Origin of the sequence: Afifella pfennigii DSM 17143 (assembly GCF_000688515.1) — a bacterium.
GTDB lineage: Bacteria > Pseudomonadota > Alphaproteobacteria > Rhizobiales > Afifellaceae > Afifella > Afifella pfennigii.
This window is the reverse complement of record NZ_JHZK01000013.1, coordinates 1-88,928: the sequence shown is the minus strand read 5'-3', so window position 1 is coordinate 88,928 and position 88,928 is coordinate 1. Positions and strand designations below refer to the sequence as shown.

Sequence of the window (88,928 nt, the reverse complement as noted above, 5' to 3'; positions counted from 1 at the left end):
TATTACCTGACCGCCCTTGCCGAGCAGCTCGGCTACCATCCGCAGGTCATCCTCGCCGGCCGGCGCATCAACGATTCCATCGGCCGCTTCATCGCCGAGCGCACGGTCAAGCTGATCGCGGCCGGCGGCGGCGAGATCCAGGGCGCGCGCATCGGCGTCTTCGGCCTGACCTTCAAGGAGAACGTGCCGGACCTGCGCAACAGCCGCGTGCCCGACATCCTCGCGGAGCTGAAGAACTACGGCGCAAGGCCGCTGGTGCACGATCCGATCGCCGATGCCGACGAGGCGGAGCGCGAATACGGCCTCAAGCTTCAGCCCGCCGAGGCCCTGACCGACCTTGCCGCGCTCATCCTCGCCGTGCCGCACCGCGCCTATCTCGATCAGCCAATCGAAAGGCTCACCGCCGGCCTGCGCCAGGGCGGCGTCGTCATCGACGTCAAATCCGCCCTCGGCCCCGAACAGATCGCCAAAGGCACAACCTATTGGAGCCTTTAAGACGCCGATGCCGCCGGCTGCCGGCGGCATGAAGGGATTTTGAGGAATGTGCGGGATTGCCGGCCTCATCGACCCGAGCGCCGCCGGCGAGGCCGGAGCGCTGGAGCGGCGTGCCCGGGCGATGGCCGATGCCATCGCCCATCGCGGGCCGGACGGGGCCGGTGTCTGGAGCGAGCCCGATGCGGGCCTTGCCCTCGCCCATCGCCGGCTCGCCATCATCGACCTCACCGAGGCGGGCGCCCAGCCGATGGTTTCCGCCGACGGGCGCTATGTGCTGACCTACAATGGCGAGATCTACAACGCCGAGGAGATGCGGGCCGATCCCGCTCTTTCCGGCATCGCCTGGCGCGGCCATTCCGACACCGAGGTGATGCTGGAGAGCTTTGCCCGCCGCGGCATCGAGGCAACGCTTGCCGAGCTCAACGGCATGTACGCCTTCGCGCTGTGGGACCGGCGGGAGCGCATCTTGCACCTCGTCCGCGACCGGCTCGGCATCAAGCCGCTCTTCTTTTGCGCCGATGGGCGCCGTCTCTCCTTCGCCTCGGAGCTGAAGGCGATGCATGCGCGCGGCGAGGCGGGCCGGCAGATCGACCCAAGCGCCGTGGCGAGTTTCTTGCGCTTCGGCTATGTGCCGGCGCCTTTTTCCATCTTTGAGGGCGTGGAGAAGCTGCTGCCTGGAGAGGCCGTCTCCTTTCATGCCGATGGCCGGCTGGAACGGCGGCATTACTGGAGGCTCGCCGAGGCGGCGACGGCGGGGCTCGCCGATCCGCTGAGATTTTCCGACGCGCAAGCGGAGGAGGCGCTCGACGCCCTTCTCGGCGATGCTATCGCCCGGCAGATGATCTCCGACGTGCCGCTCGGCGCGTTCCTTTCCGGCGGGATCGATTCCTCCGCCGTCGCGGCCCTCATGGTCGCGGCCGGGAAAGGCCCGGTGCGCACCTTCTCCATCGGTTTCGACAGCTTCGGCTTCGATGAATCGCGGCACGCAGCGGCCGTCGCGCGCCATCTCGGCACCGAGCACACGCAGCTCACCGCCACGGCCGAAGAGGCGCTGCGGGTGGTGCCGACGCTGCCGCAGATGTACGACGAGCCCTTCGCCGATTCCTCGCAGATCCCGACGCATCTCGTCTCGCGCCTCACACGCGAGCACGTTACCGTGGCACTCTCCGGCGATGGCGGCGACGAGCTCTTCGCCGGCTACAACCGTTACGCGATGGCGGGCGTGCGCTGGCCGCAGATCGAGCGCGTTCCGCAGCCGATGCGCGTGGCCATGGCGGCGGCGATCGCGCGCATTCCCGTCGGCGCCATCGATGCGCTGGCGCGCTTCGTGCCGGGCCTGCCGGGGCAGCCGGGAGACAAGGCGATGAAGGTGGCGAGCGTCCTGCCGCTCGACGCGGAAGGCCTTTATCGACGCCTCGTCAGCCAAGTGCCCGATCCTTCCCTGCACATTGCGGCGGCCGAGCACGGAAGCGATTTCGGCAGACCGCCTGCCGGCCTCGACTTCATCGACCGGATGCGCTTCACCGATACCTTAACCTATCTTCCCGACGACATTTTGCAGAAGATCGACCGTGCATCCATGGCCGTGGCCCTGGAAGCGCGACCGCCGCTCCTGGACCATCGCGTGGTCGAATTCGCCTGGCGGCTGCCGAGACGCTTCCTCATCCGGGAGGGCCGCTCCAAATGGCTGTTGCGGCGGGTGCTCGACCGCTACGTGCCCGAAGAGCTGATCGATCGGCCGAAGATGGGTTTCGGCGTACCCCTCGCCGAATGGCTGCGCGGTCCGCTGAAGAGCTGGGCGAGCGAGCTCATCGAGGCGGAGGATTATGGCGGCGGCCTGCTTTATCCACAACCTGCGCGCGATCTTTGGCGCGCGCATCTGAGCGGCGGGCGCAACCACGCCTATCAATTGTGGATGCTGCTTTCCTTCGAGGCCTGGCGCCGACATTGGCTATGACCACATCCTTGCCAGGATTACCTGCGATCCATGAGCGCGTAGGCAATGCGCGACTGGTGCTTTCCTGCCACGGCTGATTGATTGACTTCTAAGGTGGAATTGGGCTTGAAGTTAATCAATTCGTGCGCCCGTGAGGCGCGATCTGCCCGGACCGCGCCTTAACGCCATTTGCCGGGCTCGGAGCTCTCTTGGCATGATGGACCAGGTCGTCAAGCGCATTTCGCGGCCGATGCGCCACTGGATCATCTACGCCTACGACTTCACCGCGGCGGCGTCCTCACTCTACCTTTCCTACTATCTCCGCCTCGGCACCGATTCCGATTACAGCACCGAGCAGGTGCCACTTCTGGTGGGTGTCTTCACGCTCATCTGCATCGCCGTCTTCCCGTTTTTCCGCCTGCACAGCGCCTCCTGGCGCTATGCGTCGGTGCGCGAGATCTATTCCATCGCCAAGGCGGTCACGGTCGCCGTCCTCATCTTCCTCGTCGCCGTCTTTCTCATCCAACGCACCGGCTCGCTGCCGCGCTCGGTGCTCGTCATCGAATGGTTCGTGCTCATCGTCATGCTCGGGGCGCCGCGCATGGCCTACCGGCTCTATCGCGACGGCCGGCAGGGTCGCACCACCAGCGATCCGTCCCGGCCGGTGGAGCCGATCCTGCTCTACGGCTTCAGCAACGAGGCCGACGTCTTCATCCGCTCCGTCAGCCGCGACCGCGATTCGCGCTTCCTGGTCATGGCGATCATCGAATCCAATCCCAAGCATATCGGACGCCAGCTGCATGGCGTGCCCGTCGCCGCGCTGGTGGAAGAGCTGCCAGAATACGTGAAGCAATTCGCCTCCAGCCCCAGGCCGCCCAGCCGCATCGTCACCACCCGTGCGCGCATGAGCCCGGAAGTGCTGCAGGCTCTTGTCGACGCCGCTTCCCAGGCCGGGCTCGTCGTCAACCGCCTGCCCGATATCCAGGAGTTGGAGGCCGGAGGCGCTTCGCAGCCGGAAGCGGTGCGCCTGGAACACCTTCTCGGACGGCCTCCCATCCAGCTCGACGAGGCCGGCATCAACCGGCTGATTGCCGGTCGCTCGGTGCTGATCACCGGCGCCGGCGGCTCGGTCGGATCGGAGATCGTGCATCAGGTGGCGCGTTTCGGCGCCTCGCGCATCATCCTCCTGGAGAACAGCGAGCACAATCTCTACGAGATCGACCGGCGCCTGCGCAGAACCGCTGGCCCGCATGTGCAGATATGTCCGGTGCTGTGCGATATCCGCGACCGGGAGACGCTTCTCGGCGCATTCCAGCACTTCCGGCCGGAGCTCGTCTTCCACGCCGCCGCGCTGAAGCATGTGCCGATCCTGGAGAGCAATCCCAGCGAAGCCATCCTGTCGAACGTCTTCGGCACCCAGAACGTCGCCGATGCGGCCTGCGAATGCGGCGTCAGCGCTTTCATCATGATCTCCACCGACAAGGCGGCCAATCCGCACAATGTCCTCGGCCTGACGAAAGCCCTCGCCGAACGCTACTGCCAGCTTCTCGATCGCGAACAGGCCAAGACGCGTTTGATGATCGTGCGTTTCGGCAATGTGCTCGGTTCGCGCGGCTCGGTGGTGCCGCTGTTTGAGGAGCAGCTTCGCACCGGCGGACCGCTGACCGTGACGCATCCGGAGGCGACGCGCTATTTCATGACCTCCAGCGAGGCGGCGCAGCTCGTCCTGCAGGCCTCCGCCTATGGTTTCGGCAGCCGCATCGGCGGACAAATTCTCCTCTTGGATATGGGCCAGCCCGTGCGTATTGCGGATTTGGCGCGTAACCTCATCCGCCTTTCCGGCAAGCGCCCAGACGAGGACATCCACGTGGCCTTCACCGGATTGCGGCCGGGCGAGAAACTGCACGAGGACCTGGTGGGCGCGCATGAATCGGTGCTGGAGACGCCCGCCGCGGGGATCCTGGCGGCCAGCGCGCCTCCGGTCGACGGGGCGGCGTTGCGCGAGCTCTTCGCCCGGCTCCAAGCGGCAGCCCGCCATGGCGCCGACGATGCCTGCACGGCGCTTTTGCGCAATTGCTTCGCCGCCATGCATGCCCAATCGGCCGCTTCCAACGTGCGCCCGCTGCACGAGCGCGCGCCGCATTGAGGCCGCCGATGCGCCGGCAGGTTTGAGCGATGGGCCCCTTGCTTCTTGGCGCGGCTGCCGCCTTCTTCCTCACCTTCTTCGGCATCCGGCAAATCCGCCCCTGGCTCGGCCGTCGCGGCGTTCTCGACCATCCGGGCGAGCGCACCAACCATCACCAGCCAGTCCCCCGGGGGGCTGGCTTTGCCCTAGTGCCGGCGATCGCCATCGCCCTTGGCCTTTCGGCGGCGGCCGGGGCCGTGACCGGCCTGCCGGCCGGGGCAGCCCTTTCCTTCACCATGGCGGCGCTATCCATCGCCGTCATCGGCGCCATCGACGACCTGACGCATATCTCCGCCGGGGCCCGGCTTCTCCTGCAATCCCTCTTCATCGGCCTTGCCGTCGCGGCGCTGCCGCCGGAGGCGCGTTTCGCCGAGGCGGTTTTGCCGCTTGCCGTGGAAAGAGCGCTGGCTTTCCTGTTTCTGCTCGCCTTCGTCAACGCCACCAATTTCATGGACGGGATCGACGGCATCACCGGCATGAGCGTTATCGGCATCTCGCTCGGGGCGCTGCTTGTGGCCCTGCCGGGCGCCGTCCCGGCCCTGCCGGTCATCCTGATGGCAGCCTGCCTTGCCTTTCTCGCCTTCAACTGGCACCCGGCGACAATCTTCCTCGGCGATGCCGGAGCCGTGTTTCTCGGCTTTCTGACTGGCTCGCTTCTGCTGGCGCTGGCGCTTTCCGGCGAGGTCGCGGCGGCCATGGTGCTGCCGGCCTATTATCTCACCGATACCGGCCTCACCCTGGCGCGGCGGGCGGTTCGCGGCGAGAAAGTGTGGCTGGCGCACAGCCAGCATGCCTATCAACGAGCGGTGCGGCGCGGCTGGCGGCACGACGAGGTGGTGGGCCTGCTCGCCCTGTTGATGGTCGTGGAGATCGGCTTTGCCTTCCTCGCCCGTGCGTTGCCTATCGTCGGGCTGACCGCCGCCTATGGCACCGCGCTCCTCGTCTGGCTTGGGCTCAGCTTCGGCCCGCTGGATCGGCTTTTGCCGTTGCTGCCGGGTCGTCGCCAGACGTCCTGAGAAGAAGCGTCAGGACGAGCGCGACCAGCGCCAGCCACCATTCCTGGAAGGCGCCGTGGCCGACCATCCAGACCGCGAAGAAACCGGCAAGCAAGGTAACGGCGCCCGGCAGTCTGTCGGATCTCGTCCGAAGCAACACACGCAGCATCGCAGCGGCAATGAGCGCAGCCAGGACGAAGCCGAGCAAGCCGAGATTGAGCCAGAGCTGAATGGCGAGGTCGTGCGGATGGGCTCCGGTGCGCACGATGAGCGGCAGATCCTGCGGGCTCGCCGGGCCGAAAAAGCGCTCCGCCGCGTAGCCCCAACCGAGCAGGAAACGCTCCTCGACCACCGAGGCGTAGCCCATCCAGATGTTGAGCCGGTCGATGGCGCTGCTTTCGCGGGCGAAACCGCCGAACTCCGTTGCCAGAAGGGCCTTCAGCGGCTCGCCGATCCGACCGATGACAAAGGGGAAAAGGGCCGTCACCGCAATGGCGGAGAGGGCCAAGCCCCAGGCCGCCAGACGCGGTGCCAGCCAGGCCACGGGCGCCGCGAGCGCCACCACCAGCCAGAAAAGATCGGCCGATTGCGAGGCGGAAAACACCGCCACCGCCACGGCCAGGCCGGCCAGGAGAGCCGCCGCAAGACGATGCTGAGAGCTGGCCAGGGCAAGGGCGAGAGCCGTCGCGGCGAGCGCGCTCAGCGTCAGGACCGTGCGGTTGAGCTCGTCGGGCGTCGGCTCACCGCCGAAATAGGGCCTGATCGCGAACGTCCCCTCCAATTCGCTCAAGAGAAACGGCAAGGCCAGCGCCAGGCCGATAAGGAGCATGCGCAAGACCCTTGCGGCGCGTTCGCCGGACAGGCCAACGGCGAAGAAGAAGCCGAGCGCGATGTTGCCGGCAAGGCGCGTGGCGTAATCGAGCGATGTTGCGGGCGCCTGGCTCCATAGGGCACTCAGAAAGGCGCCGCTGGCGAAGAAGAGCAGCGCCGGAACGAGCGGGCTGCGGGCAATCGCGGTCATCTCACGGCGCAGGGCGGCAAGACCGCCCGGCTCCGCCAGCCGGGCGAACAGAAGCGCCGTCGTCGCCAGAGAGAGAAGGAGCGGCGAGGAGCGCGTGGAAAGGACGGAGATCATCGGCAGAAGAACGGTCGCGATGGCGAGGCCGACCAAGGAGAGCAGCGGCGCGAGCGGCCGACCGAAGAGGCTCCATGCCGCCTCACCCGGCACGCGGCGGGCCTCGCCGGCCGCGCCTTCGCCGGAGCGGGAGGCGACGCTCGTCGCGGAGCGAGCCTCCGATCCCGTCATGGGATGTACATTCACGAGAAGGCTGGCCCTATCCGTTTCGCCCGATGCCGGAGAGCCGCGCGCCGCCGGCGGCACCTTTCTAACCGATCCCGCCGGGTTCCGACATCGCTCCCGACGAGGCGCCGTCTCTATACAAGCATTCCAAAGACCGCAATCCGCCCGGAACCGGCCAATTCGCGGGGGCAGCGGCGAGCGGATGCCCGATCACGACGACGGCTCGGGCTGAGCGGCCATTCCGGCGGCCGGGCGTCAGCGCGCGGCCGTTAACCCTTCGTTCATCATAATCGCTAAACCCGCCGCGATCCTGTTAAGCTTAACCCCAGCCGTAGGGAGAGCCGCAGAGCATCCGCCAGCGATACGATCCGGCGACCTGCCCTTGCGGCTCCGTTGGTCATTGGGGATGGCACCCATGCACGAACGAGATGACGGGCGCGGCACGACGGCCGCGGCGATCGAGCAAGAGCTGAAACGGCGCTTCGCCGATGGCGACGAGGGCAAGCGGGTGGCGCTCGCCTATCGGATAGCCCGCCTGCAGGCGGAGGCGGATCGCTTGCCCGCCGCCGACCCCATCGCCAGCTCGACGAAATCACCGCCAAAGGGGCGCAAGTCCGGCCGCCAGGGCTAAGACGCGTGCACTTCCTCTCGCTTTGGCGCCGAGACGCCACATGCGCAGCATCAGATCCCGGCTCAGGCCGCCGCCTTCTTCCCGCCCGTGCCCTTCAGCGCCACGTAGATCGCCGGGATGACGAGCACGGTCAACGCCGTGGAGGAGGCGAGACCGAAGAGCAGCGAGATGGCGAGCCCCTGGAAGATCGGATCGGCGAGGATCACCGCCGCGCCTATCATCGCCGCCAGCGCCGTCAGGAGGATCGGCTTGAAGCGGATGGCGCCGGCCTCCAAGAGCACGTCGATCAGGGGCCGCTCCGGATCGGCGGCCTGCGCATGGCGGATGAAGTCCGCCAGGAGAATGGAGTTCCTGACGATGATGCCGGCGAGCGCGATGAAGCCGATCATGGAGGGCGCGGAGAAAGGCGCCGCAAACAGCCAGTGGCCGAGCATGATGCCGATGAAGGTGAGCGGAATCGGCGTTAGGATGACGAGCGGCAGCTTGAAGGAGCCGAACTGGGCGACGACCAGGATATAGATGCCGAGAATGGCAACGGCGAAGGCCGCGCCCATGTCACGGAAGGTCACCCAGGTCACCTCCCATTCGCCGTCCCAAAGCAAGGTCGGGTGGCTCTCGTCGTCAGGCTGGCCATGCAGCTTGATCACCGGCTTCGGCAAATCGCCCCAATCGGTCTCGTCGATCTTCTCGGCAACGGCCAGCATTCCGTAGACGGGTGCCTCGAAGGCGCCGGCAAGCTCCGCCTGCACCATCTCCGTCGCCCGCCCGTTATGGCGGAAGATAGGATAGGAGGCGGTCTCGCCGGTGACGGCCACAACGTCGCCGAGCTCCACCACGTCGCGCGCGCCCGGCAGGGCATTGGCCGGCACGGGCGTTGCAAGGGCGCGCTCGTCGACCACCTTCTCGCCCTTGGGCAGGGCCATGACGACAGGGATCGGCTGACGACCGCCGCCGCGATGCGAGTAGCCCACCGTCTGACCTGAATAGAGCGCGCCGATCGTGTCGTAGACGTCGGATTGCTCCACCCGGTAATATTCCAGGTTGTCCTGGTTGATGGCGATGCGGATACGCTCAGCCGGCGTGCCGAAGCTGTCGTCGACATCGACGATGAAGGGCACCTCCTGGAAGATCTCGCGCACCTTCGCCGCCACCGCTCGGCGGGTCTCGCCGTCCGGGCCATAGATCTCAGCCAGCAGCGTCGACAGGACCGGCGGGCCGGGAGGCGGCTCGACGACCTTCAGTACCGTGCCCTCCGGCGCATCCAGGCCGGCGAGCGCCTCGCGCATGGCAAGCGCCACGTCGTGGCTCGCCCGCTCGCGCTCACCCTTGGGCAGAAGGTTCACCTCCACGTCGCCCTGCTCGGGATTGGCACGCAGGTAGTAATGGCGCACCAGGCCGTTGAAATTGAAAGGCGCGGCCGTGCCGGCATAGGTCTGGAAGGAGACAACCTCCGGAATCGGCGCCAGCCGCTCCACCACCCTGCCGAGAACGCGGTCCGTCTCCTCCACCGAGGAGCCCTCCGGCAGGTCGACGACCACCTGCAGCTCCGTCTTGTTGTCGAAGGGCAGGAGCTTGACCGTCACGTCATTGGTGTAGAAGAGCGCCAGCGAGCCGATGGTGGCGATGCCGACGACGAGAAGGAACACCCAGGCGCCGGCGCGCGAGACCAGAACCGGCCTTGCCAGGGCAACGTAGAAACGGCCGAGCGCGCCGATCTCGTGATGGCCGCCGCCCTCGGCGGCGGGCTCCTCCTTGCGTCCAAGCTTCATCATCAGCCAGGGCGTCAGCATCACGGCGACGAAGAAGGAAAAGAGCATCGCCCCGGAGGCATTGGCCGGGATCGGGCTCATATAGGGGCCCATCATCCCCGACACGAAGAGCATCGGCAGGAGCGCCGCGACGACGGTGAGCGTGGCCACGATGGTCGGGTTGCCGACCTCCGCCACCGCCTCGATGGCGGCCTGGCGCTTCGGCCGGCCGTCCTTCATCGCCCAGTGGCGGGCGATGTTCTCGATCACCACGATGGCGTCGTCGACGAGGATGCCGATGGAGAAGATGAGCGCGAAAAGGCTGACGCGGTTGAGCGTGTAGCCCATCAAACGCGAGGCGAAGAGCGTCAACAGGATCGTCGTCGGGATGACGACCGCGACCACCAGCGCCTCGCGCCAGCCGATGGCGATGGCAACCAGGATGACGATGGAGATGGTGGCAAGGCCGAGATGGAAGAGAAGCTCGTTCGCCTTCTCGTTGGCCGATTCGCCGTAATTGCGGGTGATCGTCATCGCCACTTCTTCGGGGAAGATCTGCCCGCGCACCTCTTCCAGGCGGTGGACGATCTCCTCGGCGATGACGACGGCGTTGGTGCCAGGCCGCTTGGCGATGGCGAGCGAGACGGCCGGCGCTTCGACAAGCCCCTCCTCGGTCTTGACGATGTTGTGGACGCGCGTCTCCTTCGGGTCGGTGACGAGCGAGATGTCGGCGACGTCGCGGACATAGACGGGGCGCCCGTCGCGCGCCGTTAAAAGAAGATTGCCGATTTCCGGCAAGGTCTGCAGCGTCTGGCCGCCGACGACGATGCGGCTGCCGCCCTCGGCGCGCACGGAACCGGCCTCGAAGGAACGGTTGGCGCCGGAAAGCTTGGCGGTGAGCTGCTGCAGGGTGACGCCGTAGAGCGAGAGCCGCTCCGGATCGGGCGAGACGCGGATTTCCTCCGGCTGCGCCCCGACGATGTAGGTCAGGCCGATATCGGGAAGCTTGGTGATCTCCACCTGCAATTCGCGGGCAAGGCGGGTCAGGTCGTTCTGCGTCCAGCGGTCGGACGCGCCCGGTTCCGGGGCCAGGGTGACGACGACGATGGCGACGTCATCGATGCCGCGCCCGACGATCAAGGGCTCCGGTATGCCGACGGGAATGCGGTCGAAATTGGCGCGCACCTTCTCGTGCACGCGCAAAATGGCGGCATCGGAGCTGGTGCCGACCTCAAAGCGCGCCGTCACCATGGCGCCGTCGTCCTGCGTCTGGGAATAGACGTGCTCCACCCCGTCGATGCTCTTGACGATCGTCTCCAGGGGCTCGGTGACGAGCTTGACGGCATCTTCCGCCTTCAGACCGTCAGCGCGCACATGCACATCGACCATCGGCACGGAAATCTGCGGCTCCTCCTCGCGCGGCAGGGTGACCAGCGCGACGAGACCGAGGGCGAAGGAAGCGAGAAGGAGAAGCGGCGTTAAGGGGGAAGCGATGAAGCTCTTCGTCAGGCCGCCGGCGATGCCGAGCTTCATGGCAGAACCACCAGGTCGCCGGCGCGAAGGCCGCTTAATATCTCCACGCGCTCGCCATCTTCGGCGGAAAAGCGCTCTCCCAGAATGACCGCGACTTCGATCTCGCCGTCATCGGCCCGAAGCCGCACATAGTCGATGCCGTGGCGGGTGATGACCGCCTCCGGCGGCACGGCAAGCACCTGGCGCTTGCCGACCGGGATCCAGACGAGGGTGCGCTCGCCGACGAAATAGTCACCAAGGCCGGAAATCTCCACATCGGCCTTGACCCTGCCGGCCGCAATCTCCGGATAAACCTTCACCAGGCGGCCCGTCTCCAGGTCTTCGCCATCCTCAACCTCGCCGGCGGTCAAAAGCCGCTTGCCGACCATAACGCTGTCGCCTTCGGCGATCTCGGCGGCGTGGCGCTCCGGCAGCGACAGGCGCAGGAAATAGCCACCGCCGGCAATCTCGGCGATCTTCTCCCCGGGAAGAACGACACTTCCGGGCGTTATCGGCACGTCGAGAACGCGGCCGGATGCCGGCGCCAGCACCTTGCCCTCGCGCGAGCGCTGCTCGATGACGGCGCGCTCGGCCTCGGCGGCGGCAAGCTGGTTGGTCAGAACCTCCACTTGCGTCGCGGCCTGATCGAGACGGGCCTGGGTACCGGAGCCGCGGGCGAGCAGGGCCTCCGCGCGCTCCAGCTCGGTGCGGGCGTTGTCCAGCTGGGAAACGAGCGCCTGCATCTTCGCCTCGGCAACGTTGCGCTCGATGGCCAGCTTGTCGTCGACGATGGTGGCGATGACATCGCCCATCTTCACCTGGCTGCCCTCGTCGACGGTAATTTCCGTGACGGTGCCGCCGATGCGGGCACGGGCCGGCACAAGATCGCGGCTTTCGACCTGGCCGAAGACGGCCTTCTCCTCCTGCACCGTCTGAGGCTCGACGAAAAACTCTTCCGCGCCCGCGCCGGACAAGGGCGGGGCGGCGAAGAGCAAGAAGGCAATGAGCGAAGCGCGGCCGCGAACCGGCCACAGGGAAAGGGACATGATCAGCTCAAAATGTGGTCGCCGCCGACCCCCCGGTTCAATCGGGGGGCAGAGGGGGGCCGGCGGCTCGGGTTTTACTGGAACGCCACGCCCGGCTTCACGCCGAGCTTCTTGAAGATCATCGCGGCCGGGCAAAAGCCGGTGAAGGACGCCTGCAACAGGTTGAGGCCGACAAAGGCCGTCAACAAGTACCAATAAGGCGAGATGGCGTAGCCCAGCCACAGCGAGACGAGGATCATAAAGCCCGCAAAAGCGAGAACGGCACGGTCGACAGTCATGGTATCTTCTCTCCTTGGTTTCGGGGGCACCGAACTATTCGGCTGCCTCGATGTGGATTTCCTTCAGCTTCTTGATGCCGAGCATGTCGAGAACGAGGTTCTCATAGAAGGTCGCGCTCTGGCCCTGTCGGATCTTGCGCAGGAAGTAGCGCTCGAAGCCGATCTTGGCGGCATGCACCCAGCGCCCGGAGGACGACCAGTTGACGTTGCGCGGCGGGATTTGCGGCTGCGCGATGAAGGCGATGCCCTCATCGCCGAAATCGGCGAGGCAGACCGCATTCCAGGTGGCGACGGCGCGAGGTTCCTCGCCCTTCATCAGGGCGGCGATGTTCTCCGCCGTCGCGGTCACCATGGATTCGATCATGAAACCCGTCTTCGGCACGCCGACGGGCAGCGGCGTCTCGCCCACGGGCGGAATGGCGACGCAGACGCCAATGCCGAAGACGTTCGGATAGGTTGGATTGCGCTGATGCTTGTCGATGGTGATGAAGCCGCGCGGATTGGTCAGGCCTTCGATATCCTTCACGGCCGGCACGCCGCGGAAAGCCGGCAGCAGCATGGAGAAGCCAAAGGGCAGCTCGTGCGCCTTCTTCACCGTGCCGTCCTCGTTCACCTCTTCCACGAAGAGCGTGTCTTCCTCCGCCTTCACGGTGCGGGCGTTGGTGATCCACTTGATGTGACGCTCGCGCATGGCGCTTTCCAGCAGGCCCTTGGTGTCGCCCACCCCGTCGAGGCCGAGATGACCGATATAGGGCTCCGGCGTGACGAAGGTGATCGGCACCTGGTCGCGCTTCTTGGCCCGCCGTAGCGCGGTATCGAGAATGAAGGCGAACTCATAGGCCGGGCCGAAGCAGGACGCGCCCTGGACGGCGCCGACGACCACCGGACCCGGCGCTTCCACGAGCTTGTCGAAAGCGGTCTTGGCATGCAGGGCATGGTCGATCTGGCAGATCGATTGAGTATGGGCTTCCGGTCCCAGACCCGGCACTTCGTCGAAGGCGAGGTCGGGGCCGGTGGCGATGATGAGATAGTCGTAGGGAAGCGACGTGCCGTCGTTGAGCTCCACCCGGTTTTCCTGCGGATGGACGCGGCGGGCGCCCTCGGAGCGAAAGCCGATGCCCTTGCGGGCGAAGATCGGCTCCAGCTCCACGGCGATGTCCTCGCGCTTGCGCCAGCCGACGGCGATCCAGGGGTTGGATGGCACGAAGGAATAAGAGGTGCCCAGATGCACGACGGTGAGCTCGTCGCCGGCGCCCAGCTTGTCCTTCATCTCGTAGGCCATGACGATGCCGCCAAGACCGGCGCCCATCAGAACTACCTTCGTCATCGCAACCTCCCAGGTCCGTTGTCCTTAGGTGTTTCGCGGACCGGCTCCGGCTGTGTCGCCTGGCGTATGAAGAACGCCTCGTTCGACCGGTCGATGCCGGCGCTGCGGCACCGTCGCCGCCGAACTGCCGTTGCATCGATCTTGCATTTAACATTCGAATATCATAATTTCAATATCATGAATGTAGAAGAAATGATCCCCGCCTCCGAACGCGCCGCCGAGCTGATGCGCAGCCTGTCGCATCCGCAGCGGCTCCTGGTTCTTTGCGCGCTCGGCAATGCGGAGAAATCGGTGAGCCAGTTGCGCCGCGAACTCGGGGGGATCGAGCAGGTGCCGATGTCGCAGCAGCTGATGCGCCTTAGGGCGGACGGGCTGGTGCGATCGCGCCGCGAGGGCACCAACGTCTATTACCGCATCGCCGAGCCGGAGGTGCTGCGCGTCATCGAGGCCCTGCACGGGGCCTTCTGTCCGGCGCCGGTCTCCGAAGAGCGCGGCTGAGGGGACGCCGGGCGCAGCCGGGAAAGGCGGCGACCGGCTTTTCTCGGCAAGAGGGCCGCGCTGTCAGCCCAGCCCGCAGCGATAATAGCCGCGATAGCCAACCGTCAGGCCACGCTCCAGCTCCATACGCAGATCGGCGAGGCGACGGCGCTCGCCGCCGCGCGTTTCCGCCTCCTCCTCCGGCACGGGCATGACCGACATACGGATGCCCTCCGCAGCGAACTCTACGCCTTCTCCTTCCAGGCCGGCGCCCGCGGGCGCGGTCGACTGAAGGGCGAGGAGATTGCCGTTGAGCTTGATGACGCCGGGCGTGCCGCCGGCCGTCCCCTCGGCCCCCGCGGCCAGGACCGGCCGGCCCGCCGAGGTCAGGCGGAAGGCGCATTGCGGCCCGGCGGGCACGACCTCGCCGATCTCCTCCGCGCTCATGGGCGCTGGATCGAGAAGGGCAATCTGGGCGCCGCTGATCGCCTCCTGAAGCGACACCAGCCGCGGCGGCGTCTCCTCCGGCATCTGCGGCGCGTCGGCCCCGCCATCCTCCAGCTCGGCGATCAGGTAGCGCATCTCGGCGATCTCGCGACGCTGGGCGGCGATGATCTCGTCGGCCAGCTTGCGCACGCGCGGATCGGTGATCTGCGCCCGCTCGCTGGTCATGACGGCGATGGAGTGATGCGGGATCATGGCTCGCATGAAGCTCACCTGGCCGACCGTCGCCTGGCTGCGCACCAGCCACAGCGACAGCGCGAAGACGACGACGGCTCCGACGAAGATGGCGATATTGGTCCTGGTGCTCGAGTACATGCCGAGCATGAAGCTCAGCATGATGACGGCCATGGTCGCGCCCATCAGCAGCGCCATGTAGGTTCGTGTCTCGCTGAAGAAAACGTGCTCGAATGCGTAGGTATTGAGATACATCAAAATGAACATGACCACCGTCGAAGTGGCGATCATCGCACCGAAGCGCAGGTAGGACATTCGCGAACTCCTGTCGTTTGCAAGCGCAGCAAAACGCGCCCCCGCCGGAGCGGAACCGACTGTCCCGCCCGGGGCAACGACCACCTTCACCGGACTGGCCGCCAACGGCGCGCCGCGGCGCATCTACCTGGTGGAAAACCGCGAGCGCCGCGTTTGCTCCATACGCCGGCGAGCGAAACGGTGAGCTACGCCTTGGGCGTGGGCATGACGAGGAGTTCGGCCACCGACACGTGCGGCGGCTGGCTGACGGCGTAGATCACCGCGTTGGCGATGTCCTCCGCCTTCAAGGCGTCGGGCTTGGCCTCGGAGAAAAAGGGCGTGTCGACCATGCCGGGCTCGATCAGCGTCACCCGCACGCCGGTGCCGGCGAGTTCCTCGCGCAAGTTCTGACCGTAGCCGGTGACGGCCCATTTGGTGGCGCCGTAGACGGACCCCGGCAGCGCGATCCGGCCGGCGCGCGAACCGTTGAGGAGGATGTGGCCGCGGCTCTTTTCGATCTCGGCAAGCACGGCGCGGACCGTATAGACAAGGCCGAGAACGTTGGTCAGCACCATCTGGCGCCAGTTCTCCGGGTCGCCGCCGGCCGTGCCCTGGCCCTTGGAGCCGATACCGGCATTGGCGAAAGCGACGTCGATACGGCCGAAAGCGGCAACGGCCTTCTCCACCATCGCCTGCTGATCCTCAAAGCTGGTCACGTCGCAGGCGATCGCCATGGCGCGATCGGCGCCGAGCTCATCCACCAGCGCCTTCAGCTTGTCTTCCGAGCGGGCCGCGAGGGCAACGCGATAGCCGGCCCCAACCGCCGCGCGCGCCGTCGCCGCGCCGATGCCGCTGGAGGCGCCGGTGATAAGGAAGGTCTTCATGAGGGCTCCTAAGGTTCGCTCGGGCCTGACGGTGGGCCCCGCGTGCGAGCCTAACGAGCCGGGCAAAGCGCGGCTACTTCTTCTCCAGAAGCAGCGTGCCGGCCTTCTGCAGCCTGCCCTGCAGCTTCTCGGCGATGGCGCCGAGGAACCAGGGCAGGTCGACCTCCACCCGCACCACCTCCTCGAAGACGTCGATGCGGCCGGCGATCGTCTGGCCCATCGTGGCGGCGTCGAAACTGAGCCGGTCGCCTTCCCAGACCTCGTTGAACTGCAGGACACGGCCGACGGCGATCTCCTCGCGCAAGCGCCCGAAACCACTTTGGAGGCGACGTTTCGCCTCCTCGCGGCCGAGCTTGTGAGGGATATGGACGGTAACGGGCGTTGACATGTCGGCATCTCCGGGCGTCAGAGCCTGATCTGGTGGCGGCGGGCCGCGGGCGCAACATGCAGCCTGTCGGAGAGCTTACGGTGAAAGCGATGCGCGGAGAAAGCAAAGAGGTCATCGTCATCGGCGCAGGCATCGTCGGCCTTTCCTGCGCCATCTGGCTGCAGCGCGCCGGCCACCATGTGAGGGTGATCGAACGCGAAGGCCCGGGTGCGGGCACCTCCTTCGGGCCGGCCGGCGTGCTCGCCAGTGCCTCGGTCGACCCGGTGACGGGACCGGACCTTCCCTGGAAGATGCCGCGCCTTGTTCTCGACCCGAACGCGCCGCTCTTCCTGCGCTGGCCCTACCTTCCACGCGCCCTGCCCTTCATGCTGAAAAGCCTGAAAATGTGCACGCGGGCGAAAACGGAAGCGATCGCCGCCGCCCTGGCGCAGCTCACCCGCGACAGCCTGGAGGAACATCGGGCGCTGGCCGAAGCAACGGGCGCGGAGCGCTACGTCGCCGCTTCCGACTACCTTTACGCCTATCGCCATCGCGCCGCGTTCGAGGCGGCGGAGTTCGGCTTCGCGCTAAGGCGCCGGCACGGCTTCGTCTGGGAGGAGCTGGACGAGGCAGCGCTTTTTGAGGCGGAGCCGCTTCTCGGCGATCATCTCCGCTTCGGGGTGCGCTTTCCCGGACATGGCTATATCCGCGATCCGGGCGCCTATCTGGGGGCGCTGGCGGCCGATTTCCAAAGGCGGGGCGGCGCGCTGGTGAAGGCCGAGGCGACCGCGATCGTCCATGAAGACGGCAAGGTCGCCGGCGTGCGCGCGGGCGGGGCGCTCCTGACCTGCGAGGCCGCCGTGCTGGCGGCCGGCATCTGGTCGGCGCCGCTCGCTCAAAGCCTCGGGGCGCGGGTGCCGATGGAAAGCGAGCGCGGCTACCATGTGGAACTGGTGGAGCCGAGCGCCAGCCTGCGCGCGCCCGTGATGATCACCGAGGGCGAGTTCGTCGCCACCCCCATGGAGGGACGTATCCGGCTCGGCGGGGTGGTGGAATTCGGCGGGCTTTCGGCGCCCCCCGACGAGCGCATCTTCGATTTCATCCTGCGCCTTGGCCGCGCGGCCCTTCCCACCATCGCCTTCGCCGAGACGCGGCGCTGGATGGGTCACAGGCCGGCGCCGGTCGATTCCATTCCGCTGATCGGCGAGCTTCCGGGCGCGCGCGGCGCCTTCGCCGCTTTCGGCCACCATCATCTCGGCCTGACCGCCGGGCCGAAGACCGGCAGGCTCGTCGCCGACCTCGTCTCAGGCCGGCGCCCCAACATCGATATGAGCCCTTACCGACCCGACCGGTCGCCATAGCGTTCGGTCGGGCCGAGGCGGCTCGCCGTGGCGTCGCGGATAACAGAAGGCCGCTCTAACTGCTGACGAGCGCACCGCTGCGCGTGCCGGTCAGGCTGGCGACCATGGACAGAAGATCGTTTTCGCCGAACGGCTTGGGTAGAAGCTCCACCTCGCCGAAATCCTCCCGCAACTCCTCGCTCTCGTCGCCCGTGCACACGCAAAAGGGGATGGCTCGCTCCACGAGGCGGCGCGCGACCGGGCCGCTGGAATGCTGGCGGATATTGGCATCGAGAATGGCAAGGTCGATGGCGGCGCTGTCGGCGAGCTGCATGGCTGCCTCGAGCGAGCCGACGGGGCCGACCACTTCGTGGCCGGCATCCTCCAGAAGCAGCTTGATCTCGCCTGCGATCATCGCCTCATCGTCGAGAACGAGTATGCGCAGCCTTGGCCTGTTCGCCTCCATGCCCAGCATCCTGGGCCCCCCTGGTGCCTCCGTCGCTCTCATCGCGGCCGTTCGGCCTGTCCTAAGGCGACTAATTAACACAGATTATAACGCAACTATGCTGGCATGGACAGCGCAAACGCGCCATGACAGCACGCGACAAAGTAAACAACTTACTCACATATTTCCTGGAGTCACACCAATGTGATAGCGGCAAGTGCTTCCGACACAAGGAAGCACAAAGCCTCGCATCGCAATGGCCCGCCCCGACTACACGGAGCGTCCGCTGAAGCTCTCGGCCAGGCCACAAAGACGTCGCCCGGCCGAATTCTGCCGGCCTAGTTCTGCGTGCCGCTCTCGCCGGCATGTTTGGCGATAAGCGCCTTGGCATCGGAGACCAGAGCTTCGCCGTCGATGCCCTTTTCTTTCATTTCGGCGATCCAGGCGGCTTCCACCGCGGCGGCCTTCTCCTTCCAGCGCGCCGTCTCTTCGGCGTCGAGCGTAATGATCTCGTTGTTCTGGTCCTCGGCGGCCTTTCTGCCGGGGATGTCGCCCTCATCCATGACGCGGCCGGCCCAGGCGGAGGCCGCCAGCCCGGAATTGTCGTCGATCACCTTCTTCAAATCGTCCGGCAGGGAATCGTACTTCGCCTTGTTCATGGCGAAAACGAAAGTCGCGGTGTAGAGACCACGGTCCCCGGCGAAGTCGGTATGCGTGTCGACGAGCTCTGCCACCTTCAGCGGCGCGGTCACTTCCCAGGGGATCACGGTGCCGTCGATGACGCCCTTCGACAACGCTTCGGGAACGGCGGGCACCGGCATGCCGACCGGCACCGAGCCCAGCGCCTCCAGGAGCTTGTTCACCATGCGGGTCGGCCCGCGCAGCTTCAGGCCCTCCATATCCTCCAGCTTGCGCACGCCATCGCCCTTGACATGCAAGAGGCCGGGGCTGTGCACGTGCACCGCGATGATCTTGAAATCCTGAAATTCGTCCTGAAGATGCTTGTCGTAGAATTCGGCGAAGGCCTTGGAGGTCGCCTCACCGCTCGCCGTGAGAAAGGGCAGCTCGAAGGCCTCCGTCTTGGCGAAGCGTCCCGGCGTGTAGCCCGGCAGCGTCCAGACGATGTCGACGACGCCATCGCGCGCCTGGTCGATCAGCGCCGGCGGCTTGCCGCCGAGCTGCATCGAGGGATAGAGCTCAAAGGCGATGCGGCCGTCCGATTCCTGACTGACCTTGTCGGCCCAGGGCTTGATGAAATTGGCCGGTATCGGCGCCTGCGCCGGCAGGAATTGGTGGATCTTCAAGGTGACTTCCTGCGCCGAGGCGGCGCCAGCAAGGCCCGCCGCCAGGGCGATACCGAGCAAAAGCGTTCGCAGCATCTGATCTCCTCCCGTTTTTTTTACCCGGCCCGATTGGCCAAGTCATTGCGTTGAAGGGCCAAGGGGAGCCCATCTCGCTCACCATCGCAACCGAGTTTACCGGATACGGCCGGTCAAGGCAGCCATGGAACGCGTCGGCCGGGCGGAACGACATTGAAATCGATTTTGTTCAAATCCCGGCGCCGGAATTGACGAGGGCTTCAATGTCTTTGCAATCATTGGTTGTGTCCGTCGCAGCTTGCACGCATAATGGAGACGAGAATCGGAGCTCCTACGCAAGCAACGGGCGTTTCTCACCACCATTTCTCCTGCTCGTGACTTCTGGCCGCCGGCACCTGCCGGCGGCTTTCTCTTTGCCTGAAAGGATCGGTGCGGCCGGCGAACGGCATGCGCCACTCGTCATCTTTCTTGCAGCGCACACTTGCCTCACTCTATCGAACCTATATATAGCGGCCCGGCATATATCATCCGAGCATAGGCGGCATGTATCGCTTAAGCAGATGCCGGCTCTTAGAAACGCCGAGGGGCGCCGCATGAACGTCACCACCCTGTGCCTTGCCATTCTGTTCCAGGAGGAGGCGACGGGCTACGAGATCAAGAAGATGTCGACGGAGGGCAAGTATTCCTATTTCGTCGATGCCAGCTTCGGCTCCATCTATCCGGCGCTTGCCCGACTGGAGCGCGATGGCCTGGTGACCTGCCGCGAGGAAAGCCATCCCGGCAAGCCGGCCCGCAAGGTCTACGCCATCACCGAGGCCGGGCGCGCCCGCTTGCTGGAGAGCCTTTTCGAGGCGCCGGGCCCTGACGTCTACCGCTCGGAGTTCCTGCTCATCTGCATGTATGCGCCGATGCTGCCGAAAGAGGTGGTGCGCGGCGCCATCGAAAAGCGGCTAGCGCAGCTTTCGGCCGAGATCGACAAGCTGACCCAGCTTTCGATGCAGGAGATGAGCCCGGGCGCACGATGGGCGATCCATTACGGCCTGACTTGCATGCGCAATTCGCTCGACTATCTGCGCGCCCATCGTGCGCAGTTGGAAAGCCTTGCCGGCGAGCACGAAGCCCTGCCGGCGGCTGCGGAGTAGGCCATGCGGATCCGCTTTTCCTACATCCTATCGGCCGCCGTGGCGGTCGGCGTCTCCTATTACATGCTCACCGGCACGGTCATCGTGGGCGGCCAGCCGAAGAGCCCGCCGACGCCGATCGCGGAAATCGAAGCGGAGAATGCCGCCCGGCCCGTCAAGGTGCAGGTGGAGACGCATCGCGCCGTGCCGCGCACCGCCAGCCTGCAGATCCGCGGCCGCACGGCGGCTGAGAACCTCGTCGAGGTCAAGGCGCAGACCGGCGGCATCGTGGAGAAGCGGCCCGTGGCGAAAGGCGAGACGGTCCGGCCGGGCGACCTACTTTGCGTCATTGAGCGCGGCGCCCGCGAGGCGCAGCTCGCCCAGGCAAGGGCGCAGCTGGAGCGTGCCCGGGTCGACCTTGAGGCACAGGAGGCACTCGCCAGCAAGGGATATACCGCCAAGAACCAGCTTCCGGCGATGCGTGCTGCCGTCAACGCCGCGCAAGCGGCCGTCGCGGAAGCGGAGCTGGAGCTGGAGCGCACCGAGGTGCGTGCCCCGATCGCCGGCACCATCCAGGATCCGATCGCCAATATCGGCGATGTCGTGGCCCTCGGCGGCACCTGCGCCACGATCATCGACGCCGATCCGATGAAGATGATCGGCCAGGTGTCGGAGCAGGAGATCGGCACCCTCAGCAAGGGCCAGGAGGCGAGCGTTGAACTGGTCACCGGCAAGACGGCCAAGGGCCGCATCAGCTACATCGCGCCCTCCGCCGACCCGCAGACGCGCACCTTCCGCATCGAGATCGCGCTGCCCAATCCGGACGAGGTGATCCGCGACGGCCTCACCGCCGTCGCCACCATCCCGCTCAGGCAGACCAAGGCGCAGCTCGTTTCCTCCTCCTATCTGACGCTCTCGGACGAAGGCGAGGTCGGCGTGCGTCTCGTGGAGGACGGCATCGTGCGCTTCCGTGCCGTGGAGATCGTCGGCGATGCGCCGAACGGCGTCTGGGTCGCCGGCCTGCCGGAGGAGGCCGACATCATCACCGTCGGCCAGGAATTCGTCGCCGACGGCCAGAAGGTGGAGACGGTGCCGGCAAAGGGCGCGCCGCTCAACCCGCAAAAGACCGCCGAGGCAAGGCCGTGATCCACGCCCTTGAATCCATTCTGCGGCACCCGCGCTCGGTGCTGACGGTGATGCTCGTCGCCCTGGTGGCGGGCATCATCGCCTATCGCTCGGTGCCGAAGGAAGCCAATCCCGACATCGACATCCCGATCTTCTACATCTCCGTCGCCCAGCAGGGCGTCTCGCCGGAGGACGCCGAACGGCTCCTGGTGCGCCCGCTGGAGAAGCATCTGCGCGGTCTCGACGGGCTGAAAGAGATCACCGCCATCGCCTCCGAAGGCCATGCCGGGGTGATCGTGGAGTTCAATGTCGATTTCGACAAGGACGAAGCGCTCAATGACATCCGCGACAAGGTCGACCAGGCGCAGGCGGAGCTGCCGGCCGACGCCGACGAGCCGCTCATCATCGAGACCAATTTCGCCCTGGTGCCGACGATCACCGTGGCAATCGCCGGCACGGCGCCGGAGCGCACGCTGCACCGGCTCGCCCAGTCGCTGCAGGACGAAATAGAAGCGGTGCCGAGCGTTCTGGAAGCCAAACTGCGCGGCAACCGGGAGGAGGTCCTGGAAGTCGTCATCGACATGTCGCGGCTGGAATCCTACGCCATCACCCAGGACGAGCTTTTCAACGCCCTTAGCGCCAACAACCAGCTCATCCCGGCCGGCTTCCTCGACAACGGCAGCGGCCGCTTCAACGTCAAAGTGCCGGGCCTTTTGGAGACGGCGAAGGACGTCTACTCCCTGCCGATCAAGCAGAACGACGAGGGCGTCGTCACCCTCGGCGACGTCGCGGAGATCCACCGCACCTTCAAGGACGCGACCAATTACACGCGCGTCAACGGCCAGCCGGCGATCGCCCTCGATGTCGTCAAGCGGCTCGGCACCAACATCATCGAGAACAATCAGGCGGTGCGCGATGTCGTCGCCGCGGCGACGCGCGACTGGCCGCCGAATGTGGAGCTGCACTACCTGCTCGACCAGTCGAGTTTCATCCACGAAGTTCTCGGCTCGCTGGAGTCGGCCATCCTGACGGCCATCCTGCTCGTCATGATCGTCGTTCTGGCGACGCTCGGCCTGCGCTCGGCGCTGCTCGTGGGCCTCGCCATCCCCACCTCCTTCATGATCGGCTTCCTGCTGATGAGCGTGATGGGCATGACCGTCAACATGATGGTCATGTTCGGCCTGGTGCTGACCGTCGGCATGGTCGTCGACGGCGCCATCATCATCGTGGAATACGCCGACCGGAAGATCGAGGAGGGCATGGAAAGGCACGAGGCCTATATCCGGGCCGCGCGGCTGATGTTCTGGCCCATCGCCTCCTCCACCGCCACCACGCTCGCCGCCTTTCTGCCGATGCTCTTGTGGCCGGGCGTCACCGGCGAGTTCATGGGCTATCTGCCGATCACCGTCATCATCGTTCTGACCGGCTCCTTCCTGACGGCGATGGTCTTCCTGCCGGTGCTCGGCGGGCTGACGGCGGCGATCGCGCATTGGGCCTCCGCGCGCGCCGCGACACTCACGGCGGGCGCGGCGGCGCTCTTCGTCGCCGCCTTCACCACCACCTCGCTCGCCGCGCCGCTCGCCGGCTTCCTGCGGCCGCTGCCGCCATGGGGCGCCACCGCCGCGGCGCTCGCCTTCGGCCTTGTGCTCGCCGGCATCGTCTTCGTCGTGGCGCGCGCCCTCGCGCGCAGCATGGTGCGCTACCGGCGCCAGCACAGCCACACCAACGCCGCCCAGCATCTGGCCGCCGATGCGCATTTTGAGCCGGAGAAGGTGCCCGGCTTCACCGGCGCCTATGTGCGCTTCCTCGGCGGGCTCACCGGCTCGCTCACCGGCAATGTCGCGGTCATCGCCGTGATGGGGATGGTCATCGCTTCCATCTTCATCGGCTTTTCGGAGCGCAGCGCCGGCGTGGAATTCTTCGTCGACGAGGAGCCTGACGTTGCGACCGTGCTCGTCTCAGGCCGGGGCAACCTGTCGGCGCGCGAGGCGCTCGCTCTCGTCTCCCAGGTGGAGGCGGAGCTGTTGCAGCTTCCCGGCATCGAGAACGTCGTCACCAACGCCTATCCCAATGGCGGAGGAGCGACGGACCAGGTGCTCGGCGGTGCCCAGGACAAGCCCGCAGACCTCATCGGCGAGATCAATATCGAGCTCATCGACTTCGCCGAGCGCCGGCCGTGGCGCGAGATCGAGGCGGAGCTGCGCCAGCGCACCGCCGACCTTGCCGGCATCAAGGTGGAGCCGCGCCGCATCGAGGGCGGCCCGCCGACCGGAAAGGACATCAACCTTGAGATCACCGCGCCGCGCTACGAGGAGCTTCTCGCCCTCACCCGGCAGGTGCGCGAAGGCTTTGAGGGCATTCCCGACCTCATCGACATCGAGGACGACACGCCGCTTCCCGGCATCGAATGGGAGCTTTCCATCGACCGGGAGGAAGCCGGGCGCTTCAACGCCGCCATCTCGTCGGTCGGCTCCATGATCCAACTCGTCACCAACGGCGTCCTCATCGGCACCTATCGGCCGGACGACGCCGACGACGAGCTCGACATCCGCGCGCGCCTGCCGGCCGATCAGCGCTCGCTGGAACGGCTCGACGAATTGCGCCTGCAGACCTCGAACGGCCAGGTGCCGATCGCCAATTTCGTCACCCGCGAGGCGAAGCCGAAAGTCTCCTCCATCACCCGCAAGGACGGGCTTTACGCCATGAGCGTGAAGGCGGGCGTCGACAAGAGCGACGGGGCGACCGTCGACGAGAAGGTCGGCGAGGTCCAGGCCTGGCTCGACGGTCAGTCCTGGCCCGCGGATGTGCGCTTCCGCTTCCGCGGCGCCGATGAGGATCAGGCGGAGGCGGAAGCCTTTCTGGGCAAGGCCTTCGCCGCCTCGCTGTTCATCATGGCGATCATCCTCATCACCCAGTTCAACTCCTTCTGGCAGACCTTCGTCACGCTTTTGACGATCGTCCTGGCGGCTGCCGGGGCTCTGGTGGGCATGGTCGTCACCGGGCAGAAATTCTCCGTCATCATGACGGGGACGGGCATCGTGGCGCTCGCCGGCATCGTGGTGAACAACGCCATCGTCCTCATCGACACCTATAACCGGATGCGCCGGGACGGCCTTGCGGCCCAGGAAGCGCTGCTGAAGACGGCGGCGCAGCGCCTGCGCCCCATTCTTCTGACCACGACGACGACGATCGCCGGCCTTGTCCCGATGGCGACGCAAATCAGCTTCGATTTCTTCAACCGCGTGGTCAGCATCGGCTCCATCACCGCCGTGTGGTGGGTGCAGCTATCGACGGCGGTCATCTCCGGCCTCGCCTTCTCCACCCTTCTGACGCTGGTGCTGGTGCCGGTGCTTCTTTCCCTGCCGGAAAACCTGAAGGCGCTATTCACGCCAAAGCGCGCTTCGGCCGAGCCACCGGCCGCGCAGGCCACCCAGGCAAGCGCCCAACCGGAGCTGCCGCTACCGCGCCCGGCGGAGCCGGGGCGAGGCGACGAGAAGCGCGAAGACCGCCGGCCCGGCCCGGTGCCGCTGCCCGACGCGGCGGAATAGCCTGCCGTTCAGCTCGCCGAATTCTCGGCCCGCTCGGCATCGGCATGCGCCTCGCGCCGCGCCTCGTGGCGGCGCACGGCGAAGGGCAGATGGGCGAGATAAAGAAGCGCGCCGATGCTGAGCACCCAGAAGGTGTAACTGACCAGGAGCGCCACCGCGAAGACGCTGAAAAGCAGGACCGGGAACACCGCCTCGCGGGGGATCGCCGAACCGATGCGCTTGCCCGACAGCGTCGGCAGCCGGCTCACCATGAGAAGGCCGATGGCGAGGGTGTATACCGCCACCAGGATCGCCGCCTGCGGCGGCACCGGTACGCCGACCTGGTAGAGCGACAAGGGCAGAAGCACGGTCAGCGCCCCCGCGGGGGCGGGAATGCCGACGAAGAAATCCCCCTGCCAGGCGGGAGGCGGCTCGCCGGAAAGCGCCGCGTTGAAGCGGGCAAGGCGCAGCGCGCCGCAAATGGCGAAGACGAGCGCCACGATCCAGCCGAGCGAGCCGAGCTGGTCAAGACGCCAGAAATACAGAACGATGGCCGGCGCGACGCCGAAATTAACGAAATCGGCGAGCGAATCGAGCTGCGAGCCGAAATCGGACTGGGATTTCAGGAGCCGGGCGACGCGCCCGTCGATACCGTCGAGAATGGCCGCGAAGACAATCGCCCCCACAGCCAGCTCGAAACGGCCTTCCACGCCCATGCGGATGGCCGTCAGCCCGGCGCAGAGCGCCAGCAACGTCACCAGATTGGGCAGCATGACGCGCAGGGGAACCTGCCGCGCCCTCCGCAACCGCCGGCCCCGCCGGCGTCGCCGCCGCGCGGGATCGACGGATTGGAAAAGCCTCATCCGCCAGGCGCGAGCGGAGCCACCGGGTTTCTTGCCGCGGCCGGATTGAGGCGCGCCAGGATCGTCTCCCCGGCGACCGCCCGCTGACCCGGTTTCACCGCAACTTCCGCGCCGGCCGGAAGATACACGTCCAGCCGCGAGCCGAAACGAATTATGCCGAATCGCTCACCCGCCCTGAGCTCAGCGCCCTCTGAGGTGGTGCAGACGATGCGGCGCGCGACGAGCCCGGCGATCTGCACGACGCCCACCTGTTGCGATGGCGTGTCGAGCACCAGACCGTTGCGCTCGTTTTCTTCGCTGGCTTTGTCGAGATCGGCATTGACGAACTTACCCGGCTTGTAGGCGATGCGCGCGACGCGGCCCGTTACCGGGGATCGATTCACGTGAACGTCGAAAATCGTAAGAAAGATGGAGACGCGCTTCAAGGGCGCGGTGCCCAACTCCAGCTCGGCCGGCGGCACCGCCTCTACGAGAGGCTGAACCGTGCCATCCGCCGGTGCCAGCACCAGATCATCGCCGTCCGGCGCGATCCGCTCCGGATCGCGGAAGAAGATCACCATCCAGATCGCCAGACCCAACAGCAACCAAAACAGCACCCCCCAAAGCAGCCCCGCGACGATTCCCACGACGAGGGTGCCACCGATGAACGGATAGCCGGCCGGATGTACCGCCGGAATCGCGTTCCTGATTGATCGCCAGATATCCATGAAAGCTGTTCCGCCGTTTGAGCGTTGAAAGAAGCCACCGCAGGCTACCGAGCGTGGCGCCGGATTTCCATGCGGTGCGGTGAAGCGGCGATTAGGAGAGCGTTAAGAAACGCTCCCCCATCGCGGATGAAGCGATGGCGGGCATCTACCCCGAAGCGGCTGGGTCCTCGTGCGGGCTCGGCAGATACTCGTCCTCGATCTGGCTGCGGCGCAGCCTCTCGGCCGCCTCGTCGGCTTCGCGCTGGCGGCGCCACATCTCGGCGTAGAGGCCGCCGCGTTCCAGAAGTTCGATATGCGTGCCGCGCTCCGCCACCCTGCCACGCTCCAGGACGACGATCTGGTCGGCATTGACGACCGTCGACAGACGATGGGCGATGAGCAGCGCCGTACGGTTCCTCGCCACCTGGTCGAGCGCCGTCTGGATCTCCTGCTCCGTCGCGGTATCGAGCGCGGAGGTCGCCTCGTCGAGGATGAGTATCGGCGGCGCCTTGAGGATGGTGCGGGCGATCGCCACGCGTTGTTTCTCGCCGCCGGAAAGCTTCAGGCCGCGCTCGCCGACCTCCGTGTCGTAGCCCTCGGGCAGGCTCTCGACGAAATCGGAGATCTGGGCGAGCCGGGCCGCCTCCCGCACCTCTTCGGGCGTGGCGTCCCAGCGGCCGTAGCGGATGTTGTAGCCGATCGTGTCGTTGAACAGCACGGTGTCCTGCGGAACCATGCCGATCGCCGCCCGCACCGTCTCCTGGCGCACCTCGCGGATGTCCTGACCGTCGATGAGGATGCGCCCCTCCGTGACATCGTAGAAGCGGAAGAGAAGACGCGAAATCGTCGACTTGCCCGCACCCGACGGCCCGACGATGGCGAGGGTGCCACCGGCCGGGATCTCGAAGCTGACATTTTGAAGGATCGGGCGTGCCGGATCGTAGGAGAAGCTGACATGCTCGAAGGCGATGCGGCCCTCATCGACCTTGAGCGGGGGCGCGCCCTTCTTGTCGCCGATCTCCGGATCGACGTTGAGCAGGGCGAACATCGCCTCGATGTCGACCAGCCCCTGCTTGATCTCGCGATAGACGAAACCGATGAAGTTCAACGGGATGGCGAGCTGCATCAGAAGCGCGTTGATCATGACGAAATCGCCGATGGTCTGCGTTCCGGCCATTACCGCGCGGGCGGAGAGGATCATGCAGGCGGCCATGCCGATGCCGAAGATCACCGTCTGGCCGAGATTGAGCCAGGCAAGCGAGGTCCAGGTCTTGGTCGCGGCCATCTCGTAGCGCGCCATGGAGCGGTCGAAACGCTCCGTCTCCATCGCCTCGTTGCCGAAATACTTCACCGTCTCGAAGTTGAGCAGCGAATCGATCGCCTTGGAATTGGCGTCGGTGTCGGATTCGTTCATCTCGCGGCGAATGACGATGCGCCAGTCGCTGGCGCGCACCGTGAAGATGACATAGCCCCAAATCGTCAGCGCGATGATGACGACATAGGTGAAGGAAAAATTGTACCAGATGACGCCCGCCATCAGGGCGAACTCGATGATCGTCGGCACCGTATTGAGGATGGTGAAGCGGACGATCGTCTCGATGCCCTTGGTGCCCCGCTCGATGACGCGCGACAGGCCACCGGTGCGCCGCGCCAGATGAAAGCGCAGAGAGAGCTCGTGCAGATGGCGGAAGGTGCGCCAGGCGAGTTGGCGCACGGCATGCTGGCCGACACGGGCAAAGAGCGCATCGCGCAGCTGGTTGAAGGCCACCATCAGGATGCGGCCGACATTGTAGGCGACGACCAGCATCACCGGCGCCGCCAGCATGGCCGGCAGGTACGCAGGTCCCCCGCCCTCGCCGGCGAGCGCGTCCGTCGCCCATTTGAAGGCGTAGGGCACGAGCACGGTAACGACCTTGGCGACGATGAGCGCCGCCACGGCCAGAAGAACCCGCTGCTTCAGCTCGGGCCGATCGGCCGGCCACATATAGGGCCACAAATGGCGCAGCGTATGGAAGGTCCGCCCGCGTTCGGCCGAAACATTCGGCTGCGCTTGGGGCGATGTCTTGTCCAGCATCAAGGATCAGATTTCTCGCGCCACCGCCGGCAGGCGGCCAGACGCGTTCAAAAGGCGTGCGGCCGCATATAGGCCGTGGCGCGCCCGGGGCCAAGGGAGGAGCGAGGGTCTCGCCCGACCAAGATGCTAGCCGCCAGCCTCTTCCTGCCAGTTCTTGTCGCGCGTGGGCAGGGTGAAGACCTGCCCCGGATAGATAAGGTCCGGGTCGCGGATCTGGCCCTGATTGGCCGTGTAGATGGTGGTGTAGCGGATGCCGCGGCCGTAATTGCGCCGCGACAGGGTCCACAGATTATCGCCGCGACGGATGATGATGGCGCGCGGCGGCGCGATGGTGCCGCTGGCGCTGATGGAGCCCTCGCCCGCCACCGGCACCAGCACCGCCTCGTTGGCCTCGCGCGAGAAAGCGACCTCGGAGCGGGCGGCGACGCGCTCGCCGCTGGCGTCGAGCTGATCGGCACGCACCGCCACCTCGCCTTCCTCCACCTTGCGAGGCGATTGCACGATCCAGCGCCCCGCCTCGTTCACCTTCGCCTCGCCGAGCGGAACTTCGTCCACGTAGACACGCACCGTCGTCCCCGGCTGACCGGCGCCGGCGACATACATGGTGCCGGTCTCTTCCTCGACCGCCTCCACGGCGAGTTCCTGCTCCTCGCCGGCGGGAGAAGACGAAGCCTGCGTGCCCTTCGCCTCAGAGGCGCCCGGCGCCGTCTCGCTCGTCGAGGGGGGCAACGTGCCGGCCGCCGAAGCGAAGGCTTCCGGTTCATCCCCGCCACTCGTCGCGGGCGCGCCGCCTGCCGCGGCGTTCGGCTTCGCCAGCACCTCGCTCGGCTCGCCCGGTGTCTCGGCCACGACGAGGACCTCGTCCTCGGCGCGCTCGGGAACGACGACGGCGACCCTTTGCTCGGCCTCCGCCCCATCTTCCCCGGCAAGGCGAAGACTGAGATCGTGCCCGCCCGGCTTCAAGGGCTTGTCGGGCATGACGACGAAGGCACCGCTGGGATCGGCGACGGCATTGGCGATGACCGATCCGTTGGAGACGATCTCCACGGCCGCATTGGGATGGGCGCGACCGGCAAAGAGCGCCTCGCCCGTCGGCTCGACGCGCACCACGTCGAAGCCGAGCGGATCGCCGCCGACATCGGCCATCCCCTCGCCGAGCTGCGGCACGACAATCGTCAACCCGCCTGGCGATTCGTCGGCCGTTTGCTTTCCCGCTTGCGGGGTTGCCGCGACCACCGTCTCGCCGCCTTCATCCGCCGGCTCGCCGGATGGAGACTCCTTGTCAGCCCTCTCGGCGATCTGTTGCGGCGGCTTCTCGTCCTGCCAGGGCATTTGCGCCAGCAAGGCAGCGCCGCCGATCGCGGCCATGGCAGCGAATAAAAGGGTCAGAAGGATGTTCCGTCCAGGCATGGGAGCCTCCCGGAGTCACGACACGGAGCCTTGCGGCGTCTTGCGCCAAGGGCAAAAATTGCCCTTTTGCCGTCATACAGCCTGCCGATGCCCACAACAAGGTATTGGCGGCTCTCTCTCTTGTTAAGCTTGACGGTGCAAGCCGCCGGTGCAAAGCGACATTCTATGAGCGAATTGAAAAACATCTGCGTCTATTGCGGGTCTGCCTCCGGCAATCAGAAGTACTATTCCCAAGCGGCCGAGGCTTTCGGACGCATCCTCGCGGAAGAGAAGATCCGTCTCGTCTATGGCGGTGGCTCGGTCGGGCTGATGGGGCGGCTCGCCCGTTCCGTGCTCGACCATGGGGGCGTCGTCACCGGGGTCATCCCGTATTTCCTGGAGGAGCGCGAGCAGCTCTTTGAGGACGTCACCGAGCTCATCGTCACCGCCGACATGCATGAGCGCAAGCGCGCGATGTTCGAGCGCGCCGACGCCTTCGTGGCGCTGCCCGGCGGCATCGGCACGCTGGAGGAGCTCGTGGAGATGATGACCTGGGCGCAGCTCGGCCAGCATCACAAGCCGGTGCTGATCGCCAATATCGCCGGCTTCTGGCAGCCGCTGCTCGACCTCATCGACCATATGCGCGACGAAGCCTTCATCCGCGAGGTTTCGGACGTCGCCTATATCGTGGCGCGGCAGGTGGAGGACATCGTGCCGGCGCTCAGGACGGCGCTCGCCGGCGAGCCGGAGAACGGCGAGATCGTCGCCGCCGAGCAGGAGACCATCCGCAGAATGTGAGCCCGGCGCTCGCCCGGTGGCCGCGTCGCCTTATTCGGCGGCCGCCGCCAGCGCCGGCGTCGCCTTCACCAGCTTGAAGTTGATCGCGTCGAGCAGCGCCTCGAAGGAGGCGTCGATGATGTTGGAGGAGACGCCGACGGTGAACCAGCGATTGCCGGCCTCGTCGCGGCTCTCGATGAGGACGCGGGTGATGGCCTCCGTGCCGCCGTCGAGGATACGCACCTTGTAATCGACGAGCTCCAGATCGCCGATCGCGGAGGAAAGATCGCCGAGATCCTTGCGCAGCGCCTTGTCGAGCGCGTTGACCGGGCCGTTGCCCTCGGCGACCGACATGCGCCTTTCGCCGCCGACCTCCACCTTGACGACCGCCTCCGACACGGTGACGAGCTTGCCGACGGCGTTGTGGCGCCGCTCCACGTTCACCCGGAAACCTTCCACGGAGAAGAAGCTCGGCAGACGCCCCAGCCGGCGACGGACGAGAAGCTCCAGCGAGGCGTCGGCGGCCTCATAGGCGTAGCCTTCCGCCTCGCGGGCCTTGATGTCGGCGAGAAGTCCGTCGAGACGCGGGTCGTTGCGCTCAACCTGGAGGCCGAAACGCTTCAGCTCGGCAATAAGGTTCGACTTGCCGGCTTGGTCGGAGACCATCACGCGGCGGCGATTGCCGACAAGCTCCGGCTTTACATGCTCGTAGGTCTCCGGCTCCTTTAGGATCGCGGAGGCGTGGATGCCCGCCTTGGTGGCGAAGGCGGAGGCGCCGACATAGGGCGCCTGGCGGTCGGGGGCGCGGTTCAAGAGCTCGTCGAAGGCATGCGCGGTCTGCGTCAGCTCGGCGAGCGCCTCCTCGCTCACCCCGATCTCAAAGCGCTCCGCATAGGCGGGCTTCAACATCAAGGTGGGGATGAGGCTGGTCAGATTGGCGTTGCCGCAGCGCTCGCCGAGCCCGTTCAGCGTGCCCTGGATCTGGCGGGCGCCGGCCTCCACCGCCGCCAGGGAGTTGGCGACGGCGTTGCCGGTATCGTCGTGAGCGTGGATGCCGAGCCGTTCGCCCGGCACATGGCGGGCGACATCGGCGACGATCTGCGCCACTTCCTGGGGAAGCGTGCCGCCATTGGTGTCGCACAGCACGACCCAGCGGGCGCCCGCCTCCAGCGCCGTGGTGGCGCAGGCGAGCGCGTAGTCCCGGTTCGCCTTGTAGCCGTCGAAGAAATGCTCGCAATCGAGCATCGCCTCGCGCCCGGCGGCGACCGCCGCCGCGAGGCTGTCGCGGATGCCTGCCAGATTCTCCTCGTTGGTGCAGCCGAGCGCCACACGCACATGATAGTCCCAGCTCTTGGCGACGAAGCAGATGGCGTCGGCCTCGGCCTCCAGAAGGGCGCGCAGGCCCGGATCGTTGTCGAGCGAACGCCCGGCGCGGCGCGTCATGCCGAAGGCGGTGAAGCTTGCCCGCTCGGTGCGCCGCCTGGCGAAGAACTCCGTATCGGCCGGATTGGCGCCGGGATAGCCGCCCTCCACGTAATCGACGCCGAGACGGTCGAGCATCTTCGCGACCGCCGCCTTTTCCTCCAGCGAGAAATCGATGCCCGGGGTCTGCTGGCCGTCGCGCAGTGTGGTGTCGAAGAGATAAAGCCGTTCGCGTGTCATGGTCGGGTTGCCCCCTCGGGCGGCCAGGTTTCTGTGTCGTGGTCGGGATGCTGATAGCTGACGATGCTTTTCTCGAAGCACGCCTGCGGATCGGAGCCCGTCTCGCTGCCGGGCAGGCGGGCGAGGCCATCGACATAGGCGAGCTTGCCCTCGATGCCATATTGCAGGCTGGGCTCGATGGTAGCCGGCGCGTCGAAGGCACCGATGGCCAGCGCCATCCCGTCCGGCGCCTCGAAGGTGAGCGGCGTGCCGCAGCTCGCGCAGAAGCCGCGGCGGACATGGTTGGAGCTTTGGAAATACGCCGGCCGGCCTCTCGTCCAGGCGAGCGTGCCGGGGCTCACGGCGACAAACGGCGCGTAAAAGCCGCCGAAGGCCTTCTGGCACATGCGGCAATGGCAGATGGAGGCATTGCCGAGCGGCCCCGTGACGCGAAAGCGGACGGCGCCGCACTGGCAGCCGCCGGAACGGGCTTCTAGCACCTTCTCGCTCACCTTTTCACCTCCCATGTCGTGACGACCTCGCCGCTTTCGGCATCGCGCTGGTCCTTCAACTGGATGCCCGCGGCGGCGAGCGCCTCGCGGATGTCGTCCGCCCGCTGCCAATCCTTGGCGGCGCGGGCGGCGGCGCGGGCGGCAATCTTCTCCGCAATCTCTTCCTCGCTCACCGCCATCTCGCGCGGTCGCCAGGCCCGCCAGGCCGTCTCGCTCTCGCGACCGAGGCCGAGAAGATTGAGCGCCGCCTTGAAACGCGCCTTGTCCTCGCCCTCGTGATCGTCCGCCACCTCGTCGCCGAGACGATGCAGAAGGCTGATCGCCTCCGGCGTGTTGAGGTCGTCCTTGAGCGCCGCCCCGACGGAATGCTCGCCGTCGAGAAAGGGGTTATGGCCGCCTTCATAAGCCTCCACGTCGCCGAGATAGCCGTACCAGCGGTCGAGCATGCGCTTGGCGGCTAAGAGCTTGTCCCTGGTGAAGTCGAGCGGGGCGCGGTAATGCGTCATCAGCATGGCGAGGCGGATCGCCTCTCCGGGCCACTCCGCCAGAAGGTCGCGGATGGTGACGAAATTGCCGAGCGATTTCGACATTTTCTCGCCTTCCACCTGCAAATAGCCGTTGTGCATCCAATAGCGCGCCATCAGCTCCGTGCCGTGGGCGCAGCGCGACTGGGCGATCTCGTTCTCATGATGCGGGAAGACCAGATCGAGGCCGCCGCCATGGATGTCGAAGGTCCTGCCGAGATAGCGCTCGGCCATGGCGGAGCATTCGATATGCCAGCCGGGCCGGCCCGGCCGGGAAACACCGCCCGGCGAGGGCCAGGCCGGCTCACCTTCTTCCGAAGGCTTCCACAGGACGAAATCCATCGGGCTGCGCTTGTAGGCTTCCACCTCCACCCGCGCACCGGCCTGCATCTCGTCCAGCCGGCGATGCGAGAGCGCACCGTAATCGGGCATGGAAGCAACGTCGAAGAGAACGTGATCGGCCGCCACATAAGCATGGCCCTTGGCGATCAGCGTCTCAATCATCGCCTTCATCTCGGCGATGTTCTCCGTGGCGCGCGGCTCGTGCGTCGGCGGCAGGGCGCCGAGCGCGGCGGCGTCCTCGTGATATTGCCGCTCCGTCGTCGCCGTCACCTTGCCGATCGCCTCGTTCAGCGCCAGGCCAGGAAACTCGGCCGCGGCGCGGGTGATGATCTTGTCGTCGACATCGGTGATGTTGCGCACATAGGTGACATGCGCGGGGCCGTAGACGTGCCGCAACAGACGGAAGAGCACATCGAAGACGATGAGCGGGCGCGCATTGCCGATATGCGCGAAGTCGTAGACCGTCGGCCCGCAGACATAGACGCGCACATTGGCCGGATCGAGCGGAACAAAATCCGTCTTCTCCCGCGTGAGCGTGTTGTAGAGCCGCAAGGGCCGCGCCGTGTCGCCTTGATGCGCCATAAGATTCCCGTCCGGCTGGCCGGGCGTTCATCGCTGTCGGGAAATTTCGGACGAGAACGGCCTGACCAGCGCTGATCGCTAGCCGATAATAATCCCGCAAATGCCAATGGCGCGGAGGCCCGCGCTGTCGCCGTTCATGTGTCGCTTATCGCGGAGCTTGCGGGCCGGGTCAAGTGCGCCAAAATAGGCCACCCGACTCAACGATAAATCGTGCCGCCGCCCGGCGCTTGCCAAAGGAAGCCAAAGGCTCAGCTGATGAACTGGACGCAACCGATCGATATCTATTGCGAGCGCACCGACCCGAGCTTCTGGGCCGAACCCCTCAACGCGCTTTCCAACGCCTTCTTCATCATCGCCGCCGCCTATGCCTTTTCGCTGTGGCGCCGGCAGGAGGAACGCGACGGGCCGGCGCTCCTGCTCATCGCGCTGGTGGCGGTGATCGGCGTCGGCTCCTTCCTCTTCCACACCTTCGCCAATCGCTGGTCGGCGCTTGCAGATGTCATCCCGATCAGCATCTTCATCTATGTCTATCTCGGCCTGGCGCTGCGCCGCTTCTTCCGCTTCGGCTGGGCGATGACGGGCATTTCCATCTTCCTCTTCGCGGTCTTCTCGTTCGGCGCGGAAGGCCTTTTCCGCCCCCTCGTCGGCGGCTCGGCCGGCTATGTGCCGGCGCTCCTCATCATGGCAGGCGTCGGAGTCTTCCTCTATTTCCTGGAGCATCCGGCGGCAGGCTATCTCTTCGCCGCGGCGGCCGTGTTCACGCTGTCGCTGGCGCTGCGCACGGCCGATATGCCGGTGTGCGAGGCGCTGCCGATCGGCACGCATTACTTCTGGCACGCCCTCAATGCGGTGACGCTGACCATTCTTATCCTGGCGGCGATGCGCTGCCGACACGCCAAGAGCGCGTTAAACCATCTGAACAACGGCTGAACCCGACTCTCAGCACCGGTTCAAGGGCGCGATTCTATCTCCAGGGCAACGTTGGAGATAGAAGATGTTGCGCCTGTTTTTCGTCCTTTCCCATGTTGCCCTCATCTCCGCCTCGGTGATGACCATCCGCGAGGTGCCGCCGCGCGCCGAGACACCGGCCGGCGGCATGGGCATCGTCCTTATCAACGCGCTCCAGCGGTGAGCCGCCCGTGCCTGCCGCGGCCCCGAGGCGGCTCAGCCTTCCAGCCAGTCGGCGCAGCGCGGCGCCTGCGCGTCGCCCCAGGGCATGATCGGCACGGTGGAGGTGGAGTTCTTCGGCGAGCCCTCGACGATCTTGTCGGAATAGACGAGATAGACCAGAACGTTGCGCTTGACGTCGCAGCCGCGCACGATCTGCATCTTCTTGAAGACCAGGGAGCGGCGCTGGCGGAAGACCTCGTCGCCCTGCTCGAACTTCTCCTTGAAGGTGACGGGGCCGACCTGTCGGCAGGAGAGCGAGACGTCGGAAAGCTCTTCCACGACGTTGAACATGCCGCCGATGCCGCCCGCCTCCGGCACGGTGTAATGGCAGGCCACACCGTCGATTTTCGGGTCGTCGATACCGTAGGTGGCGAGCTTGTGGTCGGGCGTCAGAAGCTTGAAGACCGTCGATTTCCTGAAGATCAAATCAGGCTCCTGCGCCTGCGCCGCCGCAAGCGAGAAAAGGGCGACGAAAAGGGCAGCAAGAAGAGCGGGTGCACGCATCGAGAAAAGTCCTCCGGAATTCTTCGACCGGTGAGATAGGCGTGACGCCCGCCGATTGCGAGTTCAGCTCCCTTTCAGGTTCTCGCGCGCCGTCTTAATGGCCCGAAGCGCCGCCTCGTCGCCGGCCGCATTGGCGAGAATGAGGACGAGGCGCGCATTCAACGCAGCACTCTCCTCCTCGCTGAGGCCTTGATGCGCTAGCATCAGCGCGGCGTAAAAGCCGTCCGGATCGGCGAGATTGAGCGCATTTTCCTCCGACATCACCCAAGCCCCTTCGCCTGTCTGACGGCCGCCTCAGCGCGTTCGCGGGAAAATGCCCTCTCGGGCCAACGCGCCGCGACATGCTGATCCGGGCGGAAAAGGTAAACCGCCGCCTCTTCCTGCGCACCGTATCGCGAACGGGCTTCGGCCGAGGTGACCGGCAATCCCCTCAGCCCGGCGGCTTTGCAACTGGCCGCAAAGCCGTCCGAGGGATCTTTCCCGAAGCGGACGAGGCAAAAATCGCCACCCAGCCTTTCCACCAGAAAGCCCTGCCCTTCCTGGCCAAGGGGCGCATCCAGCGGTGGCGCGCCGGGGGCGAGCTGCGGTGCAATCCCGGCAGGAAAGGCATCCTCGCCGCAAAGCCGGCTCGCCCGATAATGATGCGGGGTGGAGAGGCGACCGGAATTGATCAGCCTTCGCGCGAAAGGCTCATCGCCAGCAAGGTCGAGGACCGCTTTGCGGAACCAGGCCTCCGCCGGCGATTTCGGCGTCATGAAGCTGGTCGAGCGGCTGGAGTTCAAAATGTTCTCGTCGGCCGCCGGGACGCGCTCCTCGTCATAGCTCTCTATCAGGCTTTCCGGTGCCTCGCCGGCCAGGACGAGGGCGAGCTTCCAGGCGAGGTTGTCGGCGTCCTGAATGCCGCCATTGCCGCCGCGGGCGCCGAAGGGCGAGACGATATGGGCGGCGTCGCCGGCAAAGACGACGCGCCCATGCACGAAGCGCTCCATGCGCCGGCACTGGAAGGTGTAGACCGACACCCAGTCGATCTGGAAAGGGCGATCGCCGACCATCGCCTTGATGCGCGGCATCACCCTGTGCGGCGCCTTCTCCGCTTCCGGATCGGCGTCGGGGCCGAGTTGCAGGTCGATGCGGTAGATGTTTTCCGGCTGCTTGTGCAAGAGCGCCGACTGGCCCTGATGGAAGGGCGGATCGAACCAGAAGCGGCGCTCAGAGGGAAAATCGGCTTCCATCTCCACGTCGCAGATAAGGAAGCGCTCCTCAAAGACGCGGCCGGCGAAATCAAGACCGAGCGCGGCGCGCACGCCGCTCCTGGAGCCGTCGCAGGCGATGAGCCAATCGGCATGCAGTCGATAGCCGCCGTCCGGGGTCTCGACGGTAAGCTCGGCGCCGGTCTCATCGGCCCTCACCTCGGCAACGCGGTTTTTCCAGCGCAGATCGATGAGCTCGGGAAAGTCGCCCGCCCGGTCGGCGAGATATTCCTCCAGGTAATATTGCTGCAGATTGATGAAAGCCGGCATCTTGTGGCCGGGCTCGGGCAAGAGATCGAAGCAGAAGACCTCGCGCTCGCCGTGATAGAGGCGGCCGACCTTCCAGGTAACGCCCTTGGCGAGCAGCTTTTCGCCGAGGCCGAGCCGGTCGTAGATCTCCAGCGTGCGCTTGGACCAGCAGATGGCGCGCGAGCCGAGAGAGACGACGTCGTTGTCGTCGAGCACCAGGGAGGCGACGCCCTTCAGAGCCAGGTCGATCGCCAGGGTGAGGCCGACCGGGCCGGCCCCGACGATGACGAGCGGCGCTTCGCCCCTGCCCGTGCCGGAGAGCTCAGGCGCCCTGCGGTAGGCAAAGGGGCGATAGGCATAGCGGGGCATGGCTCATCGGCCTCTTCCGTCTGATCAGCGCCCGCCGCCGGAGGGAACAAAACGGGGGGCTCGCGACATCCTAAGGGAAAGAGAGAACAGATAGACAAGGAGACGCAACATGGCCCTTGAGGCACGCGAGCTTCGCAACCGCTGGCGGCGTGCGTTGTTTTGGCTGTTTATCGGCGGCCTCATCGTGCTCGGAACCATCATGATGCTGCTCGATCCGATCCTCGTCTTCGGCGATACCAGCACCAATCTCGGCATCAGCATCATCGCCTTCGAGATCCTCCTGCTTATCGCCGGCATCGGCTGGCTGGCGCTGCTCGTCACCAGCCGGCCGCGCCGCGAGAGCTGAGGCGCCCTTTCAGCCTTCTAGGGCCGCCCACATCTGCCGATCGCGCTCGGCGGTCCAGATCTGCGGCCGCTCCATGCCCTTGGCCTCGTCGTAGGCTCGAGCGACGTTGAAGGGCATGCAATGCTCGTAGATGGCGTAGTCGCCGAAGCGGCCGTCCATGGCGGCGCGGGCCGCGGCGTAGGCTTGCTTCAGCGAGGCGCCTCCTGCCGCCGCCGTCTTCACCGACTGGAACAGCGTCGTCAGGAAGTCGTGCGTCAGTGCAACGCCTTCCTTGACCCTTTCGCCGGTCAGCGCCGCGCCGCGGCCCGGCACGAGCGCCTTGGCATCGAAATCGGCGATCCTCGCCAGCGTTTCCGGCCAATCCTTCAGATGGGCGTCGCCGCAATAGCAGGCGGAGCGGTATTCCACGATGTCGCCGGAGAACATCACCTGCGCGTCGGGCACCCAGGCGACGATATCGCCCTCCGTATGGGCGCGGCCGAGACGCATCAGCCGCACTTCACGCTTGCCGAGCCAGACCGAGAGCGTGGTGACGAAAGTGATCGAAGGCCAGGTCAGGCCGGGGATGGATTCGTGGCCCTTGAAGAGGCGCGGGAAGCGGCCGAACTCCGATTCCCAATCCTGTTGCCCGCGCTCCACGATGAGATCGCGGGTCACGTCGGAGGCGATGATCTCCGCATCGCCGAAGGCGGAGGCCCCGAGAACGCGCACCGCATGATAATGGCTGAGCGTCACGTAGCGGATCGGCTTGTCGGTGACCGAGCGGATGCGCTCGATCACCTTCTCGGCGAGACGAGGCGTCGCCTGTGCGTCAACGACCATCACCGCGTCGTCGCCGACGATGACGCCACTATTGGGATCGCCCTCGGCGGTGAAGGCGAAGCAGCCCGGACCGATCTCCTCAAATGAAATGGTCTTTTCGGCGACATCCGAAGTGGAAGCGAAGCTGGCAGACATCGTGACATCCTACGCAAGGGCTGGAGTGAGGCCGCCGAAGGCAAGGCCGAGCGCCAACGTGACCGGCGAGGCGGCGCCGAGCACGACGGTGGAGGCGAGGCAGAGCCCGATCCAGACCGGGATCAGCCAGTGCTGGCCAATCTCCATGCGACGCGCCGACAGCCAGATGGTGAAATTGGCGACGAGGCCGAACAGGGCGACGATGAAACCAAGGATGGAGGTCAGCCCCGGCCCGCCGAGTGCGCCGGCGAGGGAGGCGAGCACGGCCCCCGCCGGCACCAGGAGAAGATTGAGGATGAGGAAGCCGCGCCACAACGTCGTCGGCGAATCGAAGAGCGGCTTAGGGCGGCCGGAGGCGCTCACGCTTGTCGTACCTCCTGTTCGATGGCGCCGAAGATCGAGCGCCCGCGGGCATCCTTGAGCTCGATACGCACCACATCGCCGGCGGTGAGAAAGCGGGTGTCGGGATGGCCATGGCTGACCGTCTCCATCATCCGCATCTCGGCGATGCAGGCGTAGCCCTTGCCGCCCCATCCGATCGGGCGAGAGGAGCCGCCGTCCTTGTCGCGGTTGGAGACGGTGCCGGAGCCGATGATGCTGCCGGCCGAGAGCGGGCGCGTGCGCGCGGCATGCGCGATGAGCTGGCCGAAATGAAAGTTCATGTCGAGGCCGCTGTCGAGATCGCCGAAAAGCCGCGTATTGATGCTGACCAGCAAGCGTCCGCTCAGCCTGCCATCCTGCCAGGCCTCGCCGAGAGCTTCGGGGGTCGCCGCCACCGGCGAGAAGGCGGAGGGCGGCTTGGACTGGAAGAAGCCGAAACCCTTGGCGACCTCGCCCGGCACGAGATGGCGCAAGGTGATGTCGTTCGCCAGCATCACCAGCTTGATATGATCCAGCGCCTCGTCGGGCGCCACGCCCATCGGCACGTCGTCGGTGATGACGGCGATCTCCGCCTCGAAATCGAGGCCGAAGCCGCTATCGAGGTCGAGCGCTTCCTGCGGCATGGCGATCGCCTGACGCGGCGCCAGAAAGGCGTCGGAGCAGCCTTGATAGATGAGAGGATCGGTCCAATAGCTCGCCGGCATATCGGCACCGCGACCGCGCCGCACCAGCTCCATATGGGTGACATAGGCCGAGGCGTCGGCGAATTGGAAGGCTCTCGGCAGGGGTGACAGGCATTGCGTCTCGTCGAAGGGGCGGCCGTCGATCTGGCCGATATCGAGACGCACGGAGAGCTCGCGCAATCGTGGCTCCACGTCCTCCCAGTCGTCGAGCGCCGCCTGCAGCGTGCCGGCCACGCCACCTGTCGAGGTGAAGCGTTTCATATCGGCCGAAACCACCGCCAACATACCGTCCCGGCTCCCATCGTTCAGCGTTGCAAGCCTCATCCGCCGGCGCCCCCAGCTTCCTCTCCCAGAGGGATAACGAGGCCATCGCGGCCGATGGTCAATGGTCCCGCCCAGGTTTCGGCGAGCGCGGCACGCCAATCCTCCTCGCCGAAGGCCGGATCGTCGGCAGGGATGAGATGATGCAGAACGAGATGGCCAACGCCGGCGGCCGCCGCGATCTCTCCCGCCTGCGCCGCCTCGCTATGGCTTGCCCTCAGATGCGCGCGCAGTCTCTCGCCGCCGCCGACCCTGGCCACGATCGCCTCCATGCCGGCCGGCAGCATCGCCTCGTGCAAGAGGATGTCGGCGCCTTGCGCGAAATCGGCAAGCGGGGGAAAGGGCGCCGTGTCGCCGGAGAAGACGATGCTCTTGCGGCCCTGCCAGTCGAAGCGCAGGGCATAACTTTCCTTCACCGGCGGATGGCGATTGGCCAGCGCCGTTACGCATAGCTGGGCGCTTGTGAGCACTTCGCCTTGTGAATATTCGGTCAGCATTATCAGATCGCGCAAGGGCAAGCGTCCCTCGTCCTCAATGCGGGTCTTAATGTCAAAGCGCATCATCTCCATGAAAGAACCAAGATAGTGGGCGGTGCCGGCCGGACCGAAGACGGCGAGCGGGCGCGAAAGTCCCGAGGTCCAGGCCGTATGCAGGAGCGGGCCGAGCTCCAGCACGTGGTCGGAATGCAAATGGGTCAGAAAAACGCGGCGGAGCGCCGATAGTTCGAGCCCCGCGGCGGCGAGCGAGACCGTGACGCCGGCGCCGCAATCGACGAGCGTCACTTGCCCGCCGACGACCATCGCGGTCGCCGTCGGCAAGGGCGAGCCCGGCCTAACCGCCGGCCCGCCCTTGGTGCCGAGAAGAACAAGCCGATCGCTCACTCGGCGGCTTCGGGCATCCTGGCGCGCGGCGCGACGACCTTCTCGGAGGTCTTCCAGCTCTCCGCATAGGGCTTGAACTCTGAGGCCTCGGCCCCCTCGCCCATCTCCAAGGCGTCGCGCGTGTCGAGCATGACGGCGTATTCCTCCGTCATCGTCTTGGGTTGCTCGTACATGCGCCCGAGCGCCTTGGGATGCGGGCCGTGGGTGAAGCCGCAGGGATGCCAGGTGACCATGCCGGGATGGATGTTGTCGCGCGAGAAGAAATCGCCGTCGTGATAGAAGATCACCTCGTCGAAATCGTCGTTGTTGTGGAAGAACGGCACCTTCAGCGCCGCCGGATCGGTCTCGAAGGGCCGGGGCGTGAAGGTGCAGATGACGAAGCGGTTGCCGACCCAGGTGGTGTGCGCGGAGGGCGGCAGGTGGTAGCGGTGCGAGGCGAGCGGGCGAATGTCCTTGACGTTGAGCCGCACCGGGCAGAGATCGCCATGCCAGCCAACCGCGTCGAGCGGGTTGAAGGGATAGGTGACGGTGGAGATCTCGCCGCGCCGCCGGATATGCACCTTAGTCTCCGTCTCGCCCTGTTGGTGGAGAAACGCCTCATCGATCTTCGGCGTGTCGAGGATCGCCTCGTCATAGAGTGCGTGGCGCCCCACCATGCCGCGCTCGGGCGTCTTGATGGTGCCGTTGGTGCATTCGAAGAGGAGCAGCGAAAGGGGCTCGCTCGCCTCCAGCCGCCACATGGTGGAGCGCGGCAGGACGATATAATCGCCCTTGCCGATCTCCATATGGCCGTAATCGCAAAAAAGATGGCCGGCGCCGCGATGCACGAAGACAAGCTCGTCGCCGTCGCCGTTGCGCACCAGATGGTCCATCGACCCCGCAAGCTGCCAGAGCCGCATCTTCACCGAGGCGTTGTGCAAGATGACCGGCGCCTGCCAGACGGTCGCACCGAAATCGGCGAGGTTGGTCAGATCGAAGGCGCGCGGGCGCAGCGGTCCCTCCCATTTCGTCCAGCCGGTCGGCGGGTGGGTGTGGTACATCATCGTCGCCGGGCCGAAGAAGCCTTCCTTGCCCAGCTCGCGCTCAAAGGTGCCTTCGGGCAGGTCGGCATGGGCCTGGCGCGAGGCTCTGCCTTCCACGCGCGGGAAGGAAATGTAGCTGGCGCTCGCCATCGAGCATCCTCCCAATCGTTGGTGTTTTGCTGAAGGATAGATTTTGGAGCGTCTCTCAACAAGACGCTCCGGCCGGCCGGAACGTGCGCGGCCCGACGGGCGTTCAGCTAAGGTTCAGGCGCAGCTTGGAAGATTGATCAACCTTTCATGGCTAGTCTCGCCTGAACCACGGAACGGGGGCTTCATGCGCGCAAGCGGCCGGCTTCTCGCAGCGGCGATCATTCTAACGGCCGGTTTCGGCGCGACCGGGCCTGCCCTGGCGCTCTCCTGCCAGACGCTGGAGGCGGAGCTCGTTCGCCTGGAAAGTCGGCCCGCCAGACCCGATCCGCGCGCTTTGCGCTACGAGCGAGCCTTTCGCGAACAAGCGGCCGTGCTGGACCGGGCGGAGCGGCGCGCGGAGCGGGCCGGCTGTCTTGGCGGCGGCTTCCTGTTCTTTCGCGCCGAACCCCCGCCTTCCTGCGGCCCGATGCTCGACAGGCTGAGCGAGATGCGCGCCAATCTCGACAAGCTGGAGCGGCTGCGCTCGCGCCATGCCGGCGGCGGGGTGGACATCAGGCGCGCCGACCGGGTGCGCGAACTGATGGCGCGCCAGGGCTGCGGGGGCCGCTTCGCCGACGCCCGCACGCGCAGCTGGGGTCCGCCGGAGGCGGGGCCTTACGGGCCACGCTTTTTTGCCCGCGATGGCTATGCGACGCGCGGCGCATACCGCACGCTCTGCGTCAGGCGCTGCGACGGCTACTATTTCCCCATCAGTTTCTCCACCACGCCGGGCCGCTTCGCGCAGGACGAAGCGACCTGCCAGGCGCGTTGCCCCGGGGCGGAAACCTCGCTCTACATCCAGCCGGACCCGAACGGCGATCCGGCCGACATGATCTCTCTCGCCGGCGAGCCCTACGGCGCGCTGCCGAGCGCCTTCCGCTATCGGGAGAGCCTCGACAAATCCTGCACCTGCCAGGCTTCGCAAGAAGATTACGCCATGATCGCCAGCCCTCGGCCCGCCGAAGCGCCGCCGGTGAACATGGGCGGCGGACTCAAGGTCTATGGCGAGGCCGGCGCGCAGGAGATGATGCCCGGTGCAGGAGCCGACTCGAATGCATGGCCGGCCATGCCGCGCGCCAGGCCCGATCCGGCGAAGCTGGAGACGACGGCATCGCTCGATCTGCGCGGTTCCAAGACGGAAGGCGCGAACGAGGCGAGCGCCGCGCAGCCGGCGGCTTCAGAAGAGCGAGCGAAGGAAAGCGAGGCGAGCGAGGTAGCCGCCACGCCGGCAGACGCGCCGCCAAGCAAGGCGGCTGCGACCACGGAAGAGGCCGCGAGCGAGGCTGACGACGGCGAAGCTAGTCGCGGCAAGGTGCGCATAGTCGGGCCATCGTATTGGGGCGGCCCACAAAAGGAAGAAGTGCTCGTAGCTCCGGTCCGGCGCTGAAGCCGGTGAGCGCGCGGCGCAGTGGCATGAACAGCGCCTTGCCGCGCCGGCCGGTCTGCGCTTTCAGCGTATCGGTCCATTCGCCCCAGGTGTTCTCGTCCCAGGGCTCCTCGGGCAGAAGCTCGGCGGCGCGCGCCAAGAAATCCCTGTCCTCCTCCGCCACGACCGGCTCCACCGGCCCGCTCGCCACCCGCCACCAGAGCGCAGCATCGGCGAGCTTGTCGATATTGCCGCGCACGGCGAGCCAGAAGGCCTCGCCGCCGCCGACCTTGGCCTCGCGCAGCCTTTCGGCGACCGCTTCGTAGGACAGCTGGGCAAGCGTGCGCGCGCTCAGCGCCTTCAACTCGCCGACGGAAAAGCGCGCCGCGGCGCGGTTGACCTTTTTCGGATCGAAGAGCATCGCCAACTCGTCGAGGCAGGTGACGGGGCGCACCGCCTCGGACGTGCCGACGAGGCTCGCATAGGCGGCAAGCGCCAGCGCCTCGACGCCCTCGCGCCGCAGCGCGGCGAGCGACAGCGCCTCGTAGCGCTTGGAAAAGCCCTCTCCCGCCTCCGTCTGCAACAGATTATGGTGGCCGAAGGCGGGCGCCTCGGCGCCGAGCGCGGCGAACAGCGCCAGTTGCACGCCGGTATTCGTCACATGGTCGTCGCCGCGGATGACGTGGCTGACGCCCATGTCTCGGTCGTCGACGACGGAGGGCAGCGTGTAGAGGAAGCTGCCGTCCTCGCGCACCAGGACGGGATCGGAGAGCGAGGCGAGGTCGACGCTCTGGGCGCCCCGAAAAACGTCGTCCCAGCTTGTCTCGGTGCGCTCCGGCGCGAACGGATCGGCGGAGAAGTTGGGCAGAAGGAAGCGCCAATGCGGCCGCCTTCCCTGCGCTTCCAGCGCCGCGCGCTCCTCTTGCGTCAGCTTCAGGGCGCGCCTGTCGTAGACCGGCGGCAGGCCGCGGGCGAGGCGGCGCTTTCTCTGCCGCTCCAGCTCCTCGGCGCTCTCGTAGCAGGGATAGAGGCGGCCGGCGGCTTTGAGGCTCTCGGCGGCGTCCGCGTAGAGGGCAAGGCGCGAGGACTGGCGCTCCACCCGGTCGGCGTGAATGCCGAGCCAGGCGAGGTCTTCCTCGATGCCGGTGGCGAATTCGGCCGTGGAGCGGGCCTGGTCGGTATCGTCGAAGCGCAGGATGTAGCCGCCGTTATGACGGCGGGCGAAGAACCAGTTGAACAGCGCCGTGCGGGCATTGCCGGGATGCAGGCGGCCGGTCGGCGAGGGCGCAAAACGCAGGGTTACGGACATGTCAGCACTCACACCGCGTCGCGCCAGCCATTGACGATCGGATAGCGCCGGTCGCGGCCGAAATGCCGTGAGGTAACCTTGACGCCGGGCGCGGCCTGCCGGCGTTTGTATTCGGCGACGTAAAGAAGCTTTTGCACCCGTTTCACCGTGTCGGCCTCAAATCCCTCCGCCACCAGATCGGCGGCGCTCGTTTCCTTCTCCACCAGGCCTTCCAGGATGGCGTCGAGAATGTCGTAGGGCGGCAGCGTATCCTGGTCCCTCTGGCCCTCGCGCAGCTCCGCGCTCGGCGCTTTCTGGATGACGTTTTCAGGGATCACCGTTCCCGCCGGCCCGAAAAGCCCGTCCGGCCGGTTGGCATTGCGCCAGCGGGCGAGATTGTAGACCTCGGTCTTATAGAGGTCCTTGATCGGATTGAAGCCGCCGTTCATGTCGCCGTAGAGCGTGGCATAGCCCACCGACATCTCCGACTTGTTGCCGGTCGTCACCAGCATGGAGCCGAACTTGTTGGAGATCGCCATCAGCGTCGTGCCGCGCACGCGCGACTGGATGTTCTCCTCCGTCACGTCGGAAGGATGGCCGGCGAAAAGCGGCGCCAGCATGCGCTCCATCGCTTCCACCGCCTCGCCGATCGGCACGGTGTCGTAGCGCACGCCGAGCGCCCTGGCGCATTCCTGCGCGTCCTTCAGGCTTTCCGACGAGGTGTAGCGGTAGGGCAGCATGACGCAATGCACACGCTGGGGCCCGAGCGCGTCGACGGCGATCGCCGCGCACAGGGCCGAATCGATACCGCCGGAAAGGCCGAGGACGACGCCCGGAAAACGGTTCTTGTCGACGTAATCCCTGAGGCCGAGCACGCAGGCCTGCCAGTCGGCGCTCACCTGATCGGCCAGGGTCACGAAAGGGCCCTCGCTCAGCGCCCAGCCATCCTCGCCGCGCCGCCAGGCCGTCAGCGTTACCTCCTCGGTGAATTGCGGCATCTGGAAAGCCAGCATGCGATCCGCCGCCAGGCCGAAAGAGCCGCCATCGAAGACGAGCTCGTCCTGGCCTCCAACCTGGTTGGCGTAAATCAGCGGCAGCCCGGTCTCCACCACGCGGGCGAGCGCCATCTGCATGCGAATGTCGATCTTGCGGCGCTCATAGGGCGAGCCGTTGGGCACGATGAGGAGCTCCGCGCCGGTCTCCGCAAGGCATTCGCTCACCTCGTCCGTCCAGATATCCTCGCAGATAGGCACGCCGAGGCGCACGCCGCGAAAGCCGAGCGGCCCCGGCAGCGGCCCTGGATGAAAGACGCGCTTCTCGTCGAAAACGGCATAGTTCGGTAGCTCGACCTTGTGGCGAATGCCGATCAGTTCGCCGTGATCGGCCAGCGCCACGCTGTTGAAGAGCTTGTCGCCCTCGCGATAGGGCAGCCCGACGAGGACGCCCGGCCCGCCGTCGCCAGTCTCGGCGACAAGCTCGTTCAGCGCCGTCAGGCAGGCTTCCTGGAAGCTGCCGCGCAGCACCAGATCCTCGGGCGGATAGCCGGCAAGGAAAAGTTCGGAGAAGACGATGAGATCGGCGCCCTTCTCGGCTGCCTCGCGGCGGGCATTGCGCGCCTTCCACAGATTGCCGGCGACGTCGCCGACAATCGGATTGAGCTGGGCGATCGCGATGCGCAGCAGATCGGTGGTCATGCGGGCCTCGGTTGACTTTGCCGGCCGGGATTAGCCCGCGCCTATCGGCAGAGCAACGGGTGTGAGAGCCCGGGAGCGCGCTCTGTCAACCGATCCAGCCAAGTCGCTGAAGAATGGCGACGCTCCAGACGAGGCCCGCCAGGACCAGGGAGAAGAAGACGCCGGCGGAAGCTATGTCCTTGGTGACACGGATCGCCTCGTGCCGTTCCGGCGTCACGTGGTTGCACAGCCGCTCCACCGCAGTGTTGAGAAGCTCAACCGTCAGCACGAAGAGCAGGCTGCCCACGAGGGCGAGCCAGGTCCAGGCATCGCTGGCGACGAAAAAGGCGAGCGGCACGCCGAGGGCAAGCACTGCCACTTCCTGCTGCACGGCCGCTTCCGTGCCGAGAGCGTTCTTCAGCCCGCGCAGGGAATTGAGCGAGGCTTCGGCGATGCGGCGCAGGCCGCCCCTTCCGGGGATTGCCGCCTGGCGTTTGCGGTTTCCCGCGACCGCCCCGCGCGCCTTGGTGCCGTCGCTCATTCCTCGCCCCGTTCCCTAGCCGCCGCGTCGAAGCCGTCGAAACACGGCACATCACCAGTGATATCGTAGTAGTCGCCCTTCTCCGCCACGAAAATGTGCGCAGCAAGGGAAAGCCCCGTCTCGCCGTCGAGCGCGCCGGCAGAGAAGGAGATGCGCTCGCTGCCAGGCTTCTCGAAGAAGAGCGTGGAGCCGCAGAGCTCGCAGAAGCCTCGGCGGGCCTGCGGCGAAGCACGGAACCAGCGAACATATTCCGTGCCGGCGATGATGAGATCGGCTTTCGCGGCCTGGCTCGCCGCCCAGAAATGGCCGGATTGCTTGCGGCAGGCGGTGCAGTGGCAGGCCCTTACCGGCCCCGCCCCGCCGGCGAGGGAGAACGTTACCGCCCCGCAGGCGCAGCTGCCGGAAAGGGGCACCCGCCTCAGCCGGCCGCGAGCTGCCTGGATTCCCGGTTCACCCGCTCCTTGCGCAAAAGCTCGGCGACCAGGAAAGCCAGTTCCAGCGCCTGGTCGGCGTTGAGACGCGGGTCGCAATGGGTGTGGTAGCGGTCCGACAGATGCTCCACCTCCACGGCGCGCGCGCCGCCGATGCATTCGGTGACGTTCTTGCCCGTCATCTCGATATGCATGCCGCCGGCATGGGTGCCTTCCGCCGCATGGATGGCGAAGAAGTCCTCCACCTCCTCCAGGATCGATGTGAAGGGCCGCGTCTTGTAGCCGTTCGCCGCCTTGACGGTGTTGCCGTGCATCGGGTCGCACGACCAGAGGACCTTGCGCCCTTCCCGCTCCACGGCGCGGATGAGCGGCGGCAGCATCTTGCCGATCTCCTTGGCGCCGAAGCGGGTGATCAGCGTCAGCCGGCCCGGCTCGTTCGCCGGGTTGAGGAGGTCGATGAGGCGCAGCAGCCCGTCGGCGTCCATCGAGGGCCCGCATTTCAGGCCGAGCGGGTTCTTGATGCCCCGGCAGAACTCGACATGGGCGTTCTCCGGCTGGCGCGTGCGGTCGCCGATCCACAGAAGATGGCCGGAGGTGGCGTACCAGTCGCCGGAGGTGGAATCGACGCGCGTCAGCGCCTGCTCATAACCCAGAAGCAGCGCTTCGTGGCTGGTGAAGAAATCCGTCTGGCGCAGCGAGGGCGTGGAATCGGCATCCAGCCCGATGGCGCGCATGAAGCCGAGCGTCTCGCTGATCTGGTCGGCCAGCGCCTGGTAGCGATGCGCCTGCGGGCTGTCCTTGATGAAGCTCAGCATCCATTGATGCACATGCTCCAGATTGGCGAAGCCGCCCTGCGCGAAAGCACGCAAGAGGTTGAGCGTCGCTGCCGACTGGCGATAGGCCATCTCCAGGCGCACAGGATCGGGCAGCCTTGAGGCCTCGTCGAACTCGATGCCGTTGATGATGTCGCCGCGATAGGTGGGCAGCTCGATATCGCCCTGGCGCTCCGTCGGGGAAGAGCGAGGCTTGGCGAACTGGCCGGCGATGCGGCCGACCTTCACCACCGGCGAGCGGCCGGCGAAGGTGAGAACCACCGCCATCTGCAGGAAGACGCGGAAGAAGTCGCGGATCGTATCGGCGCCGTGCTCCACGAAGCTCTCGGCGCAATCGCCGCCCTGGAGCAGGAAGGCCCTGCCTTCCGCCGCCTCGGCGAGCGCCTTCTTCAGCTTGCGCGCCTCGCCGGCGAACACCAGTGGCGGATAGGTGGCAAGCCGCGCTTCCACGCTCTCCAGCGCCTCAGGGTCCGGGTAGTCCGGGACCTGCTCGATCGGTCGGCCACGCCAGGAGGCCGGGCTCCACTTGCTATCCATATCGCAACTCTTCGACAGCAGGACGCGAGCGCCCGCCTTCGGCAGGCTCGACCCGGCCTTTTATCTGCGCGCTACGCTATCGACCCTTCGGCTTCCAGCGTCAACCCGGCAGGGCACAAAGCGCCGCATGCAGAAGACCTTGCCGGCAAAGCGCGCGCTTGCGCGCGAGCCGCGAAGCACGCAAAATCGCATGATGGCAGCGGAAGAGCCGAAGTTTACCATCGGCGTCGAGGAGGAGTATCTCCTCGTCGACAAGAATAGCCGTGACCTTTGCGTCGATCCGCCGGAACAGCTTCTTACCTCCTGCCAGGAAATCCTCGGTAATTCCGTGGCGCCGGAATTCCTGCGCTGCCAAATAGAGGTCGGCACACCGGTCTGCGCCAGCCTCGCCGAAGCGCGCCGCGAGCTCGTGCGCCTGCGCAGCACCATCGCCGAAGAGGCGGGCAAGTACGGCCTGGCGCCGATGGCCGCCTCCACGCATCCCTTCGCCCAATGGAGCGAGCAGCGCTCCACCGACAAGCCGCGCTATCGCGAGATCGCGGAAAGCCTGCAGGTGGTCGGCCGGCGACTGGTCATCTGCGGCATGCATATCCATGTCGGGGTGGAGGATGCGGAGCTCAGGATCGACCTGCACAACCAGCTCGCCTATTTCCTGCCGCACCTTCTGTGCCTTTCCACCTCCTCGCCCTTCTGGCAGGGGCGCAAGGCGGGGCTGAAATCCTTCCGCCTCACCGTCTTCGACGCCCTGCCCCGCTCAGGGCCGCCGGAGCGCTTCTCCTCCTGGGGCGAGTTTGAGCGCTTCGTCTCGGTCTTGACCGGCGCCGGCGTCATTGAGGACGCCACCAAGATTTGGTGGGACCTGCGCCCCTCGGTGCGCTTTCCCACCCTGGAGATGCGCGTCACCGATGTGTGCACGCATCTCGACGACGCGCTCGCCATCGCCGCCACCTTCCGCTGCCTGGCGCGCATGCTGTGGCGCCTCAGACGCGACAACCAGCGTTGGCGCCACTATCCGATGGCGCTGATCGCCGAGAACCGCTGGATCGCACAGCGGCACGGATCGGAGGGCGAGCTCATCGATTTCGGCCGCGGCGAGCTGGTGCCTTTCCACGAGCTCGCCGGCGAGATCATCGATCTTGTCGCCGAGGATGCCGACCATTTCGGCTGCGCCGCGGAGGTGGAGCGCATCCGCGGCATCGCCTCCGGCGGCACCAGCGCCGACAAGCAGCTCGCCGTCTACGAAAATGCCATCGAGGCCGGGGCGAGCGAGGCGGAGGCGCTACGCGAGGTGGTCGACCATCTGCTGGCCGAAACGCTCGCCGGCTGTCACGATCCGGCGCCGCGCACCGTCGTTGCTCCGCAGGCTAGCCCCGCCTGATCTTCACCGCTCCGGCGGCCTTTATCGCCTCGTCGACAATCCCCCTCTCGCGCTCGCTGAGAAGGAGCGCGCGCGGATAGCGCGGCGCGGCGCGGTCGTTGAGGATCGGCACGTGCCATTCGGCCGTCGTCTCCAGGAAGTGCGCCACGCCTTCCTCGCCATAGGCGGCGTGAAAGCCGGCGATCACCACGTCGAGATAGGAGAGCATGATGGGGTTGTCGGCATCGCCCGGCCGGCCGTATTCGGCATGGCCGACATAAAGATGCGGATCGGGCCAGCCCTGCGGGCGGCCTTCGAACCAGGTGACGTGCTCGCCCGGCGGCGCCACGGCGTCGTATTGCGCCTCGCGCCGGTCGAGATCGGGCCGCTCGGCAAGCGGGATCGCCACGATGGCGCCCCAGATCTCGCAGGCCTCGTCCTCAACCACGGTCAGCGTGCAGCGCCCGCCATAGGCGGTCTTGCCGGAATGGCGCCAGGCGCGGCGCCAGCCCTTCAGTCGCCCCGGCGCGACCTTGCTTGCCTCAGACAGGGTCGCACGGTTGACCAGCGAGCCGTATCCGAAACAGGTGAACATGCAGATCCTTTCGGCATCTCGCGCGGGAATCTAGGGCCTTGCGGCCTAATCTGCCAGCTTCGCCTCCATCGATGTGCCAGCTGTGCGGCCGGCTCGACGCAGCAGCGAAATCGGCCTACAGCGTCCCGGCACACCATTGGGCGCTCCCTGCCCGTTCCGCGTCTTTAGCCAAGGAAGGGCCATGACGTTCTCCGTCGGACGATGGACGATGCTCGTCTGTCTCTCCCGCGTCTTCCTTTTCGCCAATTTCATGACGGTGGCGGCCGCCATCCCGGTGCTGCAGCAAGAATGGGGCATCTCCGCCGCGAGCGCCGGCGCCGTGGTTTCCGCCTTCACGGTCGCCTACGCCGTCTCGCTCTTCGTCTTCGCCTGGGCTTCCGACCATTTCGGCGCCAAGCGCATGGTGCAGGTCTCGGCCGTGGCGAGCGCCCTCTCCTCGCTCCTCTTCGGCCTGTTTGCTCGCGACTGGGGGAGCGCGCTCGTCCTTTACGCGCTGATCGGGCTGTCACAGGGCGGCATCTACACGCCGCTCATCATGCTGTTTTCGGAGCGCGCGGCCAGCGGAAGGCGCGGGGCGGCGATGGGCTGGCTGATCGCCTCCACCTCCGTCGGCTACGCCTTCTCCCTGGCCTTGACGGGCGCCTGCCTGTCGCTTGCGGACTACCAGACGGCCTTCCTGCTCGCCGGAATCGTGCCGGGCATCGGTTCCGTCATCCTGCTTGCGCTCCTGCGGGAAAGCGAGAACACCATCCATCCGCGCCAGGCCGGGCACGGCATCTTGGAGGCGCTTTGGCGGGCGCGCGAGACCCGGCTTCTGACGGCCGGCTACGTCTTCCATTCCTGGGAGCTTCTCGGAGCCTGGGCTTGGATGCCGGCGCTTCTGGCGGCCGCCTTCGCTCTTTCCGGCCAGGATCTCGGCTTTGCCAGCGGCCAGAGCGCGCTTCTCATCGCCGGCATGCATCTTCTCGGCGCCGGCGCCTCCTTCAGCATGGGCGGCCTGTCGGACCGGCTCGGAAGGCGCACCGTGCTCGTCGGCGTCGCGGCGATCGCCACGGCGATCTCCTTCTCGCTCGGCTGGCTGGTGACGGCCCCGCTCGTCATCCTCGCCACGCTCGCCATGCTGCAATCGGTCTCCTCCATCGCCGATTCGCCCGTGCTGACGGTGGCGCTGACGGAGACGACCGAGCCCGGCGTGCTCGGCCAGGTGCTTGCCGTGCGCGCGCTTTTAGGTTTCGGGGCGGGCGCTGTCGCGCCGATCGCGGCCGGCGGCGTTCTGGACTTCGCGCGGGGGCAGGATTTCTCCCTGCCCGTCAGTTGGGGGCTGACTTTCAGCCTCCTGGCGCTCGGCGGGCTCTTAGCGACTTTTGCGGCCTTGCGATTGCGGCGCGTCTACTGAGGCCGCTCAGGCCGCCTCCACCACCTCGCCGCGGCGGATAACGGCCGTCGGCTTGTACATGGTGACAAGTTCCTCGGCCGCGGTCGGATGCACCGCCATAGTGCGATCGAAATCGGCCTTGGTGGCGCCCATCTTCACCGAAATGCCGAGAAGCTGCGCCGTCTCGCCGGCATCCGGTCCGAGCACGTGGGCGCCGAGCACCTTGTCGGTATCGGCATCGACGACGAGCTTCATCAGCATGCGCTCGGAGCGCCCGGCGAGCGTGTTCTTCATCGGTCGGAAGACGGTCTTGTAGATGGCGAGGTGATCGACCTTCTTGCGCGCCTCGTCTTCCGTCATGCCGACCGTGCCGATCTCCGGCTGCGAGAAAACGGCGGTGGGGACGAAATCGTAATCGGGACGGGTCGGCCGATCGTGAAAGACCGTATCGACGAAGCACATCGCCTCGTGGATGGCGACCGGCGTCAATTGCATGCGGTCGGTGACGTCGCCAATCGCCCAGACATGCTCCACATTGGTGCGCGAATAATCGTCGACGCAGATAGAGCCGCGCTTGTCGGTCTCGATGCCGAGCTTTTCCAGGCCGAGACCCGCCGTGTTGGGAAGACGACCGACGGCGAGCATGATCTGTTCGGCATCGTAGCAGTCGCCGCCGAGAAAGGTGCCGCGCAGCCAGCCGTTATCGAGGCGTTCCACCCGCCCGAAGACGTCCTGGCAGCGAATGTGGATGCCCTTGTTCTCGTATTCGGCATGCAGGAGGCGCCGAAGATCCATGTCGAAACGCTGAAGGATCTCCTTGCCGCGATAGAGGATCGTCGTCTCCACCCCCATGGAGGCGAAAATGCCGGCGAATTCCACGGCGATATAACCGCCGCCGGCGATGACGATCTTCTCCGGCAGCTTTTCCAGATGGAAGGCCTCGTCGGAGGTGATGCAGAGCTCGTGGCCCTCAAGCGCCTGATGCGGGTTCGGCCGGCCCCCGGTGGCGATCAGAATGCGCTCGGCCGAGACGGTGCGACCGGAGCCCTGAAGATGGATGTCGTGGCCGCCGGCGAGCACCGCGCGCTCGTCGATCAGCTCGACCCCGGCCTTTTCGAGATTGGCGCGATAAAGGCCTTCCAGACGGGCGATCTCGCGATCCTTATGGGCGATGAGAGTAGGCCAGTCGAAACGAGCATCGTCATAGGACCAGCCATAGCCGATGCTGTCCTGGAAGGCCTCGCCGAACTGGGAGGCATAGACGAGGAGCTTCTTGGGCACGCAGCCGCGGATGACGCAGGTGCCGCCGACGCGGCTTTCCTCCGCCACGGCGACGCGCGCACCCGTCTGGGCGGCAAGGCGCGCGGCTCGCACGCCGCCTGAGCCGGCCCCGATGACGAAGAGATCGTAGTCGTGACGGCGTGCATTCATGGCGTTGCCGGCCTGCTGTCCTACCAAATTCGCCGAATAACGCGGCAGGCGATCACTGGCTCTGCTGCTGCGGCGTCTCCGGCGGGGCCGCCTGCAGCTTCTGCGCCTCGCTGGCGGTGATCTTCTGCAGCTCCTCGGTAGCGCGCTGCATCATCTCGGTGCCGAGCTCCTGCGCCCAAGCCTGGCTGACGGTGATCTGCGCACCGAGCAGGTCGACGAGATTGACGCCGAACTTCTTGCCGGTCTCGGTCCGGAAGAAGGTCAGCAGGTCCTGCAGCTCCTGCTGGCTGTAGTTCAGCGCCCAGATGCGCGAGAGCCGAGTCTCCAGCTCGGAACGGCGATCGACCATCTGCAGCGCCACCTTGTCGACGATTTCGATAATGCCGAGCTGCGCCTGCGGGTTGGCGCGGATGAGCGTCGACTTGGCTTCGTCCGCCACCGTCGGCAGGATTTCGTCGAAGGAACGCGAAAGGCCCGATGCGGCCAGGACCTGGCGGGCGAGCTGCATGTGCTCCGCGCTCGGCTCGTCCTGGCTGGAGGCGTTCTGCGTGCTGTCCTGCGCGGCCGCGTGCTGGACCGGCACGATGGCCGCAAGGGCGAGCAGGCAAAGCGCGATCAGACGGTACATGAAGGTCTCCTGGTCTCTGCCGACGCGTGACGCGCCGTCGATAACGGAAAAGCTGCTGCCCGTCACGCCCGTGACGGCTCGCCGGACAGTCTTTTGACGCCTTCATGCGTGGCGATGAGCGCTTCGTCGGCCAGTCCCAGGAAGAGGCCGTGCTCCACGACGCCCGGAATGTGCGCCAAGCCGTCCGCAAGCGCCTGTGGATCAGGAATGCGGCCAAAAGATGCGTCGAGAATCAAATGCCCCTCATCGGTGGCGAAGAACTCGCCGCCAGCCATGCGCCACCGCAAGGGACCGGTGAGGCCGAGACCCGCCGCCAGCTCGGACACCGCTCGCTCGGTCGCCTTGCGGCCGAAATGCACTACCTCGATGGGTAGATGAAACGCCCCCAGCTCATCGACCTGCTTGGAGGCGTCGGCGATGACGATCATGCGGGCGGAGGCGGCAGCGACGATCTTCTCGCGCAACAGCGCCCCCCCGCCGCCCTTGATAAGGGCAAGGCCGGGGCCGATTTCGTCGGCACCGTCGACGGTGAGGTCGAGCGCGTCGATCTCATCGAGGCTGGTCAGCTCAATGCCCTCGTCCACGGCCTGGCGGCGCGTCGCCTCGGAGGTCGGCACGCCGACGACGTTCAGCCCGGCGCGGACCCTGTCGCCGAGCAGGTGCACGAACCAGGCGGCGGTGGAGCCGGTGCCGAGACCGAGCCGCATGCCGTCCTGCACCGCCTCCAAGGCGGCAGCCGCCGCCTGCTCCTTCAGATGATCGGCCATCGCCGCCCCTCCCCCGCCGTTTTCGCGTTTGCAAGCTCGGCGTATCATGCGTCGTTTGGCGTTCCAAGGCGGCAGAGTGCGCGCCGCCACGCCCGCTTGCTTCCCGCCCGGGGGTCGGATAGCGAGCCTTCCATGAACGCGATCCTCGTCTTCGACCTCGACGGAACCCTCGTCGACACCGCCCCGGACCTGATGGCCACCTTGAACCATGTCCTGGCGCAGCAGGGCCTGCCGCCAGCCCCGGCCAAGGAGATCATGCCCTTCATCTCCGGCGGCGCCCGCAGGATGATCGCCGCAGGCGCGGCGCGCGCCGGCGCCATCGTGGAGGAAAGCCAGCTCGACCGGCTGTTTGAGCTGTTTCTGGAGCATTACGGTCAGAATATCTGCGTCAACAGCCGACCGTTTCCGGGCGTTCTTGAAGCGCTCGACCGGCTGGAGGAGGCCGGCTGGGGCTTTGCCGTGTGCACCAACAAGCGCACCGATGCCTCCAGGCTGCTTCTGGAAAAGCTCGGCATCGCGCCGCGCTTCAGAGCCGTTCTCGGCGTCGACGCGGTGGAGCGAAAAAAGCCCGATCCGGGCCATCTTGAGGCCACCGTCGCGGCGGCCGGCGGTGAGATCGCGCGCGCGGTCATGATCGGCGATTCCGCCGCCGATATCGGCGCGGCGCGCGCGGCCGGGGTCAAGGTGATCGGCGTTTCCTTCGGCTACAGCGACCGGCCGATCGCCGAGCTTTCGCCCGACGACGTTCTCCACCATTATCGCGAGCTTACCGTTGCGCGGGCGAGCGCGCTCCTCGCCCAACCGCAATAGACGAAAGCGCATCACGGACTCCGCGGAGCCCGTTTGGCTTGACCGGAAGGCCGGGCCATGCCACATGCCGAAACGATCCGGGCGCGTAGCTCAGCGGGAGAGCACTGCCTTCACACGGCAGGGGTCACAGGTTCAATCCCTGTCGCGCCCACCATCGGTTTCAGCTTCGTACATCGTCAACTTCGTACATCATCAACGCGAAGATCGTCGTTCGCTCACGCGGCCGCCGCTCGCGCCATCTCTTGCTGCGAGAAGGAAACTTCTTGCCCGCCGCGTTGTTTGCCTCCCCGATACGAAGGCGGAGGCGAGATGCCCAGCGTATGCGCTAGCAAGAATGAGCGCCCCCTAAGCTTCGCCGGAGCGTAAGCCATGTGGGCCTGGATGACGGAGAACAGCCGCGCGCTGACGGTCGTCACCTCGACCGGCACGCTGCTGGTCTGGGTCGTCTATCTGCAGCTCATCGTCAGCGGCTTCCGACGACAGCGCCGTTCGACCATCCTCATCAACCGCGGTGCCGGCAGGGGGCTGGGAGCGCATTGCCTGATCAGCAATATGAGCGCCGATGCAATCTACCTGACCAGCATCATCGCCACGATCACGACCGCGGAGCGCTCCTATCACCGCGCTCTCACCGATCTGCGCGATCTCGACGAGGCGATGCAGGGCGATCCGCGCTCCATCTTCAAGCAAGGCCCGCTGCAATCGGGGGAATACCTCGATATCGGCACTTTCGGCGATCTCATCCGGCAGATCGGCGAGCAGGAGGACGGGGATATACCCTCAGGCGACTGGACCTCCCAGGTGCGATCCTTCGAGCTGACCGCCGTCGCCGTCTACGGCGCCGACGACTTCCTCGTCGGGGCGCGGCGCACCTTCCTGCTCAGAGCGGACGACAAGGGGCGCATCGAAATCTGCCCGACCAGCGTCGGTTCGGCCCAGATCCGCTCGCGGCGCGAGCGGCGGGCCATCGGCGAGATGCTGAGGGACTATCTCTAAGCACGCCGCCGCTCCCGCTGGCGGAGCATCTCGCGCCGCCGACGGCTCAATCGGTGAAGACCACGGTCTTGTTGCCGAAGACGATCACCCGGTCTTCCAGAACGTAGCGCAGCGCCCGCGCCAGGACCCGGCGCTCGATGTCGCGGCCCTTGGCAACGAGATCGTCCGGGCGGTTGCGGTGGCTGATGCGTTCCACGTCCTGCTCGATGATCGGGCCCTCGTCGAGGTCGGGGGTGACGAAATGCGCCGTCGCCCCGATCAGCTTGACGCCTCGCCGATGCGCCTGGTGGTAGGGCTTGGCGCCTTTGAAGCCCGGCAGGAAGGAATGATGGATGTTGATGCAGCGCCCGGCGAGCCGCTCCGCAAGACCGTCGGACAGAACCTGCATATACCGGGCAAGGACGACGAGCTCCGTATCGCTCGCAGCGATCAGCTCCTCCAGGGCGGCTTCCTGCTCGGCCTTGGTCTCCGGCCTCACCGGCAGGTGGTGGAAGGGCAGCTCGTTGAGCTCCGGCAGGCTCAACGCCTCGCGCGGATGGTTTGAGACGATCGCCGTCACCTCCATCGGCAATTCGCCGATACGCCAGCGATAGAGGAGGTCGGCCAGGCAGTGATCGAATTTGGAGACCAGGATCATCACCCGACGCCTGATGCTGCGGTCGCGCAGGGTAAATGCCATGGAAAAGCGTTCGGCGATGCCTTCCATGGCGGCGCGGAACGCGGCGAGCTCGGCCTCCTCCACCGCCGGCTTGAAGAGGACGCGCATGAAGAAATGGCCCGTCTCGCTATCGTCGAACTGCTGCGCTTCCAAGATGTCGTAACCGTTGGAAACCAAGGCGGTGGCGACCGCGGCGACGATGCCGGGCCGGTTCGGGCAGGAAAGGGTGAGGATGAAGTCGGTCATGTTGCGCCCCGGCTCTTGCCACTTCTGTATGCGGCTCCAAATCGCGGAGGTAGCGGCCGGGAACGCCCGGCAAAAGGCCGCCCGCGCCACACTGGCCCAAAAAGCGCAAGGTGCCAGAATGCGCTTCCATCTTGCGCGCGCGTGTCCGGCCGGACACATAGGCCGGCAAAAAGCGTTCACGAAGATGCGATCCGCCTACCTTCGACTTGCCTTGAGGCGATGATTCGCCTCACACCTTAGAGCATTGACAATATCGCCAGTCTCGCGGGGACGATAATGAAGAAGCTTGGTCTGATGGCGGCGATGGCCGCCGTTGTCGCCATCACCCTCTCCACCGTGGCGCCGCAGGTGTCGGCTCAACCGACGGCTCGCTTTTTCGACCCCGTGTCGCGCACCTGGGTCGATTTCGGCCCGGGGGCGCGCTATCGAGGCAAGTCGCCCGTCAAGAAGGAAGTCATCAACTACGATGGGCCCTATGGCGCCAACACCATCATCGTCGATACCAGCGAGCGCCGTCTCTACTACGTGATCGGTAACGGTAAGGCGCTGAAATACGGCGTCGGGGTCGGCCGCGAGGGCTTCCAGTGGTCCGGCACGCACCGCATCACCCGCAAGGCGGAATGGCCGGGCTGGACCCCGCCGCCGGCCATGCGCAAGCGCCAGCCTGGCCTGCCGTCCTATATGGAAGGCGGCCCGAACAATCCGCTCGGCGCGCGCGCCCTCTATATCGGCTCCACGCTCTACCGCATCCACGGCTCCAACGAGCCCTGGACGATCGGTCAGGCGGTTTCCTCCGGCTGCATCCGCATGACCAACGACGACGTGACGGACCTCTACGAGCGGGTCAATGTCGGCACGAAGGTGGTCGTGCGCCACTGAACTCGTCTCAGCAAGGCAGCAGGCGGCCGGCGCCTTCGTCGGCCGTTTTTTTTATGCTCATCGCGCCATTTCAGGCGCCCCGGCTGAGCCCCTTCTCCTCCAGCTCGGCGAGATAGGCCGGCCATAGCGCCTCGCGGTCGCGGCCGAGCCGGTAGAGGTAGCTCCAGGAGTAAATCCCGGAATTGTGCATGTCGTCGAAAACGAGACGCACGGCGTAATTGCCGACCGGCGCGACCTGGAGAATCTCCACCGCCTGCTTGCCGCCGACGACCTTGCGTTCGGCCGGCGAATGGCCCTGCACCTCGGCGGAGGGCGAGAAAACGCGCAGATATTCCGCCGCTAGCGCGAAAGCCTCGCCGTCGTCGAAGCTCACGGCCAACGTCCTGCGGTCCTTCTTCAAACGGATCTCGGTGGGCCAGGGCTCGGCCATCATCTCTCCTTGTTCGCGAATTCGGCGCGCCGCGCTCCATCTTTGATGGGTTTGACGCGGCTGCCACGATGCATAGATTGAGCTGATATAAGCACGCTCAGCGTCTTGTCAGCCCGGCAAGGCCTGCGCGCAAAACCGCCGGAACGGGCGGGCAGCGAGGTCGAATTGAGCATTTCCCCTGAGACCAGCCGTGTAGCCCCGATGATCGACCCCTTCGGGCGAGCGATTTCCTATCTGCGCATCTCCGTCACCGACCGCTGCGACTTCCGGTGCGTCTATTGCATGGCGGAAGACATGACCTTCCTGCCCAAGCGCGACCTGCTGACGCTTGAGGAGCTCGACCGGCTGACCTCCGTCTTCATCGACAAGGGCGTCAGGAAGCTGAGGATTACAGGCGGCGAGCCGCTGGTGCGGCGCGACATCATGTGGCTCTTTCGACAGCTCGGCCGCCACCTTCAGAGCGGGCGCCTGGAAGAGCTGACGCTGACCAGCAACGGCTCGCAGCTGGAGCGGTTCGCCACCGAGCTCGCCGATGCCGGCGTGAAGCGCATCAATATCTCCCTCGACACGCTCGATCCCGACAAATTCAAGGCCATCACGCGCTGGGGCAAGCTCGGCAAGGTGTTCGCCGGCATCCGCGCCGCACAGGCCGCTGGCTTGAAGGTCAAGCTCAACACCGTCGCGCTGAAAGACGTCAACGAGACGGAGATACCGGAGATGATCCGCTTCGCACATGGCGAGGGCATGGACCTCACCCTGATCGAGACGATGCCGCTCGGCGAGATCGAGGGCGACCGAACCGATCAGTATCTGCCGCTCTCCACCGTGCGCTCCCGTCTCGCGGAGGAATTCACGCTCATCGACATTCCCTTCAAGACGGGCGGGCCGGCCCGCTATGTGGAGGTGGGCGAGACTGGCGGCCGGCTCGGCTTCATCACACCGATGACGCATAATTTCTGCGAGAGCTGCAATCGCGTGAGGCTTACCTGCACGGGCACGCTCTATATGTGCCTCGGCCAGGAAGACGCGGCCGATCTCAGGGCACCGCTACGCGCCTCGGAAGGCAACGAGCTTGTCTCGGAGACCATCGACCGGGCGATTGCGCGCAAGCCGAAGGGCCATGATTTCGTTATCGACCGGGCTACCAAGCGGCCGGCCGTTTCTCGGCATATGAGCGTGACCGGCGGCTAGCGGGCGGCGGTCCATAGCGGCCGTCCGTCCATTCCACCTTCCCGTCCGCTCCCCCAAACTGCTCGCCCAAGTGATCCCGTCTGCCGATACGTCCGCCAGTCAGAACCGTCTCGGCATCATCTATATGCTGGCCGCGATGGTGGCCTTCATCCTCAACGACACGCTGGTCAAGCTGGTTAGCGAAAGGCTGCCGACCGGCGAGATCATTTTCCTTCGCGGCCTCATCATCTCGCCGGTGGTCATCGTGCTCGCGCGCTGGCGCGGTGGCTTCGCCAATCTGAAGCTTCTGCGCCATAGCACGCTCGTCTGGCGCACCCTCGGCGAGGTCGTGGCGACCGGACTTTATCTTTCGGCCCTGTTTCGTATGCCGCTAGCCAACGCCTCCGCGATCCTGCAGGTGGCGCCGCTGGCAACGACGGCCGGCGCGGCGCTCTTTCTCGGCGAAAAGGTCGGCATACGCCGCTGGGCGGCGATCAGCGTCGGGCTCGCCGGCACGCTTCTCATCGTCCAGCCGGGCCTTGAAGGCTTCAACGCCTGGTCGCTGGTGGCGCTCTTGGCGATCGGCGCCGTCGCGGTGCGCGACCTTGCCTCCAAACGCCTGCCGCGGGGGCTTTCAACGCTCACCGTCACGGCGATCTCAGCGGTTGCCGTCGGCCTCTTCGGCGGGGTGATGATGCTCTTTGAGGAGACCGTGATGCCGAGCCTGGGGGACCTGGTGATCCTCTTGGGAGCCGGCATCTGTGTCGTGCTCGGCTATATCTTCATCATCGCGGCGATGCGCACCGGCGATATCAGCGTCGTGGCACCGTTCCGCTATTCGCTGATGGTCTATGCCGTGATCCTGCAGATCCTGGTCTTCGGCGTCTGGCCGGACGCTCTCTTGCTCGCCGGCACGGCGATCCTGGTCGCCACGGGCATCTACACCTTCTATCGCGAGCGCAAGGTCGGCGCCTCGGAGGCGGCGCGCACCCTCACCACCCCGCCGCCGCGCTAAGGTCTGCTTAGGATCATCATATAGGCTACGGCGCATCGAGAAGCGGCCAGGTCAACGAGCGATGGGCAAGGACATGCCTGCGCAGATGCGACGGGGAGCGACGCTGCGATGGCAAATCCGCGCCCGGCTCCTGCTGACGGGCGATCTGGGGCTCCAACGCAGCAGCATGTGCTGATCTTCAACAGACCCTAGAGCCGCGACCTTACGACATAAAAATAGCCGTCATGCAGGAAGCGCATGGGTGATATCCGCGGCCACGCTCTTTCCAGCAGCATCGCCCGCACCCTACGAAAGGGAATGTGCTCCGCCGTGTCCGATGCCACCCTCCCCCAACAGCCGGGGCGGCGGCCAAGCCTTGTCAGTCTCGTCATCATCTCCACGTTGAGCCCCTTCGCGATCAACGTGATCGTGCCCTCCATGCCGGCGCTGCAGGTGGAGTTCGACGCAGATTTCGGCGCTGTGCAGCTCGTCCTGTCGCTGTTCTTGGCCTCCATCGCCGTCTCGCAGATCGCCATCGGCCCGCTCTCGGACCGTTTCGGGCGGCGACCGGTCCTGCTCGCAGGGCTCGCCATCTTCACCGTGGCAAGCTTTCTGGCCGTCGCGGCAACCTCGATCGAGAGCCTCGTTGCGCTGCGCGTCGTACAGGCGGCAGGGGGATGTACCGGTATCGTTTTGGGCCGGGCCATCGTGCGCGACCTTTACGATCGCGCCAAGGCGGCGAGCGTCATCGGCTATGTCACGATGGGTCTCGCCATGGGCCCGATGATAGCGCCGTTCGTCGGCGGCCTCTTGCAGGAAGTCTTCGGCTGGCAAGCACAGTTCTGGCTCATGGGCCTTCTCGGCGCGCTCACGCTCCTCGTTGCCTGGCGCGATGTCAGCGAGACCAATCACGCGCGCGCGGAAGCGATCGGCCTTCTTGCCATGCTGCGCCATTTCGGCGAGCTCCTCGCCCTGCCGGCCTTCCGCGCCTATACCGCCGTCTCCAGCCTTTCCACGGCCGTGTTCTTCTCTTTCCTCGGCGGGGCGGCCTATGTCGCCGACACCATTATCGGCCTTTCGCCGGTCACCTATGGCAGCTGGTTCGCCATCATCGCCGTCGGTTACGCTTTCGGCAATTTCCTCTCCGGCCGGTTCGCGGAGCGGGCCGACGTTCGGCGCATGACGCTTCTGGGCTCTCTCCTGCTGGTCGCGACCGTCGTTGCCATGACAGGCTTCTTCCTCGCCGGCATCGTCACGCCGGCGACGCTCTTCTTGCCGATGGGGGTGGGGGGCATCGCCAACGGGCTGGTGCTGCCGAGCACCATCGCCGGCGCCATCAGCCTGCGCACGGACATCGCGGGCGCAGCGGCGGGCCTGCAGGGCGCCAGCCAGATCGGCGGCGGCGCCATCGTCTCCGCCATCGCCGGCGCGGTGCTGGCCGGCAGCACCACACCGATGCCACTCGTCATGGTGATGGGCGTGTGCGCTCTCGCAGCGCTCTTCTTCTCCCTCGCCCTGTTGCGCCTGCCGCGCTGAAGCTATTCCACGACGATGCTCGGCGGGCGGCGCGCCCCTTCCCCGCCTGCTTCGGCAAGCCCTTCCATCACCCTTTCGGCGATGCGGCGGTAGATGCGCGCATGCTCCGATTGCGGCTCGGCGACGACGACCGGCACGCCGGCATCGGAGGTCTGGCGGATGTCGATATGCAGCGGCACCGCGCCGAGGAACGGCACGCCGATGCGCTCTGCCTCATGCTCGGCGCCGCCATGGCCGAAAATGTCGGAGCGCTCGCCGCAATGCGGGCAGAGGAAGAAGCTCATATTCTCCACGATGCCGAGAACGGGCACGTTCACACGCTTGAACATGTTGAGGCCCTTGCGCGCATCGATCAGCGCCAGATCCTGCGGCGTCGACACGATGACGGCGCCGGCGAGCGGCACCTGCTGCGCCATCGTCAGTTGCGCATCGCCGGTGCCCGGCGGCATGTCGACGACGAGAACGTCGAGATCGCCCCAGGCCACCTCGCGCAGCATCTGCGTCAGCGCCGAGATGACCATCGGGCCGCGCCAGATCATCGGCGTCTCTTCCTCCACCATGAAGCCGATCGACATCACCTTGAGGCCGTAATTCTCCATCGGCTTCAAAACCCGGCCGGAAACCTCCTCCGGGCGCCCGGAAATCTTCAAGAGCCGCGGCATGGACGGCCCGTAAATGTCGGCGTCGAGAATGCCGACGGAAAGCCCGTTGGCGCTTAGACCGAGCGCCAGATTGACCGCCGTCGTCGACTTGCCGACACCGCCTTTGCCGGAGGCGACGGCGATGATCTTCTTTACCCCCGGCACGCCTGCCTTCTGCGGCCCCGCCTCCGGGCCGGGCCGGGCGCCGCCCTGCGGCGGCGCCTGCCGGGGCGCGGCCGGCGCGGCCGGCGCGGCACGCATCGGCGCACCGGCCTGCGGTCCGCCGGTGCGGGCGCCGCGATCGGCGGTCAGCACCACCATCGCCTGCTCGACCCCTTCCAGGTTCTCCACCACCTTCTCAGCCGCCTCGCGCAGGGGCTCCAGCATCTCGGCCGCCTCGGCCGGCACGGTGATGGAGACGATCACCTTGCCGCCGGAGATGATCGGATCGGAAACCAGTTTCTCGGTGACGATATCGCTCTCAAGATCGGGGCTCTTCACCCGGCTGAGGGCCTTAAGCACCTCGTCCTTGCTTATCTGTGGCATGTCGCTCCTTCGCCGGCCGGTTTTGGCAGCGCCGCATGGCATGGCCCGGCTCGCGGCTTGACATATTCCCCGTGCGGGCGAAGTTCAAACCCATGCCCGCAAGGGCCTGAGGGCCGCAGCGCCGGCCGAGCGAGGGAGCCGTGAGCGGCGAGACCACCATCATCCGACCGGACCCGGAGGATCCAAGGCTTTCCAGCGAGGTCTGCGGCATCGACGAGAGCGGCGCGCCCGTCACCGCCCGCGTGGTGACGGAACGGGCGCTGACGCTCTATCTCAACGCCCAGGAAGTCGTCACCATGATGACCATCGGCGACCATCCTGAACTTCTCGCCGTCGGCTACCTGAAAAACCAGAACATGCTCGCGCAGGACGAGAAGCTCACCGGCATCGATTACGACGAGGAGCTCGGCGTCGTCGTCGTACGCACGGCGCGCGAGACGAATTTCGAGGAGAAACTGAAGAAGCGGGTCAGAACCTCCGGCTGTGCCCAGGGCACGGTCTTCGCCGATGTGATGGCGGGCTTCGAGAGCGTCCGGCTCGCAGAGGGCGCTGTCATCCGCACCCGCTGGCTGCAGACGCTGACCAAGGCGATCAACCAGACGCCCTCGCTCTATCTTGCCGCCGGCGCCATCCATGGCTGTGTGCTGTGCCAAGAGGACCGGCCGCTCGTCTATATGGAGGACGTCGGCCGCCACAACGCCGTCGACAAGATCGCCGGCCATATGTGGCTGAACGACGTTTCGCCGGAGGACAAGATCTTCTACACGACCGGCCGGCTCACCTCAGAAATGGTGATCAAGACGGTCCTCATGGGCATCCCGATCCTCGTCTCGCGATCGGGCTTTACCGCCGCGGGCGTGGAGTTGGCGCGCCAGGCAGGCCTCACCCTCATCGGCCGGGCGCGCGGGCGCCGCTTCATCGCCGTCGCCGGCGAGCAGCGCATCGTCTTCGACGCCGCGCCGCAGGAGGGCGAGGAGGAGCGCGCCGAGCACCGGCGAAAGGGCGAAGCCGATCGCCCGACCCGGCTTCACCTCAAGGCCGAGGCCGGTTATATAGGCCGCGGGGTGAGAGGCCGATGATGCATCGCCGAGCAACAACCACGTTTCAGCGGGGCTGCCCGCTTCCAGCGAACCGTTTCGAGGCAACGTGAGCGAGGACCATCCCGAGGTCTGGCCGATCACCGGCGTCATTCTCGCCGGCGGCCTGTCGCGGCGCATGGGCGGCGACAAGCCGCTGAAGGAGATCGCCGGGCGGCCCATGCTCGCCTATGCGGTGGAGAAGCTTACGCCGCAGGTGGAGCGGCTGATCATCAACGCCAACGGCGATCCGCACCGTTTCGACCGATTCGCCCTGCCGGTCGTGCCGGACGGCATCGACGGCAATCCGGGACCGCTCGCCGGCATTCTCGCCGGCATGCGCTGGAGCCAGGTCTTCTGCCCGCAGGCCCGCTTCATGGCCTCCGCCGCGGTCGACACGCCGTTCTTCCCCACCGATCTCGTCGCCCGCCTCGCCGAAGGCTGCGGCCACGACGAGGGCACCATCGCGGTGGCGGCCTCCTTCAACGGCGTACATCCGGTCTTCGGCCTGTGGCCTGTGGCGCTCGCGGACGATCTGGAAGAATGGCTGAAGAAGGGCAAAAGCAACAAGATCCTCGATTTCGCCGACAGGCATCTGCGCCTCAACGTGCCCTTCGATCATCTGGAAGCCGACGGGCAACAGATCGACCCCTTTTTCAACGTCAACACGCCGGAAGACGCAGAGGAGGCGGAAACGATGATGGCCGCCCTGAAACGCGTCGAGGCGGTTGGCTGAGGCCCTTTCCAAACGCATGCCAACACCAGTTTTCGGGATCACCGGCTGGAAGAATTCCGGCAAGACGACGCTCGTCGCCCGGCTCGTCGCCGAATTCTGTGCCCGCGGCCTCTCCGTCTCCACGGTCAAGCACGCCCACCACGCCTTCGATGTCGACCAGGAAGGAACCGATTCCTTCCGCCACCGTGAGGCCGGGGCGCGCGAGGTCATGCTTGTCTCCAGCTACCGCTGGGCGCTGATGCACGAGCTTGCCGGCGAGGAGGAGCCGCCTCTTGCGGAGATCGTGGCGCGGCTCTCGCCCTGCGACCTCATCCTGATCGAGGGCTATAAGCGCGAGCGGCACTTCAAGATCGAAGTGCGCCGAGGCGAGGGAAAGTCGGGTCAGGCACTTGCCGCCTCCGACCCTACGATCCTCGCCGTCGCCGCCGACCACGACGCGCAAACGGGCGGCCTGCCGCTCTTCGACCTCAACGACATCGCCGGGATCGCCGATTTCATTGCCGACCGGCTCGCCCTATCCTCAGTCTCATGAAAGATCACCGGCCGGCCCCGCTTGCCGACGACTGCTTCCTGCACGACCGCGACCGGCTGCGCCACGAGGAGGCGCTCGCTATCCTGAAGGAGCGGACCGCGCGCGTCGTCGCCAGCGAGCGCGTGCCGCTTGCAGATGCCGACGGGCGCATCCTAGCGGAGGAGATCACGGCACCGCGCAACGTGCCCGGCTTCGACAATTCCGCGGTCGACGGCTACGCCTTCCGCCACGAGGAGCACGCGGCGACGGGCGGCTTTTTTCCGCTTGCCGGACGCCTTGCCGCCGGGCACCCGGCCGAAGGCGCTCTTCCCCCCTTCTCGGCGGCGCGCATCTTCACCGGCGCTCCGATGCCGGAGCGTGCCGATACCGTCGCCATGCAGGAAGATTGCGAGCGCCACAGCCAGGAGGGGCAGGATTTTGTCGTCGTCCCCACCGGCCTCAGGCCGGGCGCCAACCGCCGCCGCGCCGGCGAGGATCTCGCCGAAGGCGGCAGCATCGCTGCGCCTGGCACGCGTCTGAGCGCGCCGGAAATCGCCGCCATCGCTTCCATCGGCAAGGCTGAGGTCAAGGTGTTTGAGAAGGTGCGCGTGGCGCTCCTTTCCTCCGGCGACGAGATCGTGCGGCCGGGCGAGGAACTGCCAGCCGGCGGTATCTACGACGCCAATCATTTCCTGCTTTCCGCCCTGCTCAAAACGCTGCCCGTTGTGGTGAGCGATCTCGGCATCGTGCCCGACCGCGCCGGAGCGGTGGAGGAAAGGCTCGCCACGGCCGCCGCCAGCCATCATGCCGTCATCGCCACGGGCGGCGCCTCGCGCGGCGAGGAGGATCATCTCGTCGGCGCCTGGGAACGGCTCGGCAAGCGGCATCTATGGCAGCTCGCCATCAAGCCGGGACGGCCCATGTCGTTTGGCGAGATCGGCGAAGAGGGGCGCTGCGCCGCCCTCGGGCTGCCGGGCAATCCAGTCGCCGCCTTCGTCTGCTTCCTTCTCTATGCGCGGCCCGTCCTCATGAAGCTCGCCGGCGCCGATTGGGCGGAGCCGCTGCGCCTTCCCGTCGCGGCGGGCTTCAACATCGACAAGAAGAAGCCGGACCGGCGCGAATTCCTGCGCGGGCGGCTCGTCTACGGACCGGACGGGGGGCTTGTCGCGGAAAAATTCCCGCGCGACGGCTCCGGCCTTATCACCGGGCTGCGCGAGGCGAACGGCCTCATCGAGCTCGATGAAGAAGTCACCCGCGTCTCAAAGGGCGAACAGGTCACCTTCCTGCCCTTCGCCGGGTTCGGGCTCTGAAGCAAGAGCAAGACAAGAAGAAGGGCCCCTTGCCGCAGCGCAACGCGCGCCAAGACAGTTGCGCCGGCCGATTTTTTCGGCCGATTATGGCGCAAGACGGCCGCTCGCGAATGGCCGCCGACGAAGAATACCGGGAGACAGCATGACCCTATTCCGCAACCTGGCGGCAGCCGCCGCCCTTCTCGCCATGGCCGCGGCGCCGGCCGCCGCACAGGAGAAAGTCCGCATCGGCACGGAGGGAGCCTATCCGCCCTTCAACGAACTCACCTCCGACGGTCAGCTCGTCGGCTTCGACATCGATATCGCCAAGGCGCTCTGCGAGGAGATGCAGGTGGAGTGCGAATTCGTCACGCAGGACTGGGACGGCATCATCCCGGCGCTTCTGGCCGGCAAGTACGACGCCATCGTCGCCTCCATGTCGATCACCGAGGAGCGCAAGCAGCAGGTCGACTTCACCGACAGATACTACACCTCGCCGGTCGCCTTCATGGCGGCGAAGGACAGCGACATCACGGAAGTCACGCCCGAGGCGCTCGCCGGCAAGTCGGTCGGCGCTCAGTCCTCCACGATCAGCGGCAATCACCTGCAGGACGCCTATGGCGAGTCCGACGTGCGTCTTTATCCGACGCAGGACGAGGCGAACGCCGATCTTGAGGCCGGCCGGCTCGACGCCGTGCTCGTCGACAAGTTCGTCGGGCAGGAATGGATCGACAGCGCCGGGGCCGAATGCTGCACCTTCGTGGGCGAGGATATCACCGATACGGCCGTCGTCGGCGAGGGCATCGGCATCGCCCTGCGCCAGGACGACGACGAACTGAGGGAAAAGATCAACGCCGCCATCACCGCTATCCGCGAGAACGGTACCTACAAGGAAATCAACGACAAGTATTTCGACTTCGACGTCTATGGCGAGTGAGCCTCGGCTGAGGCTTCGGGAGGCGGGGCGGCAAAGCCCCGCCTTTCCGCAAGGGGCGCGTGCCGGCTTTGGCTGAGCTTTTCGGCCTTCTCTCCTTCGGGCCTGAGGGTTGGGGGGACGAGCTCCTCGCGGGCCTCGGCGTCACCGTGGCGCTCGCCCTCGTCACGCTGCCGATCGGCCTTGTCCTCGGCTTTCTCCTGGCGCTCGCCAAGGATAGCGGCGAGAGGAGCCTGGTCACCTCGGCGACCATCCTCACCACCATCTTCCGCGGCCTGCCGGAGCTTCTCACCCTCTTTATCATCTATTACGGCGGGCAGATCGCGCTGCAGCAGCTCTTCCGGCTGCTTTTCGACCGCTATATCGAATTCTCTGCCTTCACCGCCGGCGTTATCGCCCTGTCGCTGGTCTTCGCCTCGTTCGCCAGCGAGGTTTTCCTCTCCGCCTTCCGCGGCATCCAGAAGGGACAGTATGAGGGCGCCCATGCGCTGGGCCTGAGGCCGGCGGCGACGATGCGGCTCGTCATCCTGCCGCAACTCGTCCGGCTCGCTTTGCCGGGCCTTTCCAATCTCTGGCTTATCCTCCTCAAGGATACCAGTCTCGTCTCGGTGATCGCGCTCAACGATTTGTTGCGCAACACCAATATCGCCGTCGGCGTCACCAAGGAGCCGTTCTTCTTCTACGCCGTCGCCTGCCTCATCTATCTGGCGCTCTCCATCCTCTCCTCCTTCGGCATCGGCGGCATCGACCGCTGGGCGCGGCGCGGCGAGGCGGCGCGATGAGCGGCCGTGAGACGGCCGGCGCGGCGGCCGAAAAACCCTATGTCGCCGCTACGCTGATCGCGCCGGAGCCGCCTCCCCCTTCGGCAAGGCGCGTCTCCAAGGCGCGCATCGCCGGCACGGCGATGCTGCTCCTATGGGTGGCCGCCGCCGCGGGTCTCCTCGCCTTCCTGGCGCGCGAATGGAACCCGGAGCTGCTTGCCCGCTACGGGCCGAGCCTTCTTTCGGGGCTGCTCGTCACCGTGGAGCTCGTCTCCCTTTCCGTTATCCTCGGCGCGGCGCTCGCCCTGCCGGTCGCCGCCGGACGGCTCTCGGCCAACAAGCTCTTCGGCGCCGCCGCCTATGGCTATGTCTATTTCTTCCGCGGCACGCCACTTCTCGCCCAGACCTTCCTCATCTATTACGGCGCCGGCCAGTTCCGCGAGCCGCTGGAGGCGGCGGGGCTGTGGTGGTTCTTCCGCGATGCCTTCAACTGCGCCGCCTTCACCTTCACCCTCAACACCGCCGCCTATCAGGCAGAAATCTACCAGGGGGCCATCCGCGGCGTCGCCCGCGGCCAATGGGAGGGTGGCAGGGCGCTCGGCCTGCCGCGCGCCATCATTTTCCTGAAGGTGATCGCGCCGCAGGCGCTGGTGACGGCGCTGCGCCCGCTCGGCAACGAGGTGATCTTCATGATCAAGGGCTCGGCGATCGCCTCCGTTGTCACCGTCTACGACCTGATGGGCGAGACCAGGCTCGCCTTCTCGCGCAGCTTCGACTTTCAGGTCTATCTGTGGGCGGCGGCGCTTTACCTCGTCCTGGTGGAGGCGCTGCGGCGCGTCTGGGACGCGGCCGAGGTGCGGCTGACGCGGCATCTGCAACGCGCGCAGGCGGCGCCGAAAGCAAGAAAGGCCGCCGGAAAACAGATGGGAGCGTGAGGCAGGGGTGCCTAGACGAACAGTTCCGTCTTCTGAAAGCGCGTGACGTCGATCAGCCCCTCATCGGAAATCCTGAGCTCGGGGATAACGACGAGGGCGAGGAGCGAGTGCTGCATGAAGGCGTTGTTGAGGCGGCAACCGCAGGCGCGTATCGCCTCGCCGAGCCGCCACGTCTTGTCGGCGACGACCTCCGCCCGCTCCTCAGACAGAAGCCCGGCGATGGGCAATTCGACGAGCGCCAGCTCCTTGCCGGCGGACATCACCACGACGCCGCCGCCGATCTCGCCGAGGCGATTTGCGGCGGCCGCCATGTCGGCGCGGTCGGTGCCGACAACGATCATCTGGTGGCTGTCATGCGCCACGGTGGAGGCGATGGCGCAAGGCCGATCGTAGCCGAAGCCGGAAACGAAGGCGTTCTGAACCTTGCCGGTGCCGCGATGGCGCTCCACCAGCGCAAGATGCGCCACGTCCTGGGCCAGGTCGGCCTCCAGGCGGCCGTTCCGCACACCGAGCTCGCGCTGAAGCGCCCGCGTCGGCGCCTGGTTCTCGATGACGCCGACGACGCGCACCCTCACCGGGGTCTCGCCCTCCGGCGCCGGCACGGCGAAATCGGTCGCCGACAGCTCGCGGCCGAGCTTCACCGTGCCCTTGGTCTCGGCCGGATAGGCGAAGGGCGCAATCTCGGCGACAAGCTCGCCGTTCGCCGCAAGGAACCGGCCGCGCCCATAGACGGCGTCGATGGCAAGCGAGGGCAGGTCGGAGACGAGAAGCAGATCGGCGCGCCTTCCAGGCGTCACGGAGCCGAGCTCACGCTCCAGGCCGAAATGCTCGGCGGTGTTGAGCGTTGCCATCTGGATCGCCGTCACCGGCTTCAGGCCCTGGGCGATGGCGTGGCGCACCACCCGGTCCATATGCCCCTCCTCCACCAGGGTTCCGGAATGGCAATCGTCGGTGCAAAGGAGAAAATGGCGCGAATCGAGGCCCTTCTCCGTCACCGCCTTGACCTGCGCGGCGACATCGTACCAGGCCGAACCGAGACGCAGCATCGCCTTCATGCCCTGGCGCACGCGCGCCACCGCATCCTCCAGGCGCGTGCCTTCATGGTCGTCCGCCGGCCCGCCGGCGACATAGGCGTGAAAAGGGGTGCCGAGATCGGGCGAGGCGTAATGGCCGCCGATCACCTTGCCCGCCCCGGCGGCGACGAGAATCTCGCCAAGCATCTTTGCATCGCCCGCGGCAACGCCGGGAAAATTCATCACCTCGCCGAGGCCGATCACCCCCGGCCAGGAGATGGCCTCCGCCACCTCCTCGGGGCCGAGCTCGGCGCCGGCATGCTCCAGCCCCGGCGCGGAGGGCACGCAGCTCGGCACCTGGAGGAAGACGTTGATCGGCGCCGCCAGCGCCTCGTCATGCATCAGCTTCACGCCGAAGAGCCCGAGAACGTTGGCGATCTCGTGCGGATCGACGAACATCGACGTGGTGCCGTGCGGGACGACGGCGCGCACGAATTCCGTCACCGTCACCATGCCGCTTTCCACATGCATATGCGCATCGCACAGACCCGGCACGAGATAGCGGCCTTGCGCCTCCACCAGCTCCGTCGCCTCGCCGATGGTGTGGGAGGCGTCCGGACCGCAATAGGCGAAGCGGCCGGCGGCGACGGCGATATCGGTATGCTCGACGACCTCGCCGGAATGCACGTTCACCCAGCGCCCGCCGCGGATGACGAGATCGGCCGGGGCGCGGCCGGCGGCGACATCGACGAGGCGCGGCGCCACCTTCGTCCAGGCAGGAAAGTCTGCGGCCATCTCGTCTCTCCCATGCGCGCCGCCGAAGCCCAGACGGTGCGCGGCTTGCTTCAACAAATGTCGGGCGCGGCTTGAACCTGACAAGGCGAAAGCGATTGTCTAGAAGGAAACCAACGACCGGATGAAGGAGAGGAAACGGGATGGCGAAAGTCGCATTCATCGGCCTTGGCGTGATGGGCTTCCCGATGGCCGGCCATATCGCGAAGAAGGGCCATGACGTCACCGTCTACAACCGCACGCAGGAGAAGGCGGAAAAATGGGTGGCGGAATACGGCGGCAGCCACGCCCCGACGCCGGAAAAGGCGGCAGAAGGAGCGGAGTTCGTCTTCTCCTGCGTGGGCAACGACGAGGATCTGAGATCCGTCACGCTCGGTACCGGCGGCGCCTTCAAGGCCATGGCGCCGGGCTCCATCTTCATCGACAACACCACGGCGAGCGCCGAAGTGGCGCGCGAGCTCGCCGGCAAGGCGGAGAAGGGCCAGTTCCATTTCCTCGATGCGCCGGTCTCCGGCGGCCAGGCCGGGGCGGAGAACGGCCAACTCACCGTCATGGTCGGCGGCGATGAGAAGGTCTTCGGCAAGGCCCGGCCGGTCATCGACTGCTATGCCAAGATGGTCGGGCTGATGGGACCGGTGGGCGCCGGTCAGCTGACCAAGATGGTCAACCAGATCTGCATCGCCGGACTGGTGGAGGGCCTTTCGGAGGCGATCAACTTCGCCCAGAAATCCGGGCTTAACGTGGAAAAGGTCATCGGCGTCATCTCCAAGGGCGCGGCGCAGAGCTGGCAGATGGAGAACCGCTGGAAGACCATGGCGCAGGACCATTACGACCACGGCTTCGCCGTGGAATGGATGCGCAAGGACCTTTCCATCTGCCTCGACGAGGCGCGGCGCAACGGCGCGCATCTGCCGGTGACGGCGCTGGTCGACCAGTTCTACGGCGAGGTGATGGCCATGGGCGGCAAGCGCTGGGACACCTCCAGCCTGATGAAGCGATTGCAGAAATTCGGATGATCGCGCTCGATACCTATCTCGCCTATCTGGCGGTCTGCGGCATCTTCTTCGCCTCCCCGCCGGGGCCGAGCCAGCTCCTGATGATCTCCAATTCCATGCGGCACGGGCTGAAGGCGAGCCTTGCCACCACGGCCGGGGATCTTTCGGCCAATCTCCTGCAGATGACGGCGGCCGCCTTCGGCCTTGCGGCGCTGCTCGCCACATCGCAAGAGGCGCTGACGCTCGTCAAATGGGCCGGCGTCGCCTATCTGGCCTGGCTCGGCATCAAGACATTCTTCGCCGGGCCGCGCATGCTCGCGGCTGCCGCCGCGCCGCGAAGAAGCCAGCTCTTCCGGCAGGGTTTCCTGACCTCGGCGACCAATCCGAAGGCCGTCTTCTTCTTCGCGGCCCTGTTTCCGCAATTCATCGATCCGGGGCGGGCCATCTGGCCGCAGCTCACGGCGCTGGCGCTTACCTATATCGCCATCGACGGGGCGATCCTTTGCCTCTACGGCCGCGCCGCGGAAGGCCTCGGCGCGCGCATCGGCGGCGCCATGCCTCGGGTTCTCAACCGGATCGCCGGCGGGATGATGATCGCCGCAGCCGCCCTTCTCGGGCTCAAGGAAATCGAGACGCGGCGCGACTTTTCTTGACGACTTAACGACGGCGTGACGCCATCGGCTGGATCACGGACTCACGACGAGGCTATTTCGCCAGCTAGCAGGCACGCGGTACATCAAGTCCGTCTGCGCGAGCCCCCGACTCCTCAAGAGCAAACGTGCTGGATGCATGTCAGGTTCGGGTTTGGAGACATGATGGCGTGGCGACCCTATATCCGGTGTGGCATGATGATTTTCGTGTCACCCTAGCCGGGCTGGAGGGACGATGCTCGCTCGAGGCAGCAAATCTGACGACATCATAGGAGCATTCGACGAGGACCACGTGGCGCGCCTCACCGGCCTGTCGAAAGGGCAGCTGCGCGCCTGGGACAGGAGCGACTTCTTTTCGCCCCGCTATGCCTATGAAGACCGGCGCAGCGCCTATAGCCGGGTCTATTCCTTCCGGGACGTCGTCGGGCTGCGCACGATTGCCGTGCTCATGAAAGAGCATCGTGTTTCGGTGCAGAAGCTTCGCAAGGTCGCCGATGAGCTGGTTCGCCGCGGATACGACAATTGGGCGGAGATCAAGCTCTACGTCGTCAAGGGGGATGTCCATTTTCGGCCGCCGGGCAGCGAAGATGTCGAAGGCGTCTTTGACGGTCAGCTCGCCATGGTTCCTGTTATTGACGTCATAAGCGACGTCGAAGAGCGTGTTCTCAAGATGAAAAGGCGCCCGCAGAGCCAGCACGGCAGGATCGAGAAGCATAAATATGTCCTCCGCAACGCCCCCGTTCTTGCCGGCACACGCATTCCAACGGCCGCGATCCAGCGCTTTCACGAAGCAGGCTACTCCATCAAGCAGATTATTCACGAATACCCATCCCTGACCAAGAAAGACGTGGAGGCGGCGCTGGCCTACGAAGAAAGGCTGGCATCAAGCGCATAGCCGGCCATAGTCTTGGCCGATGGACTTCATGCTTGACGAGAACGTTGCCCCGCTCCGTTGCCGAAATGCTGGAGCGGCACGGGCATCGCGTGGTTTTCGTCAAGGACTACATTCTGCCGGGTGCGCCCGATCCGTTGGTGGCGACCGTTTCCCAGGAACTGAAAGCAATACTCATCAGCTTTGACGGCGATTTCAGGAAGATCGCACCGCGCATTCCCATCGGCCAGCGACGGCGCTTTCGGCATTTGAGCCGGATTTGGATGCGCTGCACCGAGCCGCAGGCCGCTCCACGGCTTGAGGCTGCACTTCCCTTTATCGAGGCAGAATACGCCTTGGCAGAGAAGTCGGCTGATGCACGGATGATCCTTCAGATCGGCAAGAGCTATCTTCGCACCGATCGATAGGTCGGCCGCATCCTCACCCCTTCGCCTTCGGCGGCGGGTCGAGCTTCATGTAATTGAGCGGCAGGGCGGCGGTGTCCTTGATGCGCTCCATGGCGAAGGCGGAGGAAACGTCGGTGATGTCGATCCTGGAAACGAGCCGCTTGTAGAAGGCGTCGTAGGCCTCGATGTCCGGCACCACCACCTTCAAGAGATAATCGATCTGGCCGCTCATGCGGTAGAATTCCACCACCTCCGGCATCTCGGAGATGATTTTGGCGAAACGGATCAGCCAGTCCTCGTTGTGCTGGTTGGTGGTGATGAAGACGAAGACGGTGACGCGGGCATTGACGGCCTTGGGGTCGAGCACAGCAACGCGCCCCTTGATGACGCCGTCCTCCTCCATCTTCTGGATGCGCCGCCAGGCCGGCGTCGTCGACAGGCCGACGCGGCGGGCAATCTCCGCCACCGGCAGGGTCACATCCTCCTGCAGGATGGAAAGGATCATTTTGTCGATGCGGTCCATGAAGCCCTCGCGCCCTCTGCCGCGCCGTTAGATCACCATCGCCGCGCAAGAGGCAAGCACGAGGCGAAACGCGCCTCAGGACTGCACATCAAGAATGGCGCGCACCCGTTTGCGCAGCTCCGGCAGGAGCTCCGCCTCAAAGAAGGGATGGCGCTTCAGCCAGGCATTGTTGCGCCAGGAGGGGTGCGGCAGAGGCAGGAGGGCCGGCGGACCGCTCGCCTCCAGAATGTGGCGCCAGTCGGCCACCGTCTCCGTCAGGCTGGGGCGCCTCAGGGCGCCGAGATGCCACGCCATGGCGTACTGGCCGACGGCGAGGACGAGCTCGATTTGCGGCATGGCGGCAAAGACCGCCTCGCGCCAGGCGGGCGCGCATTCGCGGCGCGGCGGCAGGTCGCCGCCCTTTTCGTCCTGGCCGGGAAAGCAAAAGCCCATCGGCACGATGGCGATGCGGCGCTCGTCGTAGAATTCCTCGCAGCTCACCCCCATCCAGGCGCGCAGGCGCTCCCCGGAAGGATCGTTGAAGGGCGTCGTGGTGGCATGGGCGCGCGTGCCGGCCGCCTGGCTGGCGATGCACAGCCGCGCCGTTGAGGAGATGCGCAGGATCGGGTTCGGCGGATGCGGCAGCGGCGTCTTTTCGGGCCGCTCCACGCAGATACGGCAGGCGCGCACGCGGCGCGCCAGATCCTCCGCCCGCTCGGCCAAATCAGGCCGAAGCGCTCGGGCGGGCGCCCATGCGCTCATGCCAGGCCTTCAGGGCGGTCAGTTCCTCCGGCACGGCGAGCTTGGCCGGCTTCATGAAATCGACGGCCACCATGGCGGTGATATCGGCGACGGAGAAGGCGTCTCCGGCGACGAATTGGCGGCCCTCAAGCTCCTGGTTCAGCCAGGCGAGCACCGGCGCCAAGCGCGTGCGTGCCACCTCGGCCCATTGCGGCACCTGCGGCACCTCCAATTCGGCCATCGCCGGATGGGAATGGCGGAAGACGGCGGCGACGAGGGTGAGAAGGTCGAGCTCCATGCGCCGGTTCCACATTTCGATCATGCCAATCTGGCGCGGGGCGCGGCCGAACAGCGAGGGTTCGGGATGTAGCGCCTCGATATAGCGGCAAATCGCCATCGTCTCGGCGAGCGGCGTGCCGTCATCGAGGATGAGGACCGGCAGGCGGCGCATCGGATTGAGGCGGGCGAAGTCCTCGCCGTAATGCTCCTTCTTGCCGATATCGAGGGTCTGGAGCGGTATCTGGACGCCTTTTTCGGCAAGGAAGATGCGCACGCGGCGCGGATTGGGCGCGCGGCCGCCATCGTAGAGCTTCATGCCGTTTCCTCTTCCTGCCGCCGGCTCGCCCCGTGCGCCGGCAACGTTACGGTGCCTTAACCATCTTCGCTCGGTCGATCTTAACCGCGCCCGCTTACCAAAAAAGCCGGGAATGAATGTTGGGGACGATCCATGGTGAGTGTCGCGCAACCGGCGAGGGCGGACCACGCGCCCGATACGTCGCGGGCCGCGCGCCGCAATATGATCACCCGCGCGCTGCTGCGCAACGTCCCGACCGATGCGGAGCCGAGCGACGCGCTGTTCCATTTCGAGCAGGAGATGTCGGAGCAATACGCGACGAACCGCGCTTCCTTCGCCATCATCCTCGCCGGGCTCATCGTCGTCCTGTCCGGCGGCCTCGTCCTGGTCGGCGAGCCGCTGCGGGCAGCCATCTGGGGCGGGGGCGCGCTTTTCCTGCACCTCGTCGCCGTCGCGACCTGCCGCCGCTACATCTCGCTGGGGCCGAATGCGCGCTCCATCGTCGACTGGAGGCGCCGCTTCGTGGCGGTGGAAATGGCCTACGGCCTCGTCTTCGCCGCCTATCCCTTCCTGTTCCCCCATACCTACAGCGCCGAGGCGCTGGTGGGCGTCGACGTCCTGCGCTTCGCCACCGTCACCGCCTTCATCTCGCTGAGCGCGCTCGTGGCCGCGCCGCTGCCGGCGGCGACCGTCGCCTCCACCCTGCCCATCGCCGTCGCGCTGGCGGCCGCGCATCTCGTCTCGCCCAGCGTCGTCGACATCCTGGTGGCGCTGTGCGCGCTCGGCGCGGAGCTTCTGTTTCTCTATCTGGCGATGGAGCTCAACCGGCAATACGCGCAGAACCTCATCTTCCGCGCCGAAAAGGACGCCGCCTTCGCCGAGCTGGAGCAGAGCAAGGCCGTCTCCGACGAGGCGCGGCGGCGCGCGGAGGCGGCGAACATGGCCAAGAGCCAGTTCCTGGCGACGATGAGCCACGAGCTCAGGACGCCGCTCAACGCCATTCTCGGCTTCTCGGAGGTGATGCGCAACGAGATGCTCGGCCCGATCGAGAACGACGCCTACAAGGATTATCTCAACGACATCTATTCCAGCGGCCAGCATCTTCTGAAGCTCATCAACGAGATCCTCGACCTGTCGCGCATCGAAGCGGGAAAGCGGGAGCTGCGCGAGGAGCTTCTGTCGCTGACCGACCTTGCCAAGGAAGCCAAGAGCCTGCTCGACCTGAAGGCCCGGCAGAGGAACATCAAGGTCTCACAGCATTTCGAGGAGCATATGCCCAAGATCGTCGTCGACGAGCAGGCGATCCGGCAGGTGGCGCTGAACCTTCTCGCCAATGCGCTGAAATTCACCCCGCCGGGCGGAGAGGTGCTGATCAAGGTCGGGCGCACGCAGGCGGGCGGACAGTATATCTCCGTGCGCGACAACGGGCCGGGCATCCCGGAGGACGAATTGCCCATCGTGCTCTCCGCCTTCGGCCAGAGCTCCATCTCCATCAAGAACGCCGAACAGGGAACCGGCCTCGGCATTCCCATCGTGCAGGCGCTCATCCACCTGCATGGCGGCAATTTCCTGCTGCGCTCCAAGGTCGGGGTCGGCACGGAGGCGATCGCCATCCTGCCGGCCAAGCGCGTCGTCTCCGCCTTCACGGAGGATAATCGCGCCTGGGCGCTGATGCGGGCGAAGAAGCCGGCTCAACTGAAGAAGGCGAGCTGAACGCCCGGCGCGGCGGGCGGCGCCTATCCCTAGCCCTTGCCGGAGACGCCGGCCTCGGCGAAGGTCGCCATGCTGGAATGGCAGTGCGCGGCCGTGCGCACCAGCGAGGCGGCAAGCGCGGCGCCCGTGCCCTCGCCGAGGCGCATGCCGAGATCGAGAAGCGGCTCGCCGCCCATCGCGTCCACGGCCAGGCGATGCGCCTTCTCCGCCGAGCAATGGGCGAACAGGCAATGGTCGAGCGCCTCCGGCGCCATGCGGTAGGCGACGGCGGCGGCGGCGGAGGTGACGAAGCCGTCGATGAGAACCGGGATGCGGTTGAGGCGGGCGGCCAGGATGGCGCCGACCATGGCGGCGATCTCGCGCCCGCCGATCTTCTGCAGGATGGTGAGCGCGTCCTTCTCGCCGGCAAGGCGCGCGCAGGCAAGGCGGACCGCCTCCACCTTGCGCTCCATGCCCTCGCCCTCGATGCCGGCGCCGCGGCCGACCCAATCGGCCGCCTCGCCGCCGAAAAGAGCGCAGAACAGCGCCGCGGCGACCGTGGTGTTGCCGATGCCCATCTCGCCCAGGCACAGAAGGTCGATGCCTCCCTCGATCGCCTCCATGCCGTAGGCGATGGTGCCGGCGCAGTCGCGCGCCGTCAGGGCGTCCTCCACGGCGATGTCGCCCGTGGGCACGTCGAGCGCCAGCTCAAAGACCTTCAGCCCCACCTCCAACGAGGTGCAAAGCTGGTTGATCGCCGCCCCGCCGGCCTGGAAGTTGGCCACCATCTGCGCCGTCACGGCGGCCGGATAGGGCGACACGCCGCGCGCCGTCACGCCGTGATTGGCGGCGAAGACCGCGACCAGGGGCCGCGCGACGACAGGCTTCTCGCGCTCCTGCCAGCCGGCGAGGAAGATGGCAATCTCCTCCAGCCGGCCGAGGCTGCCGGCCGGCTTGATCAGCTGCGCCTGGCGGGCGCGCGCGGCGGCGATGGCCTGCGCATCCGGCCCGGGCAGGTCCTGGAAGAGAGCGCGAAACGCATCAAGGGGCGAGGCATCTGTGGCGGAATTGGTGGACACGGATGGACAACCTCTGCATGGCCTGGTGACGAAAAGGTCCACCGGGCATAGAACGCACGAGGCGCGAGCGCAATGCGGCGCTGCGAGCGCCAGCGGCCGCTACCGAGGTCCAGAGCTGCCCATACCTGCCAGAGAGGCTTTATCGTGAGCGATCTTGCCGAACATTTCCGCCGCCTGCCGGCCGATGCCAGGGCGTGCCTTGCCTTCTATTCCCGCCTGCCGATCTCCCCGCCTTTGGTGGAGCCGGGCACGGAGCCGCGAAGCCTCGCCGATTCGGCCGCCGCCTGGCCGCTCGCCGGCGCGCTGATCGCGCTGACGCCGGCGGTGCTCCTGTCGTTCCTGGTGGCCAGCGGCGCCTCCCCGCTCATCGCCGCGCTTCTCGCCCTGGCGCTCTACACGGCCCTGGGCGGCGCCCTGCACGAGGACGGCTTCGCCGATACCGCCGACGGCTTCGGCGGCGGCGCCAGCACGCAGGAGCGGCTCGACATCATGCGCGACAGCCGCATCGGCACCTATGGCGTCCTCGCCCTCCTTTTCGCCATCGCCATACGCGTCGCCGGGCTCGCAGAGACTTCCTTCGACGCGGCGACGGGCGCCTTCGCGCTTCTATGCGTGGCGGCAATCGCGCGCGCCGGCGCCATCGTGCACTGGTCGGCGCTCACGCATGCGCGCGCGGACGGCGTCGGCCGCTGGGCGGGACGGCCCGACCGGTCGGTGCTCACCGCCGCCATGCTCACGGCCGTGCCGGCGGCGCTGCTGCTGATCATCCTTTTCGGCGTCGCCGCGCTGATCGGCCTCCTGCTGGCCGCTGGCGGCATCCTCCTGTTCAACAGGCTCGCCCAGCGACTTATCGGCGGACATACGGGCGACACGCTCGGCGCCGCGGTCATCCTCGCCGAAGCGCTCCTCTTCGCCGGGCTGGCCTTTTCCGGCTGAGCACCCCACTTCAAGGCCATGATCGACCTTGCCCTGCCCGTTTTCGATCCGGCGGACGAGAAATGGCCGCAGATCGTCTATCTCCTCGGCGTGCTCATCCTCGTCGGCGGCGGCATCTTCGCCTATCGCGGCCGGCTCGGGGACGCGCTGAAGCACGCCCTCCTGTGGGTCGGGGCGGCGCTGGTGCTCGTCACCCTTTACGCCTACCGGGCGCCGCTTTCGCAATTCGCCGCGCCGGTGCTCGACGCGCTGGCGCCGGGGCGCATGACCGTCAGCCTCGGCGAGGGCGGTCGCGAAGTGCTGACCATCGCCCCCGGCCCGAGCGGGCATTTCAACCTGACGGCGGAAGTGGAAGGCGTGCCGGTCGATTTCGTCGTCGACACCGGCGCCTCCAGCCTGGTGCTCACCTACGAAGACGCCGAACGCGTCGGCATCGATGTCGGCGCGCTCACCTTCAACCGCATGGTGGAGACGGCGAACGGCATGACGCTGCAGGCGCGTGCGGAGATCGGCGAACTCAAGATCGGGTCGATGACCTTGCGCAACGTGCCGGCGGGCATCGCCCAGGAAGGCCAGCTATTCACCAATCTTCTCGGCATGAACGTGCTGTCGCGCTTCGCCGCCTGGCGGGTGGAGAGCGGGCGACTGATCATCGAGCCGGAAATCTGACGCGCCGGCAAGGCGCCGCACGAGCGAGGTTCAATCGCCGGCGGAGGCGCGAAGCTGTGCGGAAAGCCAGATCTTGAAGCCTTCAACGCCGAGCACGGTGAAGCGCTCGTCGGCGCGCGCCTTGGCCTCTACCCAGCGCCGTGCCTCCGGCTTCCAGCCCTCGCCATCGAGAACCAGGACGAAATCGTATTCGGGCTGGTTCTCCAGCGCGTTGAGCCAGACGAAGGGCAGCTTCTCGTCGACCGATCCGGACACCGACATGCGTTTGGTCTCCACGAGGTAGCGGCGCGCGCCGATGGCGAGCAGGAATTCGATGCGGGCGTCGTGGCCATAGATGGAGGTGTAGGGCGCGTTGCGCCGATACCAGGGAGCGGGGCGAGCAACCTCGCCGATTTCGGTGAGGCCCGCCTCAACCAAGATGGTCTCAACGACGCTTTCCAGGCGCTGCCCGGACTGCGAGGCCGTCACCCCCTCCGCCGGCGCCGGCGGGCTCGGCAGCACGACGATTGCAGATACCGTCAAGATCAGGCTGGTAGACAACCAGAGCGGAAGGGAACGGCGCAGGGCTTCTTTCCCGTCGATTCTCATCGAGATATTTCAGCCGGCCCTTCAGAAAGACGATATCGGCCTTGCCGTTCACCCATTCGTGCCACCATAGCGTGTCGGTGCGAGCGGGAACAAGCGCGACCACGAGCGCGCCCTTCTGCGATTCCTCAAACGCCTTGCGCATGAAGCCGGCGATCCGCCTGCCATAAGGCGGATTGAGCCAGACCCGGCCATGCTCCGCCCAGGAGCGCTCCAGCGCGTTGTCGGCGGCGGAGAACCAGGTCTCGCATTTGCGGTTCGCCGGGGAGGCACAGGCATCGAGACGGAAGCCGAAAATCCGGTCGAGCCGCTCAAACAGAGCCGGCGGCGTCTCCCATTCCTCGGTGCGGCTGGAATAGAGAGATTGGTGAACCATCGCCGCAGCATAGGCGGGCGGCGCGTGAGGGGGATATCTGCAATGCCGCCCGCCCGGTGCCGGCCGGCAGCTATGCGGCCATCTCCGCCGGCGCGGCAAGGCCGCCGGCCTCTGCGACGGCGGCAAGCGCCTTTTCAACGACCTTGGGCCCCGCCCCTTCCTTGACGCCTTCCACGGTAAGAATACGGCGCCAGGCGCGCGCCCCAGGGCGGCCGGCGAAGAGACCCAGCATCGGCTTGACGACGGCGGGCATGCGCCCGCCCGCCGCCAGATGGCGCTCCGCATAGGGCAGCATCCTGAGCGCCGCCGCCTCAAGATCGGCATCCGGCCCCGCCTCGCCATAGACCACCCTATCGACGGCGGCCAGAAGCCCCGGATCGTGATAGGCAGCGCGGCCGAGCATCACCCCGTCGACATGGCCAAGATGCTCGCCCGCATCCTTCAGCCCGGCGATGCCGCCATTGATGCCGATAAAGGTTCGCGGCAGGCGCGCCTTCAGCCGATAAACCCGGTCGTAATGGAGCGGCGGCACGTCGCGGTTTTCCTTCGGCGAAAGGCCTTTCAGCCAGGCCTTGCGGGCATGCACCCAGAGCGCGTCGGCGCCGGCGGCGAGGGCCGCATCGGCGAGGCCGTCGAGAGCGGTCTCAATATCCTGCTCGTCGACGCCGAGCCGGCATTTCACCGTGACAGGGATATCCACGGCGGCCTTCATCGCCGCCACGCAGCGCCCGACCAGCGCCGGGCGCAACATCAGGCAGGCGCCGAAGGTGCCGGACTGCACCCTGTCGGAGGGGCAGCCGACATTGAGGTTGACCTCGTCATAGCCGAAATCGGCGCCGAGACGCGCCGCCTCGGCAAGGCGCGCCGGGTCGCTGCCGCCGAGCTGCAGGGCAACCGGATGCTCCTCGGCATCGAAGGCGAGAAGCCGGGCGCGGTCGCCATGGATGACGGCCTCCGACGTCAGCATCTCCGTATAGAGGAGGGTGCGCCTGGTCAGGCCGCGATGGAAGAAACGGCAATGCTTATCCGTCCAGTCCATCATCGGCGCGACGGCAAAAAGAGGAGCCTTGAATTTCCTCGATTTTTCTTGTTTTACAGGCTCTTGGGTCATTTTCTTTCTGTGCGGTTTGCGTCGGTTTTGGGTCATATTCGACGATTTTGACACTAGATTTGGTCCAATGGACCAAATACAATGGCCGTGGACCAAATGAGGAAGCGGACATGGGCACGATCACCGCGCGCAAGCGCAAGGATGGCAGCGTCGGCTACCGGGCGCGAGTGCGGGTCATGCGGGACGGCATGACTTATCACGAGACAGAGACCTTTGACAGACGGCCGGCGGCGGCGGCTTGGATGAAAAAGCGAGAGCGCGAACTTTCGAGGCCGGGCGCGATCCCGGCTGCGAAATTCGACGATCCGACCTTGGCAAAGGCGATCGACCGCTACATCGAGGAATCCGTCAAGGAAATCGGCCGGACTAAGGCCCAGGTGCTGCGAGCCATCAAGAAGCACCCGATTGTCGAAATGCCGTGCTCGACCATCAAATCCAAGGACATCATCGAGTTTCTGCAATCGCTGACGAGCCAGCCGCAGACTGTCGGAAACTATGCCAGCCACCTTGCCGCCGTCTTCGCCATCGCGCGGCCAATGTGGGATTACCGCCTCGACGAGCGAGAGATGAAAGACGCCATCACGGTCGCGCGCCGTTTGGGCATTATCTCGCGTTCGCTACAGCGCGATCGCCGGCCGACGCTCGATGAACTCGACAAGCTGCTGGCGCACTTCATCGAGCGCCGCAAGAAGGCTCCCCAAGCCTTGCCGATGCACAAGGTCATCGTCTTCGCCCTGTTCTCTACGCGCCGACAAGAGGAGATAACGCGCATTGCATGGAAGGATTTCCAAAAGGAGCACAAGCGCGTGCTCGTGCGCGACATGAAGCATCCGGGCGAGAAGCTCGGCAACGATACGTGGGTGGACCTCCCCAGCGAGGCTATCCAGATCATCGAGAGCATGCGCAAGAGCAAGCCGGAGATATTCCCCTACTCTACGGATGCCATCACGGCGAACTTCACGCGGGCGTGCAAGTTGCTGGACATAGAAAACCTGCATTTCCACGACCTGCGGCACGAAGGCATCTCGCGCCTCTTCGAGATGGGCTGGAACATCCCGCATGTCGCCGCTGTGAGCGGGCACAGATCATGGGTGAGCTTGAAGCGTTATACCCACATTCGAGAAACGGGCGACAAATACGCCGGCTGGGGCGGCCTTCGACTGGCTGTCAGCACCAAATAGATAGGGAGCCGGGTCAGACAGCCCGGCTTCCGGGGGCCAGCATTTGCCCCCTCGCCTTCCGGAACACCTTGTCGGTGGCCATGAAGCGCTGGAGCATGGGCGCGACCAGCTTGGCCGGATCGGGCGGTGTCTTCTCGCCGTTGGTCCGGGCGAGGATCTCGGCGTAAGCGACGAGATCGCGATGCACGGCGGCCGGAAGCTCGGCGGTGATCTTGACCGGCCGGTCGTCGGGGATGGCCGAGAGCTTCAACTTCGTCATGACGGCTCCCTCGGAGCGCCGTAGACCTGCATCACAAGATCGCGCTGGACGATGACGCGGACGGGGAAGCCGGGCCGCACGGTGAGCGTCGGCTGGATGTTGAGCTGGCGGCGGACGATCTGCTGGCCGATGTCGGAGGCGCTGTCCTGGGCGCTCTCGCGGATGGCGCGGGCGATCTCGCTCTCGTTGTCGATGGCGAGCTGGGTGCCGACGCCGAGAAGGTGGAGAGCGCGGCCGCACGGAAGAGCTGGCCCCAATGATGGTCGACCTGATCCTCCAGGCCGGAGAAGCCCTGCGGGTCCGTGCCCTGAAGGCGCTCCAGCACGATGGAGGTGCCGTCCGGCATGACGATGCGGTTCCAGACCAGCAGCACGCGGCGCTGGCCGAAGGCGACCTGGCTGTCGTACTGGCCGATCAGGCGCGCGCCCTGCGGGATCAGCAGATGCGATCCGGTCGGGCTGTCGTAGACATGCTCCGTGACCTGCGCCGTGACCTGTCCCGGCAGGTCGGAGCGGATGCCGGTGATGAGGGCGGCGGGGATCACGGCGCCCGCCTGCACGACATAGGGAGACGCCTTGTCCTGAACCCGGTCGGTGCTGACGGTGCGGCGGTCGGTCTCCATGTTGACGAAAGCGAGCTTGCGGTCCTGCATGTTCTGCGCAGCGCCCGGATCGAGCGGCGGCGGCTCGGTGGGGAGCGTTAGGCCGGACAGCGGATCGACGGCGGGCCTCGTCGCGCTGCCCTGGCCGTCCTTGATGCGCTCGCCGCGGCTGTCGGTGAACAGCCTTGCGGTGCGGGCGGCCTCGATCTCGGCAAGGCGGCGCTGCTCCTCCGGGTCGGCCTGCGGGGTCTGGATGGTGGGCGGCGCGACGGGCTGGCCGCGCTCCTGCGCGCGGCGGATCGGCCGCCCGAGATCACCGGGCAGAGCCGGCCCCAGCTCCGGCACGTCCGGGCGCGGCAGGCCGGTATAGTCGCGCGGCAAGGTCTGCAAGCCGTCCGCCGTCGAGCGGTTCTCCGTGCTGTAGAGTTCGGAGGGTTGCTGCCCGGCCCTGCGGCTGGTGTCGAGCGCCCAGACCAGCGCGCCGAGGACGGTGACGGACGCCACGCCGCCGAGACCGATCAGCACCTTGCGGGAGAGCCGCGTGACGCGCGGCGGCTCGGGCCGCAGGCGCAGCTCGGCGCGGATGTCGGGCGCGGGTGCGTTCGGAGCGTCGGTCATCGCCCTTCTCCCGCAGCGAAGATTGCGGGCCGCCGCGCCGCTGGCCGTCCATCCGTGCGGATGATGCGGACGCGGCGCTGCGAGTCCTTGTCGCCAAGGCGAAGCTCGGCGGCGGCGAACAGCCGATCGACGACATAGTAGTTCTGGCGCGCGCGGTAGTTGACCAGCTCGGAATTGCCGGACGCGCCGATGACGAAAAGCGGCGGCATCTCGCCCTGGGCGATTCCGGTCGGGAACTCGATATAGACCTTCGATCCGTCGTCGAAGGCGCGCAGCGGCTTCCACGGGGCGCTGTCGCCCTCGATGCGATAACGGAAGTTGAGCTTCGAGATGTCGACGCCGGAGGCGACGGGCTGGGTCTGCGCCGCCCGCGTGTTCTGCCGGCGCAACGCGATGAGCTGGTCCTGCGGATACTGCCAGGACACGGACGCCATATAGGTCGAGGGCGTGGAGCGCAGCTCCATATGGTAGGTGCGCCGATCGGTGTTGATGACGAGGTTGGTCTGGAGATCCGGCCGCGTCGGCTTGACGAGGATATGGACCTGCCGCCTGTCGCCGGCCCCGCTCTCGGTGTCGCCGATGATCCAGCGCACCGTGTCGCCGGCGGCGACGGGACCGGAGCCGACGAGCTGCTCGCCGGGCTGGAGCGCGATGTCCGTGACTTGGCCGGGCGCGGCGTAGACCTGATAGAGCGCGCCTGCCGAATACGGATAGACCTGGACGGCGTTGATGAAGCCGTCGCGGACGGGCTGCATGCGGGCCGCCTCGTTCGCCTGGGTGATGCGCTGGCGGGGATCGGCCGGCTCCGGCTTCGCCGCCGCCCCGGCCACCGGCTTCAACTGGCCGGGAAGCGGCAACGGCTTCGGGGTCTCGACAATGCGGACCGGACCGGGCGGATCGGCGGTCAGCACGGCGGGCGCGGCGTTGTCATAGTCGATCTCCGGCGGGATGTATTTCCTGGCGCAGCCGGCGAGCGCCGCCGCCGACATCAGCAAGACCAGCGGCAGCGAAGTCCTTCTTCTGTATGCCCCCTTCATGATCCCATCTCCCTCGACCAGTTGATTGCGTTGACATAGACGCCGAGCGGATTGGCCCGCAGGCGTTCGGCTGTTCGCGGCTGCTGGATCACCACGGTCAGGATGGCGGTCCAGCGCTCGGTGCCGGCGAGCTGGCCGTTCTCGTAGCGGCGTTCCGTCCAGGCGATGCGGAAGGAGTCCGGCGAGGCGCGGATGACGCTGGAGATCTCGACGGCGACCTGCTGGCGGCCGACGCGCGTGAACGGATCGTTGGACCTCGCGTAGTCGTTGAGCGCCACCGCGCCGCGATCGGTGGTGTATTCGTAGGCGCGCAGCCAGTTCTGCCGCACGATGATCGGATCGGCCGGCAGGCTCCTGACCTGCTCGATGAAGCGCCCGAGATGCCACGCGATCTGCGGGTCGGTGGGCCGGTAGTCGGCGACGGCCGAGGCCACGGCCTGCGCCTCGCCGAAGCGGTCGATCTGCACCACCCAGGGCACTACGGTCCCGCGCGTCGACTGCCAGACGAGCGCGGCGGCAAAGCCGCCGGCGAGCAGCAGCGAGCCGAAGGCCATCAGCCGCCAGTTCTTCGCCTGCACGCGCGCCGAGCCGAGGCGCTCGTCCCAGGCTTGCGCCGCCTTCTGATAGGGCGTTTCGGGTTCGGGCGTGCGCGCATAGCGCACCGATGGTCGTTTGAAGAGGTTCATTTGCGGTCGTCCTGCTGGAGAGAGACGTTCATGGAGCCGCCGCCGGAATCGCCGGAGCGGACGGCATGGGCGGCAGCGGTGGCGCCGTGGCTCATGGTCTGGCCGCGCTTCATGCGGGCGGCCCAGGCCGGTTGCTCGGACGCGGAGGATGCTGCTGCTGCGGCGCTTCCTGCCCCGCCCCCCATGCCGGCGACGGGCGATTGGCCGCCGGTGGCGGTCCATGCGCCGGCCTGGCCGGAGCGATAGCTGGAGCGCATGGCATCGCCCGCGCGCGACATGGCCGCGCGCACGGGCTGGGCGGCGGCGCGACCGCCCATGTAGCCCGCCGCTCCCATTCCGGCCACGGCCAGGCCGGTGCCCACGGCCGCGCCGGCGCTGAGCTGCGGTGCGCCGGAGACGAGGCCGGTGGCGATGCCGGGGCCGAAGATGGACAGGCCCATCAGCGCCAGCGCGCCGAGCGCCAGCGACATGGCGTCGGTGATGGTCGGCTCGTCGGGGTGTCCGGGATCAGCGCCCATGGGCCATCTGAGGTGATTTCGTAAAGGAGGGTTTCTGGCTCATCGTAACCGCCAAGGAGTGGAGATGAGACAGAAACCCGGAACGCCCAAGCTGCCGGCCGATCGTGTCGTGAAAGACATCCGTCGGCGCACGCGCAAGCATCATTCGGCGGAGGAGAAGATCCGTATCGTGCTCGAGGGCCTGCGTGGCGAGGAGAGCATCGCGGAGCTGTGCCGGCGCGAAGGCATTGCGACGAGCCTCTACTACAGCTGGTCGAAGGAGTTCCTCGAGGCCGGCAAGAAACGGCTGGCGGGGGACACCGCGCGCCAGGCGAGCAGCCCCG

88 protein-coding genes, 1 tRNA gene and 1 pseudogene are annotated in these 88,928 nt (G+C 66.5%); 40 read left to right on the top strand and 50 right to left on the bottom strand.

Annotated elements, in window-relative coordinates; translation table 11 throughout:
* The 4 genes from Q331_RS0111060 to Q331_RS21175 all read left to right on the top strand — a co-directional run.
* The coding region (locus tag Q331_RS0111060) for a UDP binding domain-containing protein (protein ID WP_026380735.1) at positions 1-495 on the top strand (495 nt) is incomplete at its 5' end.
* Between the two features lie 46 nt (positions 496-541).
* Positions 542-2,452, top strand: a complete 1,911-nt coding sequence (gene asnB / locus Q331_RS0111055) for an asparagine synthase (glutamine-hydrolyzing) (RefSeq protein WP_026380734.1) — start codon at positions 542-544, stop codon at positions 2,450-2,452.
* 193 nt (positions 2,453-2,645) lie between these two features.
* Entirely contained in the window at positions 2,646-4,577 is a 1,932-nt protein-coding gene (locus Q331_RS21180; protein WP_051631052.1) for a nucleoside-diphosphate sugar epimerase/dehydratase, read from the top strand.
* Between the two features lie 29 nt (positions 4,578-4,606).
* Entirely contained in the window at positions 4,607-5,632 is a 1,026-nt protein-coding gene (locus tag Q331_RS21175; protein WP_051631051.1) for an MraY family glycosyltransferase, read from the top strand.
* Here Q331_RS21175 and Q331_RS0111040 read toward each other — a convergent pair.
* Complete coding sequence (locus Q331_RS0111040; RefSeq protein WP_026380733.1) at positions 5,571-6,917, bottom strand: O-antigen ligase family protein; 1,347 nt, start codon at positions 6,915-6,917, stop codon at positions 5,571-5,573. The genes Q331_RS21175 and Q331_RS0111040 overlap by 62 nt on opposite strands.
* Positions 6,918-7,326: 409 nt before the next feature.
* Between Q331_RS0111040 and Q331_RS0111035 the strand changes: the two genes are divergently transcribed.
* Positions 7,327-7,542: a hypothetical protein gene (locus Q331_RS0111035; RefSeq protein ID WP_026380732.1), complete on the top strand. Its 216-nt coding sequence runs from the start codon at positions 7,327-7,329 to the stop codon at positions 7,540-7,542.
* Positions 7,543-7,604: 62 nt separating this feature from the next.
* Here Q331_RS0111035 and Q331_RS0111030 read toward each other — a convergent pair whose 3' ends face one another.
* The 4 genes from Q331_RS0111030 to Q331_RS0111015 all read right to left on the bottom strand — a co-directional run bounded on the left by Q331_RS0111030 (position 7,605) and on the right by Q331_RS0111015 (position 13,453).
* Positions 7,605-10,823: an efflux RND transporter permease subunit gene (locus tag Q331_RS0111030; protein ID WP_026380731.1), complete on the bottom strand. Its 3,219-nt coding sequence runs from the start codon at positions 10,821-10,823 to the stop codon at positions 7,605-7,607.
* Complete coding sequence (locus tag Q331_RS0111025; protein WP_051631050.1) at positions 10,820-11,848, bottom strand: efflux RND transporter periplasmic adaptor subunit; 1,029 nt, start codon at positions 11,846-11,848, stop codon at positions 10,820-10,822. Before Q331_RS0111025 ends, Q331_RS0111030 begins: the two co-directional genes overlap by 4 nt.
* 74 nt (positions 11,849-11,922) lie before the next feature.
* Positions 11,923-12,126, bottom strand: a complete 204-nt coding sequence (locus tag Q331_RS0111020) for a YgaP family membrane protein (RefSeq protein ID WP_026380729.1) — start codon at positions 12,124-12,126, stop codon at positions 11,923-11,925.
* A gap of 34 nt (positions 12,127-12,160) precedes the next feature.
* A complete protein-coding gene (locus tag Q331_RS0111015) occupies positions 12,161-13,453 on the bottom strand; it encodes an NAD(P)/FAD-dependent oxidoreductase (RefSeq protein ID WP_026380728.1) in 1,293 nt (430 codons plus the stop codon).
* A gap of 177 nt (positions 13,454-13,630) precedes the next feature.
* Here Q331_RS0111015 and Q331_RS0111010 point away from each other — a divergent pair, with 177 nt between their 5' ends.
* Positions 13,631-13,951: an ArsR/SmtB family transcription factor gene (locus Q331_RS0111010; RefSeq protein WP_026380727.1), complete on the top strand. Its 321-nt coding sequence runs from the start codon at positions 13,631-13,633 to the stop codon at positions 13,949-13,951.
* A gap of 63 nt (positions 13,952-14,014) precedes the next feature.
* On the opposite strand, the gene Q331_RS0111005 is transcribed toward Q331_RS0111010, so the two are convergent.
* From Q331_RS0111005 to Q331_RS0110995, 3 genes are all read right to left on the bottom strand, one after another.
* Positions 14,015-14,923 carry a DUF305 domain-containing protein gene (locus tag Q331_RS0111005; protein ID WP_026380726.1) on the bottom strand — a complete coding sequence of 303 codons (909 nt, stop codon included), beginning with the start codon at positions 14,921-14,923 and terminating at the stop codon, positions 14,015-14,017.
* A 185-nt stretch (positions 14,924-15,108) separates the two neighbouring features.
* The gene (locus Q331_RS0111000; RefSeq protein ID WP_026380725.1) at positions 15,109-15,786 is read right to left on the bottom strand and encodes an SDR family oxidoreductase; all 678 of its coding nucleotides are present in this window, start codon (positions 15,784-15,786) and stop codon (positions 15,109-15,111) included.
* A gap of 73 nt (positions 15,787-15,859) precedes the next feature.
* Positions 15,860-16,174: a polyhydroxyalkanoic acid system family protein gene (locus tag Q331_RS0110995; RefSeq protein WP_026380724.1), complete on the bottom strand. Its 315-nt coding sequence runs from the start codon at positions 16,172-16,174 to the stop codon at positions 15,860-15,862.
* An 89-nt stretch (positions 16,175-16,263) separates the two neighbouring features.
* Between Q331_RS0110995 and Q331_RS0110990 the strand changes: the two genes are divergently transcribed.
* The gene (locus tag Q331_RS0110990; RefSeq protein ID WP_026380723.1) at positions 16,264-17,514 is read left to right on the top strand and encodes an NAD(P)/FAD-dependent oxidoreductase; all 1,251 of its coding nucleotides are present in this window, start codon (positions 16,264-16,266) and stop codon (positions 17,512-17,514) included.
* A 55-nt stretch (positions 17,515-17,569) separates the two neighbouring features.
* Here Q331_RS0110990 and Q331_RS0110985 read toward each other — a convergent pair whose 3' ends face one another.
* Positions 17,570-17,959, bottom strand: coding sequence for a response regulator (locus Q331_RS0110985; RefSeq protein ID WP_026380722.1), 390 nt, complete (start codon positions 17,957-17,959; stop codon positions 17,570-17,572).
* 317 nt (positions 17,960-18,276) lie between these two features.
* Positions 18,277-19,317, bottom strand: a complete 1,041-nt coding sequence (locus Q331_RS0110980) for a TRAP transporter substrate-binding protein (RefSeq protein ID WP_026380721.1) — start codon at positions 19,315-19,317, stop codon at positions 18,277-18,279.
* Positions 19,318-19,850: 533 nt separating this feature from the next.
* Here Q331_RS0110980 and Q331_RS0110975 point away from each other — a divergent pair.
* The 3 genes from Q331_RS0110975 to Q331_RS0110965 are packed head-to-tail and all read left to right on the top strand — an operon-like array spanning position 19,851 to position 25,051.
* Positions 19,851-20,399 (top strand): PadR family transcriptional regulator, encoded by a 549-nt coding sequence (locus Q331_RS0110975; RefSeq protein ID WP_026380720.1) that lies wholly within the window; start codon positions 19,851-19,853, stop codon positions 20,397-20,399.
* Between the two features lie 3 nt (positions 20,400-20,402).
* Complete coding sequence (locus tag Q331_RS0110970; RefSeq protein WP_026380719.1) at positions 20,403-21,524, top strand: efflux RND transporter periplasmic adaptor subunit; 1,122 nt, start codon at positions 20,403-20,405, stop codon at positions 21,522-21,524.
* Positions 21,521-25,051, top strand: coding sequence for an efflux RND transporter permease subunit (locus Q331_RS0110965; protein ID WP_026380718.1), 3,531 nt, complete (start codon positions 21,521-21,523; stop codon positions 25,049-25,051). The genes Q331_RS0110970 and Q331_RS0110965 overlap by 4 nt, the downstream gene beginning before the upstream one ends.
* A gap of 8 nt (positions 25,052-25,059) precedes the next feature.
* Here the strand turns inward: Q331_RS0110965 and pssA are convergent, their stop codons facing one another.
* From pssA to Q331_RS21155, 4 genes are all read right to left on the bottom strand, one after another.
* Positions 25,060-25,836: a CDP-diacylglycerol--serine O-phosphatidyltransferase gene (pssA, locus tag Q331_RS21170; RefSeq protein ID WP_245615607.1), complete on the bottom strand. Its 777-nt coding sequence runs from the start codon at positions 25,834-25,836 to the stop codon at positions 25,060-25,062.
* Between the two features lie 53 nt (positions 25,837-25,889).
* Positions 25,890-26,600, bottom strand: a complete 711-nt coding sequence (locus tag Q331_RS21165; RefSeq protein WP_051631047.1) for a phosphatidylserine decarboxylase — start codon at positions 26,598-26,600, stop codon at positions 25,890-25,892.
* A 145-nt stretch (positions 26,601-26,745) separates the two neighbouring features.
* Positions 26,746-28,653 (bottom strand): ABCB family ABC transporter ATP-binding protein/permease, encoded by a 1,908-nt coding sequence (locus tag Q331_RS21160; protein ID WP_051631046.1) that lies wholly within the window; start codon positions 28,651-28,653, stop codon positions 26,746-26,748.
* Between the two features lie 126 nt (positions 28,654-28,779).
* Entirely contained in the window at positions 28,780-30,063 is a 1,284-nt protein-coding gene (locus Q331_RS21155; protein ID WP_084174993.1) for a LysM peptidoglycan-binding domain-containing protein, read from the bottom strand.
* A gap of 165 nt (positions 30,064-30,228) precedes the next feature.
* On the opposite strand from Q331_RS21155, the gene Q331_RS0110940 reads away from it, so the two are divergent.
* On the top strand, positions 30,229-30,840 hold the full coding sequence (locus tag Q331_RS0110940; RefSeq protein ID WP_026380717.1) for an LOG family protein: 612 nt from the start codon (positions 30,229-30,231) through the stop codon (positions 30,838-30,840).
* 30 nt (positions 30,841-30,870) lie between these two features.
* Here Q331_RS0110940 and cimA read toward each other — a convergent pair whose 3' ends face one another.
* From cimA to cysS, 3 genes are read right to left on the bottom strand one after another with little or no spacing between them, the layout of a single operon-like run.
* Positions 30,871-32,481, bottom strand: coding sequence for a citramalate synthase (gene cimA / locus Q331_RS0110935; protein WP_026380716.1), 1,611 nt, complete (start codon positions 32,479-32,481; stop codon positions 30,871-30,873).
* Positions 32,478-32,987 carry a GFA family protein gene (locus Q331_RS0110930; RefSeq protein WP_034491862.1) on the bottom strand — a complete coding sequence of 170 codons (510 nt, stop codon included), beginning with the start codon at positions 32,985-32,987 and terminating at the stop codon, positions 32,478-32,480. Before Q331_RS0110930 ends, cimA begins: the two co-directional genes overlap by 4 nt.
* Complete coding sequence (gene cysS / locus Q331_RS0110925) at positions 32,969-34,420, bottom strand: cysteine--tRNA ligase (RefSeq protein WP_026380714.1); 1,452 nt, start codon at positions 34,418-34,420, stop codon at positions 32,969-32,971. The genes Q331_RS0110930 and cysS overlap by 19 nt, the downstream gene beginning before the upstream one ends.
* 255 nt (positions 34,421-34,675) lie before the next feature.
* Between cysS and Q331_RS0110920 the strand changes: the two genes are divergently transcribed.
* Together Q331_RS0110920 and Q331_RS23705 are read left to right on the top strand one after the other, a co-directional pair.
* Positions 34,676-35,350: a ceramidase domain-containing protein gene (locus Q331_RS0110920; protein WP_026380713.1), complete on the top strand. Its 675-nt coding sequence runs from the start codon at positions 34,676-34,678 to the stop codon at positions 35,348-35,350.
* 64 nt (positions 35,351-35,414) lie between these two features.
* Positions 35,415-35,552: a hypothetical protein gene (locus Q331_RS23705; protein ID WP_156953324.1), complete on the top strand. Its 138-nt coding sequence runs from the start codon at positions 35,415-35,417 to the stop codon at positions 35,550-35,552.
* Positions 35,553-35,584: 32 nt separating this feature from the next.
* On the opposite strand, the gene Q331_RS0110910 is transcribed toward Q331_RS23705, so the two are convergent.
* From Q331_RS0110910 to Q331_RS0110900, 3 genes are all read right to left on the bottom strand, one after another.
* Positions 35,585-36,094: a CreA family protein gene (locus tag Q331_RS0110910; protein ID WP_026380712.1), complete on the bottom strand. Its 510-nt coding sequence runs from the start codon at positions 36,092-36,094 to the stop codon at positions 35,585-35,587.
* A 63-nt stretch (positions 36,095-36,157) separates the two neighbouring features.
* Positions 36,158-36,355, bottom strand: coding sequence for a DUF2783 domain-containing protein (locus Q331_RS0110905; RefSeq protein ID WP_034491859.1), 198 nt, complete (start codon positions 36,353-36,355; stop codon positions 36,158-36,160).
* The gene (locus Q331_RS0110900; protein WP_026380710.1) at positions 36,355-37,962 is read right to left on the bottom strand and encodes an FAD-dependent oxidoreductase; all 1,608 of its coding nucleotides are present in this window, start codon (positions 37,960-37,962) and stop codon (positions 36,355-36,357) included. The genes Q331_RS0110905 and Q331_RS0110900 overlap by 1 nt, the downstream gene beginning before the upstream one ends.
* A gap of 109 nt (positions 37,963-38,071) precedes the next feature.
* Here Q331_RS0110900 and Q331_RS0110895 point away from each other — a divergent pair, with 109 nt between their 5' ends.
* Positions 38,072-38,308 carry a hypothetical protein gene (locus Q331_RS0110895; RefSeq protein ID WP_034491857.1) on the top strand — a complete coding sequence of 79 codons (237 nt, stop codon included), beginning with the start codon at positions 38,072-38,074 and terminating at the stop codon, positions 38,306-38,308.
* Between the two features lie 9 nt (positions 38,309-38,317).
* On the opposite strand, the gene Q331_RS0110890 is transcribed toward Q331_RS0110895, so the two are convergent.
* Genes Q331_RS0110890 through Q331_RS21150 form a run of 5 tightly spaced genes read right to left on the bottom strand, consistent with a single transcriptional unit; the run spans position 38,318 to position 42,703 of the window.
* On the bottom strand, positions 38,318-39,265 hold the full coding sequence (locus Q331_RS0110890; RefSeq protein WP_026380708.1) for an MBL fold metallo-hydrolase: 948 nt from the start codon (positions 39,263-39,265) through the stop codon (positions 38,318-38,320).
* 9 nt (positions 39,266-39,274) lie between these two features.
* The gene (locus tag Q331_RS0110885) at positions 39,275-39,628 is read right to left on the bottom strand and encodes a hypothetical protein (RefSeq protein ID WP_026380707.1); all 354 of its coding nucleotides are present in this window, start codon (positions 39,626-39,628) and stop codon (positions 39,275-39,277) included.
* A complete protein-coding gene (locus Q331_RS0110880) occupies positions 39,625-40,653 on the bottom strand; it encodes a fumarylacetoacetate hydrolase family protein (RefSeq protein WP_026380706.1) in 1,029 nt (342 codons plus the stop codon). Before Q331_RS0110880 ends, Q331_RS0110885 begins: the two co-directional genes overlap by 4 nt.
* Positions 40,650-41,531, bottom strand: a complete 882-nt coding sequence (locus tag Q331_RS0110875; RefSeq protein ID WP_026380705.1) for an MBL fold metallo-hydrolase — start codon at positions 41,529-41,531, stop codon at positions 40,650-40,652. The genes Q331_RS0110880 and Q331_RS0110875 overlap by 4 nt, the downstream gene beginning before the upstream one ends.
* On the bottom strand, positions 41,528-42,703 hold the full coding sequence (locus Q331_RS21150; RefSeq protein WP_051631044.1) for a homogentisate 1,2-dioxygenase: 1,176 nt from the start codon (positions 42,701-42,703) through the stop codon (positions 41,528-41,530). Before Q331_RS21150 ends, Q331_RS0110875 begins: the two co-directional genes overlap by 4 nt.
* Before the next feature lie 184 nt (positions 42,704-42,887).
* Between Q331_RS21150 and Q331_RS23055 the strand changes: the two genes are divergently transcribed.
* Positions 42,888-44,129 carry a DUF2865 domain-containing protein gene (locus Q331_RS23055; protein ID WP_051631043.1) on the top strand — a complete coding sequence of 414 codons (1,242 nt, stop codon included), beginning with the start codon at positions 42,888-42,890 and terminating at the stop codon, positions 44,127-44,129.
* On the opposite strand, the gene Q331_RS0110860 is transcribed toward Q331_RS23055, so the two are convergent.
* The 5 genes from Q331_RS0110860 to Q331_RS0110840 form a co-directional block, all read right to left on the bottom strand.
* Positions 44,041-45,417, bottom strand: a complete 1,377-nt coding sequence (locus tag Q331_RS0110860; RefSeq protein ID WP_026380704.1) for a glutamate--tRNA ligase — start codon at positions 45,415-45,417, stop codon at positions 44,041-44,043. The genes Q331_RS23055 and Q331_RS0110860 overlap by 89 nt on opposite strands.
* An 8-nt stretch (positions 45,418-45,425) precedes the next feature.
* Positions 45,426-47,078 (bottom strand): NAD+ synthase, encoded by a 1,653-nt coding sequence (locus tag Q331_RS0110855; protein WP_211098088.1) that lies wholly within the window; start codon positions 47,076-47,078, stop codon positions 45,426-45,428.
* 97 nt (positions 47,079-47,175) lie between these two features.
* Positions 47,176-47,610, bottom strand: coding sequence for a diacylglycerol kinase (locus Q331_RS0110850; protein WP_084174991.1), 435 nt, complete (start codon positions 47,608-47,610; stop codon positions 47,176-47,178).
* Complete coding sequence (locus Q331_RS0110845) at positions 47,607-48,023, bottom strand: GFA family protein (RefSeq protein WP_034491853.1); 417 nt, start codon at positions 48,021-48,023, stop codon at positions 47,607-47,609. The genes Q331_RS0110850 and Q331_RS0110845 overlap by 4 nt, the downstream gene beginning before the upstream one ends.
* Before the next feature lie 5 nt (positions 48,024-48,028).
* Positions 48,029-49,411 carry a class II 3-deoxy-7-phosphoheptulonate synthase gene (locus Q331_RS0110840; protein ID WP_026380700.1) on the bottom strand — a complete coding sequence of 461 codons (1,383 nt, stop codon included), beginning with the start codon at positions 49,409-49,411 and terminating at the stop codon, positions 48,029-48,031.
* A gap of 190 nt (positions 49,412-49,601) precedes the next feature.
* Between Q331_RS0110840 and Q331_RS21140 the strand changes: the two genes are divergently transcribed.
* Positions 49,602-50,789, top strand: a complete 1,188-nt coding sequence (locus Q331_RS21140; protein WP_245615605.1) for a carboxylate-amine ligase — start codon at positions 49,602-49,604, stop codon at positions 50,787-50,789.
* Here the strand turns inward: Q331_RS21140 and Q331_RS0110830 are convergent.
* Entirely contained in the window at positions 50,776-51,363 is a 588-nt protein-coding gene (locus Q331_RS0110830) for a gamma-glutamylcyclotransferase family protein (protein ID WP_034491850.1), read from the bottom strand. The two genes, Q331_RS21140 and Q331_RS0110830, sit on opposite strands and share 14 nt — an antisense overlap.
* A 181-nt stretch (positions 51,364-51,544) precedes the next feature.
* On the opposite strand from Q331_RS0110830, the gene Q331_RS0110825 reads away from it, so the two are divergent.
* Positions 51,545-52,759 (top strand): MFS transporter, encoded by a 1,215-nt coding sequence (locus Q331_RS0110825; RefSeq protein WP_026380698.1) that lies wholly within the window; start codon positions 51,545-51,547, stop codon positions 52,757-52,759.
* Positions 52,760-52,765: 6 nt separating this feature from the next.
* Here Q331_RS0110825 and gor read toward each other — a convergent pair whose 3' ends face one another.
* From gor to rpiA, 3 genes are all read right to left on the bottom strand, one after another.
* Positions 52,766-54,169 (bottom strand): glutathione-disulfide reductase, encoded by a 1,404-nt coding sequence (gene gor, locus Q331_RS0110820; RefSeq protein ID WP_026380697.1) that lies wholly within the window; start codon positions 54,167-54,169, stop codon positions 52,766-52,768.
* 52 nt (positions 54,170-54,221) lie between these two features.
* Positions 54,222-54,797 (bottom strand): DUF2059 domain-containing protein, encoded by a 576-nt coding sequence (locus tag Q331_RS23050; RefSeq protein ID WP_156953323.1) that lies wholly within the window; start codon positions 54,795-54,797, stop codon positions 54,222-54,224.
* Positions 54,798-54,859: 62 nt separating this feature from the next.
* On the bottom strand, positions 54,860-55,564 hold the full coding sequence (gene rpiA, locus Q331_RS0110810) for a ribose-5-phosphate isomerase RpiA (RefSeq protein ID WP_026380696.1): 705 nt from the start codon (positions 55,562-55,564) through the stop codon (positions 54,860-54,862).
* 132 nt (positions 55,565-55,696) lie between these two features.
* Between rpiA and Q331_RS0110805 the strand changes: the two genes are divergently transcribed.
* The 3 genes from Q331_RS0110805 to Q331_RS0110795 all read left to right on the top strand — a co-directional run bounded on the left by Q331_RS0110805 (position 55,697) and on the right by Q331_RS0110795 (position 57,370).
* Positions 55,697-56,374: an HAD-IA family hydrolase gene (locus tag Q331_RS0110805; protein WP_026380695.1), complete on the top strand. Its 678-nt coding sequence runs from the start codon at positions 55,697-55,699 to the stop codon at positions 56,372-56,374.
* Between the two features lie 79 nt (positions 56,375-56,453).
* Positions 56,454-56,528 (top strand) — tRNA-Val (locus Q331_RS0110800).
* 215 nt (positions 56,529-56,743) lie between these two features.
* A complete protein-coding gene (locus Q331_RS0110795; protein ID WP_051631041.1) occupies positions 56,744-57,370 on the top strand; it encodes a hypothetical protein in 627 nt (208 codons plus the stop codon).
* A 46-nt stretch (positions 57,371-57,416) separates the two neighbouring features.
* Here Q331_RS0110795 and purU read toward each other — a convergent pair whose 3' ends face one another.
* Positions 57,417-58,274 (bottom strand): formyltetrahydrofolate deformylase, encoded by an 858-nt coding sequence (gene purU, locus Q331_RS0110790; RefSeq protein WP_026380693.1) that lies wholly within the window; start codon positions 58,272-58,274, stop codon positions 57,417-57,419.
* 276 nt (positions 58,275-58,550) lie between these two features.
* Here purU and Q331_RS0110785 point away from each other — a divergent pair, with 276 nt between their 5' ends.
* On the top strand, positions 58,551-59,153 hold the full coding sequence (locus Q331_RS0110785; protein WP_026380692.1) for a L,D-transpeptidase: 603 nt from the start codon (positions 58,551-58,553) through the stop codon (positions 59,151-59,153).
* Between the two features lie 70 nt (positions 59,154-59,223).
* Here Q331_RS0110785 and Q331_RS0110780 read toward each other — a convergent pair whose 3' ends face one another.
* Positions 59,224-59,583 carry a gamma-butyrobetaine hydroxylase-like domain-containing protein gene (locus Q331_RS0110780; RefSeq protein WP_026380691.1) on the bottom strand — a complete coding sequence of 120 codons (360 nt, stop codon included), beginning with the start codon at positions 59,581-59,583 and terminating at the stop codon, positions 59,224-59,226.
* Between the two features lie 201 nt (positions 59,584-59,784).
* Here Q331_RS0110780 and moaA point away from each other — a divergent pair, with 201 nt between their 5' ends.
* The 3 genes from moaA to Q331_RS0110765 all read left to right on the top strand — a co-directional run bounded on the left by moaA (position 59,785) and on the right by Q331_RS0110765 (position 63,283).
* Positions 59,785-60,774 carry a GTP 3',8-cyclase MoaA gene (gene moaA, locus Q331_RS0110775; protein ID WP_034491846.1) on the top strand — a complete coding sequence of 330 codons (990 nt, stop codon included), beginning with the start codon at positions 59,785-59,787 and terminating at the stop codon, positions 60,772-60,774.
* Positions 60,775-60,844: 70 nt separating this feature from the next.
* The gene (locus Q331_RS0110770) at positions 60,845-61,768 is read left to right on the top strand and encodes a DMT family transporter (RefSeq protein WP_210164939.1); all 924 of its coding nucleotides are present in this window, start codon (positions 60,845-60,847) and stop codon (positions 61,766-61,768) included.
* Between the two features lie 309 nt (positions 61,769-62,077).
* Entirely contained in the window at positions 62,078-63,283 is a 1,206-nt protein-coding gene (locus Q331_RS0110765; RefSeq protein WP_169738493.1) for a multidrug effflux MFS transporter, read from the top strand.
* A gap of 2 nt (positions 63,284-63,285) precedes the next feature.
* Here the strand turns inward: Q331_RS0110765 and apbC are convergent, their stop codons facing one another.
* Complete coding sequence (gene apbC / locus Q331_RS0110760) at positions 63,286-64,470, bottom strand: iron-sulfur cluster carrier protein ApbC (RefSeq protein ID WP_026380687.1); 1,185 nt, start codon at positions 64,468-64,470, stop codon at positions 63,286-63,288.
* 140 nt (positions 64,471-64,610) lie between these two features.
* On the opposite strand from apbC, the gene Q331_RS21130 reads away from it, so the two are divergent.
* The 7 genes from Q331_RS21130 to Q331_RS21125 all read left to right on the top strand — a co-directional run bounded on the left by Q331_RS21130 (position 64,611) and on the right by Q331_RS21125 (position 70,712).
* Positions 64,611-65,549 carry a formate dehydrogenase accessory sulfurtransferase FdhD gene (locus Q331_RS21130; RefSeq protein WP_210164938.1) on the top strand — a complete coding sequence of 313 codons (939 nt, stop codon included), beginning with the start codon at positions 64,611-64,613 and terminating at the stop codon, positions 65,547-65,549.
* A 67-nt stretch (positions 65,550-65,616) separates the two neighbouring features.
* On the top strand, positions 65,617-66,282 hold the full coding sequence (gene mobA, locus Q331_RS0110750; protein ID WP_026380686.1) for a molybdenum cofactor guanylyltransferase MobA: 666 nt from the start codon (positions 65,617-65,619) through the stop codon (positions 66,280-66,282).
* Positions 66,283-66,298: 16 nt separating this feature from the next.
* Complete coding sequence (mobB, locus tag Q331_RS0110745) at positions 66,299-66,814, top strand: molybdopterin-guanine dinucleotide biosynthesis protein B (RefSeq protein WP_026380685.1); 516 nt, start codon at positions 66,299-66,301, stop codon at positions 66,812-66,814.
* Entirely contained in the window at positions 66,811-68,103 is a 1,293-nt protein-coding gene (locus tag Q331_RS0110740; protein WP_026380684.1) for a molybdopterin molybdotransferase MoeA, read from the top strand. Before mobB ends, Q331_RS0110740 begins: the two co-directional genes overlap by 4 nt.
* A 142-nt stretch (positions 68,104-68,245) precedes the next feature.
* Positions 68,246-69,019 carry an ABC transporter substrate-binding protein gene (locus tag Q331_RS0110735; RefSeq protein WP_026380683.1) on the top strand — a complete coding sequence of 258 codons (774 nt, stop codon included), beginning with the start codon at positions 68,246-68,248 and terminating at the stop codon, positions 69,017-69,019.
* A gap of 68 nt (positions 69,020-69,087) precedes the next feature.
* Entirely contained in the window at positions 69,088-69,798 is a 711-nt protein-coding gene (locus Q331_RS0110730) for an ABC transporter permease (RefSeq protein WP_026380682.1), read from the top strand.
* The gene (locus tag Q331_RS21125; RefSeq protein WP_051631040.1) at positions 69,795-70,712 is read left to right on the top strand and encodes an ABC transporter permease; all 918 of its coding nucleotides are present in this window, start codon (positions 69,795-69,797) and stop codon (positions 70,710-70,712) included. Before Q331_RS0110730 ends, Q331_RS21125 begins: the two co-directional genes overlap by 4 nt.
* An 11-nt stretch (positions 70,713-70,723) precedes the next feature.
* Here Q331_RS21125 and ade read toward each other — a convergent pair whose 3' ends face one another.
* Complete coding sequence (ade, locus tag Q331_RS0110720; protein WP_026380681.1) at positions 70,724-72,520, bottom strand: adenine deaminase; 1,797 nt, start codon at positions 72,518-72,520, stop codon at positions 70,724-70,726.
* 140 nt (positions 72,521-72,660) lie between these two features.
* Here ade and Q331_RS0110715 point away from each other — a divergent pair, with 140 nt between their 5' ends.
* The 4 genes from Q331_RS0110715 to Q331_RS21120 all read left to right on the top strand — a co-directional run bounded on the left by Q331_RS0110715 (position 72,661) and on the right by Q331_RS21120 (position 75,461).
* A complete protein-coding gene (locus tag Q331_RS0110715; protein WP_026380680.1) occupies positions 72,661-73,533 on the top strand; it encodes an NAD(P)-dependent oxidoreductase in 873 nt (290 codons plus the stop codon).
* Positions 73,530-74,165 carry a LysE family translocator gene (locus Q331_RS0110710; protein ID WP_210164937.1) on the top strand — a complete coding sequence of 212 codons (636 nt, stop codon included), beginning with the start codon at positions 73,530-73,532 and terminating at the stop codon, positions 74,163-74,165. The genes Q331_RS0110715 and Q331_RS0110710 overlap by 4 nt, the downstream gene beginning before the upstream one ends.
* Before the next feature lie 289 nt (positions 74,166-74,454).
* Complete coding sequence (locus tag Q331_RS23045; protein WP_051631039.1) at positions 74,455-75,057, top strand: DUF433 domain-containing protein; 603 nt, start codon at positions 74,455-74,457, stop codon at positions 75,055-75,057.
* A 32-nt stretch (positions 75,058-75,089) separates the two neighbouring features.
* On the top strand, positions 75,090-75,461 hold the full coding sequence (locus Q331_RS21120) for a DUF5615 family PIN-like protein (protein WP_169738492.1): 372 nt from the start codon (positions 75,090-75,092) through the stop codon (positions 75,459-75,461).
* A 13-nt stretch (positions 75,462-75,474) separates the two neighbouring features.
* Here the strand turns inward: Q331_RS21120 and Q331_RS0110695 are convergent, their stop codons facing one another.
* From Q331_RS0110695 to Q331_RS0110685, 3 genes are all read right to left on the bottom strand, one after another.
* Positions 75,475-75,963: an Lrp/AsnC family transcriptional regulator gene (locus Q331_RS0110695; protein WP_026380677.1), complete on the bottom strand. Its 489-nt coding sequence runs from the start codon at positions 75,961-75,963 to the stop codon at positions 75,475-75,477.
* Between the two features lie 75 nt (positions 75,964-76,038).
* A complete protein-coding gene (locus Q331_RS0110690) occupies positions 76,039-76,704 on the bottom strand; it encodes a uracil-DNA glycosylase family protein (protein ID WP_026380676.1) in 666 nt (221 codons plus the stop codon).
* Positions 76,667-77,278, bottom strand: a complete 612-nt coding sequence (locus Q331_RS0110685) for a glutathione S-transferase family protein (RefSeq protein ID WP_026380675.1) — start codon at positions 77,276-77,278, stop codon at positions 76,667-76,669. The genes Q331_RS0110690 and Q331_RS0110685 overlap by 38 nt, the downstream gene beginning before the upstream one ends.
* Before the next feature lie 135 nt (positions 77,279-77,413).
* Between Q331_RS0110685 and Q331_RS21115 the strand changes: the two genes are divergently transcribed.
* A complete protein-coding gene (locus Q331_RS21115; RefSeq protein WP_169738491.1) occupies positions 77,414-78,970 on the top strand; it encodes a sensor histidine kinase in 1,557 nt (518 codons plus the stop codon).
* 29 nt (positions 78,971-78,999) lie between these two features.
* Here the strand turns inward: Q331_RS21115 and cobT are convergent, their stop codons facing one another.
* The gene (gene cobT / locus Q331_RS0110675; RefSeq protein ID WP_026380674.1) at positions 79,000-80,028 is read right to left on the bottom strand and encodes a nicotinate-nucleotide--dimethylbenzimidazole phosphoribosyltransferase; all 1,029 of its coding nucleotides are present in this window, start codon (positions 80,026-80,028) and stop codon (positions 79,000-79,002) included.
* Positions 80,029-80,172: 144 nt separating this feature from the next.
* Here cobT and cobS point away from each other — a divergent pair, with 144 nt between their 5' ends.
* Together cobS and Q331_RS21110 are read left to right on the top strand one after the other, a co-directional pair.
* Positions 80,173-80,964 carry an adenosylcobinamide-GDP ribazoletransferase gene (gene cobS, locus Q331_RS0110670; protein ID WP_051631037.1) on the top strand — a complete coding sequence of 264 codons (792 nt, stop codon included), beginning with the start codon at positions 80,173-80,175 and terminating at the stop codon, positions 80,962-80,964.
* Positions 80,965-80,982: 18 nt separating this feature from the next.
* A complete protein-coding gene (locus tag Q331_RS21110; protein WP_051631036.1) occupies positions 80,983-81,633 on the top strand; it encodes a retropepsin-like aspartic protease family protein in 651 nt (216 codons plus the stop codon).
* A gap of 30 nt (positions 81,634-81,663) precedes the next feature.
* Here Q331_RS21110 and Q331_RS21105 read toward each other — a convergent pair whose 3' ends face one another.
* From Q331_RS21105 to dusA, 3 genes are all read right to left on the bottom strand, one after another.
* Entirely contained in the window at positions 81,664-82,050 is a 387-nt protein-coding gene (locus Q331_RS21105) for a PD-(D/E)XK nuclease superfamily protein (protein WP_156953320.1), read from the bottom strand.
* A 7-nt stretch (positions 82,051-82,057) separates the two neighbouring features.
* Positions 82,058-82,594, bottom strand: coding sequence for a phage N-6-adenine-methyltransferase (locus Q331_RS21100; protein WP_084174987.1), 537 nt, complete (start codon positions 82,592-82,594; stop codon positions 82,058-82,060).
* Between the two features lie 70 nt (positions 82,595-82,664).
* Positions 82,665-83,705 (bottom strand): tRNA dihydrouridine(20/20a) synthase DusA, encoded by a 1,041-nt coding sequence (gene dusA, locus Q331_RS0110650; RefSeq protein WP_051631034.1) that lies wholly within the window; start codon positions 83,703-83,705, stop codon positions 82,665-82,667.
* A 110-nt stretch (positions 83,706-83,815) separates the two neighbouring features.
* On the opposite strand from dusA, the gene Q331_RS0110645 reads away from it, so the two are divergent.
* On the top strand, positions 83,816-84,886 hold the full coding sequence (locus tag Q331_RS0110645) for a site-specific integrase (RefSeq protein ID WP_026380671.1): 1,071 nt from the start codon (positions 83,816-83,818) through the stop codon (positions 84,884-84,886).
* Positions 84,887-84,899: 13 nt separating this feature from the next.
* On the opposite strand, the gene Q331_RS0110640 is transcribed toward Q331_RS0110645, so the two are convergent.
* The 5 genes and pseudogenes from Q331_RS0110640 to Q331_RS0110620 form a co-directional block, all read right to left on the bottom strand.
* Positions 84,900-85,145, bottom strand: a complete 246-nt coding sequence (locus Q331_RS0110640; protein ID WP_026380670.1) for a DUF2274 domain-containing protein — start codon at positions 85,143-85,145, stop codon at positions 84,900-84,902.
* Positions 85,142-86,364, bottom strand: a pseudogene (locus tag Q331_RS24300) (TrbI/VirB10 family protein). Before Q331_RS24300 ends, Q331_RS0110640 begins: the two are co-directional and overlap by 4 nt.
* On the bottom strand, positions 86,361-87,401 hold the full coding sequence (trbG, locus tag Q331_RS21090; protein ID WP_034491839.1) for a P-type conjugative transfer protein TrbG: 1,041 nt from the start codon (positions 87,399-87,401) through the stop codon (positions 86,361-86,363). Before trbG ends, Q331_RS24300 begins: the two are co-directional and overlap by 4 nt.
* Entirely contained in the window at positions 87,398-88,087 is a 690-nt protein-coding gene (gene trbF / locus Q331_RS0110625) for a conjugal transfer protein TrbF (protein WP_026380669.1), read from the bottom strand. The genes trbG and trbF overlap by 4 nt, the downstream gene beginning before the upstream one ends.
* Positions 88,084-88,605, bottom strand: coding sequence for a hypothetical protein (locus tag Q331_RS0110620; protein ID WP_026380668.1), 522 nt, complete (start codon positions 88,603-88,605; stop codon positions 88,084-88,086). Before Q331_RS0110620 ends, trbF begins: the two co-directional genes overlap by 4 nt.
* Before the next feature lie 64 nt (positions 88,606-88,669).
* On the opposite strand from Q331_RS0110620, the gene Q331_RS0110615 reads away from it, so the two are divergent.
* Positions 88,670-88,928: transposase (locus Q331_RS0110615; RefSeq protein ID WP_026380667.1), on the top strand; the 259-nt coding region annotated here is incomplete at its 3' end.

Bases quoted from the DNA above. Each gene is read 5' to 3' on its own strand.
- Q331_RS0110685 (WP_026380675.1), bottom strand. From the start codon at position 77,278: ATGAAGCTCTACGATGGCGGCCGCGCGCCCAATCCGCGCCGCGTGCGC.
- Q331_RS0111000 (WP_026380725.1), bottom strand. From the start codon at position 15,786: ATGAAGACCTTCCTTATCACCGGCGCCTCCAGCGGCATCGGCGCGGCG.
- Q331_RS21175 (WP_051631051.1), top strand. From the start codon at position 4,607: ATGGGCCCCTTGCTTCTTGGCGCGGCTGCCGCCTTCTTCCTCACCTTC.
- Q331_RS0110785 (WP_026380692.1), top strand. From the start codon at position 58,551: ATGAAGAAGCTTGGTCTGATGGCGGCGATGGCCGCCGTTGTCGCCATC.
- Q331_RS0110895 (WP_034491857.1), top strand. From the start codon at position 38,072: ATGGCCCTTGAGGCACGCGAGCTTCGCAACCGCTGGCGGCGTGCGTTG.
- Q331_RS0110930 (WP_034491862.1), bottom strand. From the start codon at position 32,987: ATGGGAGGTGAAAAGGTGAGCGAGAAGGTGCTAGAAGCCCGTTCCGGC.
- Q331_RS0110715 (WP_026380680.1), top strand. From the start codon at position 72,661: ATGGCGAAAGTCGCATTCATCGGCCTTGGCGTGATGGGCTTCCCGATG.
- asnB (WP_026380734.1), top strand. From the start codon at position 542: ATGTGCGGGATTGCCGGCCTCATCGACCCGAGCGCCGCCGGCGAGGCC.
- Q331_RS21155 (WP_084174993.1), bottom strand. From the start codon at position 30,063: ATGCCTGGACGGAACATCCTTCTGACCCTTTTATTCGCTGCCATGGCC.
- Q331_RS0110735 (WP_026380683.1), top strand. From the start codon at position 68,246: ATGACCCTATTCCGCAACCTGGCGGCAGCCGCCGCCCTTCTCGCCATG.
- Q331_RS21100 (WP_084174987.1), bottom strand. From the start codon at position 82,594: ATGGTTCACCAATCTCTCTATTCCAGCCGCACCGAGGAATGGGAGACG.
- Q331_RS0110910 (WP_026380712.1), bottom strand. From the start codon at position 36,094: ATGCGTGCACCCGCTCTTCTTGCTGCCCTTTTCGTCGCCCTTTTCTCG.
- rpiA (WP_026380696.1), bottom strand. From the start codon at position 55,564: ATGGCCGATCATCTGAAGGAGCAGGCGGCGGCTGCCGCCTTGGAGGCG.
- Q331_RS0110970 (WP_026380719.1), top strand. From the start codon at position 20,403: ATGCGGATCCGCTTTTCCTACATCCTATCGGCCGCCGTGGCGGTCGGC.
- Q331_RS0111020 (WP_026380729.1), bottom strand. From the start codon at position 12,126: ATGACTGTCGACCGTGCCGTTCTCGCTTTTGCGGGCTTTATGATCCTC.
- Q331_RS0111040 (WP_026380733.1), bottom strand. From the start codon at position 6,917: ATGACGGGATCGGAGGCTCGCTCCGCGACGAGCGTCGCCTCCCGCTCC.
- Q331_RS0110825 (WP_026380698.1), top strand. From the start codon at position 51,545: ATGACGTTCTCCGTCGGACGATGGACGATGCTCGTCTGTCTCTCCCGC.
- Q331_RS21150 (WP_051631044.1), bottom strand. From the start codon at position 42,703: ATGGCGAGCGCCAGCTACATTTCCTTCCCGCGCGTGGAAGGCAGAGCC.
- Q331_RS0110740 (WP_026380684.1), top strand. From the start codon at position 66,811: ATGAAAGATCACCGGCCGGCCCCGCTTGCCGACGACTGCTTCCTGCAC.
- Q331_RS0110990 (WP_026380723.1), top strand. From the start codon at position 16,264: ATGCGCGGAGAAAGCAAAGAGGTCATCGTCATCGGCGCAGGCATCGTC.
- Q331_RS0110645 (WP_026380671.1), top strand. From the start codon at position 83,816: ATGGGCACGATCACCGCGCGCAAGCGCAAGGATGGCAGCGTCGGCTAC.
- dusA (WP_051631034.1), bottom strand. From the start codon at position 83,705: ATGACCCAAGAGCCTGTAAAACAAGAAAAATCGAGGAAATTCAAGGCT.
- ade (WP_026380681.1), bottom strand. From the start codon at position 72,520: ATGGCCGCAGACTTTCCTGCCTGGACGAAGGTGGCGCCGCGCCTCGTC.
- Q331_RS0110920 (WP_026380713.1), top strand. From the start codon at position 34,676: ATGAACTGGACGCAACCGATCGATATCTATTGCGAGCGCACCGACCCG.
- trbG (WP_034491839.1), bottom strand. From the start codon at position 87,401: ATGAAGGGGGCATACAGAAGAAGGACTTCGCTGCCGCTGGTCTTGCTG.
- Q331_RS0110780 (WP_026380691.1), bottom strand. From the start codon at position 59,583: ATGGCCGAGCCCTGGCCCACCGAGATCCGTTTGAAGAAGGACCGCAGG.
- purU (WP_026380693.1), bottom strand. From the start codon at position 58,274: ATGACCGACTTCATCCTCACCCTTTCCTGCCCGAACCGGCCCGGCATC.
- Q331_RS0110900 (WP_026380710.1), bottom strand. From the start codon at position 37,962: ATGCCCCGCTATGCCTATCGCCCCTTTGCCTACCGCAGGGCGCCTGAG.
- Q331_RS21165 (WP_051631047.1), bottom strand. From the start codon at position 26,600: ATGGATATCTGGCGATCAATCAGGAACGCGATTCCGGCGGTACATCCG.
- Q331_RS0110905 (WP_034491859.1), bottom strand. From the start codon at position 36,355: ATGTCGGAGGAAAATGCGCTCAATCTCGCCGATCCGGACGGCTTTTAC.
- Q331_RS0110690 (WP_026380676.1), bottom strand. From the start codon at position 76,704: ATGAGCGCATGGGCGCCCGCCCGAGCGCTTCGGCCTGATTTGGCCGAG.
- trbF (WP_026380669.1), bottom strand. From the start codon at position 88,087: ATGAACCTCTTCAAACGACCATCGGTGCGCTATGCGCGCACGCCCGAA.
- Q331_RS0111025 (WP_051631050.1), bottom strand. From the start codon at position 11,848: ATGTCCCTTTCCCTGTGGCCGGTTCGCGGCCGCGCTTCGCTCATTGCC.
- apbC (WP_026380687.1), bottom strand. From the start codon at position 64,470: ATGCCACAGATAAGCAAGGACGAGGTGCTTAAGGCCCTCAGCCGGGTG.
- Q331_RS0111010 (WP_026380727.1), top strand. From the start codon at position 13,631: ATGAATGTAGAAGAAATGATCCCCGCCTCCGAACGCGCCGCCGAGCTG.
- Q331_RS0110940 (WP_026380717.1), top strand. From the start codon at position 30,229: ATGAGCGAATTGAAAAACATCTGCGTCTATTGCGGGTCTGCCTCCGGC.
- Q331_RS0111030 (WP_026380731.1), bottom strand. From the start codon at position 10,823: ATGAAGCTCGGCATCGCCGGCGGCCTGACGAAGAGCTTCATCGCTTCC.
- Q331_RS0110620 (WP_026380668.1), bottom strand. From the start codon at position 88,605: ATGGGCGCTGATCCCGGACACCCCGACGAGCCGACCATCACCGACGCC.
- Q331_RS0110860 (WP_026380704.1), bottom strand. From the start codon at position 45,417: ATGTCCGTAACCCTGCGTTTTGCGCCCTCGCCGACCGGCCGCCTGCAT.
- Q331_RS0110805 (WP_026380695.1), top strand. From the start codon at position 55,697: ATGAACGCGATCCTCGTCTTCGACCTCGACGGAACCCTCGTCGACACC.
- Q331_RS0111035 (WP_026380732.1), top strand. From the start codon at position 7,327: ATGCACGAACGAGATGACGGGCGCGGCACGACGGCCGCGGCGATCGAG.
- Q331_RS23055 (WP_051631043.1), top strand. From the start codon at position 42,888: ATGCGCGCAAGCGGCCGGCTTCTCGCAGCGGCGATCATTCTAACGGCC.
- Q331_RS21110 (WP_051631036.1), top strand. From the start codon at position 80,983: ATGATCGACCTTGCCCTGCCCGTTTTCGATCCGGCGGACGAGAAATGG.
- Q331_RS0111005 (WP_026380726.1), bottom strand. From the start codon at position 14,923: ATGTCCTACCTGCGCTTCGGTGCGATGATCGCCACTTCGACGGTGGTC.
- Q331_RS21125 (WP_051631040.1), top strand. From the start codon at position 69,795: ATGAGCGGCCGTGAGACGGCCGGCGCGGCGGCCGAAAAACCCTATGTC.
- Q331_RS0110795 (WP_051631041.1), top strand. From the start codon at position 56,744: ATGTGGGCCTGGATGACGGAGAACAGCCGCGCGCTGACGGTCGTCACC.
- Q331_RS23050 (WP_156953323.1), bottom strand. From the start codon at position 54,797: ATGTACCGTCTGATCGCGCTTTGCCTGCTCGCCCTTGCGGCCATCGTG.
- Q331_RS0110890 (WP_026380708.1), bottom strand. From the start codon at position 39,265: ATGTCTGCCAGCTTCGCTTCCACTTCGGATGTCGCCGAAAAGACCATT.
- Q331_RS21140 (WP_245615605.1), top strand. From the start codon at position 49,602: ATGATGGCAGCGGAAGAGCCGAAGTTTACCATCGGCGTCGAGGAGGAG.
- Q331_RS0110695 (WP_026380677.1), bottom strand. From the start codon at position 75,963: ATGGACCGCATCGACAAAATGATCCTTTCCATCCTGCAGGAGGATGTG.
- Q331_RS23705 (WP_156953324.1), top strand. From the start codon at position 35,415: ATGTTGCGCCTGTTTTTCGTCCTTTCCCATGTTGCCCTCATCTCCGCC.
- cimA (WP_026380716.1), bottom strand. From the start codon at position 32,481: ATGACACGCGAACGGCTTTATCTCTTCGACACCACACTGCGCGACGGC.
- Q331_RS0110640 (WP_026380670.1), bottom strand. From the start codon at position 85,145: ATGACGAAGTTGAAGCTCTCGGCCATCCCCGACGACCGGCCGGTCAAG.
- Q331_RS0110880 (WP_026380706.1), bottom strand. From the start codon at position 40,653: ATGAGGCTTGCAACGCTGAACGATGGGAGCCGGGACGGTATGTTGGCG.
- Q331_RS0110995 (WP_026380724.1), bottom strand. From the start codon at position 16,174: ATGTCAACGCCCGTTACCGTCCATATCCCTCACAAGCTCGGCCGCGAG.
- gor (WP_026380697.1), bottom strand. From the start codon at position 54,169: ATGAATGCACGCCGTCACGACTACGATCTCTTCGTCATCGGGGCCGGC.
- mobB (WP_026380685.1), top strand. From the start codon at position 66,299: ATGCCAACACCAGTTTTCGGGATCACCGGCTGGAAGAATTCCGGCAAG.
- Q331_RS21160 (WP_051631046.1), bottom strand. From the start codon at position 28,653: ATGCTGGACAAGACATCGCCCCAAGCGCAGCCGAATGTTTCGGCCGAA.
- Q331_RS0111015 (WP_026380728.1), bottom strand. From the start codon at position 13,453: ATGACGAAGGTAGTTCTGATGGGCGCCGGTCTTGGCGGCATCGTCATG.
- Q331_RS0110850 (WP_084174991.1), bottom strand. From the start codon at position 47,610: ATGAGCGACGGCACCAAGGCGCGCGGGGCGGTCGCGGGAAACCGCAAA.
- Q331_RS0110840 (WP_026380700.1), bottom strand. From the start codon at position 49,411: ATGGATAGCAAGTGGAGCCCGGCCTCCTGGCGTGGCCGACCGATCGAG.
- Q331_RS0110975 (WP_026380720.1), top strand. From the start codon at position 19,851: ATGAACGTCACCACCCTGTGCCTTGCCATTCTGTTCCAGGAGGAGGCG.
- cysS (WP_026380714.1), bottom strand. From the start codon at position 34,420: ATGGCGCATCAAGGCGACACGGCGCGGCCCTTGCGGCTCTACAACACG.
- Q331_RS0110830 (WP_034491850.1), bottom strand. From the start codon at position 51,363: ATGTTCACCTGTTTCGGATACGGCTCGCTGGTCAACCGTGCGACCCTG.
- Q331_RS0110710 (WP_210164937.1), top strand. From the start codon at position 73,530: ATGATCGCGCTCGATACCTATCTCGCCTATCTGGCGGTCTGCGGCATC.
- Q331_RS21180 (WP_051631052.1), top strand. From the start codon at position 2,646: ATGATGGACCAGGTCGTCAAGCGCATTTCGCGGCCGATGCGCCACTGG.
- Q331_RS0110985 (WP_026380722.1), bottom strand. From the start codon at position 17,959: ATGGAGGCGAACAGGCCAAGGCTGCGCATACTCGTTCTCGACGATGAG.
- moaA (WP_034491846.1), top strand. From the start codon at position 59,785: ATGATCGACCCCTTCGGGCGAGCGATTTCCTATCTGCGCATCTCCGTC.
- Q331_RS0110980 (WP_026380721.1), bottom strand. From the start codon at position 19,317: ATGCTGCGAACGCTTTTGCTCGGTATCGCCCTGGCGGCGGGCCTTGCT.